Raw genomic sequence first — 115,343 nt, 5'->3', positions numbered from 1 at the left:
CCGACGAGAAGGAGGTCGCCAAGACGATCGGCATGATCTGGCGCAACGCCGGCTACCTCCTGGATCCTCATACGGCCGTCGGCGTGATGGCGGCGTGGAAGGCCGAACCCGATCGCCGCGTGCCGATGGTCGTGCTCGGCACGGCCCATCCCGCCAAGTTCCCGGCCGCGGTCAAGGACGCCTCGGGCATCGAACCCAAATTGCCGGATGCCCTCGCCGATCTCTATGAGCGGCCCGAGCGCTTTACCGTCCTGCCCAATGACCTCGGGGTCCTGGAGGCCTTCGTCCGCAAGCATTCCCGCGCGGCCCAAGGTGCAGCCGCATGAGCGTCGAGGTAACCCGCCTCCCCTCCGGCCTGACCGTCGTCACCGACGCGATGAGCCATCTGGAAACCGCTTCGCTCGGTGTCTTCGCGGGTGCCGGCGCCCGCTCGGAAGGCGAGAAGGAGCACGGCCTCGCCCATCTGCTCGAGCATATGGCGTTCAAGGGCACGCGGACCCGTGACGCCAAGCGCATCGCCGAAGAGATCGAAAGCGCCGGCGGTGAACTCAATGCCGCGACATCCGGCGAGCAGACCGCCTATTACGCCCGCGTGCTGAAGGAAGATGTCGGCCTCGGCTTCGACATCCTGGCCGACATCCTCACCCAGTCCGTCTTCGATGCCGATGAACTGGCGCGGGAGAAGAATGTCATCCTGCAGGAGATCAGCGCCGTCGAGGACACGCCGGACGATCTGGTCTTCGACATGTTCAACCAGGCCGCATTTCCGCATCAGCCCCTCGGCCGCCCCATTCTCGGCACCCCCGAAACCGTGATGTCGTTCGACCGCAAGGCGATCCAGACCTATCTCGACACCCATTACCGGGCCGGCCGCATGGTGGTCGCCGCTGCCGGGGCCGTCGAGCATGATCGCGTCGTCGAAGAGGCAGGCCGCCTGTTCGCCCATCTGCCCGAAGGCAGCGGCCCCGAACCGGCTTCGGCGATCTATCGCGGCGGCGAGGACGTGATGGTGACCGATCACGAACAGGCCAATGTGCTGATCGGCTTTGCCGGCCGTTCCTACAAGGATGCCCTCAGCCCGGCTCTCGGAATCTTCACCAATCTGGTCGGCGGCGGCATGTCCTCGCGCCTGTTCCAGGAGGTGCGAGAAAAAAGGGGCCTGTGCTACTCGGTCTATGCCTTTCAGTGGGGCTATGCGGATACCGGCATCTTCGGCATATCCGCCGGCGCCGGCGCCGAGGACCTCAAGGATCTCGTGCCGGTGATCCTGGATACCGTCGCGGCCGCTGCCGCCTCCCCCACCGAAGCGGAGATCGCCCGCGCCAAGGCGCAGATGAAGGCCGGCCTTCTGATGGCGCTCGAATCCTCGGCCATGCGCGCCGAGCAGATGGCGCGCCACATGCTGATCTGGGGCCGCCCCCTGCCCCCGGCGGAATTGATTGCCAAGATCGACGCAGTCACCGCCGAGGACGTGCGCCAGGCGGGCGAGGCCGTGCTGGCGTCGCCGCCGACCCTGGCAGCCCTCGGGCCGGTCAAAAAATTGCCCCGTCTCGACAAGATCCGCACCCATCTGGCGGCATGAGGCGGTGAATGTCCTTCCTGCGGCCCTTCTCCTTCGCCGACGTCGTACCGCCGGTCCGTGGCGAGAAGGTTGAGCTGCGTGCCCCGGAAATGCGCGATTTCGAGGCCTGGGCCGCCCTGCGAGGCGCAAGCCGGGAATTCCTGCGCCCCTGGGAGCCGACCTGGCCGCCAAACGATCTGACCCGCCCGGCCTTTCGGGCGCGGATCAAGCGCTATGGCCAGGATGCGAGGGCGGACGCCGCCTACCCCTTCTTCATCTTCCGCTCGAGCGACGGCGCGCTGGTCGGCGGCCTCACCCTCGGCCAGATCCGCCGCGGCGTGGCGCAGACCGGCTCGCTCGGCTATTGGATGGGTCAGGCCCATGCCGGCCAGGGCCTGATGAGCGATGCCGTGCGTGCGTTGCTGCCCTATGCCTTCGGCACGCTGCGCCTGCGCCGGGTGGAAGCGGCCTGCCTGCCGGAGAATGGCCCCTCGATCCGGCTCCTGGAGCGCGTCGGCTTCATCCGTGAGGGCTATGCCCGCTCCTATCTGTGCATCGCCGGCGCCTGGCGCGACCATTTGCTCTACGCAATCCTGTCGAGCGACGAGATCCGCTGAGGGGGGGGCGAGAAGCCTTGCTTCACCAAGCGCTCCCAGAGGGTAGGATCGTATATTCACGGCATCACCGCGCGGAGGGCATCGTGATCGGGGAAACTCAACTCGTCATCACCCGGGCTGAAGAGCGGCCCCGGGAAGCCTGGGACGATCCCGCCAAGGGGAGCGTGGCCTGGCACACCTTGATCAGCGCTGAGATCACGCCGACCGACAGCCTCAGCGCTGGAATCGCCATCCTGCCGCCCGGCGGCACCAATCCGCCCCACCGTCACGCCGAAGCGGAGCTCTATCTCATCCTGGAAGGCAGCGGCGTGCTCACGGTCGATGGCGCGGAGAGCCCCGTCGGCAAGGGAGCGACGATCTTCATCCCCGGCAATGCCTGGCACTCGCTGCGCAACGAAGGCGATGCCGAACTTCGGCTCTTCTATGTCTTCCCGACCGGACGCTTTTCGGACGTGGTCTACGAGTTTCCCGGTTGAGCCCGGACATCGCGACACGAAGGCGCATTGCCGTGTCCGCACCCAGAAAAATGGCCCGGTTTCCCGGGCCATTTCATCCAAAACCCTGTCAGCCCAGCAGGGCCTTCAACTCCGCCCTCAGCTCGTCGCCGAGGCCCTCGCGCTCGAGCGCATAGGCGACATTGGCGGTCAGGAAGCCGATCTTCATGCCGGTGTCGTAGATGCGCCCCTTGAACACCGAACCGTAGAACTTCTGCCCCTGAGCCAGTTTCAGCATGGAATCGGTGAGCTGGATCTCGCCGCCCGCGCCGCGTTCCTGCTTTTCCAGGAGATCGAAGATCTCGGGCTGCAGGATGTAACGGCCGGAGACCGCCAGGTTGGAAGGTGCCGTGCCCTTCTTGGGCTTTTCGACCATCTGGGTGATCTCGAAGGCATTGCCGCCGACGCTCTCGCCCTTGCCGACGATGCCGTATTGATGCGTCTGGTCTTCCGGCGCCTCGAACACGGCGATGTGGTTGCCGCCAACCTTGTCATAGGCATCGACCATCTCGGCCAGGCACCCCTTGCCTTTGCCGTGATGCAGCATGTCGGGCAGCAGCAGGGCGAAAGGCTCGCGCCCGACGATCTCCCGCGCGCACCAGACGGCATGGCCGAGGCCGAGCGGGGCCTGCTGGCGCGTGAAGCTGGTCTGGCCCGCGCCCGGCAGCGAACGCTGCAATTCCTCATAGGCTTCCATCTTGCCGCGCTCCTTGAGCGTGGCGTCGAGTTCATAGGCGATATCGAAATGATCCTCGATCACGCCCTTGTTGCGGCCGGTCACGAAGATGAAGTGCTCGATGCCGGCTTCGCGGGCTTCGTCCACCACGTGCTGGATGACAGGCTTGTCCACCACGGTGAGCATCTCCTTGGGCACCGATTTCGTGGCAGGCAGAAAGCGCGTACCGAGGCCGGCGACGGGAAATACAGCTTTGCGAATGCGCGTCATAGGAATCCTTTGATCGGTGCCCTTTGGGAAGGTTGGTTGTTCTTATTGCCCCCTCGGATGAAGGAACGGTTTATGCGAGCCTACTCAGAGTCTGGCCATGCAGCAATCTCAGCCTTGGCAGCTTTGAACGTCAAAAATGAGGTAAGGGCGAAATCGCTGTTGACAGCCTCTACATCGGCCCGGCCTGCACGATGATGACGCTGGACGGAGCTGCCGGCACGCAATCTCCATTCCGCCAACAGGAATCCGACCGGCGCAGCTTGCCCAATTTCGCATTGCTGGCTACTGCTTCTCGACACAATTGAGTGGCAGGTGGGCAGGCCCTTCGAAGTGAGATGAACCAGGACCGTCGCAAGGGGGCGCCGGGAAGCCTGGCTGGAGATCGTATGTTGCAGTTCATTCGCGTCGTCGCAGCCTCCATGGTCATGATGCTCGTCATGGCAATGGTCGGCGGCGTTGCGCATGCCCTGGAGCCGGTGGACGTCAACGGCGAGGTCGACGCCATCGATCTCCTGCCCGCTGTCGAAAGCTATTCCAGCCAGGGCGACCGCATCCAGATCCAGACCGCCCCGGGCGCCGACGGCATCGTGCGCCGCATCGAAGTGCGTTCGAAGCAGCCGGGAACCAATCCGCATTGGATCGTGTTCGCCCTCGCCAACACCACCGACGAGCAGATCGACCGCATCGTGGTGGCGCCGCATTTCCGCCTGGTCGGCTCCGGCCTGGTCTGGCCGGATCTCGGCGCATCGCGCATCGCGGAAATCACGCCGAGCCAGGGCTTCCAGCCCGAACGGCAGGAGGACGACGATGCCGATGTCTTCCGGGTGACGCTCGACCCGGGCTCCCGCGTGACCTTCGTGGCCGAATTGCGTACCGCCAAGCTGCCCCAGCTCTTCCTCTGGGATCCCGACGCCTACAAGGACAAGGTCAACTCGCTGACCCTCTACAAGGGTATTGTGCTCGGCATTGCCGGCCTCCTCGCTTTGTTCCTCACCATCGCCTTCGTGGTGAAGGGCACGGCGATGTTCCCCGCCGCCGCCGCGCTGGCCTGGGCGGTGCTGGCCTATCTGGCCATCGATTTCGGCTTCCTGCACAAATTCCTCGCCATTCCCCCGGATGGAGACAGGGTGTGGCGTGCGGGCGCCGAAGCGGTGTTCTCCGCCACGCTCCTGGTCTTCCTGTTCGCCTATCTCAATCTCAACCGCTGGCATGTGCGCTACTCCGTGGTCTCGGCGCTCTGGCTCACCGCCTTGGCCGCTCTCGTCGGCCTGGCGGTGATCAACGCCCCAGTCGCCGCCGGCGTCGCCCGCATCTCCATCGCCACGCTGGCCGTCGTCGGCCTCTTGATCATCCTGCTGCTGGCCTTCTACGGCTATGACCGGGCCGTGATGCTGATACCCACCTGGACCCTGCTGCTCGGCTGGGTGGCGGCGGCGGGATTGACCATCATGGGCCATCTCACCAACGACCTGGTGCAGCCGGCCCTCACCGGCGGCCTGGTGCTGGTGGTGATGCTGATCGGCTTCACGGTGATGCAGCACGCCTTTGCCGGCAGCGCCTTTGCGCCCGGCCTGATGACCGACACCGAACGCAAGGCCCTCGCCCTCACCGGCTCGGGCGACGTGGTCTGGGACTGGGACGTGCCGGCCGATCGCATCTATGTCAGCCCCGAGGCCGACCAGTTGCTCGGCGTCGCCCCGGGCGCCCTCGATGGCCCTGCCGCCGACTGGCTCGAGCTCGTCCATATCTTCGACCGCGACCGCTTCCGCACCGCCCTCGACGCGGTCATCGACCAGCGCCGCGGCCGCGTCAGCCTGGATTTCCGTATCCGGGCCGCCGACGGCCACTATATGTGGCTCAACCTCAAGGCCCGGCCGGTCGTGGGCTCGGATGGCGAGGTGGTGCGCTGCGTCGGCACCGTCTCCGATGTCACCGAGCAGAAGACGGCCGAGGAGCGCCTGCTCCATGATGCCGTCAGGGACAATCTGACCGGCCTGCCCAACCGCGAACTCTTCACCGATCGGCTGGAAGCCGCGCTGGTCCAGGCCAAGCAGGACGGCACCACCAAGCCGACGGTGCTGATCCTCGATCTCGACCGCTACAAGCAGGTCAATGATGCCGTCGGCCATTCCGTCGGCGATTCGATCCTGCTGACGGTGTCGCGCCGCCTCTCACGCCTGATGAAGCCCCGCGACAGCGTCTGTCGCATCTTCGGCGATCAGTTCGGCGTCCTTCTGCTGTCGGAACCCGATCCGGAGCGGATCTCGGCCTTTGCCGAGTCGATTCGCCGCTCGCTGCGCGCGCCCATCGCCGTTGCCGACCGCGAAATCTTCCTTACCGCCTCGGTCGGCGTGGCGATGTACGATCCCCAGGCTCCGGTCAAGGCGGACGAACTGATCAAGGACGCCGAGATCGCCATGTACAACGCCAAGAAGATCGGCGGCGATCGCATCGAGATCTTCCGGTCGGCCATGCGGGTCGAGCGGCCGGACCGCTCCACCCTGGAGGCCGATCTGAGAAGAGCGATCGAACGCGACGAACTCAAGGTCTTGTTCCAGCCGGTGGTGCGCCTGCAGGATCGCACCATTGCCGGCTTCGAGGCGATCGTGCGCTGGGAGCATCCCAAGCTCGGCCGCCTGCCGCCGGGCGAGTTCAACGCCATGGCCGAGGAGACGGGGCTGATCGTCGATGTCGGCCTGTTCGTGCTCGACCGCACTGCCCGCCAGCTCTCGATCTGGCAGCGCCTGGTCGAGGTCGAGCCTCCTTTGTTCGGCATGGTCAACATCTCCAGCCGGCAATTGCTGCGCCAGGACCTCGTCCAGGACATCAAGGCGGTGATGGCTCGGGCCGGCATCGAGCGCGGCTCGCTCAAGCTCGAGGTCTCCGAGAGCCTGGTGATGGAAAATCCCGAATATGCCGCCCAGATCCTGGCCCAGCTCAGCGATCTCGGGGTGGGCCTTGCCATGGACGGCTTCGGCACCGGCTATTCCAGCCTGTCCTATCTGCAGCGCTTCCCCTTCGACATGCTCAAGATCGATCCGAGTTTCGTCAAGGAAGGCGAGCGCGGCCGGCCGGTGATCCTGCGCTCGATCATCGCCATGGCGGGCGACCTCGGCATGGAGATCATCGCCGACGGTGCCGAGGCCGATAGCGATGCCGCCGAACTCGGTGAGCTCGGCTGCCAGTTCGCCCAGGGCGAAGCCTTCGGCGATCCTGTCACGGCGGAGGAAGCCCGCAGGCTGATTGCCGGGCCGATACGGCTGCGGGCGTAATGGGTGTGTCGGTCTTCAGACCGGCAATTCTTGGAAACGGCGCGTTCATCGGCAAGGAAGCAAATGCCGGTCTGAAGACCGGCACACCAGAAACGCTCCTCGCCTACGCGTGCCCGGCGTCCCGCGAGAATAGGCCGGGCTCGATGCCGAGCTTGCGCAGCGCCCGCGTATATTTGGTGTCGACTTGGTCGTCGAACAGCAGGCCCGGATCGGCATCGCAGTGCAGCCAGCCATTGGCCTGGATCTCGCGTTCCAGCTGCCCCGCACCCCAGCCGGCATAGCCCAGCGCCAGCAGGGCTTGTTCCGGCCCCTCGCCGATGGCGATAGAGCGCAGAATGTCGAGCGTCGCGGTCAGGCAGATATTGTCCTCGATCGGCATGGTCGAATTGTCGATGAAGACGTCGTTGGTATGGAGCACGAATCCCCTGCCGGATTCGACCGGACCGCCATTGACGATGCGGATCGGCGCGCCCCTCGGTTGACGCATGTCCGAGACGCCGTCGATGACGCCGAGCTGCTTGAGGAGATCGGGAAAGCGGATGTTCTTGGCCGGCTGGTTGACCACGATGCCCATGGCACCGTCGGACGAATGCGCACAGATATAGATTACCGTGCGTGCGAAGCGCTCATCCTGCATGGACGGCGTGGCCACGAGCATCTTGCCGTCGAGGAAACCGCCGGATGAATCGCTGCCGAATGGAATGTACCCTGTCATGGACATGATCGTGCCGCATCGTATCGGCTTTGTTAAGGCATAAATTTGGCCAACCTTGGCGAAGCGCCGACGGTAGGCTTCACAAGAGTGTCACGCCTTCGTGCATGGCGCTATTGACCATTCGCAGTTATCCGTCTGCCGAGACCTCCTGTTTGGAACCGCAAGCTATCCGAATGTCCAGCCGTCCTGTCCTTCCCATACTCGCCGGGTTCCTCGCCTTGTGTGCTCTGCCGGCCCTAGCCGGTTCACCCAGCCAGTCCGATCCAGCTCAATCGGACCCGCGCGCCGTCATCCAGCTGCTTCCCGGCCAAGCGCATCCGGAGGGGATGGCGGGTCTGGAGATTCAGCTCGCACCGGGCTGGAAGACCTATTGGCGCAATCCGGGGGATGCCGGCATTCCCCCGACCTTCGACTGGTCCAGGTCGGAGAATTTGCGCGAGGTGACGGTGCTGTGGCCCGCGCCGAGCCGCTATGACCAGGAAGGCGCGTCGTCGGCCGTCTATCACGACCAGGTCGTGCTGCCGCTCAAGATCAGCGCGATCGATCCGTCCAAGCCGGTCAAGCTGGCGCTCGGCCTCGATTATGCCGCCTGCAAGACGATCTGCGTGCCGGCCAAGGGCAGCGCCGACGTCGTGCTTTCTCCCGGCGCGACGACGCAAGGGCAAGGCAGCGCCGAGATCGAGCAGGCCCTGAAGCAAGTACCGGTATCGCGTGAGATCGGCGCCACGGCTCCCCTCGCCATCAAGCAGGTTCGCCTGGACACCACGACCACCCCGGCCCGCCTGACCATCGAGGTCAGCGCCCCCTCCGCCTCGGCCCTGTTCGTGGAGGGGCCGATGAAATGGTACCTGCCGATGCCGGAACCGGCCGACACTGCGGACAAGGCCAATCCCCAGAGCTTTGTGCTGCCGCTCGAGGGACTGCCGAAAGGCGCGACCATCGCCGGAAACGAACTGCGCTTCACGCTCTCGACTGGCGAGGCCGGCGTCGAAAGCCTATATCGGTTGCCGTAGACTCTCGTCATGGCGGCGGAGCGGCCATCCCGATCGTGCAGAATTGCAAGGGGATGACAGGGCAGCCTTCGCCATGGCGTCACCCATGGAGATATCAGTGACGATCAAGCCTGGCGACAAACTCCCCGATGTGACCTTTCGTCTGGTGACGCAGGACATGCCCGAGGCCAAGACCACGGCCGACATCTTCGGCGGCAAGAAGGTGGTGCTGTTCGCCGTGCCCGGCGCCTTCACCCCCACCTGCCACCGCAACCACCTGCCGGGCTATCTGGAACATTACGATGCCTTCAAGGCCAAGGGCGTCGACACCGTGGCGGTGACCGCCGTCAACGACGCCTTCGTCATGCAGGCCTGGGCCAAGGCCACGGGCGGTCTCGGCAAGATCGACTTCCTCGCCGATGGCAGCGGCGATTTCGCCAAGGCCACCGGCATGGAGCTCGACCGCGTCGCCGCGGGCCTGGGCGTGCGCTCGCAGCGCTATGCCATGCTGGTCGATGACGGCGTGGTGAAGGTGCTCAACCTCGATGACGGCGGCAAGCTCGACATTTCCGGCGCCGAGACGCTGCTCAACGCCATCTGATCGCTCGGTGTGCCGGTCTTCGGACCGGCATGGAAGCACCATGCCTTCGGAAAGAGGCCGGTCCCGCTCCATCTCTCGACAGAGCTTGGAAGATCGGCCTACCGAATCTCACGAAAGCGCCGCCGCCCTGTCCCGCTTTTCCTGCTGATAGGGCGCCATGCCCTCCCGAGCCAGACGGTCGGCCTCCTCGTTGAGAGGGTGGCCGGCATGGCCCTTCACCCAGTGGAACTCGACCTCGTGGCGCTCCAGCGCCGCGTCGAGGCGGCGCCAAAGGTCCTCGTTCTTCACTGGCTTCTTGTCGGCGGTGCGCCAGCCATTGCGCTTCCAGCCGTGGATCCAGCCGGTGATGCCGTTCTTGACGTATTGGCTGTCCGTGTGCAGGTCGACGGCACAGCCGCGCGTCAAAGCTTCCAGCCCCTCGATCGCCGCCTGCAACTCCATGCGGTTGTTGGTGGTCTCCAGGGCGCCGCCGCACATCGTCTTGCGGTGCTCGCCGAACATCAGGATGGCGCCCCAGCCGCCGGGGCCGGGATTGCCCGAGCAGGCGCCGTCGGTATAGAGCGTCACTTTCTTTGCCGTAGCTTGGGCCGTCATAGGTCGAACCCGTATTCGGCCGGGCTGGCGACGCGCTGGTGGAAGCGCAGCTTCTTCCAATATTCCAGAGGATCCTTCGGCTTCACCATGGCGCCGGGGGGAACGTTGAGCCAGTCGACCAGGCGCGTCAGCATGAAGCGCAGGGCCGATCCCCGGGCCAGCACCGGCATGGCCGCCATCTCGGCATCCGAGAGCGGCCGAACGGCGCGATAACCGGCCAGGAGCGCCCTGCCCTTGGTGGCGTTGTAGGCGTGATCGGGTTCGAAGCACCAGGCATTCAGGCAGATCGCGACGTCATAGGCGAGAATGTCGGTGCAGGCGAAGTAGAAGTCGATCAGGCCCGAAAGCCGCCCGTTCAGGAAGAAGACATTGTCGGGGAAGAGGTCGGCATGGATGACGCCCGTCGGCAACCCTTGCGGCCAATGGGCGCGATGAAAGGCGAGTTCCTCGGCGATGGCAGCATCGAGCCCGGCCTGCACGCTGTCGGCCCGGCCATCCGCCTGGCTGTAGAGCGTTTCCCAGCCGGCGAGAGACAAGGCGTTGGGCCGCTCCATCGGGAAGCCCAGCGTGGCATTGTGCATGGCGGCGAGCGCGCGGCCGACGGCACCGCAATGCTCGACATTCGGTTTCTTGATCCAGACGCCTTCCAGGAAGCTGATCAGCGCGGCAGGCCGCCCGGCGAGTTCCCCCAGCACCTTGCCGTTCCGCCGCCGGATCGGGGTCGGGCAGGTCACGCCGCTCGCGGAAAGATGCTCCATCAGGGCCATGAAGAAGGGCAGATCGTCCCGCCTCACCCGCTTTTCATAGAGGGTGAGGATATAGGCGCCCTTTTCGGTGCGCAGGATGTAATTGGTGTTTTCGACGCCCTCGGCGATGCCCTTGCAGGCCAGTACCCCACCGATGTCGTATTCGGCGACGAAACAGGCGAGATCCTCGTCATTGACTTCGGTATAAACGGCCATCAGCGGGCAACATCTTCTGCAATTTTGCGCATGTCGTTCTCCCTCAAATCCCTAGGCAGCGGGAAGAACACGCTTTCATCGGCGGTCGAAACCGTCTCCACGGTGATGGCATAGCGCTCCGCAAAGGCGTCGAGGATTTCCTCGACCAGGATTTCCGGCGCAGAGGCGCCGGCCGCGACCCCCAGGGACTTCAATCCACCGAAGCGGGTCCAATCGATATCGGAGGCGCGCTGCACCAGTTCCGAAATGAGGCAGCCCGAGCGCTCCGCCACTTCGCGCAGGCGCTGCGAATTGGAGGAGTTCGGCGCCCCCACTACGATGAAGCCCTCCACCCGTGGCGCCACGGCCTTGACCGCCTCCTGGCGGTTGGTGGTGGCGTAGCAGATGTCTTCCTTGTGCGGGCCGACGATCGAGGGGAAGCGAACCTTCAGGGCCTCCACGATGTCGCGCGTATCGTCGACCGACAACGTGGTCTGGGTCACATAGGCGAGCGCATCCGGATTGGACGGCGCGAAGGCGGCGACATCGGCGACCGTCTCGATCAGGCTGACGGCGCCGTCCGGTAGCTGCCCCATCGTGCCTATGACCTCGGGATGGCCGCGATGCCCGACCAGCACGATCTCGCGGCCGCGCTTGTGATGGATCTCGGCCTCGCGATGCACCTTGGTCACCAGCGGGCAGGTCGCGTCGATGGCAAACAGATTGCGATCGGCGGCGGCGGCTGGCACCGACTTGGCGACGCCATGGGCCGAGAAGATCACCGGCGCGCGCGTCTCGGGCACCTCGTCGAGTTCCTCAACGAAGATGGCACCTTTCGACTTGAGATTCTCGACCACATATTTGTTGTGCACGATCTCATGGCGCACATAGACCGGCGGGCCATAGATCTTCAAGGCCTGCTCGACGGCGTCGATCGCCCTGACGACCCCGGCGCAGAAACCGCGGGGCGAGCAGAGCAGAATGGTGAGGGCGGGTTTTTCAGCAATCATCTCGGCCCGGATATGGGGCTGAGCCACAAGGCCCGTCAAGCGCTTTGGCGACATCGCCGTCGCTATCCCCGCCCTGCCGGCTTGGCGGGGAGCCCGAGCCGGTCCGCCATGCGGATGAGATCGGCCAGCGTATTGGCCTGCATCTTGCGCATGACCTGGCCGCGATGGATCTTCACGGTGATTTCGCTCAGTTCCAGTTCCGCGGCCGTCTGTTTGTTGAGAAGCCCCTGCACCACCAGCGCCATCACCTCCTGCTGGCGCGGTGACAGGGCGGCGTAGCGGTTGCGCAAATCATCCCCCAGGGCCGTCTCGACACTATCTGCGCGGCTTTTTTCCAGGCAGGCCGCCACGGCGTCGAGAAGATCCTGCTCGCGGAAGGGTTTGAGCAGGAATTCCATGGCACCGGCCTTGATGGCCCGGACCGACATCGGCACGTCGCCATGGCCAGTCAGGAAGACGATCGGAATGGCATCCCGTGCCCCGACCAGTTCGGCCTGGAAGTCGAGCCCACTCTGTCCGGGCATGCGCACGTCGAGCACCAGGCAGGACGCTCCCTCCGAGCGCCGAAACTGCATGAACTCGCGGGGCGAGGCGAAGCAGCGGACGCGATAGCCGACCGATCTCAGCAGGCTGTCCAGCCCATCCCTGACCATGGGATCGTCATCCACCACATAGACGGTCGCGATTTCTTCCGACATGGTTCTAATCCTTGCGTCCGCGCGCTCGAGCCAGCGGCAGCGTGAAGCGAAAAATGCTTCCATGCGGCATGGCGGCCCGGGCCTCTATGCTCCCGCCATGCGCCTCGACGATGGAACGGCTGATGGCCAATCCAATGCCCATACCGTCCTCCTTGGTGGTAAAAAAGGGATCGAAGACATGCTCTATCGCCTGCGGCGACAGGCCAGGGCCGGTATCGGTGACGGCAATGGTGACCTCCCTGTCGTCGGCGGAGGTGTTGACCGTTATCTCCCGGTTTCCCTGCCTGGTTTCCACCGCCGCTTCGACGGCATTGGCGACGAGATTGAGTAGGACCTGCTGCAATTGAACCCGATCGCCCATCACCGGCAACAGGCCATGCAGCAATTCGGTCCGCAGCAGGATGGCGTTCGCGCGCAGCTTGCCCCGCATCAGGGCCAATGTCTCGTCGATCACCTCGACCATGTCGACGGGTTCGCGCGAGGGTGGGGCCCGGCGCACCAGGCGGCGCACCCGCTCCACCACCTCGCCAGCCCGCTCGGCAGCCTCCACGATGCGATTGAGGGCATGCCGAGCCTCGTCCTGATTGGGCGGAGAGGCGGAAAGCCAGCGTAGCGCGGCATTGCTGCTGGCGCCGATGGCCGCCAGGGGCTGGCTGACCTCGTGGGCGATCGAGGCGGTCAGCTCGCCCAGCATGGTGATGCGCGAGATACGAGCGAGGTCGGCCTCGGCACGGCGCACGGCGATATCGGCAAGCTCGATCCGGATGGCGAGATAGGTGGTCGCGCCGATGGCCACCAGGCTGAGGGAGCTGTTGGCGATACCCGCCTCGGTATCGCCCCTCACCGTCATGAAGAAGCTGAGCACGGTCAGGAAGCTGCAGGCCAATCCGACGATCAGCACGGTCCGAGGCCGTCCCGTCCATACCGAGATCAGCACCACGACGACATGCAGCACGGCAACGGCGATTTCCAGGTCGGTGACGGTGTCCGCCACGAAAATGAGCAAGGCCAGCCCGGCCATGGCGAACCACAGCAGCGGCATGTCGACGGTCGATCCCAGGCGTTCGCGTGTCACCAACTGCGTTCCCCGTCATGGAAGGGCTGTCCCACGCCGTTGCCGCCGCCATCCGAGCCGGACCCGCGAGCGCGACCGTCAGGCGCGATGGCGGGAATACCGCCGCAGATGTCGGCGCAACAGCACCACGCCCACCTTGTTGAGGCCTGCGGCCATGCGAAGCAAGCCTTGCGTCTCCAGCGGCAGCAATTGCTTGCGAAGGAACAGGCGGCGTACGATCCAGGAGAAACCGTCGGCTCCCGACAGGAGGAGGCCGATGGCGAGCAAAAAGGTCCTGTTTTCGACCCGGCAGCCTGCCTTCTGCAGCGCGACGATGGCCTGCGCGAGTTCTTGATTGTCCCGGAGCATGTTTCACCTGCCTTCGCCATGAAGGGTGGCAAGGCTCTCGCCAACGCCGGTGGCGGGAGCGCGACCTCGATACCGACGATCACCGAGCGCTCGAGGCGTTCAGCTCGGGTTCTCCAGCGTGAAGAGATCCGCCGCCTCGTCATAGGCGAAATATTCGGCGTAGCGGGCGAGGCTGATCACGGACCGTACGGTACCGGCGGCATAGTCCTCCGACATGTGGTCCTCCAATTCGTCGCGAAAGCGGCGGGCCGGCGCCTGATGGCTCGGCCTTTCGTCGAGGATGCGGCGAATATGGGCCGCCAGCGGCACATAGGTTGCCAATTGCTGTGCGAAGAGCCGCTTGCGCTCGTCCACCTCGCTCTCGGCAAAGCGCTTCCCCGCGGCAGTGAGCCGGATATCGCCGCCCTCCAGCTCGGCAAATCGCAGCAATTGCAGGGTCTCCGCCACCGGGAAGAGCTCGTCGATTTCCAGATGCAGTCCGGCAGCCAGCGGTGGCAGGTCCGCCTTGCCGTAATAGGGAGCCGCCGCCACCGCCTCGATCAGGCCGGCGAGTTCGTTGGAGGAAACCTTGGGCAGCACCATGGCGATGCCGGTACCGGGGAAGACACCGTCCCGCGCCGGAACCGAGCCCGGACGGGCGGTCATGCGTGCATAAATGTCCTCCACCAGAGCCCGGAAGGCCGGATCGAGCCGGTTGCGCGGCTGAGGCAGGTCGACGCGGACCTCTCCGATCACCCGGCCGGGATTGGAGCCGAAGATCAGGATGCGATCGCACATCAGCACCGCCTCCTCGATATTGTGGGTGACCATCAGGATGGCCTCGATCGGCATGCGGCCTTCGCACCACAGATCGAGCAGATCCGTGCGCAGGGTCTCGGCGGTGAGCACGTCGAGGGCCGAGAAGGGTTCGTCCATCAAGAGGAGCTTGGGGTGCACCACCAGTGCGCGGGCCAAGCCTACGCGCTGGCGCATGCCGCCCGACAGTTCCTTGGGGTAGGCATTCTCATAGCCGTCGAGCCCGATCAGATCGATCGCGGCCAACGCCCGCTTGCGGCGTTCGGCCGGCAGGACACCCTGCGCCTCGAGGCCGAGCTCGACATTCTGCTGCACGGTGAGCCAGGGAAACAGGGCAAAGCTCTGAAACACCAGCGAAATGCCGCTGCGGGTGCCGCTGACGGGTTCGCCCTGGAAGGAGACACTGCCTTCGCTGGGGCGGATCAGGCCGGCGATCGCCCGCAGCAGTGTGGACTTGCCGGAGCCGGAGCGGCCGAGCAGGCCGACGATCTCGCCGGGCTGCAGCATGAGGTCGACCCTGTCGAGCACGACAAGCGGGCTCGACCCGCCCTTATCATAGGTCTGGCGCACGCCCGAGACCGAAACCAGCGGGGTGTCCTTGATGGTGACGGGAGCATTCATGGTGACGGGAGCGTTCATGGCGATATCTCCGGAAAATCAATCGAGGCGCAGGCGGCGTTCCGCGAACACATAGAGCGGGCGCCACAGCAGGCGGTTGAACAAGGTGACGAAGAGCGACATCACCGCGATGCCGAGCACGACGCGCGGAAAATCGCCCGCCTCGGTCGCCCTGGCGATGTAGGAGCCGAGGCCGTAGGCCTGGAGCTTCGTGTCTCCCCAGCTCACGAGCTCGGCGACGATACTGGCGTTCCAGGAGCCACCCGAGGCCGTGAGGGCGCCGGTCACGTAGTAGGGAAAGATCCCCGGCAGGATCACCCGGCGCCACCAGGTCCAGGACCGGATCTGGTAGATCGAGGCCGCTTCCCTGAGATCGGTGGGAAAGGCACTCGCACCGGCGATGACGTTGAACAGGATGTACCACTGCGTCCCCAGCACCATCAGCGGCGACAGCCAGATGTCGGGGCTTGCCCCGGTCGCGACGATGGCGATCACGGCAAAGGGAAACAGCACATTGGCCGGGAAGGCCGCCAGGAACTGGGCCAGCGGCTGGACCCGCTCCGCAAGAGCCGGACGCAGGCCGATCAGCACGCCGATGGGAACCCAGATCAGGCTGGCCACCGCGATGAGGACGATGACGCGCAGCAGCGTGACGAAGCCGCCGCCCAGGGCCTCGAGCGCATCGGCCCAGGACAGGGTCTGGCGCATATAGGCAATCGCCACGACGATCCCCCAGGCCGTCACGGCCAGTACGAGGCCGAGCCACAGGCGGTCGATCCAGGGCGAGCCCGCTTTCGTGCGGCGAAAGGATGCCTGTCCTGATCGTCCGACGCCCACCAGCATCAGGCGCTGCCAGGCCCAGGCCAGAGGGGCGATCAGGCGCTTCATCAGCCGGGTGTGGCGGATGAGGTCATAGACCCAGGAATGCGGCCTTTGCTGGCTGGCCGTCTGCTCGACGCGGAACTTGTCGGCCCAGGCCACCACCGGCCGGAACAGGAGCTGATCGTAGAGCACGATCAGGATGCCCATGGCTGCCACGGCCCAGGCCACCGCGACGAAATTCTTCCGGTCGATGGCGAGCGCCAGGAAGGAGCCGATGCCGGGAAGCTGCACGGTGGTGTTGCCCACCGTGATTGCCTCCGAGGCAACCACGAAGAACCAGCCGCCGGACATCGACATCATGGTGTTCCAGATCAGGCCCGGCGCAGCGAACGGCGCCTCCAGGCGCCAGAAGCGCTGCCAGCCGGACAGCCTGAAGCCACGGCTCACCTCGTCCAGGTCTCCAGGCACCGTGCGCAGCGACTGGTAGAAGGAGAAGGCCATGTTCCAGGCCTGGCTGGTGAAGATCGCGAAGATCGAGGCGCATTCCGCTCCGAGCTGGCTGCCGGGAAACAGGCCCATGAAGAAGGTGACCGTGAAGGTCAGGAAACCCAGCACCGGAACCGACTGCAGGATGTCGAGCGCCGGGATGATGATCAGTTCCGCCCGCCGGCTCTTGGCCGCCAGCGTGGCCACCACGAAGGTGAAGACCAGCGAGGCGATGATGGCGGCGAACATGCGCAGCGTGGTGCGCAGCGCATATTCCGGCAGGCGGGCCGGATCGAGCGAGACCGGGGAAACGGAGAGGGCGTCGAGCGGCGTCCTCATCGCGGCGGCACCGTGCAGCACCAATGCGATGAGCGCGATCACCAGCCCGCAGGCAACCAGATCGTAGAGATTGGGCAGGAGGCGCCCGCGGGCGAACGCCGCGACGGAACGCTGACCGGAACGGTCATGGGGCAGGAAGACCATGGCGAACCTCGTGGGAGAGCAAGGTCGAAAAAGGCGGAATAGGGAGAGAAGGGCGGGATCAGGGCGTGGGTGGGCCCTCGTGGAACCCGTGCCGAGGGATGCTCAGCGGGCGCCGACGGCCACTCCGGCGCATTTCGAACAAGGCGGATGGGAGGCATCCAGCTCTTCGCCGGAACCGGGCAGGCTCCAGCGGCATTCCAGTCGCCCCGTGTCCGGATTCAGGTGCCATGATGCCCTGAGACCGCCGCGGATCGCACCGGAATGTTCCTCGATCCGGTCGGATCGGACAGGAGCATCCGATGCCTTGATTGACGCGCCGGACGCGGTCGCGCGGGCTTTGGCCCGAAAGGCAAGGACGATGGCGCCGCAAACGGGCAGCGTGGCGGCCGTGATACGGCCGCGGAACGGAATGACGTTGTTCATGTTTCACCTCGTCGGGCCGCCTTTGGCCAGACCCGCGAGGCAAGCCGGCGGGGACTAGGGCCCGCCGGTCATCGCCCGGCGCGCGAGACCGCCGGCGTTCCAGATCGATGGCGCACCCCTCCGGCGACGGTCGAGGACCGAAGCCGGACGGCTACTGCGATCGTTGTCCATGTGCTTCCACAGCTGATTTTTCGGGTGTTATCCAAGGTGCCGGGCACCGCGGATACAGAGCCCTTCTGTCACTGCCCCAAAGCGGGGTCAACCGTGCCTTGGTGTGTGAAGACCATACCTTGGTATGGGTTTTTTGGGGGGGCCGATCGGGTTTGGCGGCAGCGCTCGACGGAAGCGTATCCAATAGTCTCGTCCACGCCGGCACACATGCCACGTTGGTAAGAAGAAGCGCAGTAATCCTTCCCCGACTTCGGGGAAGGTGGCCGAACGTCGTGAAGGCGGATGGGGTAGAGTGGCGGTTTGCAGGCCAGAACTGGCATTATCGCGCCACCCTGCCCCTTCCGTCACCGCTACGCAGCGACACCTTCCCCGAAGTCGGGGAAGGATCCCGGCGCCTCGTACTGGCAATACTGAGATGTGTGCATCGGCTAACCGCGCGGTGAAGAAGACAAATCGCTCCTTGCTCCGCCCCGTCTCAGGCCAAGACGGGCGATAAGTTCCGGCCACAACGTACGATCCGGAAGCATCGTTTTGACGGCGTCAGGCCTGCCCGCGCTTTTCGAAATCCTCAACCCTGGCTGCGCCGGTCATGATGGCCACCACGTCGGCCATCGAATGGGTCTTCGGGCTCACTACCGCAGCCCGGCGTCCCAGGCGCATGATGTGGATACGGTCGGCCAGCTCGAACACATTGGGCATGTTGTGGCTGATCAATACGACGGGCAGGCCGCGATCCCGGATGGCGCGGATCAGTTCCAGCACCTGGCCGGTCTCGCGCACGCCGAGGGCGGCCGTCGGCTCGTCCATGATCGCCAGCTTCTTGGCGAACAAGGCGGCTCTCGCCACCGCCACGCCCTGGCGCTGGCCGCCGGAGAGGGCTTCCACAGCGTTGTGGATCGACGGCAGCCGGAACTTCAGCTCCGCCATGGCCTTCCGCGCTTCCTCGCGCATGCGTGCCTTGTCGAGGCGGCGGAACACGCTGCCGAGCACACCCGGCATGCGCAATTCACGCCCGAGGAAGAGGTTCGAGGAAATGTCCAGGGCGGGTGCCACCGCCAGGTCCTGGTAGACGGTCTCGATGCCGCGATGCCGGGCATCGAGCGGGCCCTTGAAATGCACGGGCTGGCCATCGAGCAGGATCTCGCCGCTATCGGGCCTCAGTGCCCCGGTCAGCGCCTTGATCAGGGAGCTCTTGCCGGCACCGTTGTCGCCGACGACGGCGAGGATCTCGCCCCTGCGCAGCTCGAAATCCACCCCGTCCAGCGCCGTGACATGGCCATAGCGCTTGATGACGTTGCGGGCCTCGAGGATGACCTCGGAAGAAGCGGATGCGGTCATCAGCGCCTCCCGCGCGAAAGCTGGTCGAAGGCCACCGCCACGATCACCAATATGCCCGTGATCAGGTCCTGCCAGAGCGGATCGATGCCGGCCAGCGTCAGGCCGTTGCGCAGCACGCCCACGATGAGCGCACCGATCAGGGTGCCGACGAGACCGCCCCGGCCGCCGAACAGCGAGGTGCCGCCGATCACAACGGCAGTGATGGAGTCGAGATTGGCGGTCTGCAGCGAATTGGGATCGGCATTGGGAATGCGGCCAAGCGCCAGCCAGGCGGCGATGCCATAGAGCAGGCCGGCGAGCACATAGACCGAGAGCAGATGCCGCCTGACGGGGATGCCGACCAGCCTCGCCGCCTCGGGATTGTTGCCGATGGCATAGACGTGGCGGCCCCATTTTGTCTGGTTCAGCAGATACCAGACCAGGGCATAGAGCAGCAGCATGGCGAGGACGCCATAGGTGACCACAAAGCCGCCGATGAGTTCGCCATTGCCGGTCCAGCTCAGGAATTCGTCGTCGACCGGGAAGGCGCCGCCGGCCGAGATCAAGCGGAGCGCCGCTGTGATGATGCCGAGCGTACCGAGCGTGACGATGAAGGGCGGCAGCTTCAGGCCGCTGATCAGGCCGCCGGCGACGGTGCCCGACAGGGTGCAGAGCACGATCGCCACGCCCATGGACAGGACGGGATCATAGCCGAGCGCCGCCATCTTGCCTGCGATGATGGTGCCGAGCACGCAGATCGCCCCGACGGCGAGGTCGATGCCCGCCGTCAGGATGATCAGGGTCTGGCCGATCGCCAGCGTGCCGACCACCACGGTCTGCTGCAGGATCAGCGAGATGTTCTGCAGGGCAAGGAAGCGCTCGTTGATGCTGGCGAAGATGACGCAGAACAGCGCCAATACCAGGAAGGGCCCAGCCGAAGGCACGGCGAAGATGCGCGCCAGGAGGCTGCGCTTTTCCTCGGGTGCGGGAACCGTGGTCGTGCTCATACGATCCTCGACGATATGGATGGCGGGCCGGTCAGGAAACCGGCCCGCCCAATCTGGAGGAAAAACCGGTAAGGCTTACTCGCCGCCCCAGCAATTCTTGAGGCCCCAGGCCGTGTCCTTGGAGTCGAGACCGGCCATCGGCTTGTCGGTGATCAGCTCCGAACCGGTGTTGATGAAGCCGCTCGGCTTCTTGCCGGTCTTGGCATATTCGGCGACCGCGTCGACGCCGGCGACTGCCATCTTGTAGGGGAACTGCATCACGGTGGCGGCGACCTTGCCGGACTTGACGTCCTTCACGCCCTGGCAGCTGCCGTCGATCGAGGTCAGCATCACGGCCTTGGCCTTGCCGAAGGACTTCAGGGCAGCATAGCCGCCAGCCGCTGCCGGCTCGTTGATGGTGTAGACGACATTGATGTCGCCATTCTTCGACAGCAGGTTCTCCATGCCGGTCTGGCCCTTGTCCTGCGCGCCATTGGTGATGGCGGAGCCGGCGATAACCGGGTCGCCTTCCTTGATGCCGAAGCCCTGCAGATAGCCATTGTGGCGGAAGGTATCGACCGTGCCGCCCGGCGTGCCGTCGAGCATGGCGAGCACTGGCTTCTTGTCGCCCATCGCCTTCTTGGCATAGGTGCCCTGCTTGACGCCGGCCTCGAAATTGTCGGTGGCGTAGGTGGCATCGACCGCATCGGCCGGATCGGTCGCCGTGTCCAGGGCGATCACCAGGATGCCGGAGTCGCGTGCCTTCTTGATGATGCCGAGCATGCCGGTGGAGTTGTTGGGCGTCACCAGGATGCCCTTGGCACCGGCGGAGATCAGGTCCTCGATCGCCGCGACCTGGCCTTCATTGTCGCCGTCGAACTTGCCGAAGCGGGCGATCAGCTTGAGGCCCTTCTTCTTGGCTTCGGCCTCGGCGGCCTGGCGCAGCTTGACGAAATAGGGATTGACCTCGGTCTTGGTGACCAGGCCGACAATCACCTCTCCGGCCGCCTGGGCCTTGTCGGCCGCGGCGAGGGAAGAGAATGCGACAAAGCCAAAGGCGGCAGTGGTGGCAAGAGCAGTGGATGCGACGATGCGGCTCAGGCGAAGCGCTGACATGAAATCCTCCCAGGTTTTTGAATGGAGCTTGGCGCTCTCTTCTCGACGATGGCCTTTCCATCATCGGCAGCGGATTAATGCATCATCGCTGAATGATTGCAAATATATTTTGCCTGTTTTCAGGCATAACGGCATCCTGCTCGCCGTGACTGTCAAACCCCACCGATCCGGTTGAGCCCATGCATCACAGCCCGCAGGGGTTGATTGCCGGCCAGGGCGGCGTAGTTGCGATAGAGATCGGCATAGACCGATGCGGCTCGGGCATCCGGCCGATAGGTCTTGAACGCCCGCGCGCCGAACCTTGCGCCGCCTTCGGGATAGTCGGCGACGATCCCGGCCGCGACAGCGCCATGAATGGCTGCTCCCACCGCAGTGGGATTGTCGATTTCGGGAACCTCGACCTCCCGCGCAAAGACATCGGCCATGATCTGCACCAGCAAGGGATTGTTGCGGGCTAGGCCGCTCGACAGGATGAGACGGTCAATGCTGAAGCCCCCTGCGATGAAGAGATCCTGGATGCTGCGCGCACCATAGGCGAGCGACTCCAGCAGAGCCCTGTAGATACCCGCCGCCGTCGTGCCCGTGGTCAGGCCGAGGATGAGACCGCTCAGGCCGGAATCGGCCAGAGGCACGCGGTTGCCGCTCCACCAGTCGAGTGCCAGCAAGTGATTGGCACCCGGCACAAGGCCAGCCGCTTCCTCATTGTAGAGCCTGAAATTCTCGGCCGGATCCGCGGCGCGCGGAAAGGTTTTGACGAACCAGGCGAGCGTATCGCCGAAACCGGCCTGGCCCGATTCATAGCACCACAGGTCACGCACCGACCCATCGAAGGCCACACCCTCGATGCCCCGGGGCAAGGGCCGGAATTCGCGGCCGAGCATCAGATAGACGGCAGAGGTGCCGAGAGCCCCGACGAGGCAGCCATCGCTGACGCCGCCGACGGCCGGCAGCACGACATGGGAATCGATCACCGCCACGGCGACTGCCGCCTGCCCGCGGATGCCGGTGCGCGCGCGCCACGCCGCCGACAAGCCCCCCGCCGAACTGCCGACCCGCAGGGGCGGCTTCACGCGGTCGGCGAGGCCCGGAACGATGCCGTCGGGATAGCCGGCCGCATCGGCATATTGCGCCTTGTAGGCGGCAAAGCCGAGGCTGCGTGTTTCCTCGCCCATCAATTGCCAGACGAGCCAGTCACCCGCCTCGATGAAGCGCCCCGTCTCCTGCCAGAGCTGCGGTGCCTCCTGCGCCAGTTGCGCCGCCTTGGCCAGCAGCCACTCGGCCGAAAGCTTGCCGCCGAAATTGTCGAGGAAAGCCCCTCCCCGGGCGTTGATGGACTCGGCCTGCGCCTGGGCAGCACCATGCTTCCATAGTTTCACATAGGCGTGCGGATCCTGCGGATGGAGGCGGGAGAGCGGCACGCCCTCCGCCGTGGCAGGGAGCGGCGAACTGGCGGTGAAACCGAGGCCGATGCCCTCGATCTGCCTGTCCCGGCCGAGAGTCGACAGGATAGCCTGGGCCGCCTCGGTATAGTCGTCGGCGTTCTGGAGCGCCCAGAGCGGCGGCAAGGCTGGCCCCTCGGGCAGGCGGGTCATCACGCCATGGCGATAGGGCACCGCGTGGCTGGCGACCTGCTCGCCGCTATCGGCATCGACGAGCACGCCACGCGCCGATTCCGTGCCATAATCGAGGCCGATCAGATAGCGACGTGTCATGGCTGCGCCTTTCCCACTTCTGCAGGCTCAGCTTAGGCGCCATCGCGAGCAAAGCAACACTTTTGTCTGTTTTCAAGCAAAAGCGTTGCTTTATGTCGCCTTATGCCGGCACGGGCGCCAGTGCCTTGCGGATAGCGGGAGCAACCACTGTACCGAAGAGTTCGATCGATTTCATCATCTTGGCATGGGGGATGCTGCCCATCGAGAACTTGATCAGGAAGCGCTGGTGCCGGAACAATTCATGCTCGGCCAGGATCTTGTCGATCACCTGCTGGGGATCGCCGACGAAATCCGAACCGCGCGGGGCGCGCGAGGCTTCGAACTGCGCCCGGCTCAGCGGCGGCCAGCCGCGCTCGCGGCCGATACGGCCCATGACGTCGACATAATAGGGGAAGATCTCGTCCGCCGCCTTGTCTCTGTCCTCGCCGATATAGCCATGCGAGTTGATGCTGACCGGAAGCTTGGCCGGATCATGCCCGGCCCGGCGGGCCGCTTCGCGATAGAGATCGACCAGCGGCTTGAAGCGCGCAGGCTCGCCCCCGATGATGGCGAGCGCCATCGGCAGGCCGAGCGTGCCCGCGCGGATCACCGACTGCGGATTGCCGCCGACGCCGACCCAGACCGGCAGGGGCTGCTGGACAGGACGCGGATAGATGCTCTGCCGGTCGAGCGGCGCGCGATGCTCGCCCTGCCAGCTCAGCGTGGTCTGCTCGCGGATCTTCAAGAGCAGGTCCAGCTTCTCGGCGAACAGGCTGTCATAGTCCTTGAGGTCGTAGCCGAACAGCGGGAAGGACTCGATGAAGGAGCCTCGCCCGGCCAAGATCTCGGCCCGCCCGCCCGACAACAGGTCAACGGTGGAGAATTCCTGGAACACGCGCACCGGATCGTCCGAGCTCAGCACGGTGACGGCGCTGGTGAGGCGGATGCGCTTGGTGCGCATGGCCGCCGCCGCCAGCAGCACGGCCGGGGTGGAGGCAGCGAAATCGGGACGATGATGCTCGCCGATGCCGAAGACATCGAGGCCGAGCTGGTCGGCGAGTTCGACCTCCTCCATCAGATTGGCAATGCGCCCCTGCGCGCTGATGACGGTTCCGGTGGCGGGATCCGCGGTGGTTTCCGCGAAGGTGTACAGGCCGAGTTCCATATCTGTCGCGCCTCACCGGGAAGGGAGCGTCCCGGGTTTCCAGGTTGAAATCTTCTGGTTACAAAACGTAACTGAGGCTAAATATGGTACAGTCATACGAGGTACAAGGAGGCACATTCATGGCCGTAGGTGACATGGATGTAACCAGCGGGGACGAGGACAGGGACAGCCTCACCGAGAGCTGCCGGCCGGTCACCGAAATCCTGTCCCGCATCGGCGACAAGTGGAGCATCCTGATCGTGATGGCGCTGAGCCAGGGTCCCCAGCGTTTCAGCGAGATCAAGCGCCGCATCGACGGCATCTCGCAGCGCATGCTGACGCTCACGTTGCGAGGCCTGGAGCGTGACGGCCTCGTCAGCCGCAGCGTGACGCCCAGCATTCCGCCGCGCGTCGATTATGAACTCACCGAACTCGGCCATTCGCTACGCATGCCGGTGAGCGCGCTCGGCCAATGGGCCTTCGCCCACCGCACTGCCATTCTGGAGGCGCGCGCCGTGTTCGACCGGACCTGCCCCGTCCAGCGGGCAACCACACGGGACGAGCAGCCGGTGCCGGCTGCTACTCGGCCGGCGCCACGGCGACCTTGATGGTCTGTGCCTTCACACCGCTGATCTGCAGCGAAACCGGCCCCGCCGCCAGGTTGAAGCGCACGCTCTTGCGCAGGCCCGTGCAGGCCTTCTGGCCGGTCGCCGCCGAATATTTCACCGTTGCGCCAGCCTGGACGACATCGATCCAGCCTTCATCCGAGAGCGTGACCTGATAGAGGCCGGCCTTTTCGATCGGCGGCAGGGTCAGCAGCGCACCAAAGGTGCCTGTCGCCGGCTGGCGTCCGGTTGTGACTGGAAATTTGAGATCCGCCACCGGGCTGAGCTGCAGGTCGGCGGCTCCGTCGACCTTGGCCAGCGTCCCGCCCGAAGCCAAAGTCTGCGGCGAGGCCTGGAACCAGCTCTGCTCGCGAGTCAGCGACCATTTGAACGGCTTGCAGGCTGTCGTCTCGGCCAAGGCGGGCCCGGTTTGCAGGGCGGCCATCAATGCTATCAAGGCCAGGCCGGCGCGGCTGGAGGTGGGCATTGCGCAATTTCTCCGAAGGGAAAGAATGCCCGATCATAAACCGGCCCGCGCCAGAAACAAGAACAATTCACGAACAAATTACGGCCGCGCGACAAAGGCAATTTGTCAGGCCGCGCCCGCCACGAAGGCCAAGGCCAGCCCATTGATGCAGTAGCGCAGTCCCGTGGGCTTGGGGCCATCGTCGAAGACATGGCCGAGATGTCCCTCACAACGGGCGCAGGCCACCGCAATCCTGGTCATACCGAGGCTGTTGTCCCGGCTGGTCCGTACCGACCGACCGAGTGGAGCCCAGAAACTCGGCCATCCGGTGTCGCTGTCATATTTGGCACGGGACGAAAACAAGACGGTACCGCAGCCCGCGCAAGTGAAACGGCCCGATCGCCCTTCATGCAGCAGCGGGCTGGTGAAGGCGGGCTCGGTGCCTGCCCCTCGCAGGATGGCGAATTGGGCCGGCGTCAGCCGCCGATGCCATTCCGCCTCGCTGAGTACGAGGCGGGCAGGACGTGCCGCTGCAGGCCGTGCGAAGGCAAAGCTCGCGCCTCCCAGCAGCGCCAGGCCCAAAAAATCGCGGCGTGTCGGCATGGGCAGGTCTCCTCGCAGCAAGGTGGTTCGGCTCCTGCTTCATCCTACGACAACCGAGCAAGCCTTGTTACCGGCCCGTGCTTGTTCCGGCGCGGCGGATCGCCTGCAAAAGGGGTCATCGCGCAAGCTCGAGCGCCTCGGCCAGTACGGGGTCACGTCCGGCTGCATAGTCGGCAAAGGCGACATCGATGGCCATGTCGGGCGCCAGCAAGATGCCGCGGGGGCCGAACGCCACCGTCGCCCAATAGCAGTTGCGCGTGTCCGTGCAGCCCTTCTCGTAACCCTCGAACTGGTCGCTGTAGCGCACCGCGATCTTCGAATGCGGCAGTGTCATCTTCCGGCCCTCGGCCCAGAACTGCCCGGTATCGCCCATGGGCTCGCCGATGAACACGACCTTACCCCCGCCAGCGCCCTTGATCATGGCGGCGGTGACGATGCCGGCGGAAAAGGTCGCCCGGCTCACCAGCACGAAGATGCGGCCATCCTCGGGCAGGAGCCGCGGCAGGGCCTGCGCGAACAGGATCGTATTGAAGAAATCGCCGCCATTGTTCAGGCGCAGGTCGACGATGACATGCTTGGGTTTGTGCGCAAGAATCTCGTCCCTGACGATGGCGGAGAGCTTCTGGGCGAGCGGCGTATCGTCGACGCTCGCGACGGTGTCGTTGCGAATATAGAGCGTGTTGCCTGAAGGCTGGATCATGAAGGCCTTGACGTCGCCGCGCGTGCTGTAGAGCGGCGAAAGATCGGTCTTCGCATCAATTATATGCAGCCAGCGGTCCGGCAGGTCCTTCGCATCCGGGATCAGGACGGAATAGCCTCGGTTCAGCCCGGACCTGCGCTCGTCGCCCGGATCGGCTACGACGGCTTCCAGGCGCGGCGTTTGCGGGCTGCCATCCGCCGACCGTACTGTGAAGGGAATGGCGGAAACGGTGTCTGTCGCACCGATCTTCTTCAGGATTCGTGGATTGACCAGATAGCCCGGAGCAAGGAAGCGTCTGCGCTGGCGCACGCCGGCCAGATAGGGCTCGACCTGCTGCAAGGCTTGCTCCGCCGATAAGACGCCGATCTTGTCGATACGGGCTCCGAGCAGGTGGCCATAGGCCGGATGGGTCTTGACGATGAACAGACCATCAGCGAACCATCAGGCACGGATCGGCAGATCGGGGCCGAGATAGGCGGCGACATTGGCGTTGGTGTGGCCATTGCCGGCGAGAGCGACAGCTCCCATGACGTCGAGGGCGAAGTCCTCCGGCATGAGCTTGTCTGCCGCGGTCTCGGTTTCCTCGATCCGGCGGCTGAAGGCTTGCCGTTGCTCGTCGCTGAAACTCTTGTCGAGCGGCGCCCAGCGTTGCTTCAGGAAAGCAAGATCTTCTCGCATCTGCTGTGGCTGCAACTCGATATCGCCGGCATGGCCTGCCATCGGCGCAAACATAGGCGCTGCCACTGCTAAGTCGGCGAGAAATCGTTTGGAACTTGAAACGAACATGGCTTCCCCAGCGAACAAGCGCGCTTGTGTGCATGTGGTCGGAAATATAAGTCTATACGATCATCGAAAGCCGTTTTGTATTGTTTTACTATGGAAGTCGTGAATGATCCCTGCGATCTTGGCTCGGCGAAAAACGTCCTGACGCCCGCTCCTTCCATGGCGCGCGCCAGGTCAGGCCCATCGGGGAGGCGTGTCTGATTGACCATGCCGCCCCGCAAATGCCAGTTTACCGGGACAAGCTGGCATATCGAGGATTTCCCATGGTGAGAAAATTCCTGCTTTCAGCCCTTTGCTTGACCGGCTTTTGCATACCTGTGACGGCCGAAACCCTGCCGAACAGCGGTGACTATTATCGCGCGGCCTGCCGCAGCCTGGCAGCCAATACCGGGCCGACACCGAGCGAACTCGTACTTCCGTCCCTGCATTGCGCGATCGAGATCGAGGATCTTGCCTCGACGGGGCGCCTGCTGACATCGGATAGCCGTATCTGCAAGCCGGTCGACGTGTCGGTTGCGCAGACGGCAGCCGTGGTCTCGGCCTTCCTCGACGCCCATCCCGATCGGCTCAAAGAGCCTTTCGTCGTCCTCGCCACCACGGCCCTGCGCGAGAAATGGCCCTGCTCCTGAGGCTTACGGTGCAGGAAATACCGGCTCATGAAAAGATTGATCCATCGGCGTGGGCATTTCTGGGAGCGCGGACGTCCTCGTCCGCTCTTCCCCTTCGACAAAGGCGGCGCTTCCAAGAGCGGACGAGGACGTCGGCGCTCCCACGAATACAGCCCTCAATGAGTCGATCTCTTTAAGGCATTTCCTTCGCGAAAAGCCCGTCTGGCCTGCCGGATAATGCCCCGCGTGGCCGCTTTCGGACCATATCACGGGCTGCCAGCGGACGCGCCCTTTGCTGCAGGCTTGACGAATTCATAACTGTTGAGCTATGAGTAAAATCCATAACTGAGGAGTTATTGATTTTGGCCTCGCCCTCCCCCGACCTTCTGTTCAGAACGCTTGCCGATCCAACCCGGCGGGCGATCTTCGAGCGCTTGTGCCGCAAGGGAGAGCAGACGGTCGGGGCCCTCACAGCCCACGCCCGGGTCTCACAACCGGCCGTCTCGAAGCACCTGGCGATGCTGAAACAGGCCGGGCTGGTCCGCGACCGCCATGAGGGCCGGCAGACCCATTATTGCGCACAACTCGGCGCACTCGGCCCTCTGATCGACTGGGCAAGCCAGATGACGCAATTCTGGGAAGCCCGGTTCGACGATCTCGAAGATTTGCTGAACAGGATGGACCAATGACCAACAATACGAGCGAAACCCGTACCGTCGTCGTCGAGCGCGAGATTCCACATCCGCCCGAAAAGCTCTGGCGCGCCCTCACCCAGCCCCATCTGATCGAGGAATGGTTGATGAAGAACGATTTCGACCCGGTTGTCGGTCACCGCTTCAATCTGCGCGGCGAATGGGGTGGGGTGCTCGATTGCGAGGTTCTCGCCATCGAGCCGCACCGGACCTTGTCCTATAGCTGGAATTTCAGCCATGACGACGATGCCTACGATCTGAAAAGCGTGGTGACCTTCACACTCACGCCCACCGGCGCCGGCACGCATCTGCGCATGGAACAGGCTGGTTTCCGGCCGTCCCAGCGCCAGGCCTATGGCGGCGCCAAGGCCGGCTGGCAGCAATTCCTCGCCAATCTGGAGCAGGTTCTGGCGGGGCTGGACTGAGCCCCCGCCCCCTACCTCGCTGGGGAACATTGGTGCAAGATCAACAAGGGAGGCTTCATTGAACTTCAACGCCCTGATACGGCAGACCCATCGCTGGCTATCCATCGCCTTCACGGTGACCGTGATCGCCAATTTCGTCGCCATGGCACTGGGTGAGCCGCCGGCATTGGTGGTCTATGCGCCCCTGCTGCCGCTCTTCCTGCTGCTGTTCAGCGGCCTCTACATGTTTGTGCTGCCTTATTTCAGCAGGGCGAGGCACGTTCCGGACTGAAGGCTTGCAGCGGATGGATGCAACGACCTAGCCCGCAGCCTGCCGCTGTGCAGCCTCCAGGACGGCGACGGCCCGCTCGGCCATCCCGGCGGGAACGAAGACATGGTCGTGGTGATAGGCCGCGACCATGTTGCAGGGGATTCCAACCATCGCCAGGGCGGAGGCCACGGCGGCAGTCAGCCCGACGCCGTCGAGAGCCGAGAAGACCTCCAGCTCGATGTGCTTCATTGCCAGCGCAATATCGAAGCCGAGGGTGGCGGCGATGTCCACCGGCAGGACCACGGTAACGCCCTCCTCTTCCCGGAAGAAGCACAGGGCCTGCCTGGCAGCAGCCTCGATCACGGCCGGCGACGTGGTGGTACAAAAGACAAAGGCCCCGTCCTTGAGGCGCGGCGTCATGCCCGCAATCATGGCCCCGGTATCACGAACGCTCTGTGGCATGCCGCCTCCCCGGATCGCCCCGCCGCTGCGCTGAAATTGCGACGGCGGGAGCCCCTGTTGCCAATCTTACAATGGCGCTGGAGATATGGAGTGTCGACCTCCGGTCGACACCTTTCTTGCCGGCAAATGTAATGTTTCCAAGATTGTCGACCTCCGGTCGACACTCCGTGTTTCCAGCGCCTCCTATGGCGCAATATAGCTGCAGCGCTAGGCCGTGCCCGCACGCGTCGGCCGGTCCATCACGCGCCGCCCCATCAGGCTGGCGACGAGATCGACCATGAGCAGGGCGGTGCGGCCGCGCTCGTCGAGGAAGGGGTTGAGCTCGACCAGATCGAGGCTGGTGGCGAGGCCGCTGTCATGCAGCATCTCCATGATCAGATGCGCCTCGCGAAAGGTCGCACCGCCCGGCACCGTGGTGCCGACGCCCGGCGCAATGCCGGGATCGAGAAAGTCGACGTCGAGGCTGACATGCAGCACGCCATTCGCTTCCGCCACCCGTCGCAGGAAAGCCTGCAGCAGCGGGCCGACGCCATGCTCGTCGATCGCCCGCATGTCATGCACGGTGACGCCTGCGGCGGTCAGGGCCGTACGCTCTGCCGGATCGACGCTGCGAATGCCGATCATGCAGATATTTTCGGGATTCACTGGCGCGGCCAGCGGCGGGAAATAACCCTCGAAGCCAGGCCGGCCGGTGGCATAGGCCACCGGGCAGCCATGCAGATTGCCGCTCACCGTCGAGTCCAGCGTGTGAAAATCGGGATGGGCATCGAGCCAGAGCACGAAGAAGGGCCGGCCCGTTTCGGCCGCCCGCCTGCTGAAACCACTGAGCGTACCGGCAGCCAGGCCATGATCGCCGCCGAGGATGATCGGCATGCCCTCGGCACCGAGACGATAGGAAGCCTCGGCAAGAGCTTCGGTCCAGGCCGCCACTTCAGGCAGATGCTTTATGGCCTGGTTGGGGTGGCTGAGCGGGCGCTGGGGTGCGGGAGCAAGGTTGCCGCGATCCTCGACGCTGTGGCCGAGTTCCTGCAAGGCGCCAGCCAGGCCGGCGGCCCGGAAGCCGCCGGGACCCATGTCGCAGCCAAGCCGCCCCGTGCCTTCCTGCAGTGGCACACCCAGCAAGATACAATGTTTCGAAGTCATGCGAGCCTCTTGAAATTCGGCGGCAGTCTATCGCCCGGGCTTGGCGGTATGAACGATGCAATTTGGCAAAGAGCTCAATATACCTTATCGAATTGGCATAAACTCATGATCATTCCGGCAGATCCATGGACGACATCGACCGCCAGCTCCTCACCTTGCTGCGCCACAATGGCAGGCGCAGCATTTCCGACCTCGCCGGCGAGCTCGGCCTGTCGCGCGCCACGGTGCGGGCGCGTATCGAACGCATGGAAGCCCAGGGCGACATCATCGGCTACACGGTGATCCTCAAGGCCGACGCGATCGCCATGCCGGTGCGCGGCATCGTGATGATCGAAGTGGAAGGGCGGGCCGCCGACCGGGTCATCGACGTCCTCGGCGGCTTTCCCGAGGTCAGCGCGGTGCACACCACCAATGGCCGCTGGGACATCGTGGTGGAGTTCGCCACGCTCAATCTCAGCGATCTCGACGCCGTCCTGCGCCGCATCCGCCTCATTCAGGGCGTCACCGCCTCCGAGACCCATCTTTTGCTCGCTACGCCGCGCAGTACACAGGCAAGGCTGTAGGACGTTCTCCAGGGTCTTTGCACGGCGCCTGAAATTGAATGGAACTGGGTACGGTCGCGTAGCCCCTCACCCTTACCCTCACCCCGTTCTTACGGAGAGAGGGTAAGGGTGAGGGGCAGCTCGACCTCGACAATAAGAGAGCGCAACACCAGCCCAACGGCATGCTAGGATCTCGAGGTGCGGCCATAGTGACGATGTCGCCGTTTGCAGCGTATGGTCTTGGAACGTCGGCGCTTGAGCCGCGTTTCAGGTCCCAAGAGTGTTTCCTGAACGGATAAGCGCCAGCGTTGGGAGCGATGGAATGAGCGCAGTCAACATCCGATCGGCCCGTCTCGACGACGCCAAGGTGATGGCCGAGCTGCATGTCGCGGTCTGGCGCCATACCTATCATGCGGTCGCGCCTTCCAAGGCCTTCGTCGTGCTGGACGAGGAGCATCGCTTTGCAAGCTGGCACAAGCGGCTGTCCTCCCCTGCCACCGAGCAGATCGTGCTGCTGGCCGAAAACGGGGCCGGGTTGGTCGGCTTTGCCGCGGCCGGCATGCCCTCGCAGGCGATCTTCGATGGGCGCAGCGAGATCAAGCACCTCTATGTCGACCCGCTTCACAAGCGCCAGGGTATCGGGCGGGCCCTGCTCGAAGCCATGGCGGCACGGCTGGTCGAACAGGGGCGCCGGAGCGCCGCCATCGGCGTCGTCGCCGGCAATGGACCGGCGATTGCCTTCTACGAGGCGCAAGGCGCCAAGCAGGCCGGATCCTATACCGATCCGGGTCCGCTCTGGCGCTCGCACAACCTCGTCTATGCCTGGGACGACCTGGCGGCGCTCGTCAGGCGGCAGCCGGTGTCTTCGGCTCCTTGATCCGGTACCAGGCCACATAGAGGGCCGGCAGGAACAGCAGCGTCAGCACGGTTGCCACCAGGATGCCGCCGATCATGGCATAGGCCATCGGGCCCCAGAACACCTCGCGGGCGATCGGGATCATGCCCAGGCTGGCGGCCGCCGCCGTCAGCATGATCGGGCGCATGCGGTGGACGGTCGCGTCCACCACGGCGGTCCAGCGATCCATCCCCGCCTCCTCGTGATCCTCGATCTGCTTCACCAGGATCACGGAGTTGCGGATGATGATGCCGATCAGCGAGAGAATGCCGAGAATGGCGACGAAGCCCATGGGCTGGTTGAAGGGCAGGAGGCCGAGCACCACGCCGATCAGGCCGAGCGGCGCCACGCTGATCACCAGGAACAGCTTCTGGAAGCTCTGGAGCTGCACCATCAGGATGGTCACCATGGTCAGGAGCATGATCGGCACGATGGCGATGATCGGCCCCTGGCCCTTGGCGGATTCCTCCACCGCCCCACCCACTTCCAGCTTGTAGTGGTCGGGCAGTCCGGCCTTGAACTCGGCCACCTTGGGCGCCACCCTATCGACCACCGTCGCCGGCTGGACATTGCCGACGAGGGCCGCCTGCACCGTGATGGTGGGTAGGCGCGAGCGGCGCCAGACGATGGGCTGCTCCATGCCATAGCCGATATTCGCCACCGCGCGCAGCGGCACCACTGTCCCGCCGGAAAGCGGGATCTGCAGGTTCTCCAGCGTCTCCACGGAGTTGCGCTGGTCCGCGGTGGCGCGGCCGACCACGTTGATCAGATAGATGTTGTCACGCACCTGGGTGAAGGCGGTTCCCGCCAGTGTACCGTCGAGGATGGAGGCGATATCCTGCGAGGTAACCCCGAGCAGGCGTGCCTTGTTCTGGTCGACCTCGACCTTGAGCACACGCGCCGGCTCGTTCCAGTCGAAGGTGATCGTACCGAGATTGGGGTCGGTGGCGATGATGCCGGCAAGCTTGATCGCCTGCTCGCGCACCTTCTGGAGATCGGCGCCGCTGACGCGATATTGCACGGGGCGGCCGACCGGCGGGCCGAGTTCGAGCGGATGGACGAGCACGTCGATGCCGACGAACTTGTCGCGGGCCAGCGCCTCCAGCTTCTTCTGCACGCGGTTGCGGGCCTCGATATCCTTGGTGACCACCACGGCCTGGCCAAAGAAGGGATTGGAAAGCTGCTGGTCGAGCGGCAGATAGAAACGCACGGCGCCCTGCCCGACATAGGAGCTCCAGCGCACCACGTCGCCGTCGCCCACGAACGCCTGCTCGAAGCGGTCCATCTGCGTCTTAGTCTCGCCGATGGCGCTGTTCTGCGGCAGCGTCATGTCGACCAGCAGTTCGGGCCGGTCCGACGAGGGGAAGAATTGCTGCTGGACATGGCCCATGGCCACCACGGAGGCGCCGAGCAGGCCGAGGCAGATGGCGATGGTCGCCCAGCGCCAGCGCATGGCGGCGAGCAGCGTGCTCTTGAAGGCGGAGGCCAGCCGGCTCGGCTTTTCGTCATGTTTCTTCATGCTGCTGGGCAGCACGGTCACGCCCAGCAGGGGCGCGAACAGCACGGCGACGATCCAGGACACCAGCAGGGCGACGGCGATCACCACGAACAGGGTAAAGGTATATTGGCCCGCCGAGCTCGAATTGAGGCCGATCGGGATGAAGCCCGCCACCGTCACCAGCGTACCCGTCAGCATCGGAAAAGCCGTCGAGGTATAGGCGAAGGTCGCCGCCTTGCCCAGGCTGTCGCCGGCCTCCAGCCGGCTGATCATCATCTCCACGGTGATCATGGCGTCGTCGACCAGCAGGCCGAGGGCGATGATCAGGGCGCCCAGCGAGATGCGCTGCAGGGAGATGCCGGTATATTCCATCACCAGGAAGACGATGGCGAGCACCAGCGGGATGGAGATCGCCACCACCAGTCCGGCGCGCAGGCCGAGGCTGACGAAGCTCACCGCCATCACGATGATCACCGCCTCCATCAGGGCGCGGGTGAAGCCGGAGATCGCCTCCTCGACAACCGCCGGCTGGTCGGAGACCAGATGCACGCCGACGCCGATCGGCAAGGTGCCGGTGACCTCTGTCATGGCCTCCTTCAGATCCTCGCCGAACTGGAGAACGTTGCCGTTCGGCGCCATGGCCACCGCCAGGCCGATGGCGGGCTTGCCGTCGAAACGGAAGAGCGAAGTCGGCGGATCGACATAGCCGCGCGTGATGGTGGCGACGTCGGAGAGCCGGAAGAAACGGTCGTTGACGCGCAGATTGATGGCCCTGAGGTCCTGTTCCGACTTGAAGCCACCGTCGACGCGCACGCTGACACGGTCGCGTCCAGCCTGGATCACGCCGGCGGCCGAGACGGAGTTCTGCGCCTGCAGCGAGGCGATCACCGCCTGGCGGTCAAGCCCGAGGCTGGCAAGGCGCGCCGTATCGAAATCGAGATAGATCACCTCGTCCTGGGCACCGAGGATCTGGGTCTTGCCGGCATTGGGCACGGCGAGCGCACGATTACGCACCTCCTCGACATAGTCGCGCAACTGACGGAAATCGATACCGTCGGCGGTGAAGGCATAGACATTGCCGTAGACGTCGCCGAACTCGTCATTGAAGAAGGGTCCCTGCACGCCGCTCGGCAGCGTGTACCAGATGTCGTTCACATGTTTGCGCACCTGGTAGAAGGCATCGCTCAGGGCCCGACCATTGGTGGTGTCCTTGAAATTGACCATGATGGTGGCCGTGCCCGGCCGCGTATAGCTGCGCGTATAGTCGAGCGCACCGATCTGCTGGAGCTCCTTCTCGACACGATCGGTGACCTGGTTGAGGGTTTCGTCCAGCGTCGCGCCCGGCCAGTTCACCTGGACCACCATGGTCTTGATGTCGAAGGACGGATCTTCCTCGCGGCCGAGCCTCACATAGGAGAGCGCGCCGGCGATCACCGAGGCGATCATCAGATACCAGATGAAGGAGCGGTGCTTGAGCGCCCAGTCCGACAGGTTGAAGCCGCTCATTTCTGTTCCTCGAGAGTCTGGCTGCGCTGGAGATCGACGGCCTGGCCGGGTTGCAGGCTGCCAACCCCCGCTTTCACCACGATGTCCCCGTCCTTGAGGCCATCGACCACGGCATAGCCGGCCTTGGTGGAGACCAGGGTCACCGGCCGGGTTGCGACCACGGCCTTGGCCGCATCGACCACCCAGACGGACGGCTTGTCGCCCGGCCCGGCCAAGGCCGAGACGGGAACCGCGACATAGGGAGCGACCTTTCGCGTGGCCGACACCGAAATGGTCGAACCGAGCCGGAAGCCATTGGGTGGATCCTGCAAGGCCAGGCGGGCCCGGCGCGTACGCGTCACCGTATCCGAGGCCGGCGCGAGCTGGCGCAGCGTGGCCGTGGTGCGGATGCTGGGCTCGCCGGCGAGAACGACGTCGAAGCGGGGATAGGCCTTGAGCTCGTCGGCCAGATAGTCCGGCACGTCGACGACGGCCTCGCGCACGTCGGGCCGGGCAAGGGTGACGATGATGTCGCCGGCTGACACCACCTTACCGACGTCGGAATTCACGGCGGTGATCACGCCGTCATAGGGCGCGACGAGCTCGGCATAGCTGAGCACGTTGCGTGCCTGCCGCAGCGAGGCCTCGGCCTGGGAAACCTTTGCGTCCGCCGTCTCCCGCGCGGCCACAGCCGTGTCGACCTGGGCCCGCGAGGCCGTCTCGGTGACCACCAAGGCGCGGCTGCGGTTTTCGGTCAGCACGGCATTGGCGAGCTGCGCCTTGGCATTGGCGAGATCGGCCTCTGCCGACTGCACGGCAAGGCGCAGCAGCGTGGCATCGACGGCCGCCAGCCTGTCGCCCTGTTTGACCCTGTCGCCGACATTCACTTCGCGCGCAATGATGCGCCCCCCGACCTGGAAGCCGAGATTGGTCTGGTAGCGGGCATCGACGCTGCCGACGAAGGGACCGAAGCTTGCGGTATCGATGCTGCGGACGGTCAGGGTCAGCACCGGCCTGGCACCTCGGTCCTGCGCCAAAGCGCCAGCGGCCGGCACCAACGCGAGCACGGCCGCCAAGCAGATGATTGCTGATCGAACCGCAGGCTCGGTCAGCAATAATCTGGAAGATTTCAAACATTTGCAGAATTGGGCCGTTTCCCCCCCTTGTGGGTGGAGCAGGCCGACTTTGCTTGGGGCGATACGAATGGAACGGGAAAAGTTCATCGCGCCTGCTCCTCGACGGTTTCGACGACGACTTCGACGACCTGGCCGGGCCGCAGCAATTGGCCTCCGCGCACGACGACAGTCTCGCCATCGTCGAGCCCGGCCGACAGCACGATGTCCTGCGTGGTGTAGCGCTCGAGCGTGACAACCCGCGGTTCGACCGCATGGGTGTCGGCAGCGACAGTCCAGACAGCCGGCTTGCCCTGCCACTCGAACAGCGCCGAGGACGGCAGCACGAAACGTTTTTGGGCAGCGAGGCCGGCCTCGCCGCGCACGGCCGTGCCGAGCGACATGCCCGGCGGCGTCTCCTTGAGGCCGATCTTCACGCGGATCGTGCCCTTGCGGGCATCGACGATGGGCGAGATCTCCCTGACATGGCCGGTCGTCTTCACACTCGGATCAGCCACCAGCGTGATGCCGATCTCCGGTGAACCCGGCGGCTTGTCGATCAGGGCCTCATAGACGTCGAAGACCGCGTCGCGCGGTCCGTCCTGGGCGATGCTGACCACGGTCTGGCCCGCCTGCACGACCTGCCCCGCCTCGGCGTTGCGTACCGTCACCGTGCCGGCGACGCCGGCACGCAGATCCGCATAGCCGAGCTGCTCCTTGGCCTGCTCGACCTGTGCCGTCGCGGCCGCCACGGAGGCCTGGGCGACGCTGAGATTCTCCTGCGCGGCGTCGAGGCTGCTTTGCGAGGTGGCATTTGAGGTGATCAGTGTCTTCTGGCGCTGATATGCAGCCTGGCTCTGCTGGAGCTGCGCCTGGGCCGAAGCGAGCGCGGCATTGGCGGTATCGAGGGCGATACGTTGCTCCTGCCCGTCGACGCGTGCCAGCACCTGGTCCGGCGTGACGTGATCACCGACATCCACCAGCCTTTCGACGATGCGCCCGCTCACGCGGAACGATATGTCGCTCTGCACCTGGGCCTCCACGTCGCCGGTCAGGCTGACGCTCGGCCGGTAATCGGCAACCCGCGCGGTCACCACGCCAACGCGGGCCGGCGCCCCTCCGCTCCAGGCGGCAGCGGGCAAGGTCATCGCAATCAGGCTTCCGAGCAGGACGGCGCGCTGCAGCCTTACGGCGCAGCGCGGCCATGCGGGATTGCCGAGGTTTGAAATCATCGTCGTCCTCGCTGATTCATGCGAATGTCGTTCGATGGAGCCGCTTCGACGGGAAGGCCTGAGATCCTGCAATTGTAGCATCGTCCTCACCCGCTCCGCGGCGTCCAGAGGCCATGGTCCCCTCCCGGGACACCCGGTCGGGAACGATCATTTCACTTGTCGAGCGTTCCCATATCAACTAGAAACAAAACCGTCCAGACGGTTTTTTATTGAACGGAGACCCTTTCAGGAATTATGCCCCAGTCTGCTCCCCCACCCCAGACCCTTCGCGCGCGGAAGTTGCAGCGGCGCAGCATGGAAACCATCGGGCAGATCCTGACCGCCACCATCGCGGTGATCGAGCGCATCGGCGTTCACAACCTCACCATCGATCTGGTGGCGGCAGAGGCTGGCGTCAGCAAGGGCGGCGTGCTGCACCACTTCCCGACCAAGACGGCCCTGATCGTCGCTGCCATGCGTCAGGATATGGAAACGTTGATGATGGAAATCGACGAAACCGCTGATGCGGCCGTGAATTTCGCCTCGGCCCTGGCTCAGCTCGCCCGCCGTATCGCCCTGGAGGAAGGCGGTGTATCCCCGGCGTTCCTGGTCACTGCCACCGAAATCCCGGAAGCGGCCACCGTGCTGGCCACCATGTTCAGCACGCTGGTCGAGAGAGCGGGCAAGGATGACAAGGCCGGCAGCATCAACTCGACCCTGGTGCTGTTCGCCTCCTATGGCATTCTCATCAGCATGGGCATGAAGTCCTTCCAGCCGAGCGCCGAGGAATTGGCCGCCCTGCTCGAAAAACTGGACGCCTTTGCCGCCAGAGCCTGACGCCGTCGTTCAAGCCCCCTCACCCGCCATGTCATTCATCGAGGCTCGGCCCGGAACGTGGCACGGATGTCTTGATGAAATCGATGAAGGCCCGCAACGGCGCAGGCACCAGACGTCGCCCGGGATAATAGAGGAAGGGGCCTGAGAAGCGTTGCCACCAGGGTTCGAGCACGGGTTCGAGCGCCCCGCTCTGGAAATAAGGGCGCAACCAGTCCTCGAACAGAAAAATGATGCCAGTGCCGGCGACTGCCGCATCAACGGCGAGGTCCGTTGCCGCGCCGACGCTCACGAGCAGCGGCCCGGTCGTATCGACATTCACGATCTCGCCATCACGCTCGAATTCCCATGCGGTCATTGCTCCGGATGAAAATCGGCCCCGCAGGCAGGCATGATCAAGCAGATCGCGCGGGTGCTCGGGCCGCCCCCGTCGATCGAGATAGCCAGGCGCCGCTCCAGCAGCAAAACGCTGAATCCGTGGCCCGATGGGCACGGCGATCATGTCCTGTTCCAGCCGCTCGTCGTAGCGGATGCCGGCATCACAGCCGGCCGCCAACACATCGACGAAACTGTCCTCGGCAATCACCTCCAGGCGGATATCGGGAAAAGCAGCGAGGAAATCGGGCACGATCGCCGGCAGCACCAGCCGCGCGGCGCTGACGGGCACATTGAGCCTGAGCGTCCCTGCCGGCCTGTCGCGAAAGCCGTTGACCACGTCCAGCGCCGCCTCGACCTCGGTCATGGCGGGCCCGAGCCGTTCGAGCAGGCGCTCGCCGGCCTCCGTGGCAGCGACGCTGCGCGTCGTGCGGTTCAGCAGCCTGACGCCGAGCCGCGCCTCAAGCCGGCTCACCGCTTCGCTCAGGCCCGACGGGCTGGCCCCGCTCGCCCGAGCGCCGTCGCGGAATCCTCCGGCCCGCGCGACGGCCAAAAAGGCATGGAGATCGTTGAGGTCGACTTTCACTGTTCGTAACTCCGAACAACCTGTCCGGATTATGGCCGATTGTCGAGCAAATTGACAGGTCTTAGCTTCACGGAACGAACAGGAGATCGGCCATGACCACAATCGAGCAACCCACTCGTTTCAACCTCGGCGACCGTGCCGTAAAGCGTCTCGGCTATGGTGCCATGCAGCTTGCAGGTGCCGGCGTGTTCGGCCCGCCCAGGGATCAGGACGCAGCACTGGCTGTGTTGCGCGAAGCCGTCGCATCCGGCGTGAACCACATCGATACCAGCGACTTCTACGGCCCGCACATCACGAACCGGCTGATCCGCGATGCCCTGCACCCCTATGCCGACGATCTCGTCATCGTCACCAAGGTGGGCGCGCGGCGTGGCGAGGACGCTTCATGGCTTCCCGCCTTCTCGCGCGAGGCGCTCACCGAGGCGGTGCACGACAATCTGCGCAATCTCGAGCTGGACGTCCTCGACGTCGTCAATCTTCGCGTCATGTTTGACGTTCACGGGCCGGCCGAGGGATCGATCGAGGCGCCGCTCACCGTCCTGGCCGAGCTTCGCCAGCAGGGCCTGATACGGCATGTCGGATTGAGCAACGTCACCGCGACGCAGATCGCCGAAGGACGCCGCATCTGCCCAATCGTCTGCGTGCAGAACCACTATAACCTCGCCCACCGGGCCGATGACGCCCTGATCGACGATCTCGCCCGCGAAAGTACGGCCTATGTGCCCTATTTCCCGCTGGGCGGGTTCACGCCGCTGCAATCCTCGACCCTGTCGGAGGTCGCCGAGCGCCTCGATGCCTCGCCCATGCAGGTCGCGCTCGCCTGGCTCTATCGCCGCGCGCCCAACATTCTGCTGATCCCCGGCACGTCCTCCGTCGCGCATCTGCGAGCCAACCTCGCCGCGGCAAAACTCGATCTGCCGGAAGACGAGGCCGCCGCGCTCGATCGCATTGCGGCCGGGCATTCCTGAGGGAAGCAAGTGAGCCGCCTGGAATGATCCGTTCCCCATCTCGCTCTTTCGCGAGACGGGTGAGCGCCTCGCCCTAGTGGAACAGCTTCAGCGCATTGGAGAAGGTGATCCACACCCCCCACAAGATGGGAATGCCGACGGCGAGCCAGGCCAGGACGGCCGGCCCGTTCAATCCGCCCCGCCCGATGCCCGAGGATTTCCCCTCCTGCGTCTGGCCGCGCTTTTGCAGGGCGGCCACCTCGGCATCGCTCATGAACCAGCGGGAAGCCACCGGCTTGATCATGAGATTGACGACGAAGCCGACGGCAAGCATGCCGGCAAGGATATACATGGTGCGATCATAGACTTGCGCTCGCGGCACGCCCGCAGCGATCTGGGCATCGCGGATGTAGTTGATCACCACCGGTCCGACGATCCCCGCCGTCGACCAGGCCGTCAGCAGCCGGCCGTGGATGGCACCGACGAACTGGGTGCCGAACATGTCGGCGAGATAGGCCGGCACCGTCGCAAAGCCGCCGCCATACATCGAGACGATCACGCAGAAGAAGGCGACGAACACCGCCAGCAGCCCGGCATGGGCGGCCCAGGGCGCCGAGGCATAGAGCACGATGCCGAGGCCGAAGAAGGTGGCATAGGTAAGCTTGCGGCCGAGCTTGTCGGAGAGTGAGGCCCAGAAGAAACGCCCGAAGATGTTGAACAAAGAGAGCAGGCCGACGAAGCTCGCCGCGATGGTGGCGACCAATTTGGCCTGCCCGGCATCGAGCGCACCGAAGGCGATCTCGGGCTTGCCGATCAGCGAACCGGCGAAGATCTCCTGCAGCATCGGCGAAGCCATGCCGAGCACGCCGATGCCGGCGGAGACGTTGAGGCAGAGCGCGGCCCAGATCAGCCAGAATTGCGGGGTCTTGTGGGCATTGGACAGATGCACATGGCCTGAGGTGATCATTGCCTTGGTGCTTTCGGGCGGCGTCCAGCCCTCCGGACGCCAGCCCGCCGGCGGCACGCGATAGCCGAAGGCGCCCGCCATCATGAAGACGAAATAGATCACCGCCAATGTCACGAAGGTCTGCCAGACGCCGACACCATCGGCGCTCTTGAAATGGTTCATCAGGATGTCGGCCAGGGGCGAGCCGATCATCGCACCGCCGCCGAAGCCCATGATCGCCATGCCGGTGGCCATACCGCGCCGGTCCGGGAACCACTTGACCAGGGTAGAGACGGGGGAGATGTAGCCGAGGCCCAGGCCGATGCCGCCGATCACGCCCGAGCCCAGCCAGATCAGCCAGAGCTGGTGGATGTAGACGCCGACCGCCGAGATGAGCAGTCCGCCGCACCAGCACAGGGCGGCCACGACACCGGCCTTGCGCGGCCCGGCGCGCTCCAGCCAGCCGCCCCAGATGGCGGCGGCCGAGCCGAGCAGCACGAAGAAGAGCGTATAGGTCAAGGTGAGGTCGGAGACACGCCAGTCGCAACTCGTGGTGAACAGGGCCCGCCCGAGACCAGCGAGCGCTCCCCAGAAGCCGGGATCGACCGCGCAGGCCACCGGCTTGCTGATGCCGAGTGCCTGTCCTAGAGGCAGCCAGAACACGCTGAAGCCATAGGCCATGCCGATACACAAATGGATGGCCAATGCCGCAGGGGGCACGAGCCAACGATTGAAGCCCGGCCGTGCCACGATACGTTCACGATCCAACAAACCAGGCACCAGGCCCCCAGCCTCGGCAGAAGCGCTACTATTCATTGGTGTTTCCTCAATATTTTCTTCTTAATTTCGCGGTTAAAGCGCCACCTTCGCGCGCAAACTTCCACGAAACTGAGGATCACGCAACGTCTGAGCCTCGGCTTTACTGGGCCAGATAGCCTCCATCCACCGGAAGCGTATGGCCGGTCACCATGGCGGCACCCGGACCGGCGAGGAAGAGAATGGCCGGGGAGACCTCATGCGGCTCGGCGATGCGGCGCAAGGGCGTCATCGCCTCGATGCGCTGCATCAGTTCGGGCTGGGCCAGCAGGGGCGCGATGAAGGGCGTACGAACATAGGTGGGAGCAACCGCATTCACACGGATGCGATGCGGCGCCCATTCCACCGCCAGGGCGCGGGTGAGATTGACGATGGCGCCCTTGGTGGCCTGGTAGGAGATATTCGGATAGACGCCGCCGCCCGACAGGGCCATGATCGAGGCGGTGTTGATGATCGCCCCACCCTGCCCGGCCACGATCATATGGCGGGCCGCGGTGCGCGCGCACAGGAAGACGCCGGTCATGTTGACGGCCACCACCTTGTCCCACGCTTCCAGGCTGAGATCCACCGCCGCATCACGGATGGCGAGGCCGGCATTGTTGACGAGGATGTCGATATGACCGTGGCGGGCGACGATCTCGGTGAAACGCGCCGTCACCTCGGCCTCATCGGTCACGTCCATGACGAGCGCTTCGGCGCGGTGTGCGCCCCTGACGCTTGCCAGCACGTCCTCGCCCACCGGCGCACGATCGAGAATGACGACCTCGGCCCCAGCCGCGGCCAGGGCCTGCGCCACCGCCAGCCCGATGCCGCTGCCGCCGCCGGTCACGGCCGCGACCTTTCCTTCCAGCCCGTAAAAGCCGGTCAAGCTGACTGCGTCGCCCTGTCCCGCCGGATGTCCCTGTTCGCCCATGGTCGTTTCCCCTAAGCAGGATTTCCCAATACTCTCCGCGAACGGGCAATAATGAAAAATCCTGCAAGTATTTGAAATATCGCAGGTTCTCCTGGTTCGATCCTGCTCATTCTTGAATTGCCACGTTCCCCGAAGCGGCGGTGCGACGCCGACTCAAAAGTCCGACCATTCATCTGTGGCACCAAACCCAATGCTACGGAAGGCCGGAATCACCGAATTGACGCAGATGCTCGGCACAGGCCTCCACAAAGGCGCGCAGCTTGGGCTGGCTCCGGCTGGTACGGGGAAAATAGACGAAAAGGCTGTCGCCGGCCGGCGAAAATTCCTCCAGCACCGTCTCCAACAGACCCTGGGTGAGTTCACCGGCCGCCTGCAGGGTCGAGCCGTAGAGCAGCCCCATGCCTTGTACGGCCAGGGTACGCAGCAACCAGGGATCATTGGCGACGATGGTGCCGGGCGGCTCGATACTGAGCGCCTGGCCGTCCCGCTCGAATTCCCAGCGATAGATGTCGCCGACATCGGGCCGCCGGTAACGCAGGCATTGGTGCCGGGCGATGTCTTCGGGGACTTGCGGCCGGCCGTGCCGTGTGAGATAGGCCGGAGAGGCCATCACCATCCAGCGAAAGGGCGGTGTCACCCGCACGGCGATCATATCCTTGTCGATGAACTCGCCGACACGGATGCCGGCATCGAAGCCACCCTCGACCAGCTCGGCATGGGTGGAATCCACTGTCACGTCGACATGCACCTCCGGCCAGCGCTGCTGAAACAGCGGCAGCACCGGCTCGAGCACATGCACGAGCGCCATGCGATGCACCAGCAGGCGCAGCGTGCCCGAGGGCTTGGCCCGCGACTGCACGAGATCGTCCAGCGCGCCCAGGATAGTCTCGGCCGCAGGCCCAAGCTGGGCCAGGAGGCGCTCGCCCTCCTCGGTCAGGGCAAGGCTGCGCGTAGTTCGGTGCAGGAGCGGCAGGCCGAGCCGGCGCTCCAGCCCCTGCAACGCCTGGCTCACCGCCCCGGCAGTAACGCCGAGCTCGATGGCTGCTGCGCGGAAGCTGCCCCGGCGCACGATGGCGAGGAATTCGGACAAGCCGTCGAAGGGGTCGCTACGTGCCATCTCTGCGCCATTGGAATGGAATACGGCTCGACTGTATAGCACAGCTATACAGCGTGTGGAGCCGTCGCCGGCTTATGGCCTCGCCAGCAGGGGTCTATCTTAGAAACGTAGCTGGGAGCCGGGCTCCCGCCCTTTGCCTGCCGCCTGAGCGGCAGCTTCCATCCCCTTGATTCATGGATCATATCTCATGCGCTACAAGACACTTGGCAGCAGCGGCCTCTTCGTATCCGAGCTTTGCCTGGGCACCATGACCTTCGGTGGCGGCAACGAGTTCTGGAACACGATCGGCACGCTCGACCAGACCCTGGCCGACGGCATCGTCGCCCGCGCCCTCGATGCCGGCATCAATTTCATCGACACCGCCGATGTCTATTCGGGCGGGCTGTCGGAAGAAATCACTGGACGGGCCATCGTCAATTCCGGCCGCAAGCGCTCCGATGTCGTGCTCGCCACCAAGGCGCTCGGCACGGTCGGCCCGGGGCCGAACGACCGCGGCGCCTCGCGCGGCCATATCATGGACGCGGTCAAGGCCAGCCTGAAACGGCTCGGCACCGACTATATCGATCTCTACCAGATCCACGGCCTCGACCGCTTCACGCCGATCGAGGAGACCATGCGTGCCCTCGACGATCTCGTAAGGCAGGGGCACATCCGCTATGTCGGCATCTCGAACTGGTCTGCCTGGACGATCATGAAGGCCCTCGGCCTTGCCGACCGGCATGGCTGGACGCGGCCCTCCACCCTGCAAGCCTACTACACCATCGCCGGGCGTGACCTCGAACGCGAGACCGTTCCGCTGCTGGAGGCTGAAAAGCTCGGCCTGATGGTGTGGAGCCCGCTCGCCGGCGGCTTGCTCTCGGGCAAGATCGATCGCGACGGCAAAGGCCCGGACGGCGCGCGCCGGACCAATTTCGACTTTCCGCCCGTCGACAAGGACCGAGCCTTCGCCTGCATCGATGTGATGCGCGAGATCGCGCAGGCCCACAACGTGTCCGTTGCCCGCATCGCCCTCGCCTTCGTGCTGCATCGGCCCTTCGTGATGTCGGTGATCATCGGCGCCAAGTCCATCGAGCAACTCGACGACAATCTGGCCGCCACCGATGTCGTGCTGAGCGCCGACGAACTCGCCCGCCTCGATGCAGTCAGTGCCCTGCCGCGCGAATATCCCGGCTGGATGATCGAGCGTCAGTCGGCAATGCGGCTGCCCGAGCCCCAGGGTCGCGCCTGAGGCCATCAGCCCGAAGGGGATGGCAATCGCCCTTCCCTTCGGACAGAATGAACGGCGAGAATTCGATGCCTCGACTGCCGGAGACCGACGCTTGGCCGCCACCAGGATCGCCTATTTCATCACACATGCGGAAGTCGAGATCGACCCGGCAATCCCGGTGCCGCAATGGCCGCTCTCGGCCAGGGGTCGGGCCCGGCACGAGGCCTTCAACCGGCATGAATTCGTCGCGCGCATCGGCGCCGTCTACACCAGTGACGAGCGCAAGGCGCGTGATGGCGGCGACATCCTGGCCGGTCATCTCGGTCTGCCCGTACAGGTGATACCGGCGCTGCATGAGAATGACCGCGCGGCAACCGGATTCCTGCCGCCGCCCGAATTCGAAGCCACCGCCGACGCCTTCTTCGCCAATCCGGAGCTCAGCATTCGCGGCTGGGAACGCGCCATCGACGCCCAGAACCGTATCGCCGCTGCCGTCGACGCCATCCTTGCAGCCGGTCGCGGCCATGGCGACATCGCCATCGTCGCCCATGGCGGGATCGGCGCGCTCCTGCTCTGCCGCCTCCTGTCCGTCCCGATCGACCGTCGCTACGACCAGGCGGCGGGCGGCGGCAACTATTTCAGCTTCGAAGCGGCGACGCGACGGCTGTTGCAGGGCTGGACGCGCATCGAACCTTGAATCAGCCCGCCCAGTACTGGGAAGGAAGCACCCCTCATCCATCCGCCATGCCGCCCCGGAGCATCGGGGTGGCCCCGCGCTGCCGGCTCGCACAATCGTTCAAGATCGCCTCCGGACCACGGGGTAGGATCCCTTCCTCGGAAATTTCAGGACGAGAAACGCGTCATCATGCCTGTCGGCTTCATCGGTCTCGGCGTCATGGGAGAACCCATGGCACTCAATCTCGTAAAGGCGGGAACGCCGCTGGTGGTCTGGAACCGCTCCCCGGATAAATGCGCCAGCCTGCAGGCTGCTGGCGCTGAGGTGGCGGGCAGCCTCGACGAGGTCTTCGCCAGGGCGCGCATCGTGATCCTGATGCTGGCGGACACGGCTGCAATCGACGCGGTGCTCGGTCGCGGCACGGCGGATTTCAACAGCCGGGCCGCCGATCATACCATCGTCCAGATGGGCACGATCTCGCCCGAGGATTCGCGCCGGCTCGACCAGGAGATCCGCAGCACCGGCGGCCACTATGTCGAAGCCGCGGTTTCCGGCTCCCGCAAGCCGGCCGAGGCCGGGCAGCTCGTTGGCATGCTGGCGGGCGATGCCGGCGCGCTCGCGGAGATCCGCCCCCTGATCGGCGCGATGTGCCATCAGGCTTTCGACTGTGGCGCAGTCCCCGGCGCCTTGACGATGAAGCTGGCCGTCAACCTGTTCCTGATCACCATGGTGACGGGCCTGGCCGAGGCCGCCCATTTCGCCGAACGGCATGGTCTCGACATGCGGCAATTCCAGGCCGTCCTCGATGCCGGCCCGATGGCAAGCCAGGTCTCCCGCGTCAAGCTGCAAAAACTGGTCGAGGGTGATTTCGCGGTGCAGGCCTCGATCACCGACGTCCTGAAGAACAATCGACTGGTTGCCGAAGCCGCCCGCCGTGCGGGGCTCGCCTCGCCCCTGCTCGACCTCTGCCATGCCCTCTATGGCGAGACACAAGGTCTCGGCCTGGGTGGCGCCGACATGGCTGCCGTCATCCGGGCCATCGAGACGCGATCGGTGCATTGAACAAGGCAAAAATATCCCGTGACGCAACCGGACTACTTCGGCGCGGGGTGACTGCCGCCTGATGTGTGATCCGACGGCTTACCACCACCGCCCGGCGACGGCATGTCCCCCTCACCCGAGGGCGAGACGTCACTGCCGCCAAACGTGTGGCGCGGCCCGACCACGGTGCCCCAAGCCTCGCCGATGCGCAGGCGGCTCCAGGGCGCCGGCTTGGCCGGTGGCGCCTGCATGCTGGCAAGCTCCGTGCCGAAGCCAGGGGTGAGACGCACAGTTCCCCCTTTGGTGGCGACGTCGACGACGCCATCCTCGACATAGACGCCGAACTTGCCCCAGCTCGGCCCGGCGAAAAACCGGGTGCCGCGCGCGGCGATCAGGCCAAACGGCGTCGTCACGCCAAGCTCGCCCGAGGGGCGGTCATGCGGGCGATCGAACAGGATGGCGCCGCGCTCGAGCACCAGCTTGCCGCCGCGATCGACCAGGAACTTGTCGATACGCACCCTCGTGCGGGCGCCCAGCAGCAGGCGGGTGGCGTCGCCAAGCTGCGCCGACAACCGCGCGCTCTCGCCGGTCGCGAGGAGATCGTTGAGATAGACGGGGTCGCCGACCGCAAGGAGACGGGTACGGCCACGGGCCTGAGCGGTGCTTTCGCCGCTGGCTCCCAGGATCGAGCCCGCCTCCACGGCTGCCCGGGCCAGCACTCTCTCCGGCCGTATTCCGGCAAGCAACAGGCCAGCCAGGAGGGAACGGCGGTGGATCGGCATGATGAAGCTTTCCAGACGAGGGTGTTTGCGGATCAGCGGGAAACCGGACCCGACACCGCCAAGTCGGCGGCTTCCTCCTGCCGGGACGATTCGCTTCGACGAATGTCCGCAGATGATGATACCGCTCTATTCTTGATGTGTTCGCTTCTTCCGGCACCGGCCGCAAAGTAAGGTCCTCGAAGTCCTTGCCTGCGCCCAGTCATTCATCCTAGCTGAAACCCTTTCGTCTACAAGCCCCTCGAACTCATGCAGAAGACTTAGGCTTTTACCAGCGAAGGCGGGCGATCGGATCAGGCCCGCACCTCCACGACTCCCATCATTCCCAGTTGCTCATGTTCGAGGATATGGCAGTGATACATACGCAGTCCTGGATGGTCCTGCCGCACCAGCAGACGCACGGTTTGGCCGCGCGCGACATTGATGGTGTCCTTCCAGGCGCGATAAGGTGTCTTGCTCACCCGGCCATCCCGTTCTGTCTCCACGGGCTGGAACTGCGTGCCGTGCAGATGGAAGGGGTGATCCATGTCGGCGAGATTGGCGATCTCCCACAATTCGGTCTGCCCTGCCTTGGCGACGAGGTCGACCCGGTTCATGTCGAAGGCGACGCCGTTGATGAGAAAGCCCATCTTCATGCCGCCTTCCCCCATCGACATGGTCTCGGTGAATTCGAGGCGGCGCCTCACGACGGGCTGGCCGAGATCGGCGATGCTGCGCAACTCCGCCGACAGGGGCGGTGGCTGTTCGGCCTTGTCCGCCGTCACGTCGATGGTCATCACATCAGCGGCAGTGTCGGGCCGTCCCGGTCCCATCCAGCCGTGATCGACGTCCTCCGCCCTCAGCACCAGTCGTCCCGGCTGGTCGAAAGCGACGATGATTTCCGCCCGTTCGGCGGGAGCGAGATCGATTGTCCGGAGCCCGGTCACCGGCGCCTCCAGGAGGCCGCCATCGCTGCCGATCAGGGTGACCGGTGCTTCGCCGAAATTGAGATGCAGGAAGCGGGCGTTGCTGGCGTTGAACAGGCGGAAGCGCCGCCGGCAGCCGGCGGGCAGCGTCAGGACGGGCTTCTTCTGGCCGTTGACCAGGACATGGTCGCCGACCCGCCCGTTCATCAGGTCCGCCATGGTGTTGGCCGGGATCGAGCCATCGGCCGCCAGTCTCAGATCGGTGAAGAACAGCGGCGTATCGCCATAGGCTGCCGGGATCGGATCCTGGCGGGGCTTGACGATGAAGGCGCCGGCGAGGCCGCGATAAACCTGCTCGGCCGTACGGCCATGGGGGTGGGGATGATACCAGTAGCTGCCGGCGCTGCCCTCAGGAAGTTCGAAGGTGTAGAGCCGATCGGCGCCGGATAACACCGGGTCCATGGGATTGCCGTCCTGGTCCGCCGGCACCGGCATGCCATGCCAATGGATGGTGGTCTCCTCGCCCGGCAGGCGATTGGCAAAGCGAATGGCGACCTTGTCGCCCTCGGTCACTTCGATCAGGGGGCCGGGCGTCTCGCCGTCATAGGCGAGGATGGGCGTCTCGATCCCCTCGGCAAAGCGGACGGTGGCGGGCCTGGCCGTGAGTTCGGCCTCGAAACGCCCGGGCCCGCTGACCCGGTTGGCGAGGCGAGGCAGGTCGCGCAGTGGCGCTCCCTCCGGCAGCGTGGGCAAAGGCCCGGGAGCCGCCATCTTGCCGTCCCCAGGCGACATGCCCGGCATGTCCATGCCATGCTTGGAATGATCCTGCATCTGCGCCGCGGCCGGTCCCGAAATTACCAGGGCGGCGACGCCGGAGAGCAGAAATTCACGTCTGTTCATGCCTATGATCCTTGTTCAAAGCTGGCGCGTGCGCAGCCGCAGCGCATTGGCGATCACGCTGACGGAGGAGAGCGCCATGGCGGCTGCCGCGAAGATGGGCGACAGCAGGATGCCGAAGAGGGGATAGAGCACGCCGGCCGCGACGGGTACGCCGGCCGCGTTGTAGACGAAGGCGAGGAAGAGATTCTGGCGGATATTGGCCATGGTGGCCTGCGACAGCCGCCTTGCCCGCACGATGCCCATGAGGTCGCCCTTGACCAGGGTGACACCGGCGCTCTCGATAGCCACATCGGTTCCCGCGCCCATGGCGATGCCGACATCGGCGACCGCCAGGGCCGGCGCGTCGTTGACGCCGTCGCCGGCCATGGCCACTACCTTGCCCTCGCGCTTGAAGGCCTCGACCAGCGCGCTCTTGCGTTCGGGCAAAACCTCGGCCTCGACGGCATCGATGCCGAGGCGGCGGGCGATGGCTTCGGCGGTGACGCGGTTGTCCCCGGTCACCATCACGACATGGATGCCCTCCAGGCGCAGGGCCGTCAGGGCGGCCGGCGTGGTTTCCTTGACCGGATCGGCAATGGCAAGCAGGCCGGCCAGGCGCCCGTCGACGGCAGCGAAGATCACGGTGGCCCCGTCCCGGCGCAACTGGTCGGCCTCGGCAACCAGGGGGACAGCGACGCCCTCCTGCGCCATGAAGGCCGCATTGCCCAGGAGAACGAGCCAGCCCTCGACCGAACCCCGCGCACCCTTGCCGGTGGGGGAGTCGAAATCAGTGACGGCGGACAAGGTGAGCCCCTTCGCCTCCGCCGCTGCGACCACGGCCCGGGCCAACGGATGTTCGGAAGCCCGCTCCACGCTGGCGGCCAGCCGCAGCAGGTCGTCTTCGCCAAAACCTTCGGCAGGCCAGATCGCTGTGAGGGTCGGGCGCCCTTCGGTGAGCGTCCCCGTCTTGTCGACCACGAGGGTATCAACCTTCTCCAGCCGTTCCAGCGCTTCGGCATTGCGGACGAGCACGCCGAGGCCGGCGCCCTTGCCGACGCCGACCATGATCGACATCGGTGTCGCCAGGCCGAGGGCACAGGGACAGGCGATGATCAGCACTGTGACCGCGGCGACCAGGCCATAGGCAAAGCGAGGTTCCGGCCCGAAGGTCGCCCAGGCGGCAAAGGCCGCCGCCGCGATCAGGATGACCAGGGGCACGAACCAGCCGGCGACCTGGTCGGCCAGGCGCTGGATCGGCGCCCGCGAGCGCTGCGCCTGCGAAACCATCTGCACGATCTGGGCCAGTATAGTGTCACCCTCGACCTTGTCGGCCCGGATCACCAGGGCGCCGGTCTGGTTGAGCGTGCCACCGATGACATTGTCGCCGACGGCCTTGCTCACCGGCATGGATTCGCCGGTCACCAGGGCCTCGTCGAGCGAGGAACGCCCCTCCAGTACGCTACCGTCCACGGGCACCTTCTCGCCGGGACGAATGCGCAGGCGGTCTCCCACCGCCACCTCGTCGAGGGGGATCTCCTCCTCTGAGCCATCCTGCCTTATGCGTGTCGCCGTCTTCGGCGCGAGGTTGAGCAAGGCCCGGATCGCCCCCGACGTGTGTTCGCGGGCCCTGAGTTCGAGCACCTGGCCGAGCAGGACCAGCACGGTGATCACCGCGGCCGCCTCGAAATAGACGGCCACGCTGCCGTCATCGCTGCGGAAGGCATCGGGGAACAGGCCGGGCGCGAATACGGCCACCAGACTGTAGACCCAGGCGATGCCGGTTCCCATGGCGATCAGGGTGAACATGTTGAGGCTGCGGCGCAGCACGGATTGCCAGCCGCGCACGAAGAACGGCCAGCCACCCCACAGCACCACGATGCTGGCGAGGACAAGCTGGATCCAGGCCGACCGGGCCGGCGGCACCAGATAATGCAGCGCCGGGACGAGGTGTGCACCCATCTCCAGGAGGAAGACAGGCAGGGTCAGCACCAGGCTGATCCAGAAGCGGCGCGTCATATCCGCGAGTTCGGGATTGGGCCCGGCCTCGGCCGTGACTTGCAGGGGCTCGAGCGCCATCCCGCAGATCGGGCATGTCCCCGGTCCTTCCTGCCGGATCTCGGGATGCATCGGGCAGGTATAGATCGTGCCCGCGGGGGCTGCAGGTGCCGGTTTGCGCTCGCCAAGATACCGTCCCGGCGCCGCCTCGAATTTCGACTTGCAGCCGGCCGAGCAGAAATAATAGGGGCGCCCTTCATGCTGGATGGAATGCTTGGCGGTCGCCGGGTCGACATCCATGCCGCAGACAGGGTCCTTCACGCCGGAATGTGCCCCGGCATGATCGTGGTGGTGGCCGTGATGATGGTGATGGTCGTTCATCAGCCCGTCCCGTGCTTCTCAATCGATTCGCGCTGGTCTCCCAGCCTTCGGGAACAGGGCGTAAGGCTTGACATCATGGGAAGGTCAAGAGAATTTTCGGAAAGCTGACGATTTGTTTTGGCTTCGGTGTTTCACCCCTTATCCCCCTGCCGGGACCTTCTCCCGCAAGGGGAGAAGGGGTGATACGCCTCGATCAGCCCACCGCCCGCACATGCTCGGGCTGCAGTTCATCGAGGCTGCTCACGCCCAGCATGGCCATGTTGCGCGCGATTTCCGCCTGCAGGAGGCCGAAGGCGTGGCGGACGCCGCCCTCCCCGCCGACGGCAGCGGCGAACAGGAAAGGGCGCCCGATGAAGACGAAATCGGCCCCGAGCGCCAGCGCCTTGAGGACATCCGTGCCCCGGCGGAAGCCGCCATCGATCAGCACAGTCATCCCGCCGGCTGCCGAAACGGCCTCGCGCAGGACCGTCATGGGAGCGACCGCCATATCGAGCTGGCGCCCGCCATGGTTGGAGATCCAGACACCGTCGACGCCTCTTTCGCGCGCAATCGCAACGTCTTCGGGGGCGAGGATGCCCTTCACCACCAGCTTGCCGCGCCACAGCTGCCGGATGAGGTCGAGATGGCTCCAATCGAGGCCGTCACGAGCGCCGATGTCGCGTACCGCGTTGCGGGACAGCAGGGTCGGCCCGCGAAAGGCATCCATGTTCTCGAAGCGCGGCATGCCGCCGGCCAAAGTGCGGGCAAAGGTACCCAGCGACCAGGATGGATGGGTGATACCGTCCCAGACCAATCTCAGGCTCGGCTTCAAGGGCGTCGAAAAGCCGGTACGGGCATTGTTCTCGCGATTGGCGGCAACCGGCACGTCGGCTGTGAGCACCAGCGTTTCAAAGCCCGCGGCGGCCACGCGCGCCACCATGCGGCTGATGCGTTCGGGTTCGCCCGGCAGATAGGTCTGGAACCAGCGGGCCCCGCCCTCCTCGGCCAGCCTCTCCAGTGGAATCAGCGAGGTGGCGCTGGCCACTATCAAGGCACCCTCGGCCGCCGCTGCCTTGGCGAGCGCAAGGTCACCTTGGAAGGTGGCGAGGCCCGACAGCCCCATGGGCGCAATGCCGACCGGCAGGGAATAGGCATGGCCGAACAGGGCATGGCGCGTCGAACGGGCCCTGGTATCGACGAGAATGCGCGGCACCAGCCCGAGGGCAGCCAACGCCCGGCTGTTGCCGGCATGCGCGGCATTCGTCTCGGCGGCACCGGCATAATAGCCATAGATCTGGCGCGGCAGATGCCGGCGGGCCGCCGGCTCGAAATCCGCGAGCGCCAGGAAACGCCGCAGCGGCCGCGGCACAGTGGTTTCAACGCGGCGGGCGGTGACTACAGTCCGGGAATGCGAATTGTCCGGCACTCTTTCTGCTTTTCTCCAGCCCGCCCTGTTTCCGCGTCGTTGCCCCTTATCCCTTGGCGCAAGCAGCACCCCTTCGTCAATCAAGGTCGAAGGACATATCACCCGATGCGCCAAGTATACCGTACAGTGAGTGTACAGGCCGGCCATTCGGGTGAATCGTCCCTGCCGTCTATCGAGCTCTCTAAAAAAGGATGAAGCGGCGCCGCCGGGAACGCGATCGCCCTCTCCCCGGAGCAAAACGCTATAGGGAATGGAAATAGCCCTGTCCGATCCGATCAAAGCAAGGCCCGCCTTCAGCCGCCAGACGCTGCTTATCCTGTCCGCCGCCATCATCCTCAGCGCGGCCATGGGCATCCGGCAGACCTTCGGCCTTTTCGTCGAGCCTTTCTCGCTCGACCGGGGCCTTCCCGTCACCCTGATCGCCTTTGCCATCGCCATCCACAATCTGGTCTGGGGGGCCGCGCAACCCTTTGCGGGAGCCGCGGCCGACCGCTATGGCTCCGCACCGGTGGTGGCATTCGGTGCCGCCACGTTCGCCCTGGGTCTCGGTATTGCGGCCATGGCGCCCTCGGGAATCATGCTGGTCCTCGGTCTCGGTATCCTCGTCGGCATCGGCATCAGCTGCACGGCCTTCGGTGTCGTGCTGACTGCGGTCGGCCGCGGGGCCCCGCCCGAAAAACGCAGCATGGCGATGGGCATCGCCAGCGCCGGCGGCTCGTTCGGGCAGGTTGCGATGGTTCCCCTGGCCCAGGTCGTCTCGGCATATTCGGGCCTGTCCACGGCCTTCGTCGTGCTGGCGCTGGTCATGCTGGCCGCCGCCCCCTTCGGCCTGTTCCTGGACGGGCGGCCGCGACAGGGTGCAGCCGAGAGAGAAGAAGCTGCCCTGCCGCTGAGGGCCGCGCTCGAACAGGCCCTTAGCCATCGCGGCTATTGTCTTCTGACGCTCGGCTTCTTCACCTGCGGCTTCCAGCTCGCCTTTATCGCCACCCATTTGCCGGGCTATCTCTCGCTCTGCCACATGCCGTCGGGAACCGGCGCCAAGGCGCTTGCCTTGATCGGCCTGTTCAACATGGCGGGCAGCTGGGCCTGCGGCTGGCTCGGCGGGCGCTACCGGCAGCACTATGTGCTCGGCTGGCTCTATCTGATCCGGGGCGTGGCCATCGCCGCCTTCTTCCTGGCGCCGAAATCGGACGCCTCGGTCACCCTGTTCGCCGCCGTGATGGGCCTGACCTGGCTCGGCACGGTGCCCCTGACCAGCGGCCTGGTCGCCAAGGTCTTCGGCGTGCGCCATCTCGGCACCCTGTTCGGCATCTGCTTTCTCAGCCACCAGGTCGGCTCGTTCCTGGGCGCCTGGCTCGGCGGCCTGACCTTCGACCTTACCGGCTCCTACACGCCGGTCTGGTGGGCGACCGCCCTTGCCAGCCTGATGGCGGCAGCGCTGCATTTTCCGATCAACGATACGCCGCAGGTCGTGGCGGCGACAGCGCGGGCATGAAGGGCTCCGCTGGGACCGCCGGCATCTTGCCGGCTTCTTCCGATCCGGCAAGCGTGGCGTTTTCAAGAGCCGGCAAGATGCCGGCGGTCCCGGGGGCTTCCCTCAATCCCGCGCGAAATGGGCCCGTTCGGCCCGGACACGCAGGGTGATGTGGTCGGCGACGGCGGCGACGCGGCGGGTGTTGTGTGTGTCCGGATGGGAAACCAGCCAATAGCTGCGGGTGAAGCGCGTGCCCGGCAGCAGGCGGGTGAGCTCGGGATATTGCCGGGCGGCATAGTCGTGCAGGATGCCGATGCCATGGCCAGCCCTGACAGCCTCCATCTGGGCGACCACGCTGCCGCATTCGAAGCGCCGGCGCATCAGCCTGCCCAGCGTCTCGGCATAGTCGAGCGCCCGGCTGTAGACGAGATCATCGACATGGGTGACGAAGAGGTGCCCGGCAAGGTCCTCTTCGCTGGCGATGGGAGCGGCCGCCTCGAGATAGCGCCTGGAGGCATAGACGCTGAGCGTGTAGTCGGTCAGCTTCTTGACCATCAGCCGCCCCTGCACGGGACGGTCCAGCGTCACCACGATGTCAGCCTCCCGGCGTGAGAGCGAGAAGGTCCGCGGCAGTGGCACCAGCTGTACCACCAGTTCAGGGTGGCGGGCCGCCAGGGCGCCCAGTTCGTGCGAAAGGAAGTAATTGCCCAAGCCATCCGGTGCGCCGACGCGCACGGTGCCGCTGATCTCCGCCGTGGTGCCGGAGACGAGCGCACCGACTCGCAAGAATTCGGATTCGGCCTTTTCCGCCGCCACGAGCAGGGCGTCCCCGGCCGCTGTCAGCGTGCAGCCCTGGGTCTGGCGCTCGACCAGCCTCGCACCGAACGTCTCCTCCAGCGCCGTGAGCTGGCGACCGACGGTGGCATGGTTGAGCCCGAGCTGGCGCGCCGCGCCAAGCAACTGCCCGCTGCGCGCCACCGCCAGGAAAATGCGGATGTGATCCCAGTTCATGCGGGGTCCGATTCCGGGTGCACGGGCATCCTGCCCGTCCTTGGAAACACAGCGGATGCCGAAAAGGGGGGAACGGGCAAGATGCCCGTGCACCCCGGGAATATCATCTATTGATGACTTTAATTTTTGCACATCGGAAGTGCAATCCCTCTCATTGCTGTGCGAACGGATCAACTTCATAGATCGCGCCGAACGCCGCCCACCGGCAGGCGAAGGACAGGAGGAAGAGGATGACACGCGAGATCTCCCATTTCATCGGCGGCAAGCTGGTCGCCGGCCGCAGCGGTCGCAAGGCGGCGGTCTACAATCCCGCCACCGGCGAGGCCGCGGCCGAAGTCGCCCTCGCCTCCGTTGCCGAGGTGCGCGAAGCCTCCGCCGCCGCCAAGGCCGCGGCTCCCGGCTGGGCTGCCACCACGCCGCTGCGCCGTGCCCGCATCCTCAACAAGTTCCTGCACATCCTGGAAGAGCGTACCGACGAGCTCGCCGCCGTGATCACGGCCGAGCACGGCAAGGTGCTGTCCGATGCCAAGGGCGAGATCCAGCGCGGCATGGAAGTAGTGGAGTTCGCCACCTCCGCGCCCCAGCTTCTCAAGGGTGAGGTGACGGAGAATGTCGGCACCCGCGTCGACAGCCATTCCCTGCGCCAGCCGCTCGGCGTCGTCGCCGGCATCACGCCGTTCAACTTCCCCGCCATGGTGCCGATGTGGATGTTCCCGGTGGCGCTGGCCTGCGGCAATTGCTTCATCCTCAAGCCCTCGGAACGCGATCCCTCCGCTTCGCTCCTGCTCGCCCAGTGGCTCAAGGAAGCCGGCCTGCCGGACGGCGTCTTCAACGTGGTCCAGGGCGACAAGGAAGCCGTCGACGCCATCCTGACCGATCCCGACATTTCGGCCGTCAGCTTCGTCGGCTCCACGCCGATCGCCCGCTACATCTACGAAACCGCCTCGCAGAACGGCAAGCGCTGCCAGGCGCTGGGCGGCGCCAAGAACCACATGATCGTGATGCCCGACGCCGACATGGACCAGGCCGTCGATGCCCTGATGGGCGCGGCCTATGGCTCGGCCGGTGAGCGCTGCATGGCGATCTCGGTGGCGGTGCCGATCGGCGAAGCCACCGCCGAGGCCCTGCTCGCCAAGCTCGAACCCCGGGTGCGCGCCCTCAAGATCGGCCCCGGCACCGATCCGGAAGCCGAGATGGGCCCGCTCGTCACCAAGCAGCATCTCGACAAGGTACGCGGCTATGTCGACACCGGCGTCGCCGAAGGCGCCAGGCTGGTTGTGGACGGCCGCGGCTTCACCATGCAGGGCTACGAGAACGGCTATTATCTCGGCGGCACGCTGTTCGATGGCGTGACCACCGACATGACGATCTACAAGGAAGAGATCTTCGGCCCGGTGCTCGCCGTGGCCCGCGCACCCGACTATGCCACTGCTGCCCGCATGATCAACGAGCATGAGTTCGGCAACGGCACCGCGATCTTCACCCGCGACGGCGACGCCGCCCGCGAATTCGCCCACCAGATCCAGGTCGGCATGGTCGGCATCAACGTGCCGATCCCGGTGCCGATGGCATTCCACTCCTTCGGCGGCTGGAAGTCCTCGCTGTTCGGCGACCACCACATGCACGGCGCCGAGGGCGTGCGCTTCTACACCAAGCTCAAGACTATCACGAGCCGCTGGCCCACCGGCATCCGCGCCGGGGCCGACTTCGTGATGCCGACGATGAAATAATGTCATCCCGTGCGCGGTGCAGCATGCAATGCTGCGCCGCAGACGCGGGACCGCGCTCAGAATTAGCCCCACTCGGCCTGCGGTCCCGGACGCGCTGCACCACTGCGTGCTGCAGCGCGTCCGGGATGACCATTCCTTACGGGCGATGCACCGTCTTCACCTCGAGGAAGTCCTCCAGGCCGAAGATGCCGCCTTCGCGACCGTTGCCGGACTGCTTGTAGCCGCCGAAGGGGCTGCCATAGCGATGCGGGCCGCCATTGATGTGAACCATGCCGGCACGCAGGCGTCCCGCCACCCGCTCGGCCCTTTTGTCGTCGCCTGTCTGCAGATAGGCGGCCAGGCCGTAATTGGTGTCGTTGGCCAGCTCGATCGCCTGCTCCTCGGTGTCGAAGGGAATGATCGACAGCACCGGCCCGAAGATCTCCTCGCGGGCGATGCGCATGTTGGGGTCGACATTGGCGAAGATCGTCGGCTTGACGAAATAGCCCTTCTCGAAACCTTCCGGCTTGCCGGGGCCGCCGATGAGCACGCGGGCGCCCTCGGCGACGCCGGCCTCGATCAAGGCCTGCACGCGACCAAACTGAATATCGCTGACCAGCGGGCCGATATGCTCGCCTTCCTGCTTGGGATCGCCGACGGCCTGCGTCTTGCCGGTGCGCTCGGCGATGTCGACGACCTTGTCGTAGACTGAGCGCTGCACCAGCATGCGGGTCGGCGCATCGCAGGACTGGCCGGAGTTGTTGAAGCATTCCAGCACGCTGCCGGCGACGCGATCCTCCAGGTCCGCATCCTCGAAGATGATGTTGGGCGACTTGCCGCCGAGCTCGAGCGTGACGCGCTTGACGGTCTCGGCCGCGTCCTTGCTGACGGCGATGCCGGCGCGGGTCGAACCGGTGAAGGACATCATGTCGATGTCCTTGTGCTTGGAGAGAGCCGCGCCAACCGAGGGACCGTCACCGTTCACCAGGTTGAACACACCGGCGGGGAAGCCGGCCTCTTCCACCATCTCTGCGTAGAGCAGCGCGTTGAGCGGGGTGAATTCGCTCGGCTTGAGCACGCAGGTGCTGCCCGTGGCCAGAGCCGGCACTACCTTGAGCGCGATCTGGTTGATCGGCCAGTTCCAGGGCGTGATCAGGCCGCAGACGCCGATCGGCTCGCGCAGCACCACGTCGCCATTGGGCAGGGTGTCACGGGCCTTGAGATGACGCAGCGCGTCGATGAAGCCCTGCAGATGGCCGACGCCGACATCGGCCTGCTGGGCCCGGCTCATCGAGATCGGCGCGCCGAGTTCGAGCGTGATGGTCTGGGCCATCTCCTCATAGCGGCGCTTGTAGACTTCGAGCAGCTTTTCCAGGAGCGCCAGGCGTTCCTCGACGCTGGTGCGCGAATAGGTGGCGAAGGCCTTCTTGGCGGCAGCGACGGCCCTGTCGACATCGGCGGGCGTGCCCATGGAGATCACGGCGACCGGCTGCTCGGTGGCGGGATCCAGCACCTGCAGATCGTTGGGAACGATGGGGTCCACCCATTTACCGTCGATGTAGAACTTGCGCTTGTCGAGCATCGCTCACTCCCTGATTGCGGAGACGGTCCCCCGCCCCTCGTGAATATGTCGGACTTACACTGCCCCAGCACGCCGATCCACTGGAACAGCCATCATGTCGCAGGTGCGATGGTAGCGCGTCGAGGTCCCGACGAATGTGACCTCAATTCAAGATATCCCGGCCTTTGTCATTGCCGGGCTCCAACCCGGCAATCCATGAGGCGCCTGCCGAGAAAAGCGATCTCCGGATGCACCTGGACAAGCGCGGGCACGACAAGAGGCAAGTTCGTCCCGATCGAACATCTCTTTTGGACCGGCCTCAAAGGCCGAACTTGTCGCGCAGGCCGTACCACCAGGCCCCGAGCACGGTGAGTGGCACCCGGAAGGTCTTGCCGCCCGGGAAAGGATAATAAGGCAGGCTGCTCCAGACATCGAAGCGCCCGGCCTGGCCGGCGACGGCCTCGCCCAGGATCTTGCCGAGCAGGTGGGTGGTGGTCACGCCGTGCCCGCTGTCGCCATGCGAGAAATAGATGCTCGGCGACAGGCGGCCCATATGCGGGATGCGCGTCAGGGTCAGGGCGAAATTGCCGCTCCAGGCATAGTCGAAGCGGATATTGGCGAGCTGCGGGAAGGTTCTGGCGAGGCTTGGTCGGATCTTGGCCTCGATGCTGGCCGGATCGCCCCCGCCATAGACGATGCCGCCGCCGAAGAGCAGGCGGTTGTCGGCGGTGCGACGGTAATAGTCGAGGATGTAGTTCATATCCTCGACGCAGTAATTGGCCGGCAGCAGGTCGCGGATCACGGCCTCGTCCAGCGGCTCCGTCGCAACGACCTGGCTGGAAACAGGCATCATCTTGCCGCCGATCTCGGGCAGGAGATTGCCGAGATAGGCATTGCCGCAGACGAGAAGATAGTTGCAGGTCACCGCCCCGTGCTGGGTGCGCACCACCGGTTTCGCCCCCTGCTCGACCGAGAGTACCGGCGAACGCTCGAAGATCCGTCCACCATGCCGCTCGACCGCCGCCGCTTCACCCAGCACCAGGCTGAGTGGATGGATATGGCCGCCCTTGTGGTCGACCAGCCCGCCGACATAGCGCTCCGAGGCGACGATCTTGGACAGGCCCGCCTTGTCGATGCGCTCCAGGCCGCCATGGCCATGGCGCTCCCAGATACGCTGCTGCTCGTCGAGCTCGCGCAGCTGCTTGTCGGTGAAGGCAGCGAAGAAACCGCCGGGAACCAGGTCGCAATCAATGCCATATTGGGCGATGCGGCCGCGTATGATGTCGGCGCCCTCCCCGGCCATGGCGCCGAGCGCCTTGGCCGCCTTCGCGCCATAGCGCTTCTCGATCACCTCGAGGTCGCGGCTATAGCCGTTGACGATCTGGCCGCCATTGCGCCCGGAGGCGCCGAAGCCGATGCGGACAGCTTCGAGCACCACCACGCTATAGCCACGCTCGGCCAGTTCCAGCGCGGCGGAGATGCCGGTGAAGCCGGCACCGATGACGCAGATATCGGCACTCAGATGCTCGTTGAGGGTTGGGCGTTCGAAGGCACCCTTGGCGGTGGCGGCATAGTAGGACGACGCGTGGCCGGCGCTGGATGACGGCGGATGGGTGGTGGTGACCTCGACGGTGGACATGATCGGAATACCTCACGGATCGGCCGCCGCGCAGTCGAACCAAAGCAGAGGTCTGGTCCAGGGGGCAGCGGCCGGTGTCGATGGAATGAAAGGAGGGTCAGACGATTTCGAGATAGGCGGCGAACTCGTAGTCGGTGACCTGTTCGGCGAAACCGGCGATCTCCTGGCGCTTGCAGGCGATCAGCATGGAGCGCAGCACGGGATCGAAAATCTCGGCGGCGATCTCGCCGGCTTCGAAGGCATCGACCGCCTGTCCCCATTCGGAGGGAATCTTGGCCGACGCGCTCGGCAGATGCGCACGTCCGACGATGGGCTCGGGCGGGGTCCATTGCTTGCGAATGCCGATCAAGGCAGCGCCGAGTATAGCCGCGACCACCAGATAGGGATTGGAATCGGCGCCAGCGACGCGGTGCTCGATGCGGCGCGCGGCCGGGCTGCCGCCGGGAATGCGGACGGCTGCGGTCCGGTTCTCATAGCCCCAGGCGATCGTGGTGGGGGCATGGCTATCGGGCCTGAGACGACGATAGGAATTGAAATGCGGCGCGAACAGCAGCGTGGTCTCGGCCATGCCGCGCAGCAGGCCGGCGACCGCATGCCGCAGGATCGGCGAGCCTTCCTTGCTACCGTCGTTGAAGACATTGCGCCCCTCGTCGTCGAGCAGGCTGAAATGCACATGCATGCCGTTGCCCGAGCGCGTGCCATAGGGCTTGGCCATGAAGGTGGCCGCAAGGCCATGCTTGCGCGCGACACCCTTGACGATGCGCTTGAAGAACACGGCGTCATCGGCCGCCTTCAAGGGATCGTCGCTATGCAACAGGTTGATCTCGAACTGGCCGATGCCGTTCTCGGCGATCGCCGCATCCGCCGCCACGTTCTGGCGCTCACATTCGGCATAGACGTCGGAGATGAATTCACCGAAATCGTTGAGCTCGTCGATGGAGAGAATAGCGTCCGAGTCGAGCCGCTTGCCGGTATAGGGCGAGATCGGCGGCACGGCGCTGTCCGGCTCCGGATCGATCAGGTAGAACTCCATCTCCGTCGCCACCACCGGGCGCAGGCCGAGCTTCTGATATTCGCGCACCACGGCGGCCAGCGCCTGGCGCGGATCGGCGAGGAAGGGCTCACCGCTCTCCAGGAAGAGCCAGAGCGGCACCAGGGCGCTCGGCCGCGAGGTCCAGTTCACCGGCAGGATGCCGCGCCCGGTTGCCCCGCAGATGCCGTCCATGTCGCCCGAGGCGAACACATGTTCGCTGTCGATGATGTCCTCGCCCCAGACGTCGACGCCCACGATCGACAGGGGCATGCGGATGCCGCCGCCCAGCACCTTTTCGGCCTGGCTGACCGGCACGCGCTTGCCGCGCATGATGCCGTTGAGGTCGCAGACCACAGCCTGGATGCTCTCGATCGGACTGTCTTCCTTCAGCAAGGCTGCCAGGGTGTCCCGATCGATGCTGTCGGCCGTCATCATGCACGCTCCATTTTGTGATCACATTATTAAGTATGTGACATCATATCCGACTGGAATCAAGCCCGACTTCGCGATAAGCAGATGCTGGTTTGATGAGGAGGCGAGGTTATTGAAGAAGCTGGTACTGCCGCCATTGGCTCGGGCCGATGGCATGACGACGCATGATTATGTCTTCCTGCGCCTCAGGCAGGCCATCATGGTGGGGGCTTTCCGGCCCGGAACCTCGCTGACCATACGCGGCCTCGCGGCAGCGCTCGAAAGCAGCTCCACGCCTGTGCGAGAGGCCTTGCGGCAGCTCACCTCGATCGGCGCCCTCAAACTGCTAGAAAACCGGCGGATCCAGGTCCCGGTCGTCACACCTGAACTCTTCGAGGAGTTGATCGCGCTGCGCATCGTGCTGGAGCAGCATGCGGCACGGCGGGCCGTCGCGCATATCACCGAGCGCCAGATCGACCAGCTGGTCGATACGGATCTTGCCATCGACCAAGCCATCGCCAGGCAGGACAAGGTCAGCGCCCTGCTCGCCAACCAGCAGTTCCATCGTGCCATCTACAGCATCAGCCCTGATCGTATCGTGCTGCCGATGATCGAAAGCGTCTGGCTGCAGCTCGGCCCGGTCCAGGGCGTCGCCATGGAATATGTCGCCGAACTCTACGTGGTCGACCGGCACCAGGAGATCATCCAGGCCTTGCGGCAACGCGACCCGGCGGCGCTGGTCAAGGCGATCGGCGCCGATATCGGCGAGGGCATCGGCGGCTTCGATCCTTCCGCCGTCGCATCGCTGCTGGACGTCGCCGCGACCTGACTGGCCCGGCCGGCGACGCGCTAAAGCGTTTTGCGATTTGGTGGAATCACCAGGAATCGCAAAGACGCGTCGGAACAAGGAGTTAGAGCAAATAAGCGTTCGCGCTTGAACGCACTTTGCTCTAGCTCGGATCGGAACGATGCCTGTGCTTGTTCTCATACATCAGGAGATCGGCTCGCCTGGCGACGGATTCGAGCTTCTCTCCGTCCTGGCTGGTGGCGGCGCCCATCGAGAGGCTCAGGGCCATCTGCGAATAATATTGATTGTTGATCTCGAGAAGGTGCTCGATGTTTTCCATCATGGCCGTCGCACCGCGCTCGTCGACATAGGGAAGGACGACGGCAAACTCGTCGCCGCCGATGCGCGCGGCATGACCCGGTTTCTTGACGGCCTCGTTCAAGATCTCGCCGACGCGCCGCAACAGGGCGTCGCCGGTCGCATGGCCCCACTGGTCGTTCACGGCCTTGAGCCGATCGAGATCGATGGCGATGATCGACACCGGAAAATGCTGGTTGCGCTCCAGCCGGTTCAGCTCATCGACATAGAAGGCGCGGTTGAACAGTTTGGTCAAAACATCGTGCTTGCCGAGATATTCGAGATAGGCTTCCGCCTTCTTGCGTGCCGTGATGTCGGTCAGCGCGACCTGCACCTGGGACCAGTCCGCCTCGTGTCCGGGCAGGATGGACAGTTGCAGGAGAAGATAGCGTTCGGTGCCGTCGAGTGCGTGGTTGAGCACCTCCCGGCGCTGAAAAAAAACGCCGTTCCACAAATCGATCAACTGTTCGCGGAAATGGGCTTCCATATCGGATTGGAACACACGCGGCAGGTTTTGCAGAAGCGTCGGCTTGTCGGCAGCAAGGAAGAGGGCCAACGTCTCCTTGTTGATGTCGAGAACACGGATTTCGCTCATACACTGGCGCACGAATTCGGGGTGCACATCCGTGAAAACCCGGAAATCGACAATGCCACGCCCGCGCAGATCGTCTATCAACTGCTTGATGCGGCTGAAGTCCTCGACCCAGAGCGAAACCGGCGAGTGCTCGAAGAGAGCTGAAGCATATTGCTGCTGTTTCGCCGTCTGCCGGCGGGCGTCCTCGAGGGCGGTCACGTCCTCGATGGCCAGGAGCACACGGTCCCAGACCTGCTCATGTCCGGGCAGGATGACGCCGCGCAGCTGGATATCGAGACGCTTGCCGCCCAACGTGTAATTGACCGTGTTGCTGCGGAACTCCGTGGCGCCGTCCCAGAGCTGCTTCAACTCATCGACGTGCGCCTCGAGCATGTCGTCACGCAGCACTTTGCCGAGATTGGCGACGAGATGGTCGACACTGTCGGCTTCATACAGCAAGAGGGTCTTGCGGTTGACCTTGAGCACACGAATGAGGCTCGAACAATGCGCAAGCCTGGCGGGGTCGGCCAAAAGAAAGGCTCGCAGATCCGCCACTCCCTCTGCGCGCCATACCTCGAACTGCTCACGCAGGGCCGTGTAATCCTCCAGCCAGAGCGACATCGGTGCCAGATCGAAAATATTGTCGCTGTCGTCTGGAACCATCTCGCTGCTCTTTGCTGACACTCTCGATAGAAAGCCTGCCATGCGATCCGCGGCCCGCCGGTTGGCTTCGCGGCCTCGAGGTTTCGGACATGTTGCGAATCAAGACCTTTTGCACGACCGGCTGGATTTCCAAAGCTTGCAAGATACCGGATGGCGCAGCAAGGCAAGACTGTTGGTCCTCCTGCCATGGGCGCTAAGTCAAGGGTGCGGCAAAACGGTGGTGATCGTCCGGGGAAAGAGCGCCAAACATATATCCTAAAGCCACCCGTTCCTCACGTCCAGAAGCCCTGGTGAGGCACCGCCGCCTCGTCTTCCAGCGCGGGCCCGACCACGTCGATCCGCCGCTGTCCCCGTGCGAACACCTCGCGGCAGGGCAGAGAGAAGGTAGGATTCTCGGGATGAGCGCCGGTGAGTTCGAGCAAGCGATGCTCGGAGAGGGCATAGACCACCCGCCCGATGCCCGTCCAATAGACGGCGCCCGCGCACATGCAGCAGGGTTCGGCGCTGGTGTAGAGTGTCGAGGCGGCGAGTTCCTCGGGCGTTCTGGCCTTGGCCGCCGCAGCGACGGCCACCAGCTCGGCATGCTGGGTCGGATCGCCCTCCGGCGGCATCGAATTGTTGCCGGCAGACGAAATGACATTGCCGTTCCCGTCGACCACCAGCGCGGCGAAGGGGTGGCGGCCGCGCCGCCTGGACTCCTCCGACAGCGCGATCGACTGCCGCAGGAAGGCCAGGTCCAGCGCGGACAGGCTGTCCGTGTGTGTCTCGTCGCTGGCGCTCACCTCGCCCTCCCCATCATGATCCGGCCGAGACCACGATATCGCGCTTCGCCGGCCGGAGGAACGGTGAAGGCAAAGGCTCAGATCGCGGTGAAGCCGTTGTCCACGAAGAGATGGGCCCCGTTGACGAAGCTCGACTCGTCGCTGGCGAGATAGAGCGCGGCGCGCGCGACATCTTCCGGCTCGCCGATGCGCCCCTGCTGGGCCGCAATGGCGGCATCGGAGACGTCGACACCATGCGCCTGCAGTTCGGCAACCTCGCGCAGGCCGTGCGGCGTGCGGATGAAGCCCGGGCAGACGGCGTTGCAGCGGATGTTGCGGTCCCGAAACTCCACCGCGATGGCCCGGGCGAACATGTGGCAGGCTCCCTTGGTGGTATCGTAGAGCACTTCCATCGGGGTCGCCGCCACCGCCGAGATCGAGGAGGTGCAGACGATCGAGCCGCCGCCATTGGCGATCATCTGCGGCAGTACCGCCCGCGTCATCAGGAACATCGAGCGGACATTGACCGCGTGTAGCCAGTCCCACTCGGCGAAGGAGATCTCGAGGAAGGGTTTGATCAGGATGGTGCCGGCATGGTTGAACAAGGTGGTGACGGGGCCGTAGCGCTCACCGACCGCCTTGACCGCAGCCTCGACCTCGGCCTCCTCGGAGACATCGGCGACAAAGGCGGCGGCCTCGCCGCCGGCCGCACGAATGGCCGCCGCCGTCTCCTCCGCCGCGGCGGCATTGCGATCGATGATGGCAACCTTGGCGCCCTCGGCCGCGAACAGCTTCGACGCCGCCCCGCCCATGCCCGTCGCCCCGCCCGAAATGATGGCGGTCTTGCCTGCTAGCCTTCCGGCCATGATGTCCTCACTTGTATCTAGACTATTCGATCCATAACCGACCGGATGTTCCGGCCGGCGCCTTGTGCCTGGAGGGGAGCCTCAATGCTCGCCGAGCGGGCGGCCGCGCGCGCCGCCGGACACCGCGAATTCCTCTTCCGGCGACAGCACCAGGCGATGGCGGCGATAGAAGCCGAAATAGCCGAGGCCGATGAGGTACCAGGCCGCCGCCGCGATCGCCGCCCAGCGATAGAGCGGATCGAAGAACTGGTAGCCGAGCGTGAGGATGCAGATGGCGATGGTGGCATAGGCCCCGAAAGCACCGAAGGGGCTGCGGAATGGTCTTGCGATATCGGGATAGAGTTTGCGCAGCCGCAGATAGGCGATGCTCTGCAGGATGTAGGACACCATGCCGGCGAACACGATCATGCTGACCAGGAAGCCGGCCATGAAGGCGACATTGTCCTTGCCGCCCAGGAACCAGATCGCCAGCAGCACAATGAGGGCAAAGCCCGCGCCGGTGGCCAGCGCGATATTCGGTGTCTTGGTGCGCGGATTGGTCACCGACAGGACGGTCGGCAGATAGCCTGCACGCGACAGCGAATAGATGTTGCGGCCGGAGGCGAAGCTGCCGGCAAAGAAGCTCGCGGCAAGCCCCAACACCGCCACACCAGCCAGCAGCTTGGCCCAGCCATCGCCGAAGATGGTGCGGAAGCCGTCGAGCAGCGGCTCGCCCGACGAACCCATGGCATGGGCGCCCGGCGGAATGGAGGCGCTGAAGAACAGCACGCCGAGAGCAAGCGCGATCAGCGTCAGGATCGACAGGATCAGGGCGCGCGGCATGTCGCGCGTGGGGTTCTTGGCTTCCTCGGCGGTGAGCGGCAATTGCTCGACGGCCAGGAACATGTAGACGCCGAAGGGCAGCGACAACATGATGCCGGTCAGGCCGAAGGGCAGCCAGGGACCGGCTCCTTCGGGCAGAACCTTGCCGTCCGCGCCGATGTTGAGCGCATGCCGGACGAAATCGACATGCGGCACAGCGACGGCGAAGAAGAACAGCAGCACCAGCACGGCCGCGACGGTGATCCAGACCACCACGCGCATGGACAGTTCCAAGCCGCGCACGGACAGGCCGAGCATCACCATGTAGCCGACGACCCACCACAGCGGCAGCCAGCTGTCCGGCGTGCCGAAGATGGCGGCGAGATAGGAGGCCATGAAGAACATGTTGGCGCCAGGCGCCAGCACGAATTCGATGTTCTCGGCGAGACCCGTGGTGAAGCCGCCCCAGGGCCCCAGCGCAGTGCGCGCAAAGGAATAGGCACCGCCCGTATGCGGCAGCGCCGCGCTCATCTCGCTGATCGAGGAGCACAGGCAGACATACATGAAGCCGATGATCAGGGCGCCGAACAGCATGCCGCCGAAACCGCCTTGCGACAGGCCGATATTCCAGCCCGAATATTCGCCGGCGACGACGGCGCCGACGCCCATCATCCACAGCGTGAACAGTCCGGCATGGCGCTTGAGCTGGCGTTGTTCGAAATAGGCCTCGTCGACGCTCTGATAGGTTACGCCGCCGGTCGGGCGGCTGGTCGTCTCGATCGTCATGGATATCCCCTCTTGCCGAGGAGCTTGTAAAATTCTCCTCTTTGCGACATCCCGATGATCCGCGAAGCAGGGCTGCGATAAATATCCCTAAAGAGATAGAGGCTGCCATTGATGGGAGCGGGCACACTTGCGACGCAGAAGATCTGGCATGAGGGACCGGCCATGAACATCCGCGAACAATCGGCCGCAGACAGCTGGCATCATGCGACGCCGGACCTTGTCCTCTTGCTGGGCTCGCCGCAATTTGCGCCCGCCCTCGACACAGCGCTACGCCAGATTGCTCCCTTCGACCTGAGCTGCATCTTCGCCTATCCGCTCGAAGACAGGCCGACGCTGCTGCATGACGGCCTGAATGCGGTGTCGTCGTCCCAGATCATGGCCAATTATCTTGCCGGCACCTATCTGCTCGATGCGGTGTACACGGCCTGCATGCATGCCACGCCGGCGGGCCTCTATCGCCTGCACGATCTTGCCCCGGACGCCTTTTTCGAGGGCGAATACTACAATTCGCCCGACGTCCATCCCTGCATCTCGATGGAAAGCGGCTCGCTCGCGGAGGAAATCGTCTTCCTGCATCCCCTGCGCCCCGACCTCTATCTTGCCTACTCCCTGCTGCGCCAGAACGGCTCGCCCTCCTTCACGGCCGAGGAGATGGCCGATTTCACCCGGGCCGCACCGATGGTCATGGCCCTGCTCGGCCGCCAATGGCAGGCCCTTGCCGAAGGCCGGGAAAGCCAAGTCTCGCCCGCCCCGCGCGAACATGCCATCGAACAGGCCTTTCTCTCCTTTGCGCCGACCCTGCTGACACCGCGCGAGCAGACCATCGTCAGCCTGGTGCTGCGCGGCCATTCCAGTCTCTCGATCAGCAGCCTGCTCGACATCGCCGAGGGCACGGTCAAGATCCACCGCAAGAACATCTATGCCAAGCTCGGCATCTCCAGCCAGACCGAGCTGTTCAACCAGTTCATCCGTCACCTCCTGGCGGAGAAATAGACATTATGGGCCGACGCGCGGTGGCCGTTGTGTCGGAGATTTCGCGACGCGCCAATGGCAGCGTTGCATCATTCGCGTTTTGAATGATCGCCATGGGGACATTTAATTTCCAAATAGCCAGTTGGGCGACTACGCATGGCCCCGGTAGGAGGCCGGCTATGCGCAGACCCTGGTCCAAACGCAATGTCCTGATCATCATGGCGGGAACCATTCTCATGTCCATCGCATCGCAAGGCCTCCCGGCGAAAGCCATGCCGTCCCCGCTCATTGATTCCGCCGCACGCGGCGACCTGCCTGCCGTGAAGGCCGCCCTTGCCGCCGGCGCCTCGCTGGAGGAGCGGGACGACAACCGCCGCACCGCCCTGCTGGCTGCCGTACAGGGCAATCATGTCGCGGTGGCCCGCCACCTCATCGAGGCCGGCGCCGACGTCAACGCCAAGGATGCCATCGAGGACAGCCCCTATCTGCTTGCCGGCGCACGCGGCTATCTCGACATCCTGCGGCTGACGCTTGCGCATGGGGCCGACCTCAAGAGCACCAATCGCTATGGCGGCACCGCCCTGATCCCGGCCTCCGAACGGGGGCATGTCGAGACGGTGCGGGTTTTGATCGAAGCGGGCGTGAACGTCGACCACGTCAACCGGCTCGGCTGGACCGCCCTGCTGGAAGCCATCATTCTCAGCGATGGCGGGGCACGTCATGTCGAGATCGTCAGGCTACTCATCGCCGCGGGCGCCAACGTCAATCTCGCCGACCAGGACGGCATCACCCCGCTTCGGCATGCCCGGCAGCGGCGCTATCGCGAGATCGCCGCCTTGCTCGACGCCGCCGGCGCGCATTGAACGGGCCCCCGATCGATCATGCCTCCAACGCCCCCGCAATTCCCTGCCCCGTCTTCACCCTTGGTGCTGCTGTCCCTAGTGGTGCTGACCGGGCTCAATCTGCGCCCCTTCCTGACCGGCCCCGGTCCCCTGATCGCACGCATCGAGGCCGATACGGGCCTAAGCTATGGCGGCATCGCCATGCTGACGCTGCTGCCCATGCTGCTGATGGGGCTCGGTGCCTTTCTGGTGCCCGGCCTGCAGGCCAGGATCGGTACCAGACGGGGCATGCTGGGGGCGCTCATCCTTCTGCTTCTGGGATCGCTGCTCCGGCTCTGGTCTCCGGACGGGCTTTCTCTGATCCTGACGGCGGCCCTGTGCGGCGCGGGCGTCGCCTTCATCCAGGCCGCCTTCCCAGGCATCATCAAGCAGGGTTTCCCGCACAAGGTGGCCGCCGTGACCGGCCTGTACTCGGCCATGATCATGGGCGGCGGCGCCGTAGGCGCCCAGCTGACGCCCATCCTCGCCCATGGCGGCCAGGACTGGCGGACTGCTTTGGCCTGGCTGGCGCTGCCGACGGCGGCCGCCCTGCTTCTGGCCTGGCGCGTGCTGGCGGATGGCAGGACCGCCCGCCCCGACAAGGCCCTGGTGTCGCGCCTGCTCCATCGTCCGCGCAGCTGGCAATTGATGGCCTGCTTCGGCCTGGTCAATGGCGGCTATTCCTCCATGGTCGCCTGGCTTGCCCCGTACATGCAGGGGCGTGGCTGGGGCGTGGCGCAAAGCGGCAGCCTCGTCGCCATCATGGCGGTGGCGCAGGCCGTGGCCGCCCTGGTCCTGCCGATCCTGGCCTCGCGCAGCCGCGACCGCCGTCCCTGGCTCTACCTCACCCTCACCATGCAGGCGGCGGGCTTTTGCGGTCTTGCCTTTCTGCCCGGCACCCTGCCCTTGCTCTGGATCGCGCTGGGCGGCGCGGGGCTCGGCGGCTGTTTCTCCCTTTCGCTGGTGACGGCGCTCGACCATCTGCCGCGCCCCGAGGAAGCCGGCGCCCTCGCGGCCCTGATGCAGGGCGGTGGCTTCCTCATCGCAGGCCTTGCTCCCCTGGCCATGGCCCTCCTGCAGAGCTGGAGCGGCAGCTTCGTCGAGGGCTGGGTGATGCATCTGGCTTGGGTAGCGATCGCCGCGCTCATCGCCACACGTTTCGATCCAGCGCGATACGCTGCCGCCATGGGGGCGGATGAAAGACCCGAGATCGACACCGACCATCCATTGCGGTCGACCGGCGGCTGAAGCCGCCCGACTGCGAAAAGGATGGCGGAAGCGCCTGTTTTCCAGTGCGTCCTACACCCTGCTCGTCACTGGCCAAGACGCTCGGCATGCCAGACGAGGTGATCGTCCATGAAGGTGGAAATGAAATTATAGGAGTGGTCGTAGCCCTCCTGCATGCGCAGGGTCAGCGCAATGCCGGCCTTGGTGCAGGCCTCTTCCAGGAGCCAGGGCCGCAGTCCTTCCTTGAGGAAGCCGTCCGCCGTGCCCTGGTCGACCAGGAAGGCGTCGAAGCGATGGCCGTCGGCGATCAGCGCCGTGGCATCATAGGGGCGCCAGGCCGCTTCATCGGCGCCGAGATACTTCTCCAGCGCCGGCCTGGACCAGCCCGCCGTGCTCGGCTGCACGATCGGCGCGAAAGCCGAGCAGCTCTTGTAGCGCTGCGGATTCTTCAGCGCGATGGTGAGCGCGCCATGGCCGCCCATCGAATGACCGAAGATCGACTGGCGCGCCATGTCGGCCGGGAAATGCTCGCCGATCAGGGCCGGCAGTTCCTGCGTCAGATAGGAATACATCCGGTAATTGCGGGCAAAGGGTTCCTGCGTGGCGTCGAGATAGAAGCCGGCGCCCGATCCGAACTGCCAATTGTCCTTCTCGTCCGGCACGCCTTCGCCGCGCGGGCTGGTGTCGGGGCAGACCACGATCAGGCCAAGCTCGGCGGCAAGACGGCGATATTCGCCCTTGTCCATCACGTTCTGATACGTGCAGGTCAGGCCCGACAGATACCAGAGCACGGGGCATGGACGCTCCGCGGCCTGGGGTGGCACGAAGACCGCGAAGGTCATCTCGCAATCGCAGCTCGACGAGGCATGGGAATAGACGCCCTGGGTCCCGCCATGCGATCGCGAGGTTGAGATGGTTTTCATCGGCTAGGCCTTTCGCTCAGAATCGAGCCGACCATAGCCACCTCGGCCCTCCCCCGTCGAGTTTCGAGCCGGTTGCAGTCCCTGGCAAAATGCCGCGGCATCTTTCCGCAACCTCTCCAACGCCCCCTCATCAGCAATAAAAACGTTTTTATTTTTATTGAAAACGTTTTTATTCGCTGTTACCAAAATCCTGCAATCGTCAAATCCGGAGGGGAGGATGGCTGGAAGAACATCGCAACCGCCGCGCCCCGCGCCGCCCACCATCAAGACGCTGGCGGACAGGACAGGCTATTCCATCGCCACCATCTCCAAGGCCCTGCGTGGCCATGCCGTGGTTGCGCCGGAGACGCGGGAGGCAATCTTCAAGGCTGCCCAGGAGATCGGTTACCAGGCCAATACGCGCGGCATGGCGCTGCGCACCGGCAAGACCTACCAGGCCGCCGTGCTGATGCCGGTGACGGCCGCCCCCGACTATGAGTGGGACGGCGTCGAATATACCCAGATCCTCAGCGGCATCAGCCAGGCGCTCGAAGGCAGCGAGTACCGTATCTCCGTCCATGTCATCCGCGATGCCGCCGATGGCTGCGAGACCGCCCGCCGCATCGTCGAGCAGGGCCTCGCCGACGGCCTGATCTTCTCGGGGATTCTCGCCGACGACCCGCGCGTCGATTTCCTGGTGGCCCGGGACTTCCCCTTCGTCTCGCTCGGGCGCTGCCGTGGGGAGCTCGACTATGCCTATGTCGATATCGACAATGAGTGGGCCGCCCATGCCGCTACCGCCAGGCTGATCGCCGGCGGCCATCGGCGCATCGCCCTGGTCAATCCGCGGCGGCGCCTGTCTTACGCCATGGACAGGATCGATGGCTTCACCCGCGCCTTCGCCGAGGCGGGCCTCTGCGCATCCACAGATCTGATCGTCGAAGGCGACCTTTCGACGGCATTCGGCCGCAAGGCCGCGATTGAGCTGCTCGGCCGCGCCGACCCGCCGACCGCCTTCGTCTGCGTCAACGAATCCACCACGCTCGGCGTGCTCTCGGGCCTGTCCGGCCTCGGGCGCGAGATCGGCACCGATGTCGACGTCATCGCCTATGACGACATCAATGTCAGTGCCTATTTCAACCCGCCGGTCACCACCTTCTACCAGCCCATCGAGATCTGCGGGCGGTTGCTCGGCCAATACCTGCTGCAGCGCATGGCCGGTACCGGGCCCGAGGCGCTGAAACAGGTGTTCAGGCCCGAGCTGGTGGTCCGGCAACCCGACGATCTCGGCAGCCGCAAGAGCTGACGCATAGAACCAAAAAAACCAATGGAGGAGGAAACCATGAAAAAACTGAACGCGATCACGGCCGCCTTGCTGTTGTCGGTCTTCGCCGGCAGCGCGCAGGCTGCCGATCTCGGCGGCAAACTCCTGAAGGTCGGCTCCGACACCACCTCGCCGCCGATGGAGAGCGTCGACCCCGCCACCAACCAGATCGTCGGCTTCGACGTCGACGTGGTCAACGCGATCTGCGTCAAGATCAACTGCAAGGCCGAATTCGTGACCACCGGCTGGGATGGCATCTTCGCCGCCCTCGACCAAGGCAGCTTCGACCTCGTCGCCTCGGGCGTGTCCATCACCGACGAACGCAAAAAGGCGATGGATTTCTCCGATCCCTATATCGTCAACAGCCAAGCGATCCTGGTGCGCGTGGCAGACCAGGACATCTCGCTCGATGGCTTCAAGGGCAAGGCCAAGAAGCTCTCCGCCCAGGCCAACACCACCGACGCCCAGGTCGCCGAGAAGATCGTCGGCAAGGACAATGTCATGGCCTATGACAGCTTCAGCGCCTCCGTCATCGCCCTGAAGAACAAGGATGTCGACGGCGTCGTCATCAACGGCGCCAATGGCCCGGCCTATGACCGCGAATTCGCCGGAGACCTCGTGGTCGGCATCAAGGGCCTGGAATCCGACCCTCTCGGTCTCGTCTTCCGCAAGGGCGACGACAATGTCGCGGCCTTCAACGAAGGCATCAAGCAGATCAAGGCCGACGGTACGCTCGACAAGCTGATCGCCAAATATTGGGGCGCCAAATAAAGCGCCCGCCCCTCCCGTGGAGGGGTCGGCCATTCCCCTTGGAATGGCTCGGGGTCGACGCGCGGCGTCGGGTTGGGCTGAGCTCTCCGCAAGACTGGGCCGCTTTTACCATTACACCCCAAGCATCTTCACCCCACCCCGGCCCTTCAGGCCGACCCTCCCCCCTCCAGGGGAGGGTCGTGTCGGCTCACATCGAAACCGCGATCGCCCCGTTGGGGGAGGACCGAATGAACACTCTCAGACGCATCCGCCCCAGCAATCTGATCATTCTGACGGCCTTGCCCTTCATCATCTATCTTTTCTCGACATCGCGCGACTATCAACGCTCGCTGCGGGCGATCCTCGGCGTCGAGAACGGCTCTTCCGCCTTCGTGCCCGGCTTCGCCGCCCTGGCCCTCGCCTTTTCGGCCGGGCTCGCCGTGCTGTTCTTCTCACGCGCCCATGCCTACAGGCCGCGCCTCACCCTCATCGCCGCCGGCCTCAACCTCGTGGCCGCGCTGGCGATCGCGCTGGGCGGCTTCAGCCATCCCTATCTCGCCTCGGTCCTGGCCAATGCCGTCGACCCCTTCACCTCGGCGCTGGTGATGAAGGGCGTCACGCCGCGGCAGCTCACCCCGGATGCCGATTTGATGCTGGGCCATGCCGAAGCCTGGCTGCTGCCTGCCTATCTCGGCCTAACCCTGCTGGGCCTCGGCCTCTTCTTCGCCGGCGGGCGCCCAAACGCGGAGCGTGAAACGCAAGTACGGTGTGCCGGGCGCTGGATCCTCGGCCTCGTCAATGGCGTCGGCGCCGTCGGCCTGTTCTTCTTTGCCCATATCGCCTTCGCGGCCGGCGTCGCCACCACCATCCGCGCCGCCGTCGCCGCCTATCTCCTGGCCGCCCTGCTCGGTCTCGTCTGGGTCGGCCTTCTGCAATTGCGCTACAGCGAACGCGCCAGCCTGATCTTCGTCGCCCTCACCCTGGCGCTCGCCGTGGCTGCGGGCTGGTTCCTGATGCAGCCGCGCGACAGCTACGTCCTGGCCGGTACGCTCGAAGGCAAGGTGGCGGTCGTCGGCAATACGCCATCCAGCCTGATCGCCTCGGTACGCGAGGGTGACTTTCCCGGTGGGCCTAACGCGCCGGTGCCGGTGCGCAGCTTCGCCGGTGCCCCCGACGCCCTGGCCGCGATCGCCAGGAAGCAGGACGTTTCGGGCGCTCTCATCCCCGCTTCCGCTTCGCCCGCCGGCCTGCCGGTGCTCTGGCAGACCGAACTCCTGAACGATCGCGACCGCTCAGCCGGCATCACTTTCGCGGTGCTCGCCATCATTCTCGGCCTACTCACCTTCGGCGGCCATCTCAATTTCCGCCACCCGCTCGCCATCGGCTCGGAGTTCATCGTCGACACCATCCGCGGCATCCCGATGCTGGTGATCGTGCTCTATATCGGCCTGCCACTCAGCGGCGCGCTCAAGGACGCCACCCAGGGCGCCGTCGATCCGCCCAACCTGCTGCGCGGCATTGTCGCCATGGCCTTCGCCTATTCGGCCTATCTCGCCGAAATCTTCCGCTCCGGCATCAATGCCATCCCGATGGGGCAGATCGAGGCGGCCCGCAGCATCGGCCTGTCACGCTGGAAGACAGCGCGGCTGGTGGTGCTGCCGCAGGCCTTCCGCATCATCATTCCCCCGCTCGGCAACGAGTTGATCGCCATCCTCAAGGACACCTCGCTGCTCTCCATCCTGTCGATCCGCGACATCACCCAGCGCATGCGCGAGTTCCAGTCGGCGAGCTTCCTGCCCTTCGCGCCCTACAACTCCGCCGCCATCTTCTACATCGTCCTGACCCTCGCCGCGGCGAGCCTGGTCAACACCATCGAGAGAAAATATGACGTCAAGCATCGCTAACGACCGGCAAGCCCTGGAAACGCGCGCCCGCAGCCTGGTCTTCCCCAAGGGCTTCGTCTTCGGCGCCGCCACGGCCGCCTACCAGATCGAGGGCGCCCACGACCTCGACGGCAAGAGCGAGAGCATCTGGGACCGCTTCTGCCGCAAGCCCGGCGTGATCGTCGATGCCAGCAGCGGCAAGGTCGCCTGCGACCACTATCATCTGTGGCGCGAGGACATTGCGGTGATGAAGCAACTCGGCCTCGACGCCTATCGCTTTTCCGTGGCCTGGACGCGCATCCTGCCCGAGGGGACGGGCACGCCGAACACCGAGGGGATCGCCTTCTACGACCGGCTGATCGACGGCTTGCTGGAAGCCGGTATCGAGCCCTATCTCACCCTCTATCACTGGGACCTGCCCCAGCTCCTGCAGAACCGCGGCGGCTGGTACAATCGCGAGACCTCCGAACATTTCGCCGCCTATGCCTCGGTGGTGGCGCGCGCCTTCGGCGACCGCGTCAAGCATTGGACCACCTTGAACGAACCCTGGACCTTCTGCTGGTCTGGCCATGCCACCGGCGAGGACGCGCCGGGCCTTCATGACGGCGCCAAGGGCGGCGTCGCCGCCAGCCATCACGCTTTGCTCGGCCATGGCCTGGCCGTGCCGGCCGTGCGCGCAGAAGCGCCCGAAGCCTCCATCGGCATCGTCTTCGACCTCAACGTGGTCGAGCCGGCCAGCGCCGATCCGCGCGATGCCGCCGCCGCCCGGCGTTTCGACGGCGCCCAGAACCGCTGGTTCCTCGACGCCGTCTTCAAGGGCAGCTACCCCGAGGACATGCTGGCGCTCTACGGCCCGATGCTGCCGGAAATCCGGCCCGGCGACAACGCCGTCATCGCCGCCCCGGTCGATTATCTCGGCGTCAACATCTACCGCCGTTCGGTGATCGCCGAGGGCAGCGAGCTGGCGCCGCTCAACTACAGGCGCATCCAGCCCGAAGGCGTCTATTCCGCCGTCCACTACGAGATCTGGCCGCGCTGCATCTACGACGTCCTCCATTACGTCCATGCCAACTACGAGCCGAAGCGGATCTTCATTTCCGAGAACGGCGTGGCCACGGCGCCCGAGGCCGTGACTGCCGACGGCCACATCTGGGACGACCAGCGCGCCACCTATTATGTCGACCATCTCGCCGAAGTCGCCAGGGCCGCCGCCGAGGGCGTGCCGGTGCAGGGCTATTTCGCCTGGACGCTGATGGACAATTTCGAGTGGGCCTATGGCTACACCACGCCCTTCGGCATCACCCATGTCGATCTTGCAACGCAGGAGCGGAGGATCAAATATTCGGGTGAGGTCTATGCCCAGATCGCGGATCAGGCCCGGAGCGTCGTGGCCGGCGCGGAGCGCCCAACTTGGCTGATGGCGACCTGATTCATATGCGGCAAGATGTCGGGATAGAGCGCGGGTATCCTTCCCCGACTTCGGGGAAGTCCGGAATATCTTCGAAGACGAAGATGTTCCTGTCATCAATGCGGTGCAGCGACGGAAGGGGGCGTATGATGCGGGCGGGCCGGAAAAAGTATGGTCGCGCCACCCTACCCCACCCGGCCCGGCTTGGCCGGTCCACCCTCCCCGAAACCGGGGAGGGACTCCCGCGCTCCACTCGGCATGATCAAGATGCGTGAATTCGACAGCACACCTGAACGAACCCCTACGCCCGGCACGGTGCTGATTACCGGCGCGTCGCGTGGCCTTGGGTTGGCCTTGGCCCGGCACTATGCCGGCGCGGGCTGGCGGGTGATTGCCTGCACCCGCGCCGACACGCCGCCCCCTGACGAAAATGGCCTCGAATGGCGCCGGCTCGATGTCGCCAGCCCGGCCTCGATAGCCGAGCTTGCCGCCGGCCTCGCCGGCGCCCCGCTCGACCTCATGATCAACAATGCCGGCATCCGCGGCGACGTCGATGGCCTCGCCGCGCTCGACGCCGACGATTTCATCGAGGTGATGCGTGTCAATGCCCTCGCGCCCCTGTTGGTGGCGCGGGCGCTCCTGCCGAACCTGCGGGCGGGAGGCGGCCGGATCATCGCCAATATTTCGAGCCGCGCCGGATCCGTCGCCGAAGGCATGATCGGCGATGATGACGGCGACTATGCCTATCGCTGCTCCAAGGCAGCGCTCAACATGGCGACGGCCAAGCTGGCCCACGACCTCAAGCCCGATTGCATCACCGTACTTGCCCTCCATCCCGGCTGGGTACGAACCGATATGGGCGGCATCGAAGCCGAAATTCCGGTATCGGACAGCGCGGCGGCCCTGCAGGGCCTGATCGACCGGGCCACATTGGCCGACAGTGGCAGTTTCCAGGCCTTCGATGGACGGCCGATCGCCTGGTGAGACACGCAGTGCGACAACGCATCGGATGAACGATATGGCCGCGGCGTCGCTGAACGTGTAATCACAGGCATGGCGACGAAGAACGGGCCGGGAAGCGACGCCCGATCGCTGCCGTCGCGAGGCAGCCGCCTGGCCGGCCGGACGATCACGCCGCTGGGAAGCCGATGGAAGTCTTCAACTATCCTGCCTGGAACCTGATTTCCTTCGAGCGCGGCTCCGCCATCCCCCTCTACCAGCAGCTTTTCGCCCAGTTGCGTGGATTGATCGCCGACGGACGGATCCCCCGCGGCGCACGCCTGCCGCCGAGCCGCATGCTGTCGGACGAACTCGCCATCTCCCGCAGCACGGTGGTGTTGGCCTATGAGAAACTGGCGACGGAAGGTTATCTGCAGAAGCGCGTCGGTTCCGGCACCTTCGTGGAACAGGTCTTTCCGGAAGATCACGTGCTGCGTCCGGCGATCATCCAGCCCGCCGGCAAGCGCCGCTCCGCTCGTCCTTCGGTACACGCCGAAGCACTGCTCGCCTTGGACGTTCCACCGGAGCGCATCGAGAGATTCGGCCTCAGCCCCGGCATCCCCGCCCTCAACGAACTCCCCTACGAGGTCTTCGCGCGCCTTGCCGGGCAGCATTGGCGTGCCCATGCCGCCTCGCATACGGGCTACGACTATACCCGAGCAACACTGCCGCTCGGCCGGCAGATCGCCGCCTATCTCGAGGAGACGCGCGGCATCCTCTGCCACCCCGAACAGGTCATCATCCTCTCCAGCACGGTGCAGACGGCTGCCATGGCTGCCAATGTGCTGATGAACCAGGGCGAGCGCGTCCTGCTGGAGGACCCCTGCCATGTCACCCAACTGGCAACACTGACGGCCTGTGGCCTCAGAGTTGAGCCCGTCCCCGTCGACGACCAAGGCTTCGACATCACCGCCATCATCAGATCCAGCCTGCCGGCTCGGCTTGCCATCGTCTCATCGGTCGAGCAGTTCCCCTTCGGCTGCACCATGTCCGCGCCGCGCCGACAGGCCCTGCTTGATTGGGCCGTGGCGGAGGATGGCTGGATCCTGGAGGATGATTTCAACAGCGAGATACGCTGGTCGGGTGCGCCGGTTGCTCCACTCTATGCCGGCAATTCCGGTCGTGTGATCTATACCAGCTCCTTCAACCGCGTGCTGGCGCCCGGGCTGAGGCTCGCCTATCTGGTTGCCCCGCCGGAGTTGATCGAGGCCTTCAAGCTGGCCCAGCGCATCTTTTCCTTCTACGCGCCACTGCCCGACCAGGCTCTTGTCACCGAATTCATGAGTTCGGGCCATTTTGCCTCGCATCTGCGGCGCATGCGGGCGATCTACCGCGAAAGAGCGGGGACACTGGCGGACTGCCTGCGAGACCGGCTCGGCAGCGATTTCATCGTTCCCGACGTCAGGGCCGGGCTCCACCTCACCATCCGGTCGCATCAGCCATTCGACGACCGCGCCGTCTCGAAGAGGCTGCTCGATCACGAAATGGACTGCCCGCCCCTCTCGCGCTACTGCCGCAGCGCACTGAAGCGGTACGGCTTCGTGCTCGGCTTCGGCAACAATCCGGTCAAGCGCATCCGCCGCTATGCCGAAATCCTGGCCCGCACCATTGAAGAGCTCGCCTGACGCTTCGTTCCCGCAGCGAAATTGGACTGTATCACCACCGGAAATTGGCTCTTGGGCGCGGCCGGCAAGTCGCCCAATCTCGTGCGAACACCACCGCGCTATAGCGTTTTGCGATTTGAAGGCCTCACCAAGAATCGCAAAGACGCGTCCAACCAAAGAGCCAGGGCAAATAAGCGTTCGCACTTGAACGCGTTTTGCTCTGGAGCACGGGAAATTCCATGGGGAATCAAGAACAAGTCGTGCTTCGCGCGACGGGTATTCGCAAGAGTTTCGGGACCCTGGAGGTGCTGAGCGGCGTCGATCTCACCGCCCGTACCCATGACGTCATCTCGATGATCGGTGCCTCCGGCTCGGGCAAGAGCACCTTCCTGCGCTGCATGAACCTCCTGGAGATTCCGAGCGCCGGCGCCATCGCCGTGGAAGGCGAGGAGATCACCCTCGACCGTCGCGGCGACCGCACCAGGCTCAACGCCAGGCAGATCAACCGCCTGCGCAGCCGCATGGGCATGGTGTTCCAGAACTTCAATCTGTGGAGCCAGCTCACCGTCCTGGAGAACGTCACCATCGCCCCGATCAAGGTGCTGGGCCTGTCCAAGCGCGAGGCGCTGGAGCGGGGCGAGGCCTATCTCGCCAAGGTCGGCCTGTGGGAAAAGCGCGGGCATTATCCGGCCCATATTTCCGGCGGGCAGCAGCAGCGCGTCGCCATCGCGCGGGCCCTCGCCATGGAGCCCCGGCTGATGCTGTTCGACGAGCCGACCTCGGCCCTCGATCCCGAACTAGTCGGCGAGGTGCTCGGCGTCATGCGTACCTTGGCCGAGGAAGGCCGCACCATGATCGTGGTCACCCACGAAATGGCCTTCGCCCGCGAGATCTCGGCAGAAGTCGTCTTCCTGCACAAGGGCGTGATCGAGGAGCGCGGCCCACCGGCCGAGGTGTTCGGCGCCCCGAAATCCGAGCGCTGCCGCGCCTTTCTGCAGCGCGTGCTCTGACGGGACATCCAGAACTTCGAGAACAATGGAGGGGAATTCCATGAAGAAGATCACCGTGCTCATGGCTGCCGGCGCCCTTGCCTGCCTGGCGACCATGGCCCAGGCCCGCGAGCTCAGGGTCGGCAGCGAATGCACCTATCCGCCTTTCAACTTCAAGGATGCCAGCGGCACGCTGCAGGGTTTCGACGTCGACGTCGCCCGGGAAGTGGGCAAGCGGATCGGCGCCGATATCAGTTTCGTCTGCCAGCCCTTCGACTCGCTGATCCCGGCGCTGATGGCCGGCAAGTTCGACCTCTTGGCCGCCAGCATGTCGATCACCGCCGAGCGCAAGAAGAGCATCGAGTTCAGCCTGCCCTACCGTTCCTCCACCGCCCGCTTCATCGCGGCCAAGGGCACCGACCTCGCGCCGCTCACGGCCGACGGCAAGGCCAATCCGGACGGAATCAAGGGCAAGGCGATCGCCATCCAGCGCTCGTCGACCTATGAGAAATACATGCGCGAGAAGTTCCCCGATGCGGACATCGTGCTCTACGACACCGTCGACAACATGCTGCTGGATCTCACGTCCAAGCGCGTCGATCTCGTCTTCGCCGGGCCGATCAAGCTGGCCCAGGACTTCCTCGATAAGCCGCGCGGCAAGGACTATGCCTTTGTCGGCCCCGAGATCAACGACGTGGAATTCTTCGGCCCCGGCGTCGGCATCGGCCTGAGGAAGGACGACCCCAAGCTGCGCGACGAGGTCGACGGAGCCCTGAAGGCGATGTTCGCCGACGGCGCCTTCAAGGCCATCAACGACAAATACTGGTCGTTCAGCGTGCTGCCGGCGGCAACCCAGTAGGGCAATTCTCGCAAGCAAGATTCCGTCATCCCCGGCCGAGCGAAGCGAGTGGAAGGGGATCCAGGGACCATTAGTCGAGCCCTTCGGCCCCTGGATCCCCTTCCCTCGGCCTACGGCCTCGCCGGGGATGACATGTCTTCCAATCCCGCCGTCGGAGCGTGTTGGCCATGGATTTCTTCTTGGGCTGGGGGACGCAGATCGCCTTCGGCTTGCTGGTAACCATCGAGGTCGCCGTGCTCTCGCTGCTGCTCGGCTTTGTCTGGGCCATGCTGGGGGCGCTGGCGCAATTGTCCCCGAACGCCTTCCTGCGCGGCGTCGGCCGGGGTTTTGCCGTGGTCGTGCGCGGCACGCCCGAACTCCTGATCATCCTCATCGTCTATTTCGGCGGCACCGTCGCGCTCACCGCCCTGATGAAGGCGATCCGGCCCGATGCCGCCTATGTCGAGATCCCGGCTTTGCCGGCGGGCGTCTTCGCGCTCAGCCTCGTCTTCGGCGGCTACGCCTCGGAGGTGCTGCGCGGTGCCTTCCTGGCTCTCCCGAAAGGCGAGGTCGAAGCCGCCCAGGCCTTCGGCATGTCGTCCCTGGCCAGCTTCATCCATATCCGCCTGCCCCTGATGTGGCGCTATGCCCTGCCGGGCCTCGGCAACAACTGGATCTCCCTGATCAAGGACACCTCGCTGATCTCGATCGTCGGCCTGGAGGAGATCATGCGTGTCAGCTCCATGGCGACCTCCGTGGCGGGTGACCCCTTCCGCTTCTACGTCATCGCCGCCTTCGCCTATCTCATCCTGACCATCGTCAACACCTCGGCGGTGGACGCCCTCGAGCGCTGGGCCGCGCGCGGCGAAAGGAAGCTCGCGCAATGAACCTCGATCTCATGCTCGAAAGCTTGCCGGCCCTGCTCAAGGGCACGGCAATCACGCTGCAGCTCCTGGCCGCTTCGCTCGCCTGCGGCATGCTCATCGCCATTCCGGTGGCGATCCTGCGCATCAACGGCAACGCCGTGGTGCGCCTGATCCTGCATTGCTACATCTATTTCTTCCGGGGCACGCCGCTGCTGGTCCAGATCTTCCTGGTCTATTACGGCCTCGCCCAGTTCGATGTGGTGCGCGACAGTGCCCTCTGGCCCTATCTGCGCCAGGCTTGGGTCTGCGCCATCCTCACCTTCAGCCTGAACACCGCCGCCTATACCGCCTATATCCTGCGCGGCGCGATCCAGGCGGTGCCGGCCGGCGAGATCGAGGCGGCCAGGGCCTGCGGCATGTCGACCACCCTCGCCTATCGCAGCATCATCCTGCCGCACGCCTTCCGCCTGGCCTTGCCGGCCTACGGCAACGAGGTCGTCAGCATGCTGAAGTCGACCTCCCTCGCCAGCACCATCACCGTGATGGAGCTCACCGGCGTCGCCAACACCATCGTGGCGCGCACCTTCGCCCCCTACGAGCTCTTCATCACCGCCGCGCTGATCTATCTCGCCATCACCTATGTCCTCACCTCGGCCCTGCGTGCGCTCGAGCACCGGCTGAGCCGGCACAGGCGCCCCCTCGTCCAGTCGCGTACCAACCTTTCCGAAAGCTCCCATGCAACGACCTGACCTCGAATCCTTCGCCGGCTTCGCCGATTCTCTCGCCGATGCCAGCGGCGCCATCATCCGCGAGGCCTTGGCCAACCAGCGCGATTTCCTCACCAAGGATGACGCCAGCCCGGTCACCGAGATCGATCGCCGGGTGGAAGCGCGGCTGCGCGAGGAGATCATGCGCCAACATCCAGGGCACGGCATTCTCGGCGAGGAATTCGAATCAACCGACCTCGACGCCGAATGGGTCTGGGTGATCGATCCAATCGACGGCACCAAGGCCTTCATCACCGGCCTACCGACCTTCGGCACGCTGGTAGCCCTCGCTTATCGCGGCGTGCCGGTGCTCGGCGTGATCGACAATCCCGTCACGCGCGAGCGTTGGATCGGCGCCGACGGCGTTCCCAGCACGCTGAACGGCAGGCCCATCCGCACGCGGGCCTGCACCGAGCTGACAAACGCCATCCTCGCCAACGGCAATCCCGAGCCCTTCGACGCGGCCGAGCAGGCCGCCTTCCAGGACCTGCGCAGCCGGACTCGCTGGTGCGTCTATGGCGGCGGCTGCCATGCCTATGGCCGCGTCGCCGACGGCGCGCTCGACATAAGCACCGATGGCGGGCTCGACGCCTTCGACTATTGCGCGCTCGCGCCCATCGTCCGCAATGCCGGTGGTGCCATCAGCACCTGGCAGGGCGAGGAACTGACCATCCGCTCCGGCCGCCAGGCCATCGCCGCCAGCGCCACGCCTGCCCTGCATGAGCAGGTGCTCGCCTGCCTGGCCACGCAGGCGCCCATCCAGCGCGCCAGCCGCTGACGCCGGCGGAAAGGATCTGACCATGACCACAACCACTTGGGACATCGAAGCCGTCCGGTCTACTTTCCCGGCGCTTTCGCTTCGCGACGACGGCAAGCCGCGCATCTATCTCGACGCGCCCGGCGGGTCGCAGGTTCCCCGCCGCGTCGTCGACGCGATGACGCGGGTGCTTGTCGACAGCTGCGCCAATGAAGGCGGCGCCTTCCGCACCTCGCAGGACAGCGACCGCATCCTCGCCGAGGCGCATCAGGCTGCCGGGGCTTTCCTGGGCGCCGCAGCGGACGAGATCGTGTTCGGGCTCAACAGCACCTCGCTGCTCTTCCACTTCTCGCGCATGGTGGCGCGCGACTGGCGGGCCGGCGACGAGATCGTCCTCACGCGCATGGACCATGACGGCAATGTCGGCCCGTGGCTGATCGCCGCCGAGGAGCGCGGCGTCACCGTCCGCTGGCTCGATTTCGACCCGGAGACCTTCGAATATCGCTACGAGGCGCTCGACCGGCTGATCGGGCCGCGTACCCGGCTGGTGGCCTGCAACCACGCCAGCAACATGTTCGGCACCATCAACGACGTCGCCCGCATCGTGGCTGCCGGCAAGACGGTCGGCGCGGTGACCATGGTGGACGCCGTACAGTCCTCCCCGCACATCCCGGTCGACGTCAAGGCGATCGGCTGCGACCTTCTCGCCTGCTCGGCCTATAAATTCTTCGGCCCGCATGCCGGCGTGCTCTATATCAGCGCCGAACTGCGCGATCGCCTGGTCCCCCTCAAGGTCCGTCCTGCCTCGACCGATATGCCCTGGCGCTTCGCGCCGGGCACGGCTTCCTTCGAGACACTGGCCGGTACGCAGGCCGCCATCGAGCATATGGCCTGGCTTGGCGAGGCCTTCGGTGGCGTGGGGGCGAACCAGCCGCTTCGGGCCCGGATCGTGGCTGGCCTTCAGGCCGCCACGGCCTATGAAGCCGTCCTCATGGACCGCTTCCTCGCCGGCCTCGCTGCTATCGAAGGGCTCAAGCTCTTCGGCATCGCCAGCCGCAACCGGCTCGATGCCCGGGTGCCGACCTTCAGCTTCCGACTGGAAGGCCGGACACCGCAGGCGACCATAGAGCACCTGGCTGCCCACAACATCTTCGGCTGGGCCGGCGATTTCTACGCCCATGAGGCGTCAGGTGCCCTCGGCCTGCGCGAGACCGGTGGCGTCGCCCGCCTCGGCTTGTCGCACTACACCAGCACGGCCGAAATCGACGCCACACTCGAAGCGCTCGCCCGCTTCGCGGCAAAGTCCTGAGCAGGAGGATGCAGCAATGAAATATGCCCGTATGGTGATCGAAAAGGAGGCGCCGGAGGAATATGGCTATGACCGTATCCGCTACAACCTCTCCGAAAGCTCGGTCCGCGATCGCAAACTCTCGGATTTCGGCCTCGATATCCCCGATCTCACGCTGTTCTATGGCGAGCATCGCGGCGAGGAGCGCCTGCGCCGCCTGATCGCCGCGCAGGCCGAGGGCCTCTCGTCCGGCGACGTGCTCGTGACCGCGGGCGCGGCCGGCGCCCTCTTCATCATCGCCACCACGCTGCTGTCGCCGAGCGACCATCTCGTGGTGGTCCGGCCCAATTACGCCACCAATATCGAGACGCCGCGCGCCATCGGCTGCGCCATCACCTATGTCGACCTCGATTTCGACAAGGGCTTCACACTCGACCTCGCCAAGGTGGCGCAGGCCATCAGGCCGCAGACCCGCTATGTCAGCGTGACCTGCCCGCATAATCCGACCGGCACCATGCTGAGCCGCGCCGATCTCGATGGGCTGATCGCCCTGGTCGAACGGGCGGGCTGCAAGCTGCTGGTCGACGAAACCTATGGCGACCTCAGCCATGGCGGGATCCTGCCGATGGCGGCCTCGCTCAGCCCCAGCGTCATCAGCGTCTCCTCGCTTTCCAAGGCATATGGCGTGCCAGGCATCCGCATTGGCTGGATCGTCACCCGCGATCCCCAACTCTATGAGCGGTTCCTCGCCGCAAAGGAGCAGATCGGCATCTGCGGCAGCGTGGTGGACGAATGGGTCGCCGGCAGCGTGCTCGAGCAGCGTGGCCCTTTCCTGAAGGAGCAGGCCAAGCTGATCGCCGAACGCCTTGCCATCATGCGCGACTGGATCGCCGGCGATCCCAAGCTCGAATGGGTCGAGCCCAAGGGCGGCGTGGTCTGCTTCCCGCGCTTTCGCCATCCGGCCGGCTTCGACTTCGACGCCTTCTACAGGGATCTGCTGGAAAGCTTCGGCACCTATGTCGGTCCCGGCCACTGGTTCGAAATGCCGCGCAACCATCTGCGCATCGGCTTTGCCTATCCGCTCGAGGACGAGCTGAAGCAGGGCCTGGCGCAGATTTCGGCCGCCATCCGCAAGCACGGCGCCTGAACGGGGCGAAGATGGCGAAACTCAAGGCCAGGGATCAGAAGGCACTGACGAGCGGCACCCCGCTTCGGCAGGTCGCCGCCCTGCCTTTTCGCCGGCGAAAAGGCGGCGGCATCGAGGTGCTGGTGCTCACCTCGCGCCAGACTCGCCGTTTCATCATCCCCAAAGGCTGGGCCGAAGGCCCCAAGACCTGGAAATGGGCCGAGCGCGAGGCGCTGGAAGAAGCCGGTATCCTCGGCAAGATCAAGCGCAAGCCGATCGGTCAATATCGCTACTGGAAGCGCTTCAAAAGCCATTTCGGCATGGTCGAGGTCGACGTCTATCCACTCAAGGTCGAGAACGAGCTCGACAGCTGGCCCGAAGAAACCCAGCGCCTGCGCAAATGGCTCTCGCCCGAGGAAGCCGCCCTGTTGATCGACGAGCCTCAGCTCGTCTCGCTCATCCGTAAATTCGCACGCTGAGAGGGTTGCGTTGGTCCATTCTGACTTTGCGCCCATGCAAAGCTGAATTGCCACACCGCACACCTTGGCAACCATGAGAGCGTCTCGCGATTGGCGGGAAACCACAAAAAGTCACAAGGGCACGTCGAAAAAATAGTTGGAGCAAAGCGCAGTTACACCTGAACACGCTTTGCTCCAACAGATGGAAGTCTGCCTGAAGGTAATACTCTAATGGACGGATCTCAGGATCCGCCCACCGAAAGCCTATGCGGCCGCCTTGGTGATGGCGTCGATCACCTCGTCCACGGCGGTCTCGACGGTCACGGGATCGTCAGCCTCGGCCATCACACGAATCACCGGTTCGGTGCCGGAGGGACGAATGACCAGGCGGCCGCCATCGCCGAGCTGCTTGCGCGCACCTTCGATGACGCTGGCCACCTTGGGATCATCCAGGACCTTGCGGCGGCGAATGCGCACATTCTTGAGGATCTGCGGCAGCGGGTCGAAGCGGTGGCAGACCTCGCTGACCGGGCGATCGGCCTTCTTGAGCACGGCCAGCACCTGCAGGGCGGCGACCAGGCCGTCGCCGGTGGTGGCGAAGTCCGACAGGATGATGTGGCCAGACTGCTCGCCGCCGACATTGTAGCCCTGCGCCCGCATGCGTTCGAGCACATAGCGATCGCCGACCGCCGTGCGCTCGAGCTGCAGGCCGAGCCCGCCGAGATAGCGCTCCAGGCCGAGATTGGACATCACCGTGGCGACGATGCCGGGCTGGGTGAGCTTGCCCTCGTCCTTCCAGTCCGAGGCGACCACCGCCATCAGCTGGTCGCCGTCGATGACATGTCCCTTTTCGTCGACCATCAGAACGCGATCGGCGTCGCCGTCGAGGGCAATGCCGATATCGCCCCTGAGATCCCGCACCTTCTGGGCGAGAGCCCTCGGCGCGGTCGAGCCGACATCCCGGTTGATGTTGAAACCGTCAGGTTCGACACCGATGGTGATCACGTCGGCGCCAAGTTCCCACAGGGCTTCGGGAGCGACCTTGTAGGCGGCGCCATTGGCGCAGTCGAGCACCACCCTCAGCCCATCGAGCCGCAGCCCGCGCGGCAAGGTGCGCTTGGCGAACTCGATGTAACGGGCATGCACATCGTCGATGCGGCGGGCCCGGCCGAGATCGCGCGAGCCGGCCAGCCGCGAGGAAAGATTGGTGTCGATCAGCGCCTCGATGGAGCGCTCGGTCTCGTCGGAGAGCTTGAAGCCGTCAGGACCGAACAGCTTGATGCCGTTGTCTTCATAGGGATTGTGGGAGGCCGAGATCATCACGCCGATATCGCAGCGCAGCGAGTTGGTGAGCATGGCCACGGCGGGCGTGGGCATCGGGCCCAGCAGCATCACGTCCACGCCGACGGCGGTAAAGCCCGCCACCAGGGCATTCTCGATCATATAGCCCGACAGGCGAGTATCCTTGCCGATCACCACGCGATGGCGGTGGTCGCCGCGCTGGAAGGCGAGGCCGGCCGCCATGCCGACCTTCATCGCCAGTTCCGGCGTAATAACACTATTGGCGAGGCCACGGATGCCGTCCGTGCCAAAATATTTGCGGCTCATGTGATAACCCTGAGATTTCGAGGCGTGGCTGCAGCGTCGTTTCTGCAATGCCTCAGTTATTGTTTCCGCGTTACTGATATTACCTGCAGAAGCATCGGGCCGGCCGAACCGCCTTTTCGAAGCGCCCTTCCGACCCGATACCGCGGTCTCATGAGCAAAGCACCCTCATCGCGGGCACGGCTTTGCTCCAACTCTCTGCTGCGGTGCGTCCTTGCAATTCAGGGGCTTCCCTATAAATCGCAAGGCGCTCTGACGATGCGCCCTACTCCACCGTCACGCTCTTGGCGAGGTTGCGCGGTTGATCGACATCTGCTCCGATCAGCACTGCCGCATGATAGGCCAGGAGCTGGATCGGCACGGAATAGACCAGCGGCGAGACCACCGACGGCATTGCCGGCATCACGATGGTCTTGGCTCCCGGAAGCGAAGCGGCCTTGGCCCCCTCCTCGTCGGTGATCAGGATGATGCGTCCGCCACGCGCGGCAACTTCCTGCATATTCGAGACGGTCTTCTCGAAGATCGCATCGAAGGGAGCGATCACCACCACCGGCATGCTCTCGTCGATGAGGGCGATCGGGCCATGCTTGAGTTCACCCGCGGCATAACCCTCGGCGTGGATGTAGCTGATTTCCTTGAGTTTCAGCGCGCCTTCCAGGGCGAGCGGGAAACTGGTGCCGCGGCCGAGATAGAGCACGTCCTTGGCCTTGGAAAGGTCGCGCGCGCAGGCCTCGATCTCATGATCGAGGCGGAGCGCCTCGGCCATCAGCCGGGGGGCCTCGATCAGGGCCTGCACCAGTTCCTTTTCCGCTTCGGGCGTCAGCGTCCCGCGGGCCTTGCCGGCACCGATCGCCAGGCAGGCCAGCACGGCCAGCTGGCAGGTGAAGGCCTTGGTGGAAGCGACGCCGATCTCAGGGCCGGCGAGCGTGCGCACCATCGCATCCGCCTCGCGCGACATCGTGGAGGTCGGCACGTTGACGACCGCAAGCGTGTGCTGGCCATTCTCCTGGCAGTAGCGCAAGGCCGCCATCGTGTCGGCGGTTTCGCCCGATTGGGAGACGAAAAGCGACAATCCGCCCTTTTCGAGCGGCGCTTCGCGATAGCGGAATTCGGAGGCGATATCGACCTCGACCGGCAGGCGGGCATAGCGCTCGAACCAGTATTTCGCCACCTGCCCGGCGAAGGACGCCGTACCACAGGCCGAGATGGTCAGGCGACTAAGATTCTTCCAGTCAAAAGGCAGATCTGGCAGGCGGACGGTTTCGCTGGTCATGTCGATCAGGGAAGCCAGGGTGTGGGAAATCACCTCGGGCTGCTCGTGGATCTCCTTGGCCATGAAGTGGCGATAATTGCCCTTCTCGACGATGGCCGCCGAAATCTCCGCTTTCTGGATCGGGCGCTCGACCTGATTGAACCCGGAGTCATAGATCGTTGCGGTAGAGCGGGTAATCACGACGCTATCGCCATCCTCAAGATAAGCGAAAGTATTCGTCAGTGGACCGAGGGCGATGGCATCCGATCCCAGGAACATCGCGCCATTGCCATAACCGACGGCCAGCGGCGGCCCCAGCCGGGCGCCGATGATGAGGTCGTCCTCCCCGGCAAACAGGAAGCCGAGCGAGAAGGCACCGCGAATACGCTTGAGGCAGGCCTGCACGGCCTCGATCGGCGACAGGCCCTTTTCCAGCTCGCGCGTGACGAAATGCGCGATGACCTCGGAATCGGTCTCCGACTGGAAATCGGCGCCATCTGCGCTCAATTCGTCCCGCAATTCGCGGAAATTCTCGATGATGCCGTTGTGAACGACGGCCACTCGCTCGGTCGCATGAGGATGGGCATTGTCCTCCGTCGGCCTGCCGTGCGTCGCCCACCGTGTATGGCCGATACCGCTGGTGCCCTTGAGCGGCGCCTGGCCGAGCTTGGCTTCGAGATTGACCAGCTTGCCCTCGGCGCGCCGACGGACGATGGCACCGCCTTCCAGGGTCGCAATACCGGCGGAATCATACCCTCGATATTCCAGTCTTCGCAACGCATCCACCAGCGGCATAGCCACTGATTCGCTGCCAAGAACACAAACAATACCACACATGTGCTCTACCTTATCTTGGTCCGAATCAAAACAATGGTGTTTTCGATTAAGGAACTCTGGATAGAAGGCATATTCAAAATGCCTTACGTTTTGTAACGACAGACGGCCGCAACCCGTCCCGGCCCGAAGCCGCAGGACGAATTTTGCCAGACATTCGAGCAAGCTTCCGGCACTTCACAAGGTGCCTGCCACCCCCTGCCGATTTGTTGTCATGGGACTGCTGGGCAATCGTCAAAATCCCTTGCCGCGACAGGCTGGTGTTGGATTACCCACCCTGCGGCGACCGGTCCGGACACAGCGCCAAAACACATGGAATGGCAGCCCGAAATCGAGCCGCTTCATACTTCCCTGCCTCGCAACTGATCACACCCCGGTCATAAAAGATTCATCAAGATTCAGCCCAGCAAACTCAATACACACAATATGGTCAGAATATGGTCAGTGTAAATACAGCATATTTCTTCTTTTATACCCATTTTGTTCATATAGATGAACAAAATGGGGTTTTATCAGCCTATTTGCAATCATTCAAAGCTGGCTTCACCAAGGGGAGAACATTATAAGCTTGCAATCCATTTTAGATGAGTCTAAAACGCCGACTCGCTGAGGTTGACAATGCCATAGGTACTGATGAATCGTGCCGTATGGAGCATTGGTTGAATCGGAGGACGGATGGCGAAAGTGGCCTGTGCGCTATCGATGTTTCAGGGCGCAGCAGTTCCCTTCGCTCACGCTGCCCATCCAACAGCCAGAGCCCCGACGCCTTGTCCGGCTGCGCGGACATTGCTGCAACGCAACATCCGCAAAGCCTGTAGGGAGCGGCGCCTCGGTGCGGTCATGCATGTCGGTCCATCGCCATGCGCCGTAACCACCAACCGTCCAAAACGGACATGATGCCGCCCGAGGGGAAAACGAGCGAAATTGGAATCTTTCAAAGAAACAGTCCAAATTTCTTTCTGTAGTCGCCTAGATAATCATCAGTTGAAAACCAAATAGTTGCCTTACTTGCGTCATTCTTTTGTAAAGATTATCTGATCTTTATGGAATTAGTGATTGAGTATGAACCTATACACGGGCAACCACGGGACAGGCACTTTTGAAACCTAACAGATTTCCATCGTCGGAGACCGCAGAGGTGCCTTTACTTGCGGTCCATGAAAATGGCCACGCTTGGTTTTCCGCTTCCGACGTCTATTCGCAAGCCGTGCGTGCCGAATGCGCCGATCTGGTCAAGCGGGCCGACAATGTCGAAACCGCCCAGGTCGCGCTGCCGCGCCTGAAATATCTGCTCTCCCGCTTTCCGGGGGAGTTGGACGTCAATCTTTCCCACGCTCTCGTCGCCGAGATGACCCGTGTCCGCGAGGGCATGCTGGAGCTGTGGACCGGCGTCCACGAAAAATTCCCCGATAATTACCGGGCCCTGCAATACCGCTTGCGCTGGCTGTCGCGGCATCAGCGCATTGCCGAGGGGCTCGAGATCCTCGAGCGTCACTACCCCGGCGTGCCCTCGGACGTCGATCGTCGCCTCGGCAAGGCCGAGCTTTTCGTCGAACTGCGCGAAATTACCAAGGCCAAGGCGCTGTTCGTCTCGACCCTGGCCGATTTCCCCGACTCCAAGAATGCGCCGCTCGTCTATGCCAAGCGGTTGCGCGAATGGGGAGAATTAACCGAAGCCCTGTTGATCCTGGACCGGCTGCTGGCGACCGGGCAAGCCCCCAAGAATGCCTCGGTCATGGCCGAGGAACTGCGCAAGGGCATGGAGGTCCTCGGCCGGCACGCACCGGACTGGCAGACCTGCGGCATCCCCGCACGCATCGTGGTGCTGAGGGCAGCCATCGACATCTTTCGCAACCGATCCGTGCGTGCGATGGCGCCAGGCCGGCTCGGCTCCGTCTCGCTCATCACGGGCAGCCTCGGCACCGGGGGCGCAGAACGTCAGCTTGCCCGAACCGCAGCCCGGCTGGAGCGCATCCGGCGCGAAGGCGGCAGCATCTCTGGCCGGCAGATCCGCGGTCCGATTCAGGTCGTGGTCAAGTCGCTCAGCCGTGAGAACAATCACGATTTCTTTCTGCCCATGATCGCTTGCGAGCAGGTCGAGGCCTACCAGATCGATAATATGACGCCGGCCCGCCCGGCGGAACTCGTGCCCGGGGAGAGTGATCTCCGGCATTTGCTGTCCCTGGTGCCGGTCCATGCGGCCTTCGGCACGCAACGCCTGGTCGAGCATTTTCGGCGGCACGAAACCGAGGTCGCCTATATCTGGCAGGACGGCGCCGTCCTGTTCGCTGCCCTTGCGGCACTCGTGGCCGGCGTCCCCCGCGTCGTCCTCAATGTACGCGGCCTGCCGCCGGTCTTGCGGCCCCATCTGTTCCGGGGTGAATATGAACCGATGTATCGGGCCCTGGCTCGGATTCCCGGCGTCGAGTTCATGAGCAACAGCCATGCAGCCGCCAAGGCCTATTGCGAGTGGCTCGACCTGCCGCAGGAGCGTTTCACCATCGTTCACAACGGGGTCGAGCACCTGCCGCCCGAGCCGAACGAGACCGATGAGGAACGCTGGCAGAAATTCCAGCGCCGCACCGCGGATGCCACCGAGACGATTGGCGGCGTCTTCCGCATTGACGTCGACAAACGTCCCGAACTCTGGATCGACTTCGTCCACGCCTACCATGAAGCCCGTCCGAACGCCCGCTTCGTTCTGGTCGGCAGCGGCCCTCTGCTGCCCCGCGTACGCCAGCGTGCAGCCGAACTCGGTATCGCTGACCGGATTCTGTTCGTAGGCCGTTCGGCCAGCGTCGGTTATTGGCTGGCGAAAATGGATGCCTTCGTGTTGCTGTCGCGTTTCGAAGGCCTGCCCAACGTTCTGATCGAAGCCCAGCTCGCTGGCATTCCGGTAGTAACCACGCCGGCCGGAGGCGCTTGCGAAACCTTCACACCGGGTGTGACGGGGCTGGCCACCGACACGGTCGAGGCGGTCGATCTCGAAGCCCTGTGCGCCAAGGTCGGGCATGTCGTCGACTGGCGGCATTCGGATCCGAGCCTTGCGGATCGCATCCGGCAAATTGCTTCCGAGCGTTTCTCCACCACCCTGATGGTGCAGCGAACCGTGGATTTGTTGGCAAGTCCGCCCGCGGCGGATCCTCCAGCCGAGCAACCGCGGAAATACAAGAGAGCCCGTGCCCGCTGAGCCCGTCATTGACGGCGCCCAGCGGCAAAAAAATCGCCAACATAAATTGATATAAATAAAACCTAAAATCACAATTAAATTTATAATTTCAAATATAATATCCCAAATCGTGAATTATTAGAAATATAATTTAATTAATATTTATTTAATTATTGCCACTGTGCTGTCAAATTCAGATGCTTAATTGGCCTACCGGCCCAAAAAGACACACAGATTCGTACCGACCGTTTCTGATCGTCTCCCGACGATCAGATCAATTGATCACATGTGGTGATCGCTGAGTGCCTACACAGGCAATATGACGAGTGAGATAGAAGATGGACATTGCGAACGACGCCTTCTCGAAAGCCTCCTTCGGCCATAGCGTCATTCCCGGCCCTGCGAGCTGGACCCAGGCGAAGCGGCGCATGTCGCCTTCGGCACCCGAATTGCGCAACCATCTCGAAACCATGCGCAATGCCTGGCAGGCTTCGAACTGGGACGCGGTAATCGCCGAAGCCGACAAATTGCTGGCGATTTCGCCCAGTCATGCCAATGCGCTGAAGATGCGCCTGAGGGCGGCCATCAATGCCGGCCAGCTCGACAAGGTCGCGCAATCGGCAATCGCTGCTGCCGAAGCGCATCCCTCGACCGCCTTCCTGGCAGCCAAGAAGCTCCTGAGCAGCCAGCAGGTCGAGGATGCCGCCAAGGTCCTCATCACCATTCGCCATGCCGACGCCGGCACGATCGAGGGTTTCGACGACATCACCGCACGGGTCGGCAGCAATCTCGCCAAGGCCGCCGCCGAGCTGGAGCGGGCTGGTGACCAGGACGGCTATCGTCGCGTGCTTCGCCTCGGCAACGCAGTGGCCCCCGCCGATCCGGTCCTGCGCAAGCGTCTCATCGCCCTGCGCAACGACGTGGTGGACCAGGCCAAGCAGACCGATCTCGAACAGGATCCCGCCAGCTTTGCGGCCGCTTGGGAACAGGTCCTCAAGGTGGATCCGCGCCATCCCACGGCGACCAAGCGTCTGGCGACTGCCGCCGAGCGGACGGGCACCCCGGAACGCGCACTTGAATTGTGGTCGCGCCTGCTCGACATCGACCCCACCGATCAGGTTGCCGCCAAGCGCCTCGCCCGTGCTGCCGGACAGGCCGAACTCGAATATACCGGCCTGGTGACCCTCTATCAGGCCGGCTTGGCCGCGCCCGAGGTCGACTATGTCAGCCGCCTGATCCAGCGCGTCCGCCGCGCCGCCAAGCTCGCCCTGCGCGGTGGCGAGGCCCGCCAGGCGGCGCTCCACCTGGCCCTGCTGGCCAAGGTCGGCCAGGACGACGATGAGCTGCAGCTGCTGCGCCGCAAGGTCTCGGCGATCCTTTCCAAGGAACTGAGCGCCCATCGCCGCGAGAAGCGTCCTGCAGAGGCTGCCGAGGTCGCCTATCTCCTGCTCCAGATCGATCCGGAAAACGTGCCGGCCCTGACGGCGGTGGCGCATCACCTCTACCAGACGCACGCCTTCACCGACTCGGCCAACTACTACCAGCGCGTGCTCGAGCTCAAGCCGGACTCGGCCACCCATTGGCTGCATCTGGCTCGCGCGAGCCACCGGGCCGGCGACCTTGCCACGGCCTCGGCGGCCGTGACCCGCAGCCGCGAGCTCGCACCGGACAACAGCGCCAGCAAAAACCTGGAAGGCTTGCTGAACCTCAAGCTGGCGAGCTGAGCCCCGTGCTTCCTGAGGCCTGGCGTCAGCGCCGGGCCTCGCAAGACGCATCCGAACGAAAAGTTGGAGCAAAGGCGCGTTCTGTTCGAACGCGCCTTGTTCTGAGAAGCCGGAGATCAAGGTGAGCAGAGTGACCGAAGCGCCGGAGCTGCATCGTAACGGCAATGTGCCGGCAGAACATGCAAGTCCCAGGACGACCTCCTTCGACGACAGCCGGCTCGAAGAGGCAGCTATTGCCGTGGGCGCCCCCCTGCACGGTTCCGCTTCCTCCGCTCGCCATAAAACCAAGCTCACCGCTGTTCCGGCGCCGCAGGCTTCTCCTTCCGACACCGAACTTCAGGCCGCACTCGACCGCGAAGCGGCCGCGACACGGCGCATCAGAGAACTCGAAGCCGAATTGGCCGAGCGTTCCCTGGCGGAGGACAATGTTGTCCTCACCACCCGGCTGCAGCAGCTGGAACGCGACCTCGACGTCTATCGCGACGCCAAGCGCAGCGCGGAACTGGCCGTACTGGACACGCGCAGCGTCTGGAAACATGCCGAGCAGCGCATCACCAAGCTGCGCGAAGGCCATACCTATCGGCTCGGCCAGGTGATGATGACCGGATTTTCAAGCTGGCGCGATGGTATGCGCCTGCCGGCCCGCATCGCCGAATGGTATCGCGACTATCGCCATTCGCTCTCGCTGCCGGCGGATCTCGTGCCGACTGGAGCGGCTCCCGAATATCTGCAACTGTCCGAGATCGCCCTGGCCAAGGCGCAGAAGGAAGGCCTGGCCGCGGCCGAGCGCTGGATTCACGACCAGCGCCCGCGTGGCAGCGTGCTGTCGCGCGTGCTGCTCGATCTGGCCAGGCAGGCCCGCGCCGCCGATCCGGCCGCCGCCGTCGCGCTCGCCAAGGCCGCTGCCGAAGCCGATCCGAACGAGGGACGGGTCAAGCTCCTGGCCTTCACGCTCATGGATACCGGCTCGATCGACGAGGCCAGCGCCATTCTCCAGGAAGCTCTGCGCGCCGGTGCAGCCCTCAATGCGACGGAAACGCGCCGCTATGAAGAGCTGATGGCGCTCGAACGGTTCAAGGGCCAGGGCATTCGCCTGCCCAAGCCCGTATCGCGCAAGGCACAGGGCACGCTCCTCAACATCCTGCTCTACGTGCCGCAGTCCCTGCCCTATCACTGGTCTGCCACCAGCATGCGCACGCATGCCCTGGCCCAGGACCTGGCGGGGCTTGGCTGTTCGGTGCGGGTAGTGACCCAGCCCGGCTATCCCGTCCGCAATACCGGCGCCTCGCGCAAATCCGGCCCTGACATGGTGGATGGCATTGCCTATCACCGCATGGCCCCGATCGAAGCGGCTCCGGCCATCATCGATCAATATGCCCGCGAGGCCGGCGTGGCGCTCGGACGGATCGCCAGGACGCTGGAAGCCGACGTGATCGTGGTGTCCGGCGAGCTCGAGGCAGCCTATCCCGCCGCCATCGCCACCCGGATGACGGGCGCCGATCTCGTTCTCGACTGCCAGCGCCTGGCATCGACGGCCGATACCACGCCCGCCAACGACCGCGAAGCGCTCTTTCGCCAGGCGGATGACGTCCTGATGACGGAAGCGAGCCTGATGCTGGCGCGCTGGCCCGGAGCTGCCGAAGCCCTCGCGGCCCGGGGCATGCCGGCCGAAAAACTCCTGATGCTGGGTGAGAATGCGCCCGCTTTCAAGCATGACGAGAAGACTCCCACCTGGCGCAGCGACCCGGCCCTCAAGGATCGGCTGGTCCTTGGCTATGTCGGTGATCCCTATGAAGACCTCGACCTGGAGGGCATCGCAGATGCCTTCGACAAGCTCATAGCCAATGGGCTCGACGTCGGACTGGCGGTTTTCGGCGTGGGTTCGCGCTTCCTCAAGCTGCATGAACGCCTGAGCCATATGGGCCATGGCGAACGCGTGCTCTTCCCTGGCCGCCCCAAGGTCGGCTCCATTGCCGAGGCCTACAAGGCGATCGACATCTTCGTCACGCCCACTCTCGCGGGTGTGGCCCGGAGCGAACGGAGCCGGTTCGATCTCGTCGATGCCCTCCTGCATGGCAAGACCATCGTGGCGTCCGACGGCCCGGTCGCGCGCGCCATCCTGGGCAATGCCGCGGTCTGGATCGAGGACGGCGAGAACGGCCTGGCCGAAACGCTGCGCCGGCTCGCCGGTGATGCTTCGCTGCGCAATGCGCAGCAGGAAAGGAGCGCGAGCCGGGCTGAGGAATGGCGCGCATTGTCCTCCGCAAACGCGCTGGTCGAACGGCTCCGCAAGGCCCGGGCGGTTGCCTCGTCATGATGGCATTCCGCACCCAGCCTGCCGTGCAGCCGGTGGATGACGCCGGCGCGAGCGGCGCCGCGCCGGCATCGGCACCGGTACCTCATGAGATCTCGGCACGGGACATCGTCTCGACCGCGGTGGCCAACGGCCTGCGCGCGGGCAATGGCGTGCAGCGCGTGACCACGGCCGAAGTCAACCAGGCCCGCGACATCTCCAACGCGATGCGCCGGCTGCCCGAACTCACCGAGGCCCTCGACAAGCTGCTTCCCTATGTGGTCAAGCACCCGCGGGAAGAGCGCTTCCAGGCCCTGGTCGCCCGGGCGCTCGAACGCGTGCAGGACCCGCGCGCCCTCCTGGTCTGGCGCGGCATCGACGAGCGTTTCCCAACCTCGCGCGAAGCCTTCTTCCGCGTGCTGCGCTGGACCATCCGCATCGACGGGGTCGATGCCGGCAGGACACTTCACACCGAGCGCTTCGCCGAAGAGCCGGAAGATCCCTCGCAATTGTTGATCTATGGCCGCGGCCTGATCGAATTGAAGGATTTCGACGGCGCCGAGGCCGCCTTCGGCCAGCTCGTCGAAATGGACAACACGCCCGAATCCGTACTGGTCGCGCTCGGACGCCTCTATGTCTCGCTGGGACAACCGATGCGGGCGCGCGAGATCATCGAGTTCGCGCGCGACAAGTTCGGCGAGACCAAGCACATCGCCCAGACGCAGGCGCGGATCGAACAGGACCTGCGCAGCCTCAGCGAGCTCGTGCCCGACCACGCCGACAGCGACGACCACCTGCCCAATCTGGTGATCGAGCGCGTCTTCGAGATGGCCATCGCCCAGCGCGAGGCAAACATCGACTTCGAGCCGCGCCGCTTCGTCGGACCGGTGGTGCTGATCAATGGCAGCCTGGGATCGGGCGGTGCCGAACGCCAGTTCACCAACACGGCGCTCGGCCTGAACCGGGCGATCCACGCCGCCAGCCCGATCGCCGATACCGACATCATGGGCCCCATCCATGTGGTCTGCAGCTCGCTGCATTCGCGCGCTGGTGCCGATTTCTTCGTGCCGCAATTCGTGGAAGCGGGCTTGCCGATCCATGAATATTCGTTGTTTGCCGAATATGGCGGGCGCCCGCGCTATTCCCGCGTCAAGGAGCTGATCGGCTTCCTCGATCACCTGCCGACGCAGATGCGGACGGGCGTCGTTCGCCTCACCGACGCGCTGAACTATATCCGCCCCGACATCGTGCATATCTGGCAGGACGGCTCGGTCCTCGCCACGGGGCTGGCTGCCCTGCTGGCAGGCGTGCCGCGCATCCTGCTTGGCGTGCGCACGCTGCCGCCGGAAGATCGCTTCGAACGCAACAAGCCGGAATATGAGGCGGTCTATCGCTCGCTGCTCTCGGCACGGGGCGTCGCCATCGTGGCGAATTCGCAGGCCGCCGGCGAGCGCTACGAGGCCTGGCTCAAACTACCCCGTGGCTCGGTGCGCATCATCCCCAACGGGCTCGATCCCCTGAGCACGGCAACCGACGAGAAGACCGTGGCCCTGACCCAAAAGCTCGAGAGCTTCGAGGTCAAGGCCGGCTTCACCGTCGGCTCGGTCATGCGCTTCGACGACAATAAGCGCCCGCTGCTCTGGCTCGAAACCGCCGCGAGCCTCGCCGCCCACGTGCCCGATGCCCGCTTCATCCTGGTGGGTGACGGCCCCCTGCTCGGCAAGGCCACCGCCTATGCCGAGGAATTGGGGATCGCCGATCGCGTGCTGTTCACCGGTCGCTCTCCCCGCGTCGGCCATTGGCTGTCGCATATGGATGTCTTCCTGCTGCTGTCGCGCCATGAAGGCTTGCCCAACGTGCTGATCGAGGCCCAGTTCAGCGGGGTTCCGGTCGTCACCACGCCGGCAGGCGGCGCCGCCGAAACGCTGATGCCGAGAGTGAGCGGCACCGTGCTGCCCTCGATCGACAACCTGCAACCGGATGCCATCGCCAGCGAAGTGCTGGCCTGGCGCCGAGACCACCAGGAGCGCGCCGAACTCGCCGCCAATGTCGCGAAATGGTCCCGTGAACGCTTTTCCATGCGCCGCATGCTGGAGCTGACCGTCGATGCCTATCTCGACCGCTAACTCGCGAGGCGACAGCGCATGAAGCGAATGACCGAACAAGACACCAAGGCCGCCGATATCAGGCAGGCGATCGATGATGTCCTCGCTTTGGCCGGCGACGGACGAATGCAGGACGCCCTCGCCCTGCTGACGCCATCCGTGGCTGCCGTCCCGAGCAATCGCAACCAGGTCCGCCGCCTCGTTGTCGCGCCCGCCATGCGCGCCGGCGAACTCGACACGGCCCGTATCTTCCTGGAACGCCTGGTCGAAGCCAATCCCTCTTCCAGCGACGACCTCCTCACGCTCGGCAGCGTGATGATGCGTTCCGGCCGCCGCGATGCAGGCCAGGCGCATATTGAACGGGCAGGAGAACTCGACCCCGACAATCTCGCCATCGCGGCGGTGCGGCTGCAGGCCCTGGTCCAGGCAACCGATTTCGACGCCGCCCGCGATTTCGCGCACCGCTATGCCGACCGCAGCCCGAACCATGCGCGGCTCGCCCAGCTCTGCCTGATCGCCCTCGCGCGAGCGGGTGATCTCGATACCAGCCTCGTTATCGTCGAGCGCTTGCAGGACCAGCCCGACCTTACGGCCGACCTTGCCCTCGAAGTCGCCCAGGTCCTGCAACTGGCGGGGCGCCACGAGGAAGCGCTGGCCATCGGCCGCAAGGCGCTGGAACAGGGCGGGGAGTCGCCCAGGCTGCACCTCGTCGTCGCGAATGCGATGCTGTCGCTCGGCGGGGAGGACGCGGAGATCCTCGAGCACCTGCGCCAGGCGCGTGACAAGGCTGCCAAGGACGTGCTTCTCCTGCGCACCCTCGGCGAAACGCTGCTGAGGCTGCGGCAGAACGAGGAAGCCGTCGACGTCCTTCGGCAGGCCAGTGCGCTGGCACCGGATCTGCGCAATCTCAAGATGCTGCTGGCGCGCGCCCTGCGGCTGGCCCGCCATTATGATGAAGCGGCCACGCTGCTGCGCAAGCTGGCACAGGAAGACCCCCATTCCCCGGCCTTGCAGCGCTACACCATCTCGACGCTGCTGCAGGCGGGTCTGGAGGATGAGGCCCAGGGACACTATGCCGATCTGGTCGGCCGCAAGCGCGCTTATCTCCAGGGTTCCTTCACCGATGCGCTCGCCCGTCTCGACGAGAACCTGGCCAGTGCGCCCATCCCCAAGGGCAGGCTCGCCTTCGCCTGGTCGCTCGCCAGCCGGCTTGCCGGCGGCGAGCCCATGGACCGCAACGCCTGGGAGGATCGAGTGCGCTGGGGCTGCCTAGCCGATCTCCTGCTGCTCGACTGGCTCGAATGCGCTCCCGAACGGGTGGGCGAAGTGGCTGAAATGCTCGACGGCATTGACGCCGCCGTAGCCGGCCTCCGCAAAGGCCTGGACAAGGGCAAGGGTGCCCTGCTGATCAGCCCGCATATGGGGCCGATGTATGCCGGGCCCCTGGCGCTGCACATGGCGGGTATTGCGATGAAATGGCTCGCTTCCGCGCCCAAGATCGCCTCTTTCCCGCATGTCGGCTCCCTGATCTCCACCAGCGAACACTCGGAACTTGAAGTGACGCGCGAGGTGATGACCTCCCTGCGCCAGGGCAATGCGGTGATCATCGCCATCGATGGCGCCATGAGCCCCGCGGCCCCGCGTGTCGGCTGGGAGGGACGGCGGGTAACCTATTCCCCGTTCGCCGCCGGGCTGTGCTACCGCCTTGGCGTTCCGAGCTTCATCACCATCCCCTATTGGCAGGATCGCCGCGTGAAGTTCCACGTCGAGGCCATGCCCGCCAAGCAAGAGGGCCAGGAATTCCCCGCTTTCGCCCAGGCCTACCAGGACGCCTTCTTCCGGGAAGTCGAACGGCAGATCCTGCGCGGCCCCGAAAATCTGCGGCTCAGCGGCGGCATCTGGCGAGGCATCCGCTGATGGCTCCGCCTCTCACACATAACAAGTCATCCCTCATCAAGCCTCGCAGGCGTGCTTGTGAGCGCAAGAGGAACGGGATGGCGAGATTCCCATCCACGAAGGAACTCCATCTCTTTTTCGAAACCTGTCCGCCTCCCGCAGGAGGACGGTGACCTACGGACGATCTGCCGTTCCAGGTGATCGACCCACGCAACAGCCCTCAGGGCGTCGCAAATGACAAAACGCAAGGAGTTATGTCTTGAGTCAGAAACGCAAGATCGCAGTCATCGGGCTGGGTTATGTCGGCCTGCCGGTCGCGGTAGCCTTTGCCAAGCATGGCTATGACACGATCGGCTTCGACATCGATCAGACCCGCGTCAAGGAACTACAGTCCGGCGAGGATCGCACGCGCGAAATCTCCAGCGAAGAGCTGAAGGCAACGCCGCCGATCTTCTCCTGGAATCCGGCCGACCTCAACAAAGCCGATTTCTTCATCGTCACCGTGCCGACCCCGGTCGACAGCGCCAACCAGCCCGACCTCGGCGCCCTGCGCGCTGCCTCACGTACGGTCGGCGGCGCTCTCAAGCGCGGTGACATCGTCGTCTACGAATCCACCGTCTATCCCGGCGCAACCGAGGAAGAATGCGTGCCTGTACTGGAAAAGGCCTCGGGCCTCACCAGCGGCGTCGACTTCACCGTCGGCTACTCCCCCGAGCGCATCAATCCGGGCGACAAGGAGCACACCTTCACCAAGATCAAGAAGGTGGTGTCCGGCCAGGACGAGGAAACCCGCGGTATCGTCGCCGACGTCTATGGGTCGGTCATCACCGCCGGCGTGCATGTCGCCCCCACCATCAAGGTGGCGGAAGCTGCCAAGGTGATCGAGAACGCCCAGCGCGACATCAACATCGCCTTCATGAACGAGCTGTCGCACATCTTCCAGCTTCTCGATGTCGATACCGGCGACGTGCTCGAAGCAGCCTCGACCAAATGGAACTTCCTGCCCTTCAAGCCGGGTCTGGTCGGTGGCCATTGCATCGGCGTCGATCCCTACTACCTGACCTATCGTTCGGAGAAGGCCGGCTACCATCCCCAGGTCATCCTGTCGGGTAGGCGCATCAACGACTCCGTCGGCGAGCGCATCGCCCGCGAATGCGTGCGCCTGCTGCTGCAGGAGGGCCGCAAGGTCGAGAACGTGCTGCAGCTCGGCCTGACCTTCAAGGAAGACGTGCCAGATCTGCGCAATTCCAAGGCGGCGGGCATCCTCAAGGAGCTCAACCGTTTCGGCATCCAGACCGCAGTGCACGATCCCTGGGCCTCCAACGAGGAAGCTCTGCACGAATATGGTGTCGAACTTTCTGAGCTGGACGATGTCGAACCGGCCGACGCCATCATCCTGGCCGTTCCCCACAAGGAATATGCTGCCAAGGGCTGGCCGCTGATCAAGTCGCGCCTGCGCAACGGCACGGGCGTGGTCATGGACGTCAAGGGCGTACTCGATCGCTCGACCGCGCCGGAGGGTGTCACAGTCTGGCGGCTGTGACCTCGCGCCCTTGAACGCTCAACGCACCATAGGCGCTTCGGCGCCATGCCTGCTCCGCTTCCGCGGGGCAGGCACGAGTTCTGGCTTCCCCTCGCGTCGACCTGGCGCGAGGACGAGGTCTTGTACCCATTGCGTTGCCGGGCAGCATCGAGCCCATTACCTCCCCAGCCGTCACCAGCCCATGGCAGATAGAAGGATCATGGCCGATGACATCAGCTGAAGTCCTCCAACAAGATTGGGACGGATATCTCATCCTGCTGCGCCATGCGCTGCGCGATCTGCCTGACAACAACGTCAAGACGCGGCGGGCCATCTACAATCATGCCGAAAAGACCCAAAAGCAAATCTTCGACGAAGATGAGAGCGAGACCGATGCCGAGGATCTCGACTATCATCATCGCCTGCTGAGAACGACGATCCGGATCCTCGAAAACGACATCCGTGCCGACATCGACGTCTTCGCCGACAGCTATGCGCCGCCGGATCTGCGCGAGGCCGCCAACAAACTGGCTGAAGCGCGCGATCTCAGGCGCTCCCGCAAGCGCAACGCCGCTGCCCGGGAGGCGCGGCTTGTCGATGGCGGGGTCCAGGAAGACTATCTCAGCCGAGCCAGCCGACAGGACCTGGAGCTGATCGCCCATCTCAGCAACGGGCTGTTCCTGGCCGATCCTGCCCGTGGGAAGAACGGCCGCGGCACCCGGGTTGCCGGTGCGATCGGGGTGGTGCGCGCCATTCTCATCGTCCAGTTCCAGCTCATCGCCTCCGAAAGCCGCTTCGGCATTCTCTGGATGCTGATTCAGCCGGCCGTGTTGCTGACGCTGATCTCGCTGATCTATTTCATTCTTCAGACGCAGTTCATCATGAACATGGACGTGCCGACTTTCGCCCTGCTCGGAAGCACGACTTGGATCATGTGTCGCCAGGTGATCTTCCGGGTCAGCACGGCGGTCGCGCATAACCGCGTCTTCATCAATCTGCCGCCTGTCCGGCCGATCCATCAGGCGCTCGCTTTTGCGGTCCAATATCTGATCATCTACGCCGTGGTCTTCATGATCCTGCTGACCTGCGGAAGGATGGTCAACATGATCACCCTTCCCGCCGACGTGCCGAAAGTGGTCAGCTATGTCGTCGCGATGTGGTCATATGGCCTGGCGATTGGTCTCATCTTCGGCAGCATTGCCGTGCACTGGCCGTTCTTCCTGCGCCTGGCTTCGGTGCTCGAACGCGGTCTGCAGCTGTTCTCATCGGTGTTCTTCGTGACCGAGCAACTGCCCGAGGAATATCGCGCCTACGTGCTGTGGTCACCGACCGCCCATGGCATGCAGCTTCTGCGTGCCGCCTATTTCCCGGGTTACGCCTCCTCGGACGCCAACCCGACCTATTTCTTTCTATGTCTGATCGCTGTGTTGGGCGTCGGCCTCCTGGCCGAAAAGCACGCACGGCCTCGCATCCAACCCGTGTGAGGACCATGATCGCGCTCGAACATGTCGTGGACACGCCCATGGTGGGGGGAACGCCCTACCCGATAGCGCTCGACATCACCATGGCGCTGCCCGTCAGGCGCTATGCCGTCGTCTCGCCGGATCCGATCGCGCGCAAACCCGCCATCGACCTGTTCGCCGGCCTGCGCCCTCCAACCAGCGGCCGTGTCGTTCGAGGAGGCAGTTGTTCCTGGCCTATCGGACGAGCAGGCTTTGTTCGCGGTAAATTGAGCGGGAGACAAATTGTAGCCTTAATCTCCCGTTTGTATCATCTTGACTATAGATTCTGTATATACCTCGTCGAGTCGATGTTGACTCTGCCGGAATATCTCGACGAGTTCGTAGAGCATTGGCCGGCCACAGCGCGGCAGGAATTAGGGTATATTTTACCGCTCCTGCCGACATTTGACATCTACGTCGTCGACGGCACGTTCCCCTATCGGAAAGATCGCTTCACCTTGCTGTGGAGAGCCCTTTTCGAGCAGCGTATTGACGGTCGCACGCTTCTCCTCTCGACCGTCCGCAAATCCGAAGTCGATGAGTTCTGTGACACCGCCCTCATCCTCAATCAGGGTCTGATCGAAATAGAGAGCCAACTTGACGAAGTCCTCCGCAAATTCCCTCTCCGTCCCGACATCAACGACACTGGACGAGGTCAACCCGAGCCCCTTGTCGACGATCAATTCGCTTAAAGGCGAGATCGCTCCGGAAGAGAGTGCGGCGTTTCTGCGCTACCAGCACAAGGTAAGGCGCCGGCGGCGGCGTTTTTCCTTGATCGGACTGATGCTTGCTTTGCTGCCACTGGCGCTGACGGCATTCTATGTTTTCGTTGTCGCCACGCCTCTCTATACGGCGGAGTCACGGTTCGCGATCCGGGGCGGCGATGTCCAGCAGCCGGTCGGCGTCGGCGGCCTGCTCTCGTCCGGCTCGTCCGGCATGGGTGTCAGCGGCTTCGTCGATGGCTACGCCGTGCGCGACTTCCTGCAGTCGCGCGAAGCGATGGACGGGCTCGCCAACAAGATCGACCTCACCAAGATGCTCACCGAGCATCCGGCCGATCCGCTGGTGAGCCTGCCGGACAAGCCGTCGCCGGACGAGCTCTATCGGGCCTATAAGTCGCTGGTCACGGTGCGCTACAACATGATCGAGCAGATCGTCGTCCTGCAGGTCGAGGCCTTCACCCCAGAGGACTCCGTCAAGATCTCCAATGCGCTGATCGATCTGTCCGACACCTTCGCCAACAAGATGAACCAGCGCGCCCTCGATGACGCCCTCAAGGTTGCGCAGGAGGAAGTCAGCCGCAGCGAGCAGCGTTCGGCGGCGGCCCGCCTCGAAGTGGCCAACTGGCGCAACCGGAACGCCAATGTCGATCCGACGGGCGACCTGACCGTGCTGACCAATCTGATCGGGCAGCTCGAGGCCCAATTGGCCGCCGCCCAGACCGATCTCGGCCAACTCAAGGCGACGCAGGGCGACAATCCGCGGCGCAAGAGCGTGGAGACGCGCATCGTCACTCTCCGCAAGGAAATCGATGACACTCGCCAGCGGCTGGGTGGCGGTAGCGAAACGGTGGCCAAGCAGCTTTCCAGCTACGAAAGCCTGAAGATCGCGCAAGACTTCGCCGATACCAACCTGGCTTCGGCCCGCCAGTCCCTGGACCAGGCGCGCGTGGCGATCCTGCGCCAGCAGCGCTATGTCTCGCCGATCGCCCAGCCCAAGGCCGATTACACGCCGACCTATCCCCAGAAGCTGACCGCTCTCGGCTCCGCCCTGCTGGTGGGGCTGGCGCTGGCCTTTCTCGCTTCGGTGACCGGCGGCCTGATCCGCAACGCAATCTCGGGCCGGTGAGGTTTGGCGATGAAGCTTGGCTCTGGCTGTTCAACTCTCCAATTCTCCCGCTATCCCATTCATGCAAGGAGTGACGCGCGATGAAGGTATTCGTTCTGGGGTCCTGCCGTCTGCACAGGCCGATGGAAGAGATCGCCGCCACCGGGCGCTGCAGCCATTATGACGGCGGCTCACGCGCCTATCTGCACTCGGTCGGCGAGGCCGTGCAGCGTCTGCGCTGGATGCGCGGCGAATGCCAGATCCCCGACGGTATGGCGCCCTATGTCTTCTCGACGGAGCGCGTGCCCAGGCTTTCCGCCAATGCCCAGAAGGAACAGGCCAAGGCCGATTTCCTCCTCGTCGAGATCGCATCCGAGAAGGAATTGATCTGCGACGGCATCTATCTCCAGCTCAACTATCTCCACCGCCATCTGCTCAGCCCCCTGGGCGACGGGGGCAAATTGTGGTGGAAGGAAATGCTGCAGAAGCGCTGCATCTCGGCCGAAACCGCCAAGAAGGTCATTGCCTCCGAGCAGTTCGCGGAAGCAGGTTTCGGCGAGGCGGATGCACGCATCCTGCGCGACGCCTATTGCGAGATCGCCGACGAGGATGCCCTGCGCCAGGGCCTGATCGAGCTCAAGCAACTGTGGGGCAAGCCGATGGCGGCCGTGTCCCATGTCGGCCTGCCACTCCAGGACGGGCGCGTGCTGCAGAGCCGCGAGGCCTTCATCGCCCGGGTAAAGAAGATCGGGGCGGAACTCGGCATTCCCGTCTTCGAACCGCGCGGCGTGATCGAGGCCGTCGGCCGCACGCGTGCCCTCGAACGCCAGGGTGCCGATCTCGACCATTACGACCCAGGCTTCGAACAAATGTATGGCTGGTATCTGCTCAACCGCGTGATCAAGCCGAACGCTTCTGTCATTCCCGACCTGGCGGCCTGACGGCCTGCCGCGTCGGTTTTATCCCCCTCGGAGCAAAGCGCGTCTTGGTGCAATCGCCGCTCTGCTCCAGCTCTTTATTGTGACGCGTCTTTGCGATTCTTGGCGATACCGCCAAATCGCAAAACGCTATGAAAGGACTGACCCTTTATGCGCTTTCTGATTACCGGCACGGCTGGCTTCATCGGCTTCCATCTCGCCCGCCGCCTGTTGGCCGACGGCCACTTCGTGGCAGGCGTGGACGGCATGACGCCGTATTACGACGTCACGCTGAAGCAGGCCCGGCACGCCATGCTCGGCAAGACCAACGCGTTCCGCGAGCATATCCTGATGCTGGAGGATTTCGGTGCGCTCGAGCAGGTCGTCGCCGACGAGAAGCCCGATGTCATCATCCACCTCGCCGCCCAGGCGGGTGTACGCTACAGCCTGGAAAATCCGCGCGCCTATGTCGACGCCAATCTGGTCGGCACGTTCAATGTGATGGAGTTGGCCCGGGCTCATTCCGTCGGCCATTTCCTGTTCGCCTCGACGAGTTCGGTCTACGGCGCCAACAAGGACATGCCTTTCAACGAGCGCGAGCGCACCGACCACCCTCTCACGCTCTATGCGGCGACCAAGAAGGCCACCGAGGACATGGCGCACTCCTATGCGCATCTGTGGAAGATCCCGACCACGGCCTTCCGCTTCTTCACGGTCTACGGCCCTTGGGGCCGGCCCGACATGGCCCTGTTCAAATTCGTCAAGGCGACGCTGGCTGGCGAGCCTATCGACGTCTATGGCCATGGCAAGATGCAGCGCGACTTCACCTATGTCGAAGATCTGGTAGAATCCATCGCGCGCCTCACCAAGGTACCGCCGGTGGAAGGCCAGCCGGTCAGTGAGATCGATTCCCTGTCGCCGGCCGGGCCTTATCGCGTCGTCAATATCGGCGGCGGCCAGCCAGTCGGCCTGCTCGACTATGTCGACGCCGTCGAGAAATGCCTGGGCATGCCGGTGAAGCGGAACTTCCTCGACATGCAGAAGGGCGATGTTCCCGCGACCTTCGCGGCGGCAGATCTCCTGGAGCAGCTCATCGACTACAAGCCCACGACGACGATCGATGTCGGCGTCAAGAACTTTGTCGAATGGTACCGCTCCTACTACCGGGTCTGAGTTGAGCCCGGATTTGCAAGACACCACCGGCCCGGCTCGCCGCAAAGGAATTTCGCGGCGAGCCGAAAGCCAGATCCACCTTCCCCGACTGGGACAAACGCCGAGTTGTCAAGATGACCCTAGCCTCTCCAGCGGAGTCGCATACACGCGCAAGCGTGGCACTCTTCAAGCTTGAACGCTTCGCCGAAGCTGCCGAGGAAGCACGGACCGCCCTGGCGATCACGCCCGACGACAATATTGCCCTGCGCACCTTGGCGCGCAGCACTCTGAGCCTGGGCGACATCGAGGGCACTATCGCTGCCCTCACCAATCTCCTGCCTTCTTCGGTCAACGAGGCCGTTGCCGGCATTCGCGCCCTGCTGCGCCATGGCGAAGTACAGGCGGCGGCGCGCGTCGCGGCCGTGGCACCCGCCAGGATCGAATCCTGCGATTCCGAAGTGCTGCCGCGCATCGTCACGCTGCTCCGCCAACAGGCATTGCGAAAGCAAAACCCGGCCCAGGAGCGGGTGGCGGCTTTCGAAATGGCGCTCGCCCTCGCCCCTGACAATGCCGCCCTTCGCATCGATTTCCTGAGATTGCTGGCATCGGCAGGCGAAGCCGCCGCCTTTGCCCGCAATGCCAGGCTCGTCACCGATGCAACTGCCCTTGCAGATGCCTCGGCCACCCTTGCCCGCGATGTCGGCAATCGCGCCAGGCAAGCCTTCCGTGACCAGCGCTGGCAGGAAGCCCATGAATGGCTGCAGGCCGGCAGCCGCCTCGGCCTCGAACAGGCGGCAGGCGATCTTGCCGAGCGCATCAAGGCACGCCGGCTCGCCGAAGCCCGCAAGACATTGGTCGCCAAGGAGCCGGACAGCCAGCAGCATACCGCCGCCCTGCTTGCCGACTATCCGGAGGACGGCGCGGCCCGCAGCCTGCATGCGCGCGCCCTGATCGCCAACCGGCACTATGCGCAGGCCAAGACGCTGCTGCAGGCGGTCTCCGCCCAGGGCGCGGCCACGGCCGACGACTATGTGCAGCTTGCACGCGCCTGCCGGGCCAGCCAGGACATCGAGAGCGCCATCGGCGCCTGCTTCGATGCCCTCGCGTTGCGCCACGAGGATCCGACTGCGCTGGTCCTCCTCGGACATCTCCTGCCGGGCCGGGAATAAACGACGGCCTCCGGGCTCCGCTGGAGGCTGTTTCACCCTGCGGGCGAGGTCGAGAGGCCGCGCATGCGCATATAGATCAACGGAAGAGCCATGCTGCAAAAACATGTGAGTTTCGGCATTGCCGTCACCGTCTCCCTCCTGGTTGGGACCGCAGCCCTGGGGCAACAAAGCGTGGCGCATCCGGAGACCGTGGACCGCATCCCGCGCGCCCAGATCTTCAACGGTCGCATGAAGTCGCCCGCCAACCTGCCCAATGTCGGCTTCGTCTGGGGCTCCAAGACCCCCCTGCGCTCGAACAAGGTGATCGACAGCTTCTACTACCCCAACCAGCGCGATCTCAACCGCGCCCATACGGCGGAATGGTACAAGGCCAATCATCCCAGCTGGATCACCTATCAGTGCGATCAGCAGACGCCCTCCTTTGGCTACACCTATTCCTGGGGCGCCTATGCGCCGCTGGACACCAGCAATCCCGAGGTGCGCCAATATCTCTTGAAGACCTATATCGAGCCGGCCTTGGCCAAGGGTTATCGTTCCATTGCCTTCGATAATGTCGCCCTGCCCAACACCGACAAGCGCTGCGGCGTCTGGCGCGACGGCAAATGGGTGCAGCTTTTCAGTGGGCAGTCGCGTGATCCGGCTCATACCGCCCAGAAGCTCGATTATATCGGCTGGCTCGCTAAGGAGATTCATCAACGCGGCGGCCTGATCGCATTGAATGCCAAGATCGACCCCAAGCAGCCCGACGAGACAAAGGCCCTGATCAACCTGGCCGATATCTGGGTCGATGAAGGCGGCTTCAGCGACAGTTGCCGGCGCCGCATCACCGACGATGCGTGGCGGCTCAAGCGCGAACTGATCCAGCAACGCAAAGATCGGGCCTATGTCTCGATCAACTACACTTGCACGAACGCCTCCGCTTCCCCCGACAATGCCGAATTGTCTTGGATCGTCGCCAGCTTCCTGGTGAACCGCAACAATCGCAGCTATCTCGCCGTGCTGCCGCAGAAGGACACCGGGCGCTGGGTCGAATATCCCAATCTCGATCCACCCGTCGGTCCCCCCACAGGCCCTTCCGAGCTTCAGGGCACGATCGCCTGGCGCAACTACCAGCGCGGCTATGCCGCCGTAAATTTCTCGGATCGGGAATCGGCCACGATCCAGCCACCCGCGGGCAGCTGGCGCGACCTGTCCGGCCAGGCGGTCAATGGCCCGATCGAGCTCAAGCCGCGATCCGGCGTGGTGCTGCTCAGGGCGGAGGGGTAATCACCATCCAAGAGGATCGCATCGATGAAAATAGCCGGCTTTTTTGCCGGCTATTTTTTATTTATTGAGGAAATTCCTGGAGGCGGACATCTTGTCCGCCTCCAGGAATCTTCAGCCTTTGGCCTTGGCTTCTTTCTCAGCCTTCTTCTTGGCGCGATAGGTCTTGGCCCAGCCGTCGATCCCGACCTGCCGGCCCCGGGCCACCGCCAGCGCTTCGGCAGGCACGTCCCTGGTGATCACCGAACCGGCACCGATGTTGGCGTTGTCGCCGATCGTCACAGGCGCCACCAGGGCCGAATTGGAACCGACGAACACGCCGGCTCCGATATCCGTATGGTGCTTGAGATAGCCGTCATAGTTGCAGGTGATGGTACCCGCCCCGATATTGGCCTCCGCCCCCACCCGGGCATCACCGATATAGCTGAGATGGCTGATCTTGGCGCCCTTCTCGATGCTTGCCGCCTTGACCTCGACGAAATTGCCAACCTTGACCTCCTCAGCGAGCTTTGCCCCGGGACGCAGTCGCGCGAAGGGGCCGACCGAGGTGCCACTGCCGACATGCGCACCTTCCAGATGCGAGAAGGCGTGGATCACCGCACCGCTCTCGATGGCGACGCCCGGACCGAACCAGCAATTGGGCTCGATCACCACATCGTTGCCGATGCGGGTGTCGTGCGAGAGGAAGACGGTCTCGGGTGCGATCATGGTCACGCCTTCGCGCATGGCGTTCGCGCGCAGGCGCGACTGCATGACGGCCTCGGCCGCCGCCAGCTGCAGGCGATCGTTCACCCCCTGCACCTCCTCCTCGGCGATCGGACGCGCCACGGCGCGAAGCCCTTGCCGATGCGCGATCTCGGCCGCGTCGGTGAGATAATATTCACCCTTGGCATTGTCGTTGCCGATGGCTTCGAGCAGAGCCAGGCCGTGCTCGCCGCTGAGCGCCATCAGGCCGCCATTGCAGAAACCGACGGCCTTCTGCTCGGGCGTGGCGTCCTTTTCCTCGACGATGGCGGTGAGCGCGTCGCCTTCGACGATCAGTCTGCCATAACCGGTGGGATCGGCGGCATGGAAACCGAGCACGGCCACGCTGGCGCCATCCACCAGGGCCGCCTTCAGCGTCTCGATCGACTGGGGACGCACCAGCGGCGTGTCGGCATAGAGGACGATGATGTCCTTGCCGTCGGCCAGCGCCTCTTTCGCCGCCAGCACGGCATGACCGGTCCCCTTGCGCTCGACCTGGGTGAACACGGCGCAGCCGGGCAGTTCCTTCTGGGCGACCTTGGCGACATCCTCCCGGCCGGGGCCAACGACGACGGCAGCATCGGTGATACCGGCCTGCTTCACGCTCGCCAGGACATGGGCCAGCATGGAACGCCCGGCGATGGCATGCAGCACCTTCGGCAGCGATGATTTCATGCGGGTGCCTTCACCTGCGGCGAGGATGACGGCTAGGGTCGGTCGGGACATGTCATGATCCGTATACGTTGCGATAAGTTGCCTGCGCTCTATGGGATGTTCGGCATCAGTTGATCGAACGACAGCTTCAGTGTCAGAGCGACAGTGTTACGTCATTGATATGAACACTCCTGTCCCCTCATCATGACGTTTGTGTGATTCTTCGGTCGAATCCTGGGGCTTTATAAAGTTCCAGCCGCCCGTGATCAACGCAGGCCGCGCAAATCCCCGGGGAGAGGGCGATATGATACGAGCTCACTCCGGGAGATCGGCAGCAGGAAACCTATCGACGCGGATCGTGTCAGAAATGCAGGCGAAGCGATGCAGCGCACACTTAATTCGCCGCCGGCACCGAACAGCTCAGATCGCCTTCCGCGCAGTTGAGATAGGTCTTGAAGGTCTTGATGCGATCCTTCGTCAGGCCGTCACGGCACTGCGTCACCGCCAACGGATAGAGGGTGCCGCCGGTGACCCCGGCGCTTGAGAAATTGCATTCGGCGTCGCGAAAGGCGACCCAGGCTCTTTGCGCCGCTACCAGCAATTTCGTCTTGTCCGCATCGTCGTTGAGGCGTTTCTGGATCTGCCTGTAGAGCGTGTTGAGCTCGCCATCGGACGCCTTCAACGATTTGCCGGCGCATTGATTGAGCGCAGCCTCGTTTTCGGCATTGGCACAGTCCCCGGCCGCAAAGGCCGGCCCTGCCGTGGAGAAGAGCGCAAGTCCTACCAGGGTGGTTCGTATCAAGCCGGGCAGCCGCATGGTCATTCTCCTCGATAGGCATGGCGATCACGAAGGAGGGACAACCTCTCACAATTTTCAGCTGCGGGCATCGGACTAGTACCACACCCCATCAACCATCAACAGAAAGGGGCCTTTCCGCCGCGCCGGGCTGGCGAAGTCGAGAGCTATTTGCGCCAATCCGCCGCGGCCGGCAGCAAAGCCAGGTTGCATAAAGCGGTTGACACTCCCTCAAATGCTGGCATCTTGTATACCAGAAAAATCAGAAACAGGGCGGAACCTCCATGGCAAGAATGCGAGCAATCGACGCCGCCGTCAGGGTGCTGGAACGCGAGGGCGTGACCTGCGCCTTCGGTGTGCCGGGCGCTGCGATCAACCCACTCTATTCGGCCATGAAGGCGCGCGGTTCGATCAATCATTACCTCGCCCGCCATGTCGAAGGCGCCTCCCATATGGCCGAGGGCTATACGCGTGCCAAGGCCGGCAATATCGGCGTGTGCATCGGTACCTCCGGCCCGGCCGGCACCGACATGATCACCGGCCTCTATTCGGCGGCAGCCGACTCCATTCCGATCCTGTGCATCACCGGCCAGGCGCCGCGCGCGCGCCTCTACAAGGAGGATTTCCAGGCCGTCGACATCGAGGCCATCGCCAAGCCCGTAACGAAATGGGCCGTCACCGTGCGCGAGCCGGCTTTGGTGCCGCGCGTGTTCCAGCAGGCCTTCCACCTGATGCGCTCGGGCCGGCCCGGCCCGGTGCTGATCGACCTGCCTGTCGACGTGCAGACGGCGGAGATCGAGTTCGACGACGAGATCTACGCTCCCCTGCCCGTCTACAAGCCCGCCGCCACGCGGCTTCAGGCCGAAAGGGCCATCGCGCTCCTGCAGGAAGCCGAGCGCCCGCTGATCGTGGCGGGTGGCGGCATCATCAATGCCGATGCCGCCGACAGGCTCGTCGCCTTCGCCGAACTGATCGGCGTGCCCGTGATCCCGACCCTGATGGGCTGGGGTTCGATCCCCGACGATCACCCGCTGATGGCGGGCATGGTCGGCCTGCAGACCAGCCACCGCTACGGCAACGCCACGCTGCTTGCCTCCGACTTCGTCTTCGGCATCGGCAATCGCTGGGCCAACCGCCACACCGGTTCGGTGGAGGTCTACACCAAGGGCCGCAAATTCGTGCATGTCGACATCGAGCCGACCCAGATCGGCCGCGTCTTCAACCCCGATCTCGGCATCGTCTCCGATGCCGGAGCAGCCCTCGATCTCTTCCTGGACGTCGCCCGCGAATTGCAGGCGCAAGGCAAGCTCAAGGATCGCTCCGCATGGGCTGACGAATGCCGCGGGCGCAAAAGCAGCCTGCATCGGCGCAGCCATTTCGACAATGTGCCGCTCAAGCCCCAGCGCGTCTATGAGGAGATGAACACCGCCTTCGGCCGGGATGTCTGCTATGTCTCGACCATCGGCCTGTCTCAGATCGCCGGTGCGCAGTTCCTGCGCGTGCACCATCCCCGCCACTGGATCAATTGCGGCCAGGCCGGGCCGCTCGGCTGGACCATTCCCGCCGCGCTCGGCGTGCGTGCCGCCGATCCCGACAGGGAGATCGTGGCCCTGTCCGGCGACTACGACTTCCAGTTCCTGATCGAGGAACTGGCGGTCGGCGCCCAGTTCAAGCTGCCCTATATCCATGTCGTGGTGAACAACGCCTATCTCGGCCTGATCCGCCAGGCCCAGCGCGGCTTCGACATGGATTTCCAGGTCCAGCTCTCCTTCGAGAACATCAATGCACCCGATCTCGAAAGCTATGGCGTCGACCACGTCGCCGTCGCCGAGGGGCTCGGCTGCAAGGCGATCCGGGTTCGCAGTCCCAACGAGTTCGGCCAGGCCTTCGAGAGGGCCCGCGAATGGATGCGTGACTATCAGGTACCCGTCGTCGTCGAGTTCATCCTGGAGCGCGTCACCAACATCGCCATGGGCCCCGAGATCGACGCGGTCACGGAGTTCGAGGACATCCTCGACCTGCCTATCCGGTCGGAAGCCGTCGCGGCCGAATAGCCGGCCATCGCTCCATTCACCCCGTAGATCCCTGTCGAGGAACGGTTCCTCGACTGGATGGTCTCGCCCTCAATTCGCCTGAACCGGGAACCCAGCCATGCCCAGATTTGCCGCCAATCTGACCATGCTGTTCAACGAAGTGCCGTTCATGGAGCGCTTCGCGGCAGCCGCCCGCAACGGCTTTGCGGGCGTGGA

99 protein-coding genes and 1 pseudogene (1 of these 100 running past the window's edge) are annotated in these 115,343 nt (G+C 64.6%); 54 read left to right on the top strand and 46 right to left on the bottom strand.

What is annotated here, in order from left to right; translation table 11 throughout:
• The 4 genes from thrC to U1R88_RS23175 all read left to right on the top strand — a co-directional run.
• Positions 1–326, top strand: the 3' portion of a protein-coding gene (thrC, locus tag U1R88_RS23190; RefSeq protein ID WP_322433382.1) for a threonine synthase. The gene continues 1,087 nt to the left of window position 1, outside the view; 326 of the gene's 1,413 nt are visible here — the last part of the coding sequence; the start codon falls outside the window, past its left edge; it ends in the stop codon at positions 324–326.
• Positions 323–1,582, top strand: coding sequence for a M16 family metallopeptidase (locus tag U1R88_RS23185; protein ID WP_322433381.1), 1,260 nt, complete (start codon positions 323–325; stop codon positions 1,580–1,582). The genes thrC and U1R88_RS23185 overlap by 4 nt, the downstream gene beginning before the upstream one ends.
• 8 nt (positions 1,583–1,590) lie before the next feature.
• Complete coding sequence (locus U1R88_RS23180) at positions 1,591–2,178, top strand: GNAT family N-acetyltransferase (RefSeq protein WP_322433380.1); 588 nt, start codon at positions 1,591–1,593, stop codon at positions 2,176–2,178.
• 83 nt (positions 2,179–2,261) lie between these two features.
• On the top strand, positions 2,262–2,654 hold the full coding sequence (locus tag U1R88_RS23175) for a cupin domain-containing protein (protein WP_322433379.1): 393 nt from the start codon (positions 2,262–2,264) through the stop codon (positions 2,652–2,654).
• Between the two features lie 88 nt (positions 2,655–2,742).
• Here U1R88_RS23175 and galU read toward each other — a convergent pair whose 3' ends face one another.
• Positions 2,743–3,618 carry a UTP--glucose-1-phosphate uridylyltransferase GalU gene (gene galU, locus U1R88_RS23170; RefSeq protein WP_322433378.1) on the bottom strand — a complete coding sequence of 292 codons (876 nt, stop codon included), beginning with the start codon at positions 3,616–3,618 and terminating at the stop codon, positions 2,743–2,745.
• A gap of 389 nt (positions 3,619–4,007) precedes the next feature.
• On the opposite strand from galU, the gene U1R88_RS23165 reads away from it, so the two are divergent.
• The gene (locus tag U1R88_RS23165; protein WP_068291929.1) at positions 4,008–6,890 is read left to right on the top strand and encodes an EAL domain-containing protein; all 2,883 of its coding nucleotides are present in this window, start codon (positions 4,008–4,010) and stop codon (positions 6,888–6,890) included.
• Between the two features lie 103 nt (positions 6,891–6,993).
• Here the strand turns inward: U1R88_RS23165 and U1R88_RS23160 are convergent, their stop codons facing one another.
• Entirely contained in the window at positions 6,994–7,605 is a 612-nt protein-coding gene (locus tag U1R88_RS23160; RefSeq protein WP_105862609.1) for a YqgE/AlgH family protein, read from the bottom strand.
• A 326-nt stretch (positions 7,606–7,931) separates the two neighbouring features.
• Between U1R88_RS23160 and U1R88_RS23155 the strand changes: the two genes are divergently transcribed.
• Positions 7,932–8,618, top strand: coding sequence for a protein-disulfide reductase DsbD domain-containing protein (locus U1R88_RS23155; protein WP_322433377.1), 687 nt, complete (start codon positions 7,932–7,934; stop codon positions 8,616–8,618).
• A gap of 97 nt (positions 8,619–8,715) precedes the next feature.
• On the top strand, positions 8,716–9,198 hold the full coding sequence (locus U1R88_RS23150; RefSeq protein WP_322433376.1) for a peroxiredoxin: 483 nt from the start codon (positions 8,716–8,718) through the stop codon (positions 9,196–9,198).
• Between the two features lie 108 nt (positions 9,199–9,306).
• Here U1R88_RS23150 and rnhA read toward each other — a convergent pair whose 3' ends face one another.
• The 14 genes from rnhA to U1R88_RS23080 all read right to left on the bottom strand — a co-directional run bounded on the left by rnhA (position 9,307) and on the right by U1R88_RS23080 (position 23,937).
• Positions 9,307–9,792 carry a ribonuclease HI gene (gene rnhA, locus U1R88_RS23145; protein WP_068291598.1) on the bottom strand — a complete coding sequence of 162 codons (486 nt, stop codon included), beginning with the start codon at positions 9,790–9,792 and terminating at the stop codon, positions 9,307–9,309.
• Positions 9,789–10,754: a homoserine kinase gene (locus tag U1R88_RS23140; protein WP_322433375.1), complete on the bottom strand. Its 966-nt coding sequence runs from the start codon at positions 10,752–10,754 to the stop codon at positions 9,789–9,791. Before U1R88_RS23140 ends, rnhA begins: the two co-directional genes overlap by 4 nt.
• Positions 10,754–11,743, bottom strand: coding sequence for a 4-hydroxy-3-methylbut-2-enyl diphosphate reductase (ispH, locus tag U1R88_RS23135; RefSeq protein WP_322433481.1), 990 nt, complete (start codon positions 11,741–11,743; stop codon positions 10,754–10,756). The genes U1R88_RS23140 and ispH overlap by 1 nt, the downstream gene beginning before the upstream one ends.
• A 62-nt stretch (positions 11,744–11,805) precedes the next feature.
• Positions 11,806–12,441 carry a response regulator transcription factor gene (locus tag U1R88_RS23130; protein WP_322433374.1) on the bottom strand — a complete coding sequence of 212 codons (636 nt, stop codon included), beginning with the start codon at positions 12,439–12,441 and terminating at the stop codon, positions 11,806–11,808.
• Between the two features lie 4 nt (positions 12,442–12,445).
• Entirely contained in the window at positions 12,446–13,516 is a 1,071-nt protein-coding gene (locus tag U1R88_RS23125) for a sensor histidine kinase (protein WP_322433373.1), read from the bottom strand.
• Between the two features lie 78 nt (positions 13,517–13,594).
• A complete protein-coding gene (locus tag U1R88_RS23120; protein ID WP_322433372.1) occupies positions 13,595–13,864 on the bottom strand; it encodes a hypothetical protein in 270 nt (89 codons plus the stop codon).
• Between the two features lie 99 nt (positions 13,865–13,963).
• Positions 13,964–15,298: an ABC transporter ATP-binding protein gene (locus U1R88_RS23115; RefSeq protein WP_425545470.1), complete on the bottom strand. Its 1,335-nt coding sequence runs from the start codon at positions 15,296–15,298 to the stop codon at positions 13,964–13,966.
• Between the two features lie 18 nt (positions 15,299–15,316).
• Positions 15,317–17,068 carry an ABC transporter permease gene (locus tag U1R88_RS23110; RefSeq protein ID WP_322433371.1) on the bottom strand — a complete coding sequence of 584 codons (1,752 nt, stop codon included), beginning with the start codon at positions 17,066–17,068 and terminating at the stop codon, positions 15,317–15,319.
• 102 nt (positions 17,069–17,170) lie between these two features.
• A complete protein-coding gene (locus U1R88_RS23105; protein WP_322433370.1) occupies positions 17,171–17,491 on the bottom strand; it encodes a hypothetical protein in 321 nt (106 codons plus the stop codon).
• A 711-nt stretch (positions 17,492–18,202) separates the two neighbouring features.
• Positions 18,203–19,000 (bottom strand): ATP-binding cassette domain-containing protein, encoded by a 798-nt coding sequence (locus U1R88_RS23100; protein WP_322433369.1) that lies wholly within the window; start codon positions 18,998–19,000, stop codon positions 18,203–18,205.
• A complete protein-coding gene (locus U1R88_RS23095; protein WP_068291578.1) occupies positions 19,000–19,986 on the bottom strand; it encodes an ABC transporter permease in 987 nt (328 codons plus the stop codon). Before U1R88_RS23095 ends, U1R88_RS23100 begins: the two co-directional genes overlap by 1 nt.
• 75 nt (positions 19,987–20,061) lie before the next feature.
• Entirely contained in the window at positions 20,062–21,081 is a 1,020-nt protein-coding gene (locus tag U1R88_RS23090; RefSeq protein WP_322433368.1) for a substrate-binding domain-containing protein, read from the bottom strand.
• A gap of 152 nt (positions 21,082–21,233) precedes the next feature.
• On the bottom strand, positions 21,234–22,793 hold the full coding sequence (locus tag U1R88_RS23085; protein WP_322433367.1) for an FGGY-family carbohydrate kinase: 1,560 nt from the start codon (positions 22,791–22,793) through the stop codon (positions 21,234–21,236).
• A 100-nt stretch (positions 22,794–22,893) separates the two neighbouring features.
• Positions 22,894–23,937 (bottom strand): LLM class flavin-dependent oxidoreductase, encoded by a 1,044-nt coding sequence (locus U1R88_RS23080; RefSeq protein ID WP_322433366.1) that lies wholly within the window; start codon positions 23,935–23,937, stop codon positions 22,894–22,896.
• 119 nt (positions 23,938–24,056) lie between these two features.
• On the opposite strand from U1R88_RS23080, the gene U1R88_RS23075 reads away from it, so the two are divergent.
• The gene (locus U1R88_RS23075; protein ID WP_322433365.1) at positions 24,057–24,524 is read left to right on the top strand and encodes a winged helix-turn-helix transcriptional regulator; all 468 of its coding nucleotides are present in this window, start codon (positions 24,057–24,059) and stop codon (positions 24,522–24,524) included.
• Here U1R88_RS23075 and U1R88_RS23070 read toward each other — a convergent pair.
• The 4 genes from U1R88_RS23070 to U1R88_RS23055 form a co-directional block, all read right to left on the bottom strand.
• Complete coding sequence (locus tag U1R88_RS23070) at positions 24,496–25,008, bottom strand: hypothetical protein (protein ID WP_322433364.1); 513 nt, start codon at positions 25,006–25,008, stop codon at positions 24,496–24,498. The two genes, U1R88_RS23075 and U1R88_RS23070, sit on opposite strands and share 29 nt — an antisense overlap.
• Positions 25,009–25,113: 105 nt before the next feature.
• Positions 25,114–25,590, bottom strand: a complete 477-nt coding sequence (msrB, locus tag U1R88_RS23065) for a peptide-methionine (R)-S-oxide reductase MsrB (protein ID WP_322433363.1) — start codon at positions 25,588–25,590, stop codon at positions 25,114–25,116.
• A gap of 115 nt (positions 25,591–25,705) precedes the next feature.
• Complete coding sequence (locus tag U1R88_RS23060) at positions 25,706–26,629, bottom strand: S41 family peptidase (protein ID WP_322433362.1); 924 nt, start codon at positions 26,627–26,629, stop codon at positions 25,706–25,708.
• 102 nt (positions 26,630–26,731) lie between these two features.
• Positions 26,732–27,022: a hypothetical protein gene (locus U1R88_RS23055; protein ID WP_322433361.1), complete on the bottom strand. Its 291-nt coding sequence runs from the start codon at positions 27,020–27,022 to the stop codon at positions 26,732–26,734.
• Positions 27,023–27,336: 314 nt separating this feature from the next.
• Between U1R88_RS23055 and U1R88_RS23050 the strand changes: the two genes are divergently transcribed.
• From U1R88_RS23050 to U1R88_RS23035, 4 genes are all read left to right on the top strand, one after another.
• Entirely contained in the window at positions 27,337–27,702 is a 366-nt protein-coding gene (locus U1R88_RS23050; protein ID WP_322433360.1) for a Rap1a/Tai family immunity protein, read from the top strand.
• A gap of 341 nt (positions 27,703–28,043) precedes the next feature.
• Entirely contained in the window at positions 28,044–28,370 is a 327-nt protein-coding gene (locus U1R88_RS23045) for an ArsR/SmtB family transcription factor (protein ID WP_322433359.1), read from the top strand.
• Positions 28,367–28,798 carry an SRPBCC family protein gene (locus U1R88_RS23040; RefSeq protein WP_322433358.1) on the top strand — a complete coding sequence of 144 codons (432 nt, stop codon included), beginning with the start codon at positions 28,367–28,369 and terminating at the stop codon, positions 28,796–28,798. Before U1R88_RS23045 ends, U1R88_RS23040 begins: the two co-directional genes overlap by 4 nt.
• A 58-nt stretch (positions 28,799–28,856) precedes the next feature.
• Positions 28,857–29,069, top strand: coding sequence for a hypothetical protein (locus U1R88_RS23035; RefSeq protein ID WP_068294645.1), 213 nt, complete (start codon positions 28,857–28,859; stop codon positions 29,067–29,069).
• A gap of 27 nt (positions 29,070–29,096) precedes the next feature.
• Here the strand turns inward: U1R88_RS23035 and U1R88_RS23030 are convergent, their stop codons facing one another.
• Positions 29,097–29,510: an ACT domain-containing protein gene (locus U1R88_RS23030; protein WP_322433357.1), complete on the bottom strand. Its 414-nt coding sequence runs from the start codon at positions 29,508–29,510 to the stop codon at positions 29,097–29,099.
• A 207-nt stretch (positions 29,511–29,717) separates the two neighbouring features.
• Positions 29,718–30,653, bottom strand: coding sequence for an arginase (gene rocF / locus U1R88_RS23025; RefSeq protein ID WP_322433356.1), 936 nt, complete (start codon positions 30,651–30,653; stop codon positions 29,718–29,720).
• A gap of 125 nt (positions 30,654–30,778) precedes the next feature.
• Between rocF and U1R88_RS23020 the strand changes: the two genes are divergently transcribed.
• Both U1R88_RS23020 and U1R88_RS23015 read left to right on the top strand, forming a co-directional pair.
• A complete protein-coding gene (locus U1R88_RS23020; RefSeq protein ID WP_068294636.1) occupies positions 30,779–31,216 on the top strand; it encodes an Lrp/AsnC family transcriptional regulator in 438 nt (145 codons plus the stop codon).
• 301 nt (positions 31,217–31,517) lie between these two features.
• The gene (locus tag U1R88_RS23015; RefSeq protein ID WP_322433355.1) at positions 31,518–32,072 is read left to right on the top strand and encodes a GNAT family N-acetyltransferase; all 555 of its coding nucleotides are present in this window, start codon (positions 31,518–31,520) and stop codon (positions 32,070–32,072) included.
• Here U1R88_RS23015 and U1R88_RS23010 read toward each other — a convergent pair.
• The 3 genes from U1R88_RS23010 to U1R88_RS23000 form a co-directional block, all read right to left on the bottom strand.
• Entirely contained in the window at positions 32,041–35,094 is a 3,054-nt protein-coding gene (locus tag U1R88_RS23010; RefSeq protein ID WP_322433354.1) for an efflux RND transporter permease subunit, read from the bottom strand. The two genes, U1R88_RS23015 and U1R88_RS23010, sit on opposite strands and share 32 nt — an antisense overlap.
• Positions 35,091–36,140, bottom strand: a complete 1,050-nt coding sequence (locus tag U1R88_RS23005) for an efflux RND transporter periplasmic adaptor subunit (protein WP_322433479.1) — start codon at positions 36,138–36,140, stop codon at positions 35,091–35,093. Before U1R88_RS23005 ends, U1R88_RS23010 begins: the two co-directional genes overlap by 4 nt.
• A 152-nt stretch (positions 36,141–36,292) precedes the next feature.
• A complete protein-coding gene (locus U1R88_RS23000; RefSeq protein WP_322433353.1) occupies positions 36,293–37,417 on the bottom strand; it encodes an efflux RND transporter periplasmic adaptor subunit in 1,125 nt (374 codons plus the stop codon).
• Positions 37,418–37,711: 294 nt separating this feature from the next.
• Here U1R88_RS23000 and U1R88_RS22995 point away from each other — a divergent pair, with 294 nt between their 5' ends.
• Complete coding sequence (locus tag U1R88_RS22995) at positions 37,712–38,233, top strand: TetR/AcrR family transcriptional regulator (RefSeq protein WP_322433352.1); 522 nt, start codon at positions 37,712–37,714, stop codon at positions 38,231–38,233.
• Between the two features lie 31 nt (positions 38,234–38,264).
• Here U1R88_RS22995 and U1R88_RS22990 read toward each other — a convergent pair whose 3' ends face one another.
• On the bottom strand, positions 38,265–39,191 hold the full coding sequence (locus U1R88_RS22990; RefSeq protein ID WP_322433351.1) for a LysR family transcriptional regulator: 927 nt from the start codon (positions 39,189–39,191) through the stop codon (positions 38,265–38,267).
• Between the two features lie 92 nt (positions 39,192–39,283).
• Between U1R88_RS22990 and U1R88_RS22985 the strand changes: the two genes are divergently transcribed.
• The gene (locus U1R88_RS22985) at positions 39,284–40,159 is read left to right on the top strand and encodes an aldo/keto reductase family oxidoreductase (RefSeq protein WP_322433350.1); all 876 of its coding nucleotides are present in this window, start codon (positions 39,284–39,286) and stop codon (positions 40,157–40,159) included.
• Between the two features lie 73 nt (positions 40,160–40,232).
• On the opposite strand, the gene U1R88_RS22980 is transcribed toward U1R88_RS22985, so the two are convergent.
• The 3 genes from U1R88_RS22980 to U1R88_RS22970 all read right to left on the bottom strand — a co-directional run bounded on the left by U1R88_RS22980 (position 40,233) and on the right by U1R88_RS22970 (position 43,930).
• Positions 40,233–41,900 carry an OFA family MFS transporter gene (locus U1R88_RS22980; protein WP_322433349.1) on the bottom strand — a complete coding sequence of 556 codons (1,668 nt, stop codon included), beginning with the start codon at positions 41,898–41,900 and terminating at the stop codon, positions 40,233–40,235.
• A 103-nt stretch (positions 41,901–42,003) separates the two neighbouring features.
• Entirely contained in the window at positions 42,004–42,813 is an 810-nt protein-coding gene (locus U1R88_RS22975; protein WP_322433348.1) for an SDR family NAD(P)-dependent oxidoreductase, read from the bottom strand.
• 193 nt (positions 42,814–43,006) lie between these two features.
• A complete protein-coding gene (locus U1R88_RS22970; RefSeq protein ID WP_322433347.1) occupies positions 43,007–43,930 on the bottom strand; it encodes a LysR family transcriptional regulator in 924 nt (307 codons plus the stop codon).
• 187 nt (positions 43,931–44,117) lie between these two features.
• On the opposite strand from U1R88_RS22970, the gene U1R88_RS22965 reads away from it, so the two are divergent.
• The 3 genes from U1R88_RS22965 (at position 44,118) to U1R88_RS22955 (ending at position 46,875) form a co-directional block, all read left to right on the top strand.
• Positions 44,118–45,158: an aldo/keto reductase gene (locus U1R88_RS22965; protein WP_322433346.1), complete on the top strand. Its 1,041-nt coding sequence runs from the start codon at positions 44,118–44,120 to the stop codon at positions 45,156–45,158.
• 91 nt (positions 45,159–45,249) lie between these two features.
• Positions 45,250–45,834: a histidine phosphatase family protein gene (locus tag U1R88_RS22960; RefSeq protein ID WP_322433345.1), complete on the top strand. Its 585-nt coding sequence runs from the start codon at positions 45,250–45,252 to the stop codon at positions 45,832–45,834.
• A gap of 168 nt (positions 45,835–46,002) precedes the next feature.
• Positions 46,003–46,875, top strand: coding sequence for an NAD(P)-dependent oxidoreductase (locus U1R88_RS22955; RefSeq protein ID WP_322433344.1), 873 nt, complete (start codon positions 46,003–46,005; stop codon positions 46,873–46,875).
• A 32-nt stretch (positions 46,876–46,907) separates the two neighbouring features.
• Here the strand turns inward: U1R88_RS22955 and U1R88_RS22950 are convergent, their stop codons facing one another.
• The 4 genes from U1R88_RS22950 to U1R88_RS22935 all read right to left on the bottom strand — a co-directional run bounded on the left by U1R88_RS22950 (position 46,908) and on the right by U1R88_RS22935 (position 53,141).
• Complete coding sequence (locus tag U1R88_RS22950) at positions 46,908–47,636, bottom strand: FecR family protein (RefSeq protein WP_322433343.1); 729 nt, start codon at positions 47,634–47,636, stop codon at positions 46,908–46,910.
• Between the two features lie 290 nt (positions 47,637–47,926).
• Positions 47,927–49,438 (bottom strand): multicopper oxidase family protein, encoded by a 1,512-nt coding sequence (locus tag U1R88_RS22945; protein ID WP_322433342.1) that lies wholly within the window; start codon positions 49,436–49,438, stop codon positions 47,927–47,929.
• A 15-nt stretch (positions 49,439–49,453) separates the two neighbouring features.
• Positions 49,454–51,793, bottom strand: a complete 2,340-nt coding sequence (locus U1R88_RS22940) for a heavy metal translocating P-type ATPase (RefSeq protein WP_322433341.1) — start codon at positions 51,791–51,793, stop codon at positions 49,454–49,456.
• Between the two features lie 193 nt (positions 51,794–51,986).
• Positions 51,987–53,141: an alpha-hydroxy acid oxidase gene (locus tag U1R88_RS22935; protein WP_322433340.1), complete on the bottom strand. Its 1,155-nt coding sequence runs from the start codon at positions 53,139–53,141 to the stop codon at positions 51,987–51,989.
• Positions 53,142–53,448: 307 nt separating this feature from the next.
• On the opposite strand from U1R88_RS22935, the gene U1R88_RS22930 reads away from it, so the two are divergent.
• Positions 53,449–54,693 (top strand): MFS transporter, encoded by a 1,245-nt coding sequence (locus tag U1R88_RS22930; RefSeq protein ID WP_322433339.1) that lies wholly within the window; start codon positions 53,449–53,451, stop codon positions 54,691–54,693.
• A gap of 102 nt (positions 54,694–54,795) precedes the next feature.
• Here the strand turns inward: U1R88_RS22930 and U1R88_RS22925 are convergent, their stop codons facing one another.
• Positions 54,796–55,683: a LysR family transcriptional regulator gene (locus U1R88_RS22925; RefSeq protein WP_322433338.1), complete on the bottom strand. Its 888-nt coding sequence runs from the start codon at positions 55,681–55,683 to the stop codon at positions 54,796–54,798.
• Positions 55,684–55,913: 230 nt separating this feature from the next.
• Here U1R88_RS22925 and U1R88_RS22920 point away from each other — a divergent pair, with 230 nt between their 5' ends.
• Positions 55,914–57,413, top strand: coding sequence for a CoA-acylating methylmalonate-semialdehyde dehydrogenase (locus U1R88_RS22920; RefSeq protein WP_068294577.1), 1,500 nt, complete (start codon positions 55,914–55,916; stop codon positions 57,411–57,413).
• A 136-nt stretch (positions 57,414–57,549) separates the two neighbouring features.
• Here the strand turns inward: U1R88_RS22920 and U1R88_RS22915 are convergent, their stop codons facing one another.
• The 3 genes from U1R88_RS22915 to U1R88_RS22905 form a co-directional block, all read right to left on the bottom strand.
• The gene (locus U1R88_RS22915; RefSeq protein WP_322433337.1) at positions 57,550–58,974 is read right to left on the bottom strand and encodes an aldehyde dehydrogenase family protein; all 1,425 of its coding nucleotides are present in this window, start codon (positions 58,972–58,974) and stop codon (positions 57,550–57,552) included.
• Between the two features lie 298 nt (positions 58,975–59,272).
• On the bottom strand, positions 59,273–60,592 hold the full coding sequence (locus tag U1R88_RS22910; RefSeq protein ID WP_322433336.1) for an NAD(P)/FAD-dependent oxidoreductase: 1,320 nt from the start codon (positions 60,590–60,592) through the stop codon (positions 59,273–59,275).
• Between the two features lie 97 nt (positions 60,593–60,689).
• On the bottom strand, positions 60,690–62,057 hold the full coding sequence (locus U1R88_RS22905; RefSeq protein WP_322433478.1) for a glutamine synthetase family protein: 1,368 nt from the start codon (positions 62,055–62,057) through the stop codon (positions 60,690–60,692).
• Between the two features lie 112 nt (positions 62,058–62,169).
• Here U1R88_RS22905 and U1R88_RS22900 point away from each other — a divergent pair, with 112 nt between their 5' ends.
• The gene (locus tag U1R88_RS22900) at positions 62,170–62,865 is read left to right on the top strand and encodes a GntR family transcriptional regulator (RefSeq protein WP_322433335.1); all 696 of its coding nucleotides are present in this window, start codon (positions 62,170–62,172) and stop codon (positions 62,863–62,865) included.
• Between the two features lie 121 nt (positions 62,866–62,986).
• Here U1R88_RS22900 and U1R88_RS22895 read toward each other — a convergent pair whose 3' ends face one another.
• The 4 genes from U1R88_RS22895 to U1R88_RS22880 form a co-directional block, all read right to left on the bottom strand.
• The gene (locus U1R88_RS22895; protein WP_322433334.1) at positions 62,987–64,417 is read right to left on the bottom strand and encodes a sensor domain-containing diguanylate cyclase; all 1,431 of its coding nucleotides are present in this window, start codon (positions 64,415–64,417) and stop codon (positions 62,987–62,989) included.
• Positions 64,418–64,689: 272 nt separating this feature from the next.
• Positions 64,690–65,199, bottom strand: coding sequence for a nucleoside deaminase (locus U1R88_RS22890; protein WP_322433333.1), 510 nt, complete (start codon positions 65,197–65,199; stop codon positions 64,690–64,692).
• 77 nt (positions 65,200–65,276) lie between these two features.
• The gene (locus U1R88_RS22885; RefSeq protein WP_322433332.1) at positions 65,277–66,044 is read right to left on the bottom strand and encodes an SDR family NAD(P)-dependent oxidoreductase; all 768 of its coding nucleotides are present in this window, start codon (positions 66,042–66,044) and stop codon (positions 65,277–65,279) included.
• A gap of 81 nt (positions 66,045–66,125) precedes the next feature.
• Positions 66,126–67,631 carry an amino acid permease gene (locus U1R88_RS22880; protein ID WP_322433331.1) on the bottom strand — a complete coding sequence of 502 codons (1,506 nt, stop codon included), beginning with the start codon at positions 67,629–67,631 and terminating at the stop codon, positions 66,126–66,128.
• 162 nt (positions 67,632–67,793) lie between these two features.
• On the opposite strand from U1R88_RS22880, the gene U1R88_RS22875 reads away from it, so the two are divergent.
• The 3 genes from U1R88_RS22875 to U1R88_RS22865 all read left to right on the top strand — a co-directional run bounded on the left by U1R88_RS22875 (position 67,794) and on the right by U1R88_RS22865 (position 70,732).
• The gene (locus U1R88_RS22875; RefSeq protein ID WP_322433330.1) at positions 67,794–68,624 is read left to right on the top strand and encodes a helix-turn-helix transcriptional regulator; all 831 of its coding nucleotides are present in this window, start codon (positions 67,794–67,796) and stop codon (positions 68,622–68,624) included.
• Positions 68,625–68,782: 158 nt separating this feature from the next.
• Positions 68,783–69,466: an ankyrin repeat domain-containing protein gene (locus U1R88_RS22870; RefSeq protein ID WP_322433329.1), complete on the top strand. Its 684-nt coding sequence runs from the start codon at positions 68,783–68,785 to the stop codon at positions 69,464–69,466.
• An 18-nt stretch (positions 69,467–69,484) separates the two neighbouring features.
• Positions 69,485–70,732, top strand: a complete 1,248-nt coding sequence (locus U1R88_RS22865; RefSeq protein WP_322433328.1) for a cyanate transporter — start codon at positions 69,485–69,487, stop codon at positions 70,730–70,732.
• A 65-nt stretch (positions 70,733–70,797) separates the two neighbouring features.
• On the opposite strand, the gene fghA is transcribed toward U1R88_RS22865, so the two are convergent.
• Positions 70,798–71,634 carry an S-formylglutathione hydrolase gene (fghA, locus tag U1R88_RS22860; RefSeq protein WP_322433327.1) on the bottom strand — a complete coding sequence of 279 codons (837 nt, stop codon included), beginning with the start codon at positions 71,632–71,634 and terminating at the stop codon, positions 70,798–70,800.
• A 217-nt stretch (positions 71,635–71,851) separates the two neighbouring features.
• On the opposite strand from fghA, the gene U1R88_RS22855 reads away from it, so the two are divergent.
• The 14 genes from U1R88_RS22855 to U1R88_RS22790 all read left to right on the top strand — a co-directional run bounded on the left by U1R88_RS22855 (position 71,852) and on the right by U1R88_RS22790 (position 86,691).
• Positions 71,852–72,919, top strand: coding sequence for a LacI family DNA-binding transcriptional regulator (locus U1R88_RS22855; protein ID WP_322433326.1), 1,068 nt, complete (start codon positions 71,852–71,854; stop codon positions 72,917–72,919).
• A 36-nt stretch (positions 72,920–72,955) separates the two neighbouring features.
• Entirely contained in the window at positions 72,956–73,708 is a 753-nt protein-coding gene (locus tag U1R88_RS22850) for a transporter substrate-binding domain-containing protein (protein ID WP_322433325.1), read from the top strand.
• Between the two features lie 227 nt (positions 73,709–73,935).
• A complete protein-coding gene (locus U1R88_RS22845) occupies positions 73,936–75,591 on the top strand; it encodes an amino acid ABC transporter permease (protein WP_322433324.1) in 1,656 nt (551 codons plus the stop codon).
• Positions 75,572–76,999: a GH1 family beta-glucosidase gene (locus U1R88_RS22840; RefSeq protein WP_322433323.1), complete on the top strand. Its 1,428-nt coding sequence runs from the start codon at positions 75,572–75,574 to the stop codon at positions 76,997–76,999. The genes U1R88_RS22845 and U1R88_RS22840 overlap by 20 nt, the downstream gene beginning before the upstream one ends.
• A gap of 294 nt (positions 77,000–77,293) precedes the next feature.
• On the top strand, positions 77,294–77,962 hold the full coding sequence (locus U1R88_RS22835) for an SDR family oxidoreductase (RefSeq protein WP_322433477.1): 669 nt from the start codon (positions 77,294–77,296) through the stop codon (positions 77,960–77,962).
• A gap of 164 nt (positions 77,963–78,126) precedes the next feature.
• Positions 78,127–79,602: a MocR-like pyridoxine biosynthesis transcription factor PdxR gene (pdxR, locus tag U1R88_RS22830; RefSeq protein ID WP_322433322.1), complete on the top strand. Its 1,476-nt coding sequence runs from the start codon at positions 78,127–78,129 to the stop codon at positions 79,600–79,602.
• A 218-nt stretch (positions 79,603–79,820) separates the two neighbouring features.
• Positions 79,821–80,591, top strand: a complete 771-nt coding sequence (locus U1R88_RS22825; RefSeq protein ID WP_322433321.1) for an ABC transporter ATP-binding protein — start codon at positions 79,821–79,823, stop codon at positions 80,589–80,591.
• A gap of 40 nt (positions 80,592–80,631) precedes the next feature.
• Complete coding sequence (locus U1R88_RS22820) at positions 80,632–81,429, top strand: ABC transporter substrate-binding protein (protein WP_068289741.1); 798 nt, start codon at positions 80,632–80,634, stop codon at positions 81,427–81,429.
• A 167-nt stretch (positions 81,430–81,596) separates the two neighbouring features.
• Positions 81,597–82,295, top strand: a complete 699-nt coding sequence (locus U1R88_RS22815) for an ABC transporter permease (RefSeq protein ID WP_322433320.1) — start codon at positions 81,597–81,599, stop codon at positions 82,293–82,295.
• A complete protein-coding gene (locus U1R88_RS22810) occupies positions 82,292–83,023 on the top strand; it encodes an ABC transporter permease (protein ID WP_322433319.1) in 732 nt (243 codons plus the stop codon). The genes U1R88_RS22815 and U1R88_RS22810 overlap by 4 nt, the downstream gene beginning before the upstream one ends.
• On the top strand, positions 83,010–83,819 hold the full coding sequence (locus U1R88_RS22805) for an inositol monophosphatase family protein (protein ID WP_322433318.1): 810 nt from the start codon (positions 83,010–83,012) through the stop codon (positions 83,817–83,819). The genes U1R88_RS22810 and U1R88_RS22805 overlap by 14 nt, the downstream gene beginning before the upstream one ends.
• Positions 83,820–83,841: 22 nt before the next feature.
• Positions 83,842–85,107 carry a cysteine desulfurase-like protein gene (locus tag U1R88_RS22800; protein ID WP_322433317.1) on the top strand — a complete coding sequence of 422 codons (1,266 nt, stop codon included), beginning with the start codon at positions 83,842–83,844 and terminating at the stop codon, positions 85,105–85,107.
• Between the two features lie 16 nt (positions 85,108–85,123).
• Positions 85,124–86,233, top strand: a complete 1,110-nt coding sequence (locus U1R88_RS22795) for an aminotransferase class I/II-fold pyridoxal phosphate-dependent enzyme (RefSeq protein WP_322433316.1) — start codon at positions 85,124–85,126, stop codon at positions 86,231–86,233.
• A gap of 11 nt (positions 86,234–86,244) precedes the next feature.
• A complete protein-coding gene (locus U1R88_RS22790) occupies positions 86,245–86,691 on the top strand; it encodes an NUDIX hydrolase (protein ID WP_149251894.1) in 447 nt (148 codons plus the stop codon).
• 243 nt (positions 86,692–86,934) lie between these two features.
• On the opposite strand, the gene glmM is transcribed toward U1R88_RS22790, so the two are convergent.
• Positions 86,935–88,278, bottom strand: a complete 1,344-nt coding sequence (glmM, locus tag U1R88_RS22785; protein ID WP_322433315.1) for a phosphoglucosamine mutase — start codon at positions 88,276–88,278, stop codon at positions 86,935–86,937.
• Positions 88,279–88,540: 262 nt separating this feature from the next.
• Positions 88,541–90,364 (bottom strand): glutamine--fructose-6-phosphate transaminase (isomerizing), encoded by a 1,824-nt coding sequence (gene glmS / locus U1R88_RS22780; protein WP_322433314.1) that lies wholly within the window; start codon positions 90,362–90,364, stop codon positions 88,541–88,543.
• Positions 90,365–91,499: 1,135 nt separating this feature from the next.
• Between glmS and U1R88_RS22775 the strand changes: the two genes are divergently transcribed.
• The 13 genes from U1R88_RS22775 to U1R88_RS22715 all read left to right on the top strand — a co-directional run bounded on the left by U1R88_RS22775 (position 91,500) and on the right by U1R88_RS22715 (position 110,903).
• Positions 91,500–93,551 (top strand): glycosyltransferase, encoded by a 2,052-nt coding sequence (locus U1R88_RS22775; RefSeq protein WP_322433313.1) that lies wholly within the window; start codon positions 91,500–91,502, stop codon positions 93,549–93,551.
• 317 nt (positions 93,552–93,868) lie between these two features.
• Entirely contained in the window at positions 93,869–95,254 is a 1,386-nt protein-coding gene (locus U1R88_RS22770; RefSeq protein ID WP_322433312.1) for a tetratricopeptide repeat protein, read from the top strand.
• A gap of 121 nt (positions 95,255–95,375) precedes the next feature.
• Positions 95,376–97,571 carry a glycosyltransferase gene (locus tag U1R88_RS22765; protein WP_322433311.1) on the top strand — a complete coding sequence of 732 codons (2,196 nt, stop codon included), beginning with the start codon at positions 95,376–95,378 and terminating at the stop codon, positions 97,569–97,571.
• Positions 97,568–99,673 carry a glycosyltransferase gene (locus U1R88_RS22760; protein ID WP_322433310.1) on the top strand — a complete coding sequence of 702 codons (2,106 nt, stop codon included), beginning with the start codon at positions 97,568–97,570 and terminating at the stop codon, positions 99,671–99,673. The genes U1R88_RS22765 and U1R88_RS22760 overlap by 4 nt, the downstream gene beginning before the upstream one ends.
• 27 nt (positions 99,674–99,700) lie before the next feature.
• Positions 99,701–101,569 (top strand): tetratricopeptide repeat protein, encoded by a 1,869-nt coding sequence (locus U1R88_RS22755; RefSeq protein ID WP_322433309.1) that lies wholly within the window; start codon positions 99,701–99,703, stop codon positions 101,567–101,569.
• 238 nt (positions 101,570–101,807) lie between these two features.
• Positions 101,808–103,091, top strand: coding sequence for a nucleotide sugar dehydrogenase (locus U1R88_RS22750; RefSeq protein WP_322433308.1), 1,284 nt, complete (start codon positions 101,808–101,810; stop codon positions 103,089–103,091).
• A gap of 206 nt (positions 103,092–103,297) precedes the next feature.
• Positions 103,298–104,554 (top strand): ABC transporter permease, encoded by a 1,257-nt coding sequence (locus U1R88_RS22745; protein WP_322433307.1) that lies wholly within the window; start codon positions 103,298–103,300, stop codon positions 104,552–104,554.
• A 5-nt stretch (positions 104,555–104,559) separates the two neighbouring features.
• Entirely contained in the window at positions 104,560–105,264 is a 705-nt protein-coding gene (locus tag U1R88_RS22740) for a P-loop NTPase family protein (protein ID WP_322433306.1), read from the top strand.
• On the top strand, positions 105,242–106,420 hold the full coding sequence (locus U1R88_RS22735) for a KpsE/RkpR family capsule polysaccharide export protein (RefSeq protein ID WP_322433305.1): 1,179 nt from the start codon (positions 105,242–105,244) through the stop codon (positions 106,418–106,420). Before U1R88_RS22740 ends, U1R88_RS22735 begins: the two co-directional genes overlap by 23 nt.
• A gap of 80 nt (positions 106,421–106,500) precedes the next feature.
• Positions 106,501–107,340 (top strand): hypothetical protein, encoded by an 840-nt coding sequence (locus U1R88_RS22730; RefSeq protein ID WP_322433304.1) that lies wholly within the window; start codon positions 106,501–106,503, stop codon positions 107,338–107,340.
• A gap of 147 nt (positions 107,341–107,487) precedes the next feature.
• Positions 107,488–108,489, top strand: a complete 1,002-nt coding sequence (locus U1R88_RS22725) for an NAD-dependent epimerase/dehydratase family protein (RefSeq protein WP_068299108.1) — start codon at positions 107,488–107,490, stop codon at positions 108,487–108,489.
• A gap of 155 nt (positions 108,490–108,644) precedes the next feature.
• A complete protein-coding gene (locus U1R88_RS22720) occupies positions 108,645–109,637 on the top strand; it encodes a tetratricopeptide repeat protein (protein ID WP_322433303.1) in 993 nt (330 codons plus the stop codon).
• Positions 109,638–109,727: 90 nt separating this feature from the next.
• The gene (locus tag U1R88_RS22715) at positions 109,728–110,903 is read left to right on the top strand and encodes an endo alpha-1,4 polygalactosaminidase (RefSeq protein ID WP_322433302.1); all 1,176 of its coding nucleotides are present in this window, start codon (positions 109,728–109,730) and stop codon (positions 110,901–110,903) included.
• A gap of 111 nt (positions 110,904–111,014) precedes the next feature.
• Here the strand turns inward: U1R88_RS22715 and glmU are convergent, their stop codons facing one another.
• A complete protein-coding gene (gene glmU / locus U1R88_RS22710) occupies positions 111,015–112,370 on the bottom strand; it encodes a bifunctional UDP-N-acetylglucosamine diphosphorylase/glucosamine-1-phosphate N-acetyltransferase GlmU (RefSeq protein ID WP_322433301.1) in 1,356 nt (451 codons plus the stop codon).
• Between the two features lie 322 nt (positions 112,371–112,692).
• On the bottom strand, positions 112,693–113,115 hold the full coding sequence (locus U1R88_RS22705; RefSeq protein ID WP_322433300.1) for a lysozyme inhibitor LprI family protein: 423 nt from the start codon (positions 113,113–113,115) through the stop codon (positions 112,693–112,695).
• A gap of 263 nt (positions 113,116–113,378) precedes the next feature.
• Here U1R88_RS22705 and gcl point away from each other — a divergent pair, with 263 nt between their 5' ends.
• Both gcl and U1R88_RS22695 read left to right on the top strand, forming a co-directional pair.
• Entirely contained in the window at positions 113,379–115,148 is a 1,770-nt protein-coding gene (gene gcl, locus U1R88_RS22700; protein ID WP_322433299.1) for a glyoxylate carboligase, read from the top strand.
• Positions 115,149–115,245: 97 nt separating this feature from the next.
• A pseudogene (locus U1R88_RS22695) lies at positions 115,246–115,343 on the top strand (hydroxypyruvate isomerase); the annotation flags it as partial.

Source organism: Labrys sedimenti, from assembly GCF_034424805.1.
GTDB classification, from domain to species: domain Bacteria; phylum Pseudomonadota; class Alphaproteobacteria; order Rhizobiales; family Labraceae; genus Labrys; species Labrys sedimenti.
Note: the sequence above shows the minus strand (reverse complement) of the source record. Positions and strands in the feature narration are given on the sequence as shown.

What these genes read in the sequence shown, in the direction of transcription:
- U1R88_RS23185 (WP_322433381.1), top strand. Translation starts at nt 323, where the DNA reads ATGAGCGTCGAGGTAACCCGCCTCCCCTCCGGCCTGACCGTCGTCACC.
- U1R88_RS23180 (WP_322433380.1), top strand. Translation starts at nt 1,591, where the DNA reads ATGTCCTTCCTGCGGCCCTTCTCCTTCGCCGACGTCGTACCGCCGGTC.
- galU (WP_322433378.1), bottom strand. Translation starts at nt 3,618, where the DNA reads ATGACGCGCATTCGCAAAGCTGTATTTCCCGTCGCCGGCCTCGGTACG.
- U1R88_RS23160 (WP_105862609.1), bottom strand. Translation starts at nt 7,605, where the DNA reads ATGACAGGGTACATTCCATTCGGCAGCGATTCATCCGGCGGTTTCCTC.
- U1R88_RS23155 (WP_322433377.1), top strand. Translation starts at nt 7,932, where the DNA reads ATGGCGGGTCTGGAGATTCAGCTCGCACCGGGCTGGAAGACCTATTGG.
- rnhA (WP_068291598.1), bottom strand. Translation starts at nt 9,792, where the DNA reads ATGACGGCCCAAGCTACGGCAAAGAAAGTGACGCTCTATACCGACGGC.
- U1R88_RS23140 (WP_322433375.1), bottom strand. Translation starts at nt 10,754, where the DNA reads ATGGCCGTTTATACCGAAGTCAATGACGAGGATCTCGCCTGTTTCGTC.
- ispH (WP_322433481.1), bottom strand. Translation starts at nt 11,743, where the DNA reads ATGATTGCTGAAAAACCCGCCCTCACCATTCTGCTCTGCTCGCCCCGC.
- U1R88_RS23130 (WP_322433374.1), bottom strand. Translation starts at nt 12,441, where the DNA reads ATGTCGGAAGAAATCGCGACCGTCTATGTGGTGGATGACGATCCCATG.
- U1R88_RS23120 (WP_322433372.1), bottom strand. Translation starts at nt 13,864, where the DNA reads ATGCTCCGGGACAATCAAGAACTCGCGCAGGCCATCGTCGCGCTGCAG.
- U1R88_RS23115 (WP_425545470.1), bottom strand. Translation starts at nt 15,298, where the DNA reads ATGAACGCTCCCGTCACCATGAATGCTCCCGTCACCATCAAGGACACC.
- U1R88_RS23110 (WP_322433371.1), bottom strand. Translation starts at nt 17,068, where the DNA reads ATGGTCTTCCTGCCCCATGACCGTTCCGGTCAGCGTTCCGTCGCGGCG.
- U1R88_RS23105 (WP_322433370.1), bottom strand. Translation starts at nt 17,491, where the DNA reads ATGAACAACGTCATTCCGTTCCGCGGCCGTATCACGGCCGCCACGCTG.
- U1R88_RS23100 (WP_322433369.1), bottom strand. Translation starts at nt 19,000, where the DNA reads ATGACCGCATCCGCTTCTTCCGAGGTCATCCTCGAGGCCCGCAACGTC.
- U1R88_RS23095 (WP_068291578.1), bottom strand. Translation starts at nt 19,986, where the DNA reads ATGAGCACGACCACGGTTCCCGCACCCGAGGAAAAGCGCAGCCTCCTG.
- U1R88_RS23090 (WP_322433368.1), bottom strand. Translation starts at nt 21,081, where the DNA reads ATGTCAGCGCTTCGCCTGAGCCGCATCGTCGCATCCACTGCTCTTGCC.
- U1R88_RS23085 (WP_322433367.1), bottom strand. Translation starts at nt 22,793, where the DNA reads ATGACACGTCGCTATCTGATCGGCCTCGATTATGGCACGGAATCGGCG.
- U1R88_RS23080 (WP_322433366.1), bottom strand. Translation starts at nt 23,937, where the DNA reads ATGGAACTCGGCCTGTACACCTTCGCGGAAACCACCGCGGATCCCGCC.
- U1R88_RS23075 (WP_322433365.1), top strand. Translation starts at nt 24,057, where the DNA reads ATGGCCGTAGGTGACATGGATGTAACCAGCGGGGACGAGGACAGGGAC.
- U1R88_RS23070 (WP_322433364.1), bottom strand. Translation starts at nt 25,008, where the DNA reads ATGCCCACCTCCAGCCGCGCCGGCCTGGCCTTGATAGCATTGATGGCC.
- msrB (WP_322433363.1), bottom strand. Translation starts at nt 25,590, where the DNA reads ATGCCGACACGCCGCGATTTTTTGGGCCTGGCGCTGCTGGGAGGCGCG.
- U1R88_RS23055 (WP_322433361.1), bottom strand. Translation starts at nt 27,022, where the DNA reads ATGTTTGCGCCGATGGCAGGCCATGCCGGCGATATCGAGTTGCAGCCA.
- U1R88_RS23050 (WP_322433360.1), top strand. Translation starts at nt 27,337, where the DNA reads ATGGTGAGAAAATTCCTGCTTTCAGCCCTTTGCTTGACCGGCTTTTGC.
- U1R88_RS23040 (WP_322433358.1), top strand. Translation starts at nt 28,367, where the DNA reads ATGACCAACAATACGAGCGAAACCCGTACCGTCGTCGTCGAGCGCGAG.
- U1R88_RS23030 (WP_322433357.1), bottom strand. Translation starts at nt 29,510, where the DNA reads ATGCCACAGAGCGTTCGTGATACCGGGGCCATGATTGCGGGCATGACG.
- rocF (WP_322433356.1), bottom strand. Translation starts at nt 30,653, where the DNA reads ATGACTTCGAAACATTGTATCTTGCTGGGTGTGCCACTGCAGGAAGGC.
- U1R88_RS23020 (WP_068294636.1), top strand. Translation starts at nt 30,779, where the DNA reads ATGGACGACATCGACCGCCAGCTCCTCACCTTGCTGCGCCACAATGGC.
- U1R88_RS23015 (WP_322433355.1), top strand. Translation starts at nt 31,518, where the DNA reads ATGAGCGCAGTCAACATCCGATCGGCCCGTCTCGACGACGCCAAGGTG.
- U1R88_RS23010 (WP_322433354.1), bottom strand. Translation starts at nt 35,094, where the DNA reads ATGAGCGGCTTCAACCTGTCGGACTGGGCGCTCAAGCACCGCTCCTTC.
- U1R88_RS23000 (WP_322433353.1), bottom strand. Translation starts at nt 37,417, where the DNA reads ATGATTTCAAACCTCGGCAATCCCGCATGGCCGCGCTGCGCCGTAAGG.
- U1R88_RS22995 (WP_322433352.1), top strand. Translation starts at nt 37,712, where the DNA reads ATGGAAACCATCGGGCAGATCCTGACCGCCACCATCGCGGTGATCGAG.
- U1R88_RS22985 (WP_322433350.1), top strand. Translation starts at nt 39,284, where the DNA reads ATGACCACAATCGAGCAACCCACTCGTTTCAACCTCGGCGACCGTGCC.
- U1R88_RS22980 (WP_322433349.1), bottom strand. Translation starts at nt 41,900, where the DNA reads ATGAATAGTAGCGCTTCTGCCGAGGCTGGGGGCCTGGTGCCTGGTTTG.
- U1R88_RS22975 (WP_322433348.1), bottom strand. Translation starts at nt 42,813, where the DNA reads ATGGGCGAACAGGGACATCCGGCGGGACAGGGCGACGCAGTCAGCTTG.
- U1R88_RS22970 (WP_322433347.1), bottom strand. Translation starts at nt 43,930, where the DNA reads ATGGCACGTAGCGACCCCTTCGACGGCTTGTCCGAATTCCTCGCCATC.
- U1R88_RS22965 (WP_322433346.1), top strand. Translation starts at nt 44,118, where the DNA reads ATGCGCTACAAGACACTTGGCAGCAGCGGCCTCTTCGTATCCGAGCTT.
- U1R88_RS22955 (WP_322433344.1), top strand. Translation starts at nt 46,003, where the DNA reads ATGCCTGTCGGCTTCATCGGTCTCGGCGTCATGGGAGAACCCATGGCA.
- U1R88_RS22950 (WP_322433343.1), bottom strand. Translation starts at nt 47,636, where the DNA reads ATGCCGATCCACCGCCGTTCCCTCCTGGCTGGCCTGTTGCTTGCCGGA.
- U1R88_RS22945 (WP_322433342.1), bottom strand. Translation starts at nt 49,438, where the DNA reads ATGAACAGACGTGAATTTCTGCTCTCCGGCGTCGCCGCCCTGGTAATT.
- U1R88_RS22940 (WP_322433341.1), bottom strand. Translation starts at nt 51,793, where the DNA reads ATGAACGACCATCACCATCATCACGGCCACCACCACGATCATGCCGGG.
- U1R88_RS22930 (WP_322433339.1), top strand. Translation starts at nt 53,449, where the DNA reads ATGGAAATAGCCCTGTCCGATCCGATCAAAGCAAGGCCCGCCTTCAGC.
- U1R88_RS22925 (WP_322433338.1), bottom strand. Translation starts at nt 55,683, where the DNA reads ATGAACTGGGATCACATCCGCATTTTCCTGGCGGTGGCGCGCAGCGGG.
- U1R88_RS22920 (WP_068294577.1), top strand. Translation starts at nt 55,914, where the DNA reads ATGACACGCGAGATCTCCCATTTCATCGGCGGCAAGCTGGTCGCCGGC.
- U1R88_RS22915 (WP_322433337.1), bottom strand. Translation starts at nt 58,974, where the DNA reads ATGCTCGACAAGCGCAAGTTCTACATCGACGGTAAATGGGTGGACCCC.
- U1R88_RS22910 (WP_322433336.1), bottom strand. Translation starts at nt 60,592, where the DNA reads ATGTCCACCGTCGAGGTCACCACCACCCATCCGCCGTCATCCAGCGCC.
- U1R88_RS22905 (WP_322433478.1), bottom strand. Translation starts at nt 62,057, where the DNA reads ATGACGGCCGACAGCATCGATCGGGACACCCTGGCAGCCTTGCTGAAG.
- U1R88_RS22895 (WP_322433334.1), bottom strand. Translation starts at nt 64,417, where the DNA reads ATGGTTCCAGACGACAGCGACAATATTTTCGATCTGGCACCGATGTCG.
- U1R88_RS22885 (WP_322433332.1), bottom strand. Translation starts at nt 66,044, where the DNA reads ATGGCCGGAAGGCTAGCAGGCAAGACCGCCATCATTTCGGGCGGGGCG.
- U1R88_RS22880 (WP_322433331.1), bottom strand. Translation starts at nt 67,631, where the DNA reads ATGACGATCGAGACGACCAGCCGCCCGACCGGCGGCGTAACCTATCAG.
- U1R88_RS22875 (WP_322433330.1), top strand. Translation starts at nt 67,794, where the DNA reads ATGAACATCCGCGAACAATCGGCCGCAGACAGCTGGCATCATGCGACG.
- U1R88_RS22870 (WP_322433329.1), top strand. Translation starts at nt 68,783, where the DNA reads ATGCGCAGACCCTGGTCCAAACGCAATGTCCTGATCATCATGGCGGGA.
- U1R88_RS22865 (WP_322433328.1), top strand. Translation starts at nt 69,485, where the DNA reads ATGCCTCCAACGCCCCCGCAATTCCCTGCCCCGTCTTCACCCTTGGTG.
- fghA (WP_322433327.1), bottom strand. Translation starts at nt 71,634, where the DNA reads ATGAAAACCATCTCAACCTCGCGATCGCATGGCGGGACCCAGGGCGTC.
- U1R88_RS22855 (WP_322433326.1), top strand. Translation starts at nt 71,852, where the DNA reads ATGGCTGGAAGAACATCGCAACCGCCGCGCCCCGCGCCGCCCACCATC.
- U1R88_RS22850 (WP_322433325.1), top strand. Translation starts at nt 72,956, where the DNA reads ATGAAAAAACTGAACGCGATCACGGCCGCCTTGCTGTTGTCGGTCTTC.
- U1R88_RS22845 (WP_322433324.1), top strand. Translation starts at nt 73,936, where the DNA reads ATGAACACTCTCAGACGCATCCGCCCCAGCAATCTGATCATTCTGACG.
- U1R88_RS22840 (WP_322433323.1), top strand. Translation starts at nt 75,572, where the DNA reads ATGACGTCAAGCATCGCTAACGACCGGCAAGCCCTGGAAACGCGCGCC.
- pdxR (WP_322433322.1), top strand. Translation starts at nt 78,127, where the DNA reads ATGGAAGTCTTCAACTATCCTGCCTGGAACCTGATTTCCTTCGAGCGC.
- U1R88_RS22825 (WP_322433321.1), top strand. Translation starts at nt 79,821, where the DNA reads ATGGGGAATCAAGAACAAGTCGTGCTTCGCGCGACGGGTATTCGCAAG.
- U1R88_RS22820 (WP_068289741.1), top strand. Translation starts at nt 80,632, where the DNA reads ATGAAGAAGATCACCGTGCTCATGGCTGCCGGCGCCCTTGCCTGCCTG.
- U1R88_RS22815 (WP_322433320.1), top strand. Translation starts at nt 81,597, where the DNA reads ATGGATTTCTTCTTGGGCTGGGGGACGCAGATCGCCTTCGGCTTGCTG.
- U1R88_RS22810 (WP_322433319.1), top strand. Translation starts at nt 82,292, where the DNA reads ATGAACCTCGATCTCATGCTCGAAAGCTTGCCGGCCCTGCTCAAGGGC.
- U1R88_RS22805 (WP_322433318.1), top strand. Translation starts at nt 83,010, where the DNA reads ATGCAACGACCTGACCTCGAATCCTTCGCCGGCTTCGCCGATTCTCTC.
- U1R88_RS22800 (WP_322433317.1), top strand. Translation starts at nt 83,842, where the DNA reads ATGACCACAACCACTTGGGACATCGAAGCCGTCCGGTCTACTTTCCCG.
- U1R88_RS22795 (WP_322433316.1), top strand. Translation starts at nt 85,124, where the DNA reads ATGAAATATGCCCGTATGGTGATCGAAAAGGAGGCGCCGGAGGAATAT.
- U1R88_RS22790 (WP_149251894.1), top strand. Translation starts at nt 86,245, where the DNA reads ATGGCGAAACTCAAGGCCAGGGATCAGAAGGCACTGACGAGCGGCACC.
- glmM (WP_322433315.1), bottom strand. Translation starts at nt 88,278, where the DNA reads ATGAGCCGCAAATATTTTGGCACGGACGGCATCCGTGGCCTCGCCAAT.
- glmS (WP_322433314.1), bottom strand. Translation starts at nt 90,364, where the DNA reads ATGTGTGGTATTGTTTGTGTTCTTGGCAGCGAATCAGTGGCTATGCCG.
- U1R88_RS22770 (WP_322433312.1), top strand. Translation starts at nt 93,869, where the DNA reads ATGGACATTGCGAACGACGCCTTCTCGAAAGCCTCCTTCGGCCATAGC.
- U1R88_RS22760 (WP_322433310.1), top strand. Translation starts at nt 97,568, where the DNA reads ATGATGGCATTCCGCACCCAGCCTGCCGTGCAGCCGGTGGATGACGCC.
- U1R88_RS22755 (WP_322433309.1), top strand. Translation starts at nt 99,701, where the DNA reads ATGACCGAACAAGACACCAAGGCCGCCGATATCAGGCAGGCGATCGAT.
- U1R88_RS22745 (WP_322433307.1), top strand. Translation starts at nt 103,298, where the DNA reads ATGACATCAGCTGAAGTCCTCCAACAAGATTGGGACGGATATCTCATC.
- U1R88_RS22740 (WP_322433306.1), top strand. Translation starts at nt 104,560, where the DNA reads ATGATCGCGCTCGAACATGTCGTGGACACGCCCATGGTGGGGGGAACG.
- U1R88_RS22730 (WP_322433304.1), top strand. Translation starts at nt 106,501, where the DNA reads ATGAAGGTATTCGTTCTGGGGTCCTGCCGTCTGCACAGGCCGATGGAA.
- U1R88_RS22725 (WP_068299108.1), top strand. Translation starts at nt 107,488, where the DNA reads ATGCGCTTTCTGATTACCGGCACGGCTGGCTTCATCGGCTTCCATCTC.
- U1R88_RS22715 (WP_322433302.1), top strand. Translation starts at nt 109,728, where the DNA reads ATGCTGCAAAAACATGTGAGTTTCGGCATTGCCGTCACCGTCTCCCTC.
- glmU (WP_322433301.1), bottom strand. Translation starts at nt 112,370, where the DNA reads ATGTCCCGACCGACCCTAGCCGTCATCCTCGCCGCAGGTGAAGGCACC.
- U1R88_RS22705 (WP_322433300.1), bottom strand. Translation starts at nt 113,115, where the DNA reads ATGCGGCTGCCCGGCTTGATACGAACCACCCTGGTAGGACTTGCGCTC.
- gcl (WP_322433299.1), top strand. Translation starts at nt 113,379, where the DNA reads ATGGCAAGAATGCGAGCAATCGACGCCGCCGTCAGGGTGCTGGAACGC.